This is a genomic window from Synechococcus sp. Tobar12-5m-g (assembly GCF_024345415.1).
In the GTDB taxonomy this organism is placed as follows: domain Bacteria; phylum Cyanobacteriota; class Cyanobacteriia; order PCC-6307; family Cyanobiaceae; genus Regnicoccus.
Genome location: NZ_JAGQBB010000004.1, coordinates 53741 through 144382 on the forward strand (window position 1 = coordinate 53741; position 90642 = coordinate 144382).

Below are 90642 nucleotides of genomic sequence, written 5' to 3' on the forward strand. Positions count from 1 at the left end.
TCACCAGCTCGTGGAACAGTGCTTCGCCAAGCTCGGCGCTGGCGCCACCGGCATTTCCGATCACCCCCGAGGCGGAAAGGTCGGCGGTGAGCCAGGCATTCGGCACGGCCCCCTCCAGGCTCCAGCCCGGCGGAGGCAAATCCCTTGAACCCTGGCCCGGCACTCCATCGTGGGGGCGCTCCCTCCCCACCAGCTCCGGGGCCAGGTGAAGCATCAGGCTGGTTTCGGCCAGGGCGGCGTGGAGCCCTTCATGGCGCTCGGGTTCCGGCACAAGTCTGGCCACTCCCTCTGGTCCGCTCCAGAGGAAGCAGGGCAGCACCGCCATCGCCGGCTGGCGGGCCCGCAGCTGCCGCGCAGCCACCTGCAGCAAGGCGATCTGACCACCATGGGCATTGAAGAGAATGAGCCGATCAAACCCGGCAGCGGCCAGATCGCGGCCCACCGCCATCACCAGGGGGAGCAGGGCTTCGGCGCCAAGATTGAGAGTTCCGGGGAAGCCCTGATGCTCCGGAGAGAACCCGAAGCTGGAGAGGGGCAACCGCCAGATCGGCAGCTCCTCGGAAACCAGTTCGAGAACAGAATCCAAGATCCGCTCGGCAAAGAGGGCATCGGTGCAGAGCGGCAGGTGGGGACCGTGCTGCTCGATCGCCCCGAACGGCCAGATCACCGTGCTGCCAGGCCGGGCTGCCGCCCGCCGCACCTCCGGCCAGGGCAGGTGATCCAGTGATCGCTGCCGAACTCCTGGGGTTGGAGGATCCGCTGTGCCGTCGCGACCCATCTGGGAAAGCCCCACACCGATGATCCTTACAGTGTGGAACTACCCGAGTTCCGTGGGGACCATGGCCGGATCCGAGCAGCAGTCATCGCCAGATCCCCAGGCGGGATCGCGGCGGCCGGTTCCACCTTCCGTCTCGCGACTCCAACCATCCACCCCCCCGCGCAAACCCCTGCAGGTGCTCCACCTCAGCCGCAAGGAGCAGGATCAGGCCCCTCCGGTTGACGACTCCGTCGCCGTCCCTGCCAGAACGCCAGCAGCGGCCCCCGTCAGGGCCGGAGTGTCCGGCCAGCCGTCGGTGCCGGTCGGCTCCGATGACGACCGCTTTGAAACCGCAAGCCTCGAGGGGCTGACCATGGCCGATCTGCTGGGCCCTGCCAGCACCGCTCAGCGGGGGGCCGGCGGTGCAGGGGCCAGGGTGCGCACCGGAGGCGACCGCGAGGCGAAGCCCGCCTCAGCGCCGGCCCGCACCGTGGATGAGTTCGACTTCGATGAGGAGGCCTTCCTGGCCGCCCTGGACGAAAACGAACCGGTGGGGGCCACTGGCGACGTGGTCAAAGGGGTGGTTCTGACCGTCGAGAGTGATGGCGTGTATGTCGACATCGGCGGCAAGGCCCCCGGCTTCATGCCGAAGAGCGAGTGTGGCCTGGGGGTCATCGTCAATGTCAAGGAACGCTTCCCCAAAGGTCTTCCGGTGGAAGTGCTGGTCACCCGGGAGCAGAACGCCGATGGCATGGTCACCGTCAGTGCCCGCGCCCTGGCCCTGCGCCAGAGCTGGGACAAGGTCAAGCAGCTGGAGAAGGACGGCAAGGTGGTGCAGGTCAAGGTGACCGGCTTCAACCGAGGTGGGATCACCTGTGACCTGGAGGGGCTGCGCGCCTTCATTCCCCGCTCCCAGTTGATCCATGGGGAGAACCACGAGGAACTGGTCGGCAAAACCCTCGGTGCCGCCTTCCTCGAAGTGAGCATCGAAACCCTCAAGCTGGTGCTATCCGAGAAGCGGGCCGCCTCGGCCGCCCGCTTCTCGGAGCTTGAAGTGGGCCAGCTCGTCGAGGGGCAGGTGGTGGCCGTCAAGCCCTATGGCCTGTTCGTCGACCTCGGAGGGGTCAGCGGCTTGTTGCACCAGTCGTGCATCACCGGTGGAACCATGCGCGACCTTCGCGAGGTCTTCGACCAGGGGGATCGGCTCCGTGCCCTGATCACCCAGATCGATCCGGCCCGCGGCCGCATCGGGCTCAACACCGCCCTGCTCGAGGGCCAACCAGGCGAATTGTTGATCGACAAGGACAAGGTGATGGCGGAGGCCGAAGACCGCGCCAACCGGGCCCGCAATGCCCTGCGTCAGCAGGAGCAGATCGCCGGATGAGCAAGGCTGTCCCCGCCAACGCCGGCCCGGCCGTCGTCGTTGCCGCTGACTGGGAACTGGATTACTACTCCCGACCGGTGCTCGAGTCCGATGGCAAGAAGCGCTGGGAACTGTTGATCTGCTCCACGCCGGCCTTCGCCGCCAGCGATCCTGGATTCCGATGGGTCAAGCTCTGCCCTGCCACCAGTGTCAACTCGGTCTGGCTGCAGGGAGCCTTGAGTGAGGCCTTGGCCGCCGCCGCCCTGGAGGGCTATCCACCTCCGCGCCGGCTGCGCTGCTGGCGGGCCTCGATGCGCACGATGGTCCAGAGAGCCGCCGAAGCGATTGGACTTGAGGTCATCCCCAGCCGTCGCTGTTACGCCCTCTTCGACTGGCTTCACGAAAGGGAGCAGCGGGTGTACCCCGAAGAACCCGGCTACCTTTGCGGTCCGCTGGCTCCGGCCCCGATCCCGATTTCGCCGCCGGCCGTGCTCTTGCCCGAATCCGTCCGGGGAGATAGCTGGAGCTGGGCCAGCCTGCCGATGGGCGCAATCCGCGAGGCCGCCGACTGGGAGATCGGTTTCAATGGGCTGGGTGCCCTGCCGGCCGGATTGGGCGATGACGTGTCCGTTCCCGGGATTCGTTTGTTCAGCGTCCATCGGGCCCTGGCGATCGCCGGCTGGATGGCGGGGCTGGAGCCCGTGCGGCTTCGCCTCAGCGGCGAGTCGCTCGTGCTCGAGGCCAGCCTGGAGAACTCCTGGCTGCTGGGCAAGGTGGTGGAGGCAGAGGCTGAGGAAGCCCAAGCCGCCTTCAGCGCCTCCCGCCTGGAGGCTGGAGGATTGCAGTTCATCGCAGTGCAGAGCAGCCCGGCGTCGGAGCGTTTCGAGGGCTTCTGGTTGTTGCGAGATCTACCGGAGCCCTGAGCCTCCTCAACGGGATTGATTGTCATGGCCGAAGCCATCGAACCGCCGTTTGATCGCCCTGATCGGGCCTTCAACACCCTGCCCGGCTGGACCTGGGTGGGCACCTATGGCGGCTACGTTCTGCAGGCCGATCTGCTCGCCGATTTCGAGCATGGCTTCTTCACCCGCCAGTGGGGCGGCCGCGGCCCGGAGGAACTGGCCGCGGCGATCAGCGCCGGTGTGAGCGTGCATCGAACCCGTCAGATCCACAGTGCCACCGTGCTCGGGGCCGACCGGGCGACCTGTGAGCCATGGCCCGAGGCGGACGGGCTGGTCAGTCGAGGGGGGGGGCAGAGCCTCTGGGTCTGCGGGGCTGATTGCACCCCGGTGCTGATCGCCGATCCTGCCACCGGGCAGGTGGCGGCTTGTCATGCCGGCTGGCGTGGCGTGGCTGGCCGCATTGTTCCCGCAGCGATCCTTCAGTTGGAGCGCCAGGGCAGCCGCCGCCAGGATCTTCGGGTGGCCCTTGGTCCCGCGATCAGTGGTCCGGCCTATCAGGTGCAGGCGGATGTGGCCATCCAGGTGGGCGCCAGCCTGGGGGCCGAAGCGGAAGCGGCCCGATCCGGTGGGGAAGCCGCGGGCGCGGATCCGATGGAGGCCTTGCGAAGGGCCGGTGGCTTGCTCGATGATCCCCGGCCTGAGCGCGTGCGGCTCGACATCCGGGCTGCAACCGCGTGCCAGTTGCACCATGAAGGGCTGTCGGCTACACAAATCAGCGTTTGCCCGCTTTGTACCGTGGCGGAACCGCTTCTGTTTCATTCCTGGCGCCGTGATCAGGTCAAGGCAGTGCAGTGGAGCGGCATCGTGGCCCAGGCCTGAGCATCCATCATCCCAGCTTGGAAGCCGGACGAAACCGCCGCGTGCCGTTCCCAGGCATGGACCAGCGGAAGATCAATCGCCAAGGCGCGATCATGTCCATAACTTGCCAGATGGGCGATGACCTTATACAATCATGGGAATTCAACGAGTCTGTCAACATGCTCACAGGTGCTGATCTTCTTGCCAAGGTGAAGGAGATGGGAGATGTCAGCAAATCCGATATCGTGCGGGCTTGCGGGTATGTCTCATCAAAGAAGGATGGCAGCGAGCGGCTCAACTTCACCGCCTTCTACGAAGCCCTGCTCAATGCCAAGGGTGTGGATTTCGGCCTTGGCACAAAGGTCGGAAGGGGAGGCCGCAAGCTCAGCTTCACGACCAAAATTCAATTCAACGGCAACCTGATGGTGGGGAAGGCTTACACCAGTCTGCTGGATCTCAAACCCGGTGACGAGTTTCAGATCAAGTTGGGTCGCAAGCAGATCCGTTTGATCCCCCTGGGTGCGGAAGACGAAGACGAGTGAGGGCCACGGCTTCCGCCACCTTGATGCCATCGATTCCTGCTGAAAGGATTCCACCGGCATAGCCGGCCCCTTCTCCGGCTGGATAGAGGCCCTGGGTGTTGATGCTCTGCAGATTCTCCCCCCGCGGTATGCGCACCGGGGATGACGTCCTGGTCTCCACCCCGGTCAACAGGGCATCGGCCATGCTGAAGCCTGGGATCGAACGTTCGAAGGCCGGCAAGGCTTCCCGGATCGCCGCCGCGGCGAAGTCGGGCAGGCAGGCCTCAAGGTTGGCCTCGATGACCCCGGGGGCGTAGGACGCCTGAAGTAAGGGACTGCTCCGTTCGCCATGGCTCCCGGGGTTTCCTGGACTGGCCTGGGTACCCGACAGGAAATCCCCGACCCGTTGGCAGGGCGCCCGGTAGGTGCTGCCGCCCAGGGCGAAGGCCTTGGCTTCCCAGTGGCGCTGGAAGGCCACACCGGCCAGAGGGTCATTGGCTCCGCAGCCGTAGGGCTCCAGGTCACTGAGCTCAAGACCCACCACGATGCCGCTGTTGGCATTGCGTTCATTGCGGGAATGCTGGCTCATGCCGTTGGTGACCAGATGGCCTGGCTCCGAAGCGGCGGCCACCACCAGGCCCCCAGGGCACATGCAGAAGCTGTAGACACTGCGGCCATTGCTGCAGTGATGCACCAGCTTGTACTCCGCCGCCCCCAGCCGTGGGTGGCCAGCGAAGGCGCCCCATCGGGCCCGGTCGATCAGCGGCTGGGGATGCTCAATGCGCAGCCCGATCGAGAATGGCTTGGCCTCAATGGCCACCCCGCGGGCCTGCAACATGGCGAAGGTGTCACGGGCGCTGTGGCCCACGGCCAGCACCACCTGCTCGGCCGCCAGCACGGTGCCATCCGCCAGGCGGACACCAACCACCCGTTGGTGCCCCATTCGGTCGCCGACGAAGGGGTCCCGGCTGCCCTGGTTGCCGCTGGCTGGGGGCTCAAGGGCTGTGGTCTCGATTCCCACCACCCTGGCCTCGAAGCGGATCTCGCCGCCGAGGGCTTCGATTCTGGCGCGGAGCCCCCGCACGACGGTGGCCAGCTTGAAGGTGCCGATGTGGGGGCGATGCAGATGCAGGATGTCGGGGTTGGCTCCGCAGGCCACCAATTCCTCCAGCACCTTGCGGCCGTGGTGCTGAGGGTCACGGACCTGGCTGTAAAGCTTGCCGTCGGAAAAGGTTCCGGCACCCCCCTCGCCGAACTGCACATTGGATTCCGGATCGAAGGGGCGTTGACCGCGCCAGAAGCCGAAGGTGTCAGCACTCCTTTCCTTCACCGGCTTGCCCCGCTCCAGGAGCAGGGGGCGGAACCCCATCTGGGCCAGCAGCAAGGCGGCGAAGTAACCACAGGGGCCTGCGCCGATCACGATCGGGCGTGGTCGGGAGCAACCGGGGCCATCCCCAGGTGCCCTGCCCACGAACCGGTAGGTCCGATCGGGGCTGGGTCGCAGCTGGGGGTCATGGGCCAGGCGGCGCCGCACCCGAGCGCCGCAGTCGAGCTCCAGATCGAGGCTATAGCTGAACTGGATGGCGGAGCGGCAGCGGGCATCGATGCTGCGCTTCACCACCTCCATCCCCAGCAGGGCCTCTGCGGGGAGGCCCAGCCGCGCCAGCACCGCCTGCCGCAGCTCGTCGGCGGAGTGGTCCAGGGGGACCTTGAGTTCGCTCAGCCGGAACACAGGGCCTGCTCGCCGGAGGGGATGTCGCTTCCCCACCATTCCAGCAGCCAGGCCCCAGCCGCTGCCGGCCACTGTCAAGCTTGGTGGATCCGATCCCCTCGCAGAGCCCCGTTCCCATGGGTGTGACCCACTGCCCACTCTGCGTTGGACTGGCGGTGCTGAGCGCCGTTCGCTTCAGCGCCCATGCCCTGCTGATCTGGAACGTGCGCCGATCCCCGACACGACCCGCTTCGCAGCAGGGATCCCTGCCACGTCTGCAACCGCAGGCGATCTAGGGTCTGGCCTGAGTTTCAGCCTGTTGATGGCCCTGCATGCCACCTACTTCGGCGCCAATGGCTGGTTGCTGGAGTTCGGTTCTCTGCGGGTGCTGCTCGACCCCTGGCTTACCGGCACCCTGGAGTTTCCACCAGGTCCATGGTTGTTTCAGGGCCGCTTGGCCCAACCCTGGCCGGTGCCCCAGCGGCTCGACCTGTTGCTGCTCAGCCAGGGATTACCCGACCACAGCCATCCGGCCAGTCTGGAGCTGCTGGAGAAGTCCCTGCCGGTGGTGGGCTCAGCGGCCGCCGCTCAACGGGTGCAGGCGCTGGGATTCTCCTCCGTGACGGCACTGACGCCCGGGCAACACCATGACTTTGCTGGCCTGCGAATCACGGCCACCGCCGGAGCCCCGGTCCCCCAGGTGGAGAACGGCTACCTGCTGGAGCACGCCGAAGGGCGGCTCTACGTGGAACCGCACGGTTTTCTGGCGCCGGACCTGCCGGCCCAACCGCTGGACGCGGTGATCACACCGGTTGTCGATCTGGGGTTGCCCCTGGCCGGGGCTTTTGTCAAGGGGCGGCAGGTGTTGCCGAGGTTGTTGGAGCGTTTTGAACCCCTGACGGTGCTGGCCAGCACCGCAGGCGGGGAGGCGGATTACACGGGACTGCTCACCAAACTGTTGTGGCAGGAGGGCACGGCGGCAGCGGCGGCGGCCTTGTTGACGACCCCGCCACTGGACCGCCCCAGCCTTCCTTCGGACCTGCCCGGGGCCAGCCGCTTCATCGATCCGGTGCCTGGTGTGCGCTATAGCCTGGCCGCAAAACCCACTTGCTTGGTGGCTAAGGCGCCGGAGTGAGCGGCAGGGGCTGCACGGGTGTGAGCTGAAGCTCGCCGGTTGGAGGATTGGCTGCGGAAAGGTCGAGGCGGCTGGCGGCACCCTTGATGGCAAGGCCGGAGCCCTGGGAGCGGGCCTGGAGTGCGGCGCAGAGGTCGAGGGGTTTGGCCTTGGGATCGAGCCAGTCGAGCTGCCAGAGGTCCTTGCTTGCCGCGCCACGGGAAGCAAGGACCGTCAGTTGTCCGGTGTCATAGCCGGCCGCCTCGACCAGACCTGGATTGAACCCATGGCTGCGCTGGAAGGCCTGCTCGAACCGGCTCCAGCCAGGCCCCCGGGTGAGGGGCTCGACACCCAGCTGGGGATTGCGCAGCGATCTCTTGACCGGAAACGGCCAAACCAGCGTGAGGCTTCCCGGCAGGGCGGCCCTGGCCACGGCCTTGGCCAGGGGTGAGTCAGGCGAGGTCATCACCATCAGAGCCTCTGGCTGGTACCAGCTGATGTCATCGAGCAGTTGCTCGATCGCCGCCTCACTCGGCTTGGAGACAGCTATGGGACCGTTGGTGGGTCCCACCACCCAGCCGCCAGCACCGCTGAGGGTTTCCGCAAATCGGCCTGCCAGGGCCGCCAGCTCGACGTTGCCGTCATGGATCACCATCGCCTTGCCACGGGCCTGATCGACCAGAGCCCGGGCCAGGCGGTCCGCCTCCTGGCTGCGGGCCGGCAGCACCGGCCACAGCCGATCGGCCCCAGCTTGGCTCGGTAAACGCTGCAGGGAACTCCCCCGTTGCAAGGGGAAGAGAACGCTGATGTTCTGTTGTTGTGCCAACAGGCCATAGGGCAGCAAGGACACGGCTGGGGGGGCGATCAGCAGCCTGGGTATCGTGCGGCCCAGCAGGAAGGGCCTGGGATCCTCTCCGGTCGGCAGCCAGCCCAGTTCCAACGATGGTGGGATGACCCCGCAGGCCCTGGCTTCGGCCATTGCCAGGCCATAGCCCCGCCGCAGGCCATCGCCGACGCTGGCCACCTGGCCATCGGCCGGAAGCAGCATGAGCACCTGGCCGCCGATGGCGCTGCTGGCACCCAGGCTCTGAACACCGATCAGGCTGGCGGCCAGACCCATCGCCCCCCAGCGGAAAGCCCAGGGGCGGACCGAGCCGGAACGGGTGCTGGAATCAACCTCGCCTCTCCCCATGGTCCATCGCCTTCGGCGGTGGCAGGTTAGGTGGCTCTCCGTCCACTGCTGGCTCCTTGTCAGGGACAGGCCCGGCAGGCTCCGGCAGCAACTGGCTGAGCAGGCCCGTGGCCAGCAGAATGGCGCCCAGGGCTGCGGCCAGGGTCCTGTTACCCCCCCCCTCTGCCTGGCTCCAGACGCTTGCGGACAGGAAGGCTCCCCCCAGCAGAAGACTGGGGACGAGCACGATGCCCTTGGCCGTGCGGTTCAGGCCCATGGCGGGGAAGTCGCAGCCAAGGGAGGGCAACCCACCGGGGCGCTGGACTGATCCAGCCCGGTGGCCAGGCCCTCCCTCACCAGGCCAGAGCCGAGATCCTCCCCGGTCGAGAGAATCGACACCCTGGCGAGCAAGACGCCATCGGTGCTGCCCAGCGGCCGGAGGTTCACGCGGGTGCGCCGCGGCAACGCCTGACGCAGCCACGCTGTGGCGGCCAGGGAGTGGGCGGCATCCACGGCGACGCAACCCAGCTGAACGGGATAGCTGCGATTCTGATCGCCGACCTGCAAGAGGTCTGCGCCCCTCACCTGCAGGACCTCGGCGGCTTGGGCCCTCGGAGCTGCCGCGAAAAGCACCAGCAGAGCGACCATGAAGGCCAGAAGCATCGACCATGGGTTGGATCGATGGCGCGGCTGGGGGATGGCGCTCAGAGCTTGGCGCCGCAGGTGGGGCAGAACAGGTGGGCGCTGACCGTGGTGGATCCACAGGACCCGCACTGCCGGGTGGTATCGATCGCCAGCTCGGGATGGCTGGGCAAGCCGACCATCTGGGCATTGCTGGCCCCGGGGGGGACCATCGGGTAACAGTTCTCGTTGCGGCGGACCCGCACATCGATCAGAGCCGGGCCGGGATGGGCCAGGGCGGCAGCCAGATCGTCCAGCAACCTGGAGCGATCGGTGATCAGCACCCCCCGGACTCCGAAGGCTTCGGCAAGGGCCGGGAAATCGGGCATGCCAGCGCTCATCTCGGAGGCGGAATAGCGCTCGCCATAAAAACTTTCCTGCCATTGGCGCACCATGCCCTGCCAGCCGTTGTTGATGATCACGATCTTTACCGGCAATTGATATTGCGAGAGGGTGCCGAGCTCCTGAATGTTCATCAGGATGCTGGCATCGCCCGCCACGCAGACCACCGCTTCGGAGGGGTGTGCCACCTGGACACCGAGGGCGGCTGGCAGGCCGAAGCCCATCGTGCCGAGGCCAGCGCTGCTGATCCAGTGGCGTGGTGGGTTGTTGAGGAACTGGGCCGCCCACATCTGGTGCTGGCCCACGTCCGTGGTGATGAAGGCATCGGGGACCAGTTGGCGCAGGGCCAGGAGGACCTCCTGGGGAGCGATCGGCCCCTTGGGTTCGGGAACCACCAAGGGGTAATGGCGCTTCCAGCTGTCGATCCGCTCCAGCCAGGCTGTGGTGCGGTTGGTGGCCGGTTCATCGGCTGAAGCCGCCAGCAGGGCCTCAAGGGCCTGGCGCACATCGGCAACGATCGGCACCTCGGGAACACGAACCTTGCCCACCTCGGCCGCATCGATGTCGATGTGAATCACCTGGGCGCGGGGAGCGAAACTGTCGATCCGGCCGGTGACGCGATCATCGAAACGGGCACCTGCAGCAATCAGCAGGTCGCATTCGGTGACGGCGAAGTTGGCATAGGCCGTGCCATGCATGCCGAGCATGCCCACCGCCAAGCGATGGCGCTCATCGAAGGATCCCTTGCCCATCAAGGTGGTGGTGACCGGAAGGGCAAACCGTTCGGCCAGTTGCTTCACCGCTTCATGGGCCCCGGAGCCGACGGCGCCGCCACCCACGTAGAGCAGGGGCCTCCTGGCCTGCCTGATCAGATCCAGGGCCCGCTGGATCTGCTGAGAGCGAGGTGGAGCTGGCAGCTGATACCCCGCAGGGATCACACAGCCGGGCTCGACCGGTTCGTAGAGGAACTCCTCGAGGCCCACATCCTTGGGCACATCGATCAGCACCGGGCCGGGCCGTCCGGTGGAGGCCAGCAGAAAGGCTTCCGCCACGATCCTGCCTATCTCCGCCGGATCACGCACCACCCAGGAGTGCTTCACGATCGGCAGGGTGATGCCGAAGATGTCGGTTTCCTGGAATGCGTCGGTGCCGATCGAGGCGCGGCTCACCTGGCCGGTGATCACCACCATCGGCACCGAATCCATCTGGGCGGTGGCAATGCCGGTGACCAGATTGGTGGCACCGGGTCCGGAGGTTCCGAAACACACGCCGACCCGGCCTGTTGAGCGGGCATAGGCATCAGCCGCATGGGCACCGCCCTGCTCGTGGCGGACCAGGATGTGCCTGAGCCAGCCGCGGTTCTCAGCCTGATGGAGGGCGTCGTAGATGGGCAGGATGGCGCCACCCGGATAGCCGAAGATGTGCTGGACGCCATGGCGATGCAGGGCATCCATCAGGGCGTCGGCACCACTCATCCGTGCGGGGACGGCATGGTCGGCGGTGGTGGCCGCTGGAGAGAGGGATGTGAGGGTCACGGCAGCGGGGACACACTCAACCAGAGAGCCAACATTAAGGTCTGAGCTGGCGCGATGAACGACTGATGGCCATGGCCCGCAAGATTACGCCAGGATCGAGCCACCGACCCCGGTAGCTGATCGCCCAGTGAAGATGGGGTCCCGTGGTGCGGCCGCTCATCCCCACGTGGCCGATCACCTGGCCGGTTCTCACGGGCTGGCCGACCACCAGGCGGAGCGGCCCGCTGGTGTAAGTGCGGCCACTGACCTGGCCGGCCAGGTGACAGTAGAGGTGGTCGTACTCGCCCGAGCGGATCACCACGCCAAGGCCGCAGCGACCGTCGTTGACCACCGCCTGAACAACGCCCCCCCACCAGCCGCGGATCGGAGAACCCAGCGGCGCGGCGATGTCCAGGCCGCCATGGTGCTCCTGAACCCCGCCCGGTCCGATCCGCCCCCCGAAGTGGCTTGTGTAGCCCAGGAACTGAACCACAGGGAAAACCCCATGCCGCCAGCGGGGCTCGGCCAGGGCCCGGTCAGGCCAGGCCGGCCAGATCAGCAGGGCGTAGCCGGCGGCGACCAGACGGTTCGCCCTACAGAAGGCCCAGGGCATGCAAGGGACCTTTGCCACTGATCAGTTCCAGCAGGAACGCGGAGAATCCGAGCATGGCCAGCCTGCCATTCCAGACCTCGGAGCTGTTGTTCCAGCCCCAGACCCATTTCTCCTGGGGATAGAGCTTGACCTTGGTGGGCAACCGGGCCGCCTGGTCGAGGTTGACCTCCGGTCCGGCCAGGGCGCTCTCGACGAGGTCGGCAAGGCCGCGAATGAAGGTGGGATAGGTGTCGAGGGCGGGCACACGACGGAACATCGTGATGCCGGCTTCCGTGGCGATCTCCCGGTATTCGATGTCGATTTCCTCCAGGGTTTCGATGTGCTCGCTCACGAAGCTGATCGGGATCACCACCAGGTCCTTCACCCCCTCGGCACCGAGGCGCACAAGGGCTTCGTCGGTGTAGGGCTTGAGCCATTCCACCGGCCCGACCCGGCTCTGGTAGGCGAGCGTGTGGGGGTTGGTGTGGCCCAGTTGGTGCTCCAGCTCGGTCATCACCAGGGCGGCCGAGGCCTCGATGTGCTGCTGGTAGGGGTCACCGGCCTCCTCCACATAGCTCTTGGGAACCCCATGGGCACTGAAAAACACGTGGGCGGTGGCTGGATCCCGGCAGGCGCGGATTTCGGTGGCGGCCAGCTCGGCCATCGCCTTCACATAGCCGGGATGGTCGTACCAGCTGCGGATGCAGCGAATCGGCAGACGGCTGAAGGCCGGATCGGCCTTGCGCAGCCGCTGCAGCTCCCGGAAACTCGAACCGCTCGTGCTGATCGAGAAGTGGGGATAAAGCGGCAGGACCACAACTTCATCAACGGCGTCGGCCTTGATGTCGGCGACGGCGGATTCCGTGAACGGATGCCAATAGCGCATCGCCACATAGGTGGTGGCGTTAACTTGGCGTTGACGCAGCTCACTCTGCAGCTCGCGGGCCTGTTGTTCGGTGATCCGCCGCAGCGGTGAGCCACCGCCGATCGAGCGGTAGGCCTCCTGGGACTTGCTGCTGCGCAGGGTGCTGATCAGCCAGGCCAACGGCTTCTGGAGCGCCGGTATCGGCAACCGAATGATTTCGGGATCCGAGAAGAGATTGAACAGGAAGGGACCAACATCCTCGATCCGCTCGGGTCCGCCGAGGTTCATCAGCAATACGCCGACCCTGGCCATGCCCGATCTGTTCCGTCTTGTGGGCTGAGCGTAACGCTGTCACCTGTCCCCTGGCCGCTGAAGGCCCCGATCGATAGGGTCGGCCAAAACGTGGCGACAGGTCTGGAGGCAAAGGGTTTGGACCCGGCATGGATCGATCCCGAACTGCGCCGGCAGAATGCCCTGCTGGCGGCCAGCGGGGTGTCGTTGAGGCTGGAGCGGCGAGGCCAGCGGCTTGGCCTGCGTGGACCGCTGCCCTGTCGCCGAGGTGGCGGCACGTTTCCAGTGCAGCGGATCAGTCTCGGGCTGGCCGCCAGCGAGGAGGGCCTGGGGCAGGCGCGCCGCGAGCTGCGCCGATTGCAACAGCAGCTGCAGCAACAGCGCTTCCACTGGCGGGAGTGGGGAGCGGTGAGCGCCAAGTCGGCGCCAGCAGCGGTCGGCACACCGCCATCAGAGGATGTGCTGGAGCGGTTCGAGGCCAGCTTCTTCTCCGATCCCCGCCGCCGCCGCAACCCGGCCGGAAGCCGCTCCACCTGGCTGGGGGCCTATCTCCCCTACTTCAGACGCCTGCTGGCGGCTGGAGCGAGTCGGCCCCAGGGGTTGAACGCCGAGCTGTTCCTCGAGGTGCTCGACAGCTATCCACCTGGCAGCCGCAGCCGCCAACAGGGCGGCACCGCCCTGGCGGCCCTGGCTCGCGAGCTGGGCATCACCCTGCCGGCGGACTGGGCGGAGCGAGCCGGAGGCTACGGGCTTCACCAGGCCCAGTTCCGCCACCTGCCCACCGATGGGGAGGTGCAAGCCCTGGTGGAGAGCATTCCCAGCCCGCGCTGGCGGCTGGCCTACGGATTAATGGCCACCTACGGACTCCGCAATCACGAGGTGTTCTTCACCGATCTCTCGGCCCTGGCTCCGGGTGGTGATCGGGTGCTGCGGGTGCTCCCCACCAGCAAGACCGGCGAGCATCAGGTCTGGCCCTTTCAACCGGAGTGGGTCGATCAGTTCGAACTGGTCAGGCTGGTCGAATCCAGCGCGGCTCTTCCACCAGTCTGCACCGACCTGCGCCGCACCACCCTCCAACAGGTGGGCCGGCGAGTCGCCGAGCAATTCCGCCGCTACGGCCTGCCGATCACCCCTTACGACCTTCGTCACGCCTGGGCGGTGCGCACGATCCACATCGGCCTGCCCGACACCGTGGCTGCTCGCATGATGGGCCACTCGGTGGCGATCCACACCCGCACCTACCACCACTGGATCACCCGCCGGGACCAGCAGCAGGCGGTGGATGCGGCGCTGGCCCGGCGGCAGGCGGCCTAGGTCGGCCAGAGTGCAGGCCCTCAATGGTTTTCAGAATCAGCATGGTTGACCGCGATCCCGCCGCCTCCAGCCGCGCACCGGCAACCCCTTCCCTCGATGAACGGGCCGCTGAGCTGGGACCAGGAGGCGTTCTGGCCCCGGAGGCCGATGCGGAGGGTTACCGCAGGCGGATGGAGCGCCGCCGGGAGGTGCAGCAGCAACGGGTGGGGGAGCGAAACCTCGAAAAAGGCCTGGTGCTGGTGTTCACCGGCGAGGGCAAGGGCAAGACGACGGCAGCCCTGGGGCTGGTGCTGCGCACCCTGGGCCACGGCGAGCGGGTGGCGGTGGTGCAGTTCATCAAGGGGGGCTGGCAGCCTGGCGAGGCCAGGGCGCTGCAGCTGTTCGGCGAGGCTCTGCACTGGCATGCCCTGGGGGAGGGGTTCACCTGGGAAACCCAGGACCGGGAGCGGGATCGGCAGCTGGTCCAGCAGGCCTGGTTGCAGTCGCTCGCCTACCTGGGCGATGCCAGCCGCAAGCTGGTGGTGCTCGATGAGGTGAACGTGGCCCTCAAGCTGGGCTACCTGGAGCTGGATCAGGTCCTCGAAGGGCTGGACCGCCGCCCGGCCCTCACCCATGTGGCCCTGACCGGACGGGGCGCACCCAGCGCCCTGGTGGAGCGTGCCGACCTGGTCACCGAGATGCGGCTGCTGCGCCATCCCTTCCGTGAGCAGGGGGTCAAAGCCCAGGCCGGCATCGAATACTGAGGCCGCGCGGTTGCTACTGTTCGGCCGTTTGCATGAGCTGAGCGCTCGACCGATGGCTTACCGGCGCGTCCTCCTCAAGCTCAGCGGTGAGGCGCTGATGGGGGGTCAGGGCTACGGCATCGATCCGGCCATCGTCAAGTCCATCGCCAACGACGTGGCGGAGGTGGTGGCCGGGGGTACCCAGCTGGCCATCGTCGTGGGTGGCGGCAACATCTTCCGGGGCCTCAAGGGATCGGCCGCCGGCATGGAGCGCGCCACGGCGGATTATGTGGGCATGCTGGCCACGGTGATGAACGCGATCACCCTCCAGGACGCTCTGGAGCGTGTGGGCGTGCCGACCAGGGTCCAGACCGCCATTGACATGCAGGAGCTGGCCGAGCCCTACATCCGCCGCCGGGCCATTCGACACCTCGAGAAGGGCCGGGTGGTGGTGTTCGGGGCGGGCTGTGGCAATCCCTTCTTCACCACCGACACCGCCGCGGCCCTGCGGGCCGCCGAGATCAACGCCGACGTGGTGTTCAAGGCCACCAAAGTGGATGGGGTGTACGACAGGGACCCGGCTCATTACCCCGATGCGATCCGCTACGCCACCTTGACCTTCCAGGATGTGCTCAGCGGGGAGTTGGCCGTGATGGACAGCACCGCGATCGCCCTCTGTAAGGACAATGCCATCCCGATCCTCGTGTTCGATCTGTTCGGCCCCGGCAACATCGGCAAGGCGGTGGCCGGCGAAGCGATCGGCACCAGCATCACCCCCGCCGGCTAGTCCCGGACCTCACCCCTTCCCCTGCCATGGACATCGAAGCCAGCATGCGCAAGTCGGTGGAAGCCACCCAGCGCACCTTCAACACGATCCGCACCGGCCGCGCCAACCCCTCCCTGCTCGACAAGCTCTCGATCGATTACTACGGCGCCGAAACCCCGCTGCGGTCTTTGGCCACCCTCTCCACCCCCGATTCCCAGACGATCCAGATCCAGCCTTTTGACAGAGGCTCGATGGCCCTGATCGAAAAGGCGATCGCCATGAGCGACCTGGGCCTGACCCCCAACAACGACGGCAAGGTGATCCGCATCAACATCCCCCCCCTCACCGAAGACCGCCGCAAGGAGTTCTGCAAGCTGGCCTCCAGGTACGCCGAGGAGGGCAAGGTGTCCCTGCGCAACATTCGCCGCGAAGCGATCGACGTGGTGAAGAAGCAGGAGAAGGAGGGGGAACTCTCCGAGGATCAGAGCCGCGATGCCCAGGAGAAGGTGCAGAAGCTCACCGACCGCTTCATCGCTGAACTCGAGAAGCATCTCTCCGAGAAAGAGATCGACATTCTCAAGGTTTGAGCCCCCCAGCTCCCGGCCGGCTGGATGCCGACGTGATCGTCGTCGGCGCTGGGGTTGCCGGCGCGGCAGCTGCCTATCATCTGGCCGCCCGGGGCCACAGGGTGCGGCTGCTTGAGGCTCTGACCATGCCCCGCGCCAAACCTTGCGGGGGCGGGATGGCGGCCTCCGTGCAGCGTCTGTTCCCCTTTGATCTGTCGCCGGCCGTCGATCAGGTGATCACCCGGGTGCGCTTCACCTGGTGCCTGGAGGATCCAGTGCTCGCCGACCTGCCCGGTGAAGCCCCCTTCTGGATCGTGCGGCGGCAGCGCTTCGATGCCTTCCTGGCCGATCAGGCGATAGCGGCGGGCGCCGATCTGCTCGATGGCTGTCCGGTGCGAACCCTCCAACGCTGCGGTGACCATTGGCGGGTGGAAACCGAGGGCAGTCCCCCTCTCCTGGCCCGAGCGGTCGTGGTGGCCGATGGGGCCCGCTCCCGCCTCAACGTTCCGCTGGGCCTTGGTTCTCCCAAGCCGCGCTACGCCTCGGCCCTGGCCCTTGAGGTGGAAGGAGCGGTGCAGGAACCGGACACCGCCCACTTCGAGTTCGGCCTGGTGCGCCATGGCTTCTGTTGGGCCTTTCCCCGCCATGGTGGCTTCAGCATCGGCGTTGGCACCTTTCTGGGCCGGGAGCTGAGCGATGCCGACGCGGTGCTCGCCGAGCTGCTGCCCAGCCTTGGGCTGCCGGCCGATGCAGGCGTGCGAAGCCACTGGCCCCTGCGGGTGTGGGACGGCCACCACCGCTTGCACGGCGATGGGGTGGTGGTGGTGGGGGATGCCGCCTCGCTGTGTGATCCCTTTCTGGCCGAGGGGCTGCGCCCGGCCCTGCTGAGCGGCAGCAGGGCCGCCGAGGCCCTGGACCGATGGCTGAGCGGTGAAGCGGGCGCCCTGGCGGGATACAGCGAGGCAATGCGGCTGGAATGGGGCCAGTCGATGGCCTGGGGACGACGGATCGCCCAGGTGTTCTACCGCTTGCCCCGGGTGGGCTACCAGCTCGGTATCAAGCGGGCCACGGCCCCGCAGCGGATTGCCCAGATCCTCTCCGGAGAGATGGGCTATGGCGACATCGCCCAGCGGGTGATTCGGCGCCTGCTCTTCAACGGCTGAGGCGGTCTTGAAGGCTTGAGGCCGTCATCAAGGCTGGAGGCGGTGCTCAACCCTTGAGGCAGTCCTTGAGTTGCCGAAGACGCTCATCGATCGAGCCAAGCAATTCGACCGCGAACATGGGCGACTCCTGGACGGCAAAGAGGAACTTCTCCCGATTCATCAGCAGGATGCGGCAATGGGTTAAGGCCTTGGCTTCGCCATAGCGGCGGTGATCAGCCGTTACCAGGGCACCGGCACCAAACACGTCACCGGCCTTGATCACCTCTTGGCTGGCCCCGTTGTTCCAGCTGAGCTGGACGGTGCCGTCCAGGACCCCGTACATGCAGTCACCTGAATCGCCCGAGCTGAACACGATCTCCCCAGGCCCGAAAGAGCTGACATCCCCCTCATTGGCAAGGGCACGCATGGTGTCGAGAGCATTCATGGGCGAAGCGAAAGCAAAGCAACCTCTCCATCCTGCAGGCAGGACGTTAAGGAGTAGTTAGCTGGCCGCCGTAGAAAGGGCCAGGGGGGCTCCCAGCCCGCCCCGCACGTCCTCGGGGATGAGTCGCCCATCGTGATCGGTGTCGAGGGCATCGAACACCGCATCGCTGCCCAGCCACTCCTCCCGGGTGATGCAGCCATCACCGTCGAGGTCGTTGAGCAGGAAGATCTCCTGGGCGGCATGGGCAAAGGCGGCCTCCCCCTCCAGCTCGCCCAGGCGGTGGGCCAGCTGGGCTTCCAGGGTTTCGATCGCCTTGCTGAAGCCCCGGATACCCTCATCAAGCTTTTCATGGGCCATCCGATCGGCGGCCATGCGCTGCTGAAAATCGGCGGCACTCAGGGAGAAGCGGGCTTCACTCGGGCCTGGGTCGAAGGGGTTGAGCCGCCGCTGGAGCTCACCCTGCTGCTGGCGCAACTGGTCAAGGAGCTTGGGGGAGATGGTGAGCAGATCACACCCAGCCAGTTCGATGATCTCTTCGATGTTGCGGAAACTGGCACCCATGACTTCGGTCTTGTAGCCGTGGGTCTTGTAGTAATTGAAGATCTGGGTGACCGAGATCACGCCGGGATCTTCAGGTCCAGGATAGTGATCCCGGCCGCTGTCATTCTTGTACCAATCCAGGATGCGACCCACGAATGGAGAGATCAGGGTGACCTTCGCCTCGGCGCAGGCCACGGCCTGGGTGAAGCTGAACAGCAGGGTGAGGTTGCAGTGGATCCCTTCCTGTTCCAGCTGCTCGGCGGCCTTGATGCCTTCCCAGGTGGAGGCGATCTTGATCAGAACCCGGTCCTTGCCGATGCCGGCATCGTGATACAGCCCAATCAGTTTGCGGGCTTTGGCGATCGTGGCCTCGGTGTCGAAGCTCAGCCGGGCGTCCACTTCGGTCGAGACCCTCCCAGGCACGATCTTGAGGATCTCTTTGCCGAAGGTGACGCAGATCTCATCGAGCGCTTCGAGCACCACCGCCTCCACGGGGGCTTCGGCTCCGATCAGGTCCCGGGAGGCCCGCAAAGAGGTGTCGATCAATCCCTGGTAGAGGGGGATCTGGGCGGCGGCCAGGATCAAGGAGGGGTTGGTGGTTGCGTCCTGGGGGGTGAACTGCTTGATCGCTTCCAGCTCGCCGGTGTCGGCGACCACCACGGTCATCCCGGCGAGTTGGTCGAGCAGGTTGGCCATGGAGCGATGCACCAAGATGAGCCTTCAAGCTAACCAGGGCCCGTCGAGTCCATCGGAAGGGTGGTCATCCCCGAACGAGCGGTGTGCTCGGCGGCACCTTCTCGATCACCAGCAGGGCCTCGATGATCTGCTTCGCCACTGGAATGGCCACAGTCGAGCCATAGGCATTGCCCCCCTGCGGCTCATCCACCACCACCAGCACCACGTAGCGGGGGTCGTCGATCGGCAGAGTGGCCACGAAGCTGCAGATCCGCGCCCCGGGGATGTACACCCCGTTGAGGGCCTTCTGGGCGGTGCCGGTCTTGCCGCCGATCCGGTAGCCCTCCACCTTCACCCCTTTGCCGCTCCCCTTCTGCACCACCGTTTCCATCCAGGCCGTCACCTGGCGGGTGACGGCGGGATCAAGCACCTGGATGCCGTTGCTGGGGCCGCCGGCGCTGGCCAGTCCATCGCCGGAACGGAGTCCCCGGGTGATGTGAGGGCTGACCAGTCGGCCGCCGTTGGCGACCATGGCGTGCAGCTGCAGCAGCTTGAGAGGGGTGAGCGAGAAGCCCTGCCCGAACGCCGCAGTGGCCGGTTCGATCGGCTGGCTGGTGAACTGCTCGCGGCTCTTGAGTTCTCCGGCCACGGCCCCCGGCAGATCGGTGTCCGGAACGGAGTCGATGCCGATCTTGTGCAGCCATTGCCAGAAATGGCCGGGCTTGACCTGCCGCATCGCCTGGACCATGCCGACATTGCTCGAGACCTGAAGGACCGTCGGGAAATCGATCAGGCCGTTGCCGCGCCGGTCGTGGTTGAAGATCGGCCAGCCGCCGATCGTCAAGGAGCCAGGGTCGTTCACCTTGCCATCGGCCTGGATGGCCTTCTCCTGGAGGGCGATGGCCAGGTTGATCGGCTTGAAGGTGGAGCCAGGTTCGTAGAGATCCTGCACCGACCACTCCCGGAACAGGGCAGGGGAATACTTCCAGAACTGGTTCGGGTCGTAGCTGGGGGCCGAGGCCAACGCCAGCATTTCCCCATTGCGCACATCCATGACCAGGACCGCGCCTCGCTTGGCTTTCCACTGCTTGAGCTGGCGCGACAGGGCCTGCTGGGCCACCTGCTGCAGGCGGGCGTCGAGGGTGAGCTGCAGCCGCAGGTCATCGGTGTAGAGCACGCCTGCCTGGAGCCCATCGGGCAGCGGCGTGCCATCGGCGCCACGCCGCATCGAGCGCACGCTTTCCTGACGCCACATCTCATGATCGCGGCTTTGCTCCAGCCCTGCCTGGGCCACCCGGTCCTGGTTGAGAAACCCAACCACATTGGCGAACAGCTGGCCCTGGGGATAAAGCCGCTGGGGGAAGGGTTCGAGATCAAGCCCGCTGATGCCGAGCTTGCGGATTCGGTTGGCGGTCTCGGAATCCAGGTCGGTGGCGAGTTTCACGCCGCTCTGGCGGTTCCCCATGCTGCGGGTCAGATCGGCGGCAGGCAGGGCCATCAGCTCCGAGAGCTTCTCTGCCACATCGAGGGGACTGCGCTTGACGGTGGGGTCATCCCCCGGGAAATTGAAATAGCGCGGGTGGGCCCAAAGGGTGAAATGCTCCTCATCCAGGGCCACGAGTTTGCCCTGCCGATCCACGATCTCGCGACGCTTGCCGATTGGCTTGACCTGCTGGGTCTGGATCGCCCTGGCCCGGGCCTGGAGCCTGTCGCCTTCCTTGACCTGCAACCAGGCCAACCGCAACCCCAGACCCGCCAGGCCGCCGACCAGCAGCAGGTAAACGAGCATCAGCCGACCGGCCGGCACCGGCTGGAAATCGACCACGCGACGCTGCTTGGCTCCTGTGCTCTGACGGGTTTGGCGCCCCCTGGCCTGGATCGGAATCGGCTGGGCTCGAGGCGATGAACGTGTCACCACCTCAGTAGCCGGGGCGGATCAAGGGGACAGGGACCGAGCGCGCGTCCCCCGGGACCGATGCACGGGTGGGGGTGGGCTTGGCCGCGACGGAATCGGGAGCGGGCAGGTAGATCAGTTTCTGGATGCTGGTGGGAACGAGCTGGCCGGGGCGTTTCGCCATCGCCATGTGGTGCTGCTCCAGCACCGCCGAAGACTCATGAAAGCGATGCTCGAGGAGCTGGGAGGCCTCCAGTCGCTGAAAGCTATGGGTCCAGGCACCCTGCCAGTGCAGCGTCAGGGCGGCCAGTCCGATCATCGAGCCCCCCAGGGCCAGCAACAGTCCGTCGGCCATGCGGTGCAACCCCGCCAGCACCGGCGCCTGACGGGCCACCCTCCGCGACGACATCGATCGCTGAATCAGCGAACCCTGAACCAGGGCGAAGGGATGCCGACGGCCGGAACCTTGGGGTGACGGAGTAGCGACCACCGGATCCAAACATGCGTCTTTGCAAGTGAACCACGCGCCTGGAGGCTCAGCAAGGCACAGATCAGCTCCCCAGCAAAACCAGATTGCTGAAGGTGAGGCCGTTCCAGAGGGCATGGAGCCAGATGCTGGCGCTGAGCCTGCCACTGGAAAGCCGCATCCAGCCCAGGGCCAGCCCCAGCACGAACAGCGGCGTCAGCTCACCGAGGCTCAGGTGGGCCAGGGCGAACACGGCGCTGCTGACCACCACGCCCCAACCAGCGCCCACCCGGCGCACCATGACCGGCAGCAGCACACCGCGAAAGATCGTTTCCTCGAACAGCGGAGCCAGCACGATCGCCGTGAAGGCGAAGCAGAACAAGGTGAGGGGGCTCGTGCTGCGCAGCACCAGTTCGAGCAGGGGATTGCTTCCACCGGGATCGCTCCAGGCCAGTTGCTGCAACCAGCTGGCCAGGCTCACCAGGGGCAGGGCGATCAACAGCCCTTTCAGGGCTTTGCGCTGGGCGCTTCCCACCGGCCGCCAGCGGTACTGCAGCCAGCCTCCCTCGGGCCGATCACCCCGCAGCATCAGGGCCAGGATCGCCAGGGGGGCCGCCATCAGGCCGAGGTACAGAAGCAGCACCGTGAGGCCATCGGCCAGGGGCGATTCAATCGCCAGGGTGGCCAGCAACCCGGTGATCAACGGTGTGATCAGCAGCGGCGTGATCAGTTCGCCCAGGAGCACGAAGCCTCCTGCAACCAGCAGGATCACATCGGTCACACCCAGGCAAGGACCCAGCAGCGGAGGCAACTCCGGTCCATAGCCCCGCCAACGCAGCCAGATCTCCCGGCCGATCAACAGCACCCCGGCCAGCACCGCCAGGGTCGGCAGCAGGGTGACACCGAGCAACTGAAGCAGCGCCTGCCCCTCTTCGCGGGGCAGGGCACAGTCGGAGCGGCTGCCGCCGAGGGCGCGGCAGCTCAGCCTTCGCAGCAGGGGATCGGGGGGCAGGGCCAACCCGTCGAGTCGAGCGGGTCCCAGCGGGGAAGGCCCGTCCAGCAACCTCGAGATCAGGGGGCTAGAGGAGGGATCGCTCCGGTCGCGCAGGGCCTCGAGCAGGGGCCTCGCCCGCCCAGGCTCAGGGCCGTTCAGCAATAGCAGGGCCCGCAGCAGCTCGGTGTCCGGGGCAGCCTGGTGGTCAATTTCCTCGAGCAGGGCTGTTTCCGGTCGCTCCCCGACCAGGAGGGGTTGCAGCGCGTTGGGCAGCCGGGGTGCCGCCAGGGCCGCCAACTCCAGTTGGCGGATCACCAGGTCATTCCCGACGGAGGGGCGATCCAGGCTTTGCAGCAGCCCGTTGATCCACAGCAGAAGGCTGAGGGCCAGGCTGACCAGGGCCAGCGCCACCTTCCACCCTCCGGGGCGCTGCCGTTCGCCGCCTGCTGTCAACCGCCGTCTCCCGCTGGCTCGATTCTCCCCTGAAGCCCTCCAATACGATGGCCCCGCTGTCGGCTCGACGACTTGTGCCCCTCAGGCTCCTCTTGGTCAGGCATGGGTTGAGCAGCTTCAACCTCGAGCATCGGGTGCAGGGCCGCGACGATCTCTCCTGCCTCACCGAACAAGGGCAGCGTCAGGCCCATGCCACCGGTGCCGCCCTTCAGGACCTCCCGATCCAGGCGGCCTACAGCTCCCCACTCCGGCGGGCCCACCAGACGGCCGCGATCCTGCTGGCCGCCCAGGGGGGCTCCATGACCGCCCAGCTGGACGACGACCTGCTGGAGGTGGATCTCGAACCCTGGAGCGGCTTGCTCAGCAGCGAGGTCAGGGAACGCTTCCCCGACCAGCATCACCAGTGGCGCCATGCGCCCGAGCAGCTGGAGCTCAGCCGTGCTGGCGGGGGACGCTACCGGCCGATCGTGGAGCTGATGGCCCAGGCCAGCACTTTCCTCGACCGCTTGCTCGCGCGCCACTCCACCGACACCGTTCTCGTGGTGGCCCACAACGCCATCCTGCGCTGCCTGGTGCTGAATCTGTTAGGGCTTCCGGCCAGCCGCTTTCAGCACCTGCGGCTCGATAACGCCTCGCTCTCGGTGTTCAACATCCGTTGGTCTGGCGCCGGGGAACAGGAGGTGCAGATCGAATCCTTGAACGGCACGGCTCACCTGGGTGAGGGTCTGCCGGCGAAGGGCGCCGGGCCCCGGCTTCTGCTGGTGCGCCATGGCGAAACGGAGTGGAACCGCCAAGGCCGCTTCCAGGGCCAGATCGACATCCCCCTCAACGCCCAAGGTCGCGCCCAGGCTGAAGCGGCCGGCCGCTGCCTGGCGGGGGAGCCGATCCAGCGGGCCTACACCAGTGCCATGGCCCGTCCGCGCCAGACCGCAGAGCTGATCCTGGCCGGCCGCGCCGGCATCCCCCTCACCAGCCTGCGGGGCCTGGTGGAAATCGGCCATGGCCTCTGGGAGGGGGAGCTGGAGGAGGCGATCCACCAGGGCTGGCCGGACCTGCTCGCCGCCTGGAAGCGTTTCCCCGAAACCGTCCAGATGCCCGGGGGTGAGAACCTCCAGGAGGTGTGGGAACGCTCGCTCGCCACCATCGAAACCATTTCCAACAGCCTGGAAACCTCGGAAACAGCCCTGGTGGTTGCCCATGACGCGGTCAACAAGACGATCCTCTGCGCCCTGCTCGGTCTTTCGCCGGCCGACATCTGGATGGTGAAGCAGGGCAATGGTGGTGTCAGCGTGATCGACTTTCCGGTCGCTCCCCTCCCAGGCCATGCCGTGGTGACCTGCCTCAACCTCACGGCCCACCTCGGCGGTGTGCTCGATCGCACCGCCGCCGGCGCCCTCTGATGCGGCCTCGCCTCCTCCAGCAGGTCCAGATCCTGGAGGGGCCAGCTTCGCCCCTGCGCCGTGAGGATGTGCTGCTCGAACAGGGGCGGCTGGCGGCGATCGGCCCGGCCGCGCTCGCTCGCGGCCAGGCCCTGGGCATGGCCCCCCAGCCGGCCGCAGGCTTGTTGCTGGCACCGGCCCTGGTGGATCCCCACAGCATGCTGGAGCAGCCCTATGGCGCCGCCGCCGAGACCCTCGACAGCTTGGTGCGCTCCGCTACCGCCGCGGGTTACGGCACTGTGGCACTCCTGCCCAGGGGGCGAAGCTGGCGAGACCGGCCCGAGCGGCTGCAGCTCCCGGCGATGGGGCCGTTCCGTTTACCCCTCTGGGCCAGCTTCAGCCTGGGCGGAGACGGGGTTGAGCTGGCCCCCCATGCAGATCTGATCGCGGCGGGGGCGATCGGCCTGGCTGAGAACGACAACCTGCCCCCCCTGGCCTTGCTGGAGCGGGGGTTGCGGCTCGCTGAGGCGGGCGGGCGGCCGGTTTTGCTCGCCCCCCGCGACCCCTCCCTGAGCCGGGGAGGCTTCGTCCGTGAAGGGGTGGAGGCCCTCAGGGCGGGCTGGCCGCTGGATCCAGATCTCAGCGAGACGCTGCCCCTCCAAAGCCTCCTGGCCCTGGAGGCCGACCTGCCGGCTTCGGAGATCAGGCTCTGCAATCTCTCCACGGCAGCGGCGATGGAGCTGTTGCGGAACCACCCCAGAAGGGTGCCCGCCAGCGTCTGCTGGTGGCACCTGGTGGGCGACAGTAGCCGGCTCGATCCGGTGGACGAGGGCTGGCGGCTTCTCCCCGCCCTGGGTGGCCCGGCCGATCGCCGCGCCCTGGTAGCAGCGTTGGCGGAGGGTCTGCTCAGTGCCGTGGCCGTGCACCACGTACCCCTCGATGCGGAGGAGCGCTTGCTGCCGATCGACCAGCGCCGCCCGGGTCTGGCGGGCCATCGCTTCGTGTTGCCGGTGCTCTGGCAAGAGCTGGTGGTGGGAGCCGGCTGGAGCGTCGCCGCCCTCTGGGAGGCCCTCTGCTGGGGACCGGCCCGGTTCCTGGGCCTGGCCGAGGAGACGCTCCAGCCAGGCAGCGACCGTTGGATCCTGTTCGATCCGGCGATGGCCTGGGAGCCCAGAGCCGACGCGGAGGCCTCCCTGGCCGCCAACCAGCCCTATGGCGGCGCCACGCTCACCGGTCAGGTGCTGGCAACGGGACTGCTGCCGGAGCTCTGGCGGGGGAGGGGACCCTGAGCGGGTCCCGGTCGATGAGTGAACCGAAGCGGTCGAGGGGCCAGAACCGATAGAAGGCCCGACCGATGATCTGGTCCTGGGGAAGGAAGGGACCTCCCGGCCAAAAGCGGCCATCCCAGCTGTTGGCGCGGTTATCGCCGAGGGCCAGCACATGGCCAGGGGGAACCACCGTGTTGAGGGTGCGGCAGGGCCCCACCCCCTGCTTGTCGACGGGGCAAAGGTTGCTGACGTAAGGCTCACGCAACTTCTGATTGTTGATCCAGGCCTGACCACGGGGGTTGACCACCACCCGATCGCCAGGGATCGCAATCACCCGTTTGATGTAGGCATCGCAGGCCGGGGATTGAATGCCGGGAATCGATCCCAGCAGGGGCAGGTTCACCACCAAGCAGCGCAGCGGACCGGCCTGATGGTCCCCCCGCAGGGCGGGATCGAAATGAAAGGGGGAATTGAACACCACGATCTCGCCGCGCCTCGGGCTTCGGGTGCGATAGCTGACCTTCTCCACCAGGAGGCGGTCCTGAATCTGCAATCCCGGCAGCATCGATCCTGAGGGAATGAAGCGTGCTTCGAGCAGGAAATGGCGGATGCCCAGGGCCACCGCCAGGGTGAGCAGAACACTGCGCCAGAAGGCCCAGGCGCTCTCCGGTGGGGTATTGGTTTCGGCTCCGGGGGCGGGCGGCTCCAGGGGTGGTGACGGGGCGTCCTCGGCTCTCAAAGCACCTGTGGCGGCATGAAGTAGGGCAAGCAGCCTGGGCAGCCGTCCCGGCCTCGACCCTAGGTGCTGGGGGCTGCGGACCTCCTGCCTACGCTTGGGCGGATTGCAGCTGCCCCCATGGCCCGGCCCCGCTGGCAGAGGATCCGAACGATCGGCAACAGCCGGGTGGGACGCCGCTGGGACCAGTTTGTCGCGCTCTGGGCCAGCCTCAATCTCCTCTGGGTCTGCTTCGATCTCAGCTACGTACCGCTGCGCACCTTCTGGCTGCAGCGCAACCTCTACCCGCTCCCCTCGGTCCCCCTGGCGCTGCAGCTCAGCTGGTTGCCGGACATCACACCCTCCTACGACCCCGTCAAGGGGATCGAGCCCCACCGGGAAACCCAGGCCTTCCTCGACCGGTTCGAGCAACTCGACCAGTCGATGGGTTCTGGATCGGCGGCGACAGGGCTTCGGCGCGGCCAGGTGCAGTTGACCCAGGAGATGATCCAGGACAACCCGTTTCTGGCCTCCGGAGGTTCCGGCACCCTCGAGAAGATCAAGAACAGGCTGCGGCAGCGGGCCAATCTTCCCTCCGCCCGGGAAGCCGCGGAACGCCTGCTGAGCGACGACTGGCTGCAGCGCCATTCCTGGACGGAGGAACGCCTGTTCTGGCGACAGCAGATCCTGCCCCTGGTTGCTACCAATTACTGGCGTTCGATCGATGAGAACGGCCGCCCGACCGATCACTTCTGGCGGGGTGATCTGCTGCTGTTCCAGAGCGTCTTTCTGGTGGACATCCTGTTGCGGGTGGTGCGGATCCGGCGGCGCGTCCCCGGCCTGAGCTGGGGTGGGGCGCTGCTGCGTCGCTGGACGGACCTGCCCCTGCTGCTTCCTTTCTGGCGCCTGCTGCGGCTGATCCCCGTGGTGGAACGGTTGCAGACCAGTGGCCTGGTCAGCTTCGAGCCGCTGCGGGCCGTCGTCAGCCGGGTGGTGGTGGCCCTGCTGGCGGTGGAGCTGTTCGAGGTGCTGGCCCTGCAGTTGATGGACGGAGCCCAGGGGTTGATCCGCTCGCCCCAGTGGCCCCAGCGGATCCGCCGGTTGCGCAGCCACCAGAGCGTTGCCGCCAGGAACGAGCGTGAATTGGTGGAGCTGCTGCGGATCTGGGCACCCCTGCTGTTGCAGCAGGTGGCGCCCCGGCTCGAGCCCGAGCTGGAGGCCGTGCTCAGCCACTCCCTGCAACAGAGCCTCCAGGGCCTGGTGGTGCCGCCAGGACTGCGCCAGCTCCAACCGCTCCTGCAGATCGAGCGGGGGTTGTCACGGCAACTGGCCAGTGGGATGGTGATCAGCCTGTTGGAGCTATCCCGAAACACCGGGGAACGGCTTCAACAGCAGGACAATCAGCAGATTGATCTCCTGCAGCGGTTCGTGGATCGTTTCTGGGAAGAGCTGGCGGCTTCTCTTGAGAACGGCCTGGCCCTGGAGCGCAGCCAGCAGCTGCTCTGCAACCTGCTGGAGGAACTCAAGCTGAACTACCTGGGCCAGATCAACCGGGTGGGAATCAATGCCCTGATCAGGGAGCTCGATGAGCTGATGGTTCCGCAGGAGAACCCAGAAGCACCTCGGCCCACTGCTGAGGGTCAAACCCCACCAGCACCAGCGAAACATCCGCTCTGATCAGGAACGGACGGCGGATCAGCTTGCCGTCGGCGGCCAGGGCTGAAATCGCCTGCTCCGCCGTCATCGCCCTGGCGGTGGCGGCGCCCAGGGACCGGTAACTCAGCCCACTGGTGTTGAAGAGCCGCTGGGGCGGTTGAACGGTCTGCCAGGCCAGGGCCAGCTCCTGGCTGGAAGGCGGTGTCAGGGTGATGTCCCGAACGGTGACCGCGATGCCCTCGTGCTGGAGCCACTGGATCGCCTTCCGGCAGGTGGAGCAGCGGGGGTAGCTGTACAACCGCAGGGGGCTGGCACTCACTTCCGGCCGACCAGGGACTTGAGGGCCCCGACCAGGCTGTTGGACCCCTTGCCCACCGCCGCTTCGGGTCTGGTCCGCACCGTGACGTCACCGTTGACGGAGGTGCGGCAGCTCAGCCGGAAGTTGGCGGGGCGATCGGCCAGGTAAACCTGCTCCACGTCACTGCGGGGGGACAGGTTGCGGGCACCCTCCAGCACTTCCATCACGCAGGTGCCGCACTGGCCGAGGCCACCACAGTTGTTGAAGTTGTTCAGCCCCTTGTAGGGGTTGATGCCGGCATCGAGGGCCGCCTTGCGGAGGTTGGCTCCTTCGATGCATCCGACCTGCTGGCCTTCCTGTTCGAAGCGGATGGTGGGCACGGAATGCGACGGTACACGGCGCCATCAAACTTACCTGCTGAGGGGGTCGCTGACGAAAGCCGCGCAAGGGTTCTTGGTGACCGGACCGCTAAAATCAAGGCTTGCAACGGCTGATCCTTGGCTGCAGATTTCGGGCCGGAGACCACCCACGACCGCACCGCCGCCGGGTACGACCTGGTGGTGCAGCGCCTGATCCCCGGCTACGCAAGCCTGGCGCGTCTGGCTGTGGCCTTGCTGGCGGCCTCGCCGCTCGCCAGCTCCACCGGTTCGGAAGTGCTGGTGGCCGGCTGCGGCACCGGCGCAGAACTGGTGGAAGCGGTGGGGCAACGACCCGACTGGCGGCTCACAGCCCTCGACCCATCCGCCGCGATGCTGACGGCCTCTCGCCTGCGGCTCGGCGAGGAGGCCACGATCGACTGGCGTCGTTCGAGCGTGGAAGCCTTCGACGCCAACGGGCGGTTTGCCGGAGCGCTCTGCGTGCTTGTGCTCGACTCCCTCCCCGACGACGGTAGCAAGTTGGCTTTTCTCACTGCCCTCGCCCGCAGCCTCCAGCCTGGCGGCCAGCTGGTGCTGGTGGATCTGATGCGTCCGGCTCTGCCCCTCCTGAAGGACCAGATGGCCGACGCCCTGCTGGCTTTCCAGAGCGCCAGCGGTCTTGAAGACGATAGGGAAATCGTGCAATCGCTCACCCAGGGTCTGCATCCGATCGGTGTGGCCCGCTTCACCGCCCTGGTGAATGCGGCGGGCTTCGGTGACCCGGCCCGGGTGTTTCAGGCCCTCGACTACGAGGGCTTCCTGTTACAGCGCGCCAGCTGATCACGTTCGGCGGCGGCGATGCAGCGGGCCAGCAACGGTGGCACCCGATCGGCATCCTGCCAGCAGTTGATTTCGCTCACCCGGCCCTCCAGGCTCTTGTAGGTGCGAAAGAACTCTGCCACCTCCTCCAGCTGGATGGCGGCGATCTGGGCAATGCTGGTGATGCTGCCCTGGGCGGAGTCGCAGACCGACACGCAGAGCAGCTTGCCGTCGTAGGCACCTCCATCGACCATGTCGAGGATGCCGATCGGGCGGGCGGTGATCAGGCAACCCGCAAAGGTCGGTTCCGCCATGATCACCATGGCGTCGAGGGGGCAGCCGTCTTCGGCGAGGGTGTTGGGAATGAAGCCGTAATCAAAGGGGTAGCGCACGGAGGAATGCAGCACCCGCTCAAGGGACATCAACCCCGCCTTGGCGTCGTAGTGATATTTGTTGCGGCTACCGGCCGGGATCTCCACCACCAGGTGCACCAGCCCAGGGGCTGGGGAGGCCGCCAGGTTGCTGATGTCCATGGATCAGGGCTGAAGGGTTGTCGACCACCGTTGTAACCGGGAGGCTGATGCGATCGGCCATCACCCCACCGATTGGCACGAACAGGGAAAGAATGGCGATCACAGCCCCGAAGAAGGAGGAGCCGGTTTCGAGCATGGCGCTCGGACTGAAGGGGTCCTCGGCGGAGTCAGAGGCTTGCTCGTGGCTGGGATTGCGCGGGCCGTCGGCGGTGTTTTGGGGCTGGGCGGAGTCCATGGAGGGGGATTGAGGGACAGCCCCCCGTCAACTGGAGCCGAACGGCCTGGGCCGCGCCTGGAATTGGACGGGAAGCAACAGCCGCCCAGGGGGTGCCCCGGCTGATTTCAGGTCGGCCAGATCACCCGCCGAAAACGGACTGTCGCGTCAATCCTGCCACCAAAGGGGGGGCGACATCACTCAGGCCGCAGGCCGGGATTGGTCCAGGCCCTCCCGTTTGCGGCCGAGATCGATCGGAGCGCTCTCCATGCCGTGAAGCAGGCCGCGAATGGCCTGGAGTTCCTCCAGAATCGAGCCCAGCAATTGTTGCGTCACCGTGGAAGGGGAATTGAGCACCTCGACGGTGACCTCCTTGATGCGCAGCACATCTCGGGCAAAACGAGCCACTTCCTGGGGGTGGAACTGCAGGGGCTCCTTCTGGTCGGTGCGGTACTCGGGGTTGAGGCGGCGTGGATTGAAGGGTGGGTTCAGGTTGCGCGGATCGGTGTTGGTGTAGCGGTAGACGGAGGCGCGGGAGCGATTCAGGGCGTTCTGCACCTCGTCGATGCCGATCAGAGCCTCAGCTGCTCCTGGCCCTGTGGCGGCGGGAAAGGGCACCAGGGGTGAGCCCCCCGGGTGGGCAGGAAAGGTGGCCGGTTCAGCCCGGAGACCGGCTGACATGCTCCCCCCACCGGGATCCTGCGATGCCGCAACCATGAGACAATCCTGAGACTAATAGGACAATTCTGCTGAACCTAGCAGAAGTCTCTCGCCTTTGGGCCAGGGCGTCCAGAGTGCCCGGCCCAATGGGCAGCCGTGCTCCGGCAAGCCACACAGCAGCTCGGTGATAGGTTCCACGACCCTTTGCCGGCCACTTCCATGCGCGTGTCGCAGCTGCTCCTGGTGACGCTGCGCGACGACCCGGCCGAAGCGGAGATTCCCTCGCACAGGTTGCTGCTTCGGGGTGGCTACATCCGACGGATCGCCGCCGGTGTGTACGCCTACCTGCCGCTGCTCTGGAGGGTGCTGGTCAAGATCAACGGGATCGTGCGCGAGGAAATGGACCGCACTGGCGCCCTCGAAACCCTGCTGCCCCAGCTTCAGCCGGCCGAACTCTGGCAGCGAAGTGGCCGCTGGCAGGGCTACACCGCCGGTGAGGGGATCATGTTCCACATGGTCGATCGCCAGGATCGCTCCCTGGGGCTCGGGCCCACCCACGAGGAGGTGGTGACGGCCCTGGCCGCCGACCTGCTGCGCTCCTACCGCCAGCTGCCGGTGTGCCTCTATCAGATCCAGACCAAGTTCCGCGATGAGATACGCCCCCGGTTCGGGCTGATGCGGGGCCGGGAATTCATCATGAAAGATGCCTACTCCTTCCATGCCGACGCGGCTTGCCTGACCCAGACCTACCAGGCGATGGATCTGGCCTATCGGCGCATCTTCCTGCGCTGCGGGCTTCGAACCGTGGCGGTGGAGGCCGACAGCGGCGCGATCGGCGGATCCGCCAGCCAGGAGTTCATGGTCACTGCCGAAGTCGGGGAGGATCTGATCCTCTCCAGCCCCGACGGTCGCTATGCAGCCAACCAGGAGAGGGCCCTCTCGGTGGCGGCTCCGGCGGTGCCGCTGGATGACGGCCTCGCCTCGGGCGAGCTGATCACCCCAGGCCAGAGCTCCATCGCCGCGCTCTGCGACGGCCATGGCCTGGCGCCCAGCCAGATCCTCAAGGTGCTGCTGCTGCTGGCCCGGTTCGCCGACCTTCCAGCGCAACCGGTGCTGGTGTGCCTGCGGGGTGACCAGCAGCTCAATGAGGTCAAGCTCAGGAACGCCCTCTCCCAGCGGGCGGGCTCAGGCAGCCATCCCTTGCTCGATCTCCAGCCCCTCACCCCGGAGCAGCTCGAAGCCCAGGGCCTCGCCCCACTGCCTTTCGGGTTCCTCGGCCCCCAGCTCGATGATGCCGTTCTGGCCGGTGCCCACCAGTGGCGCCCCCAGTTTCTGCGGCTGGCGGATCCCAGCGTCGCTGGCCTGGGGCGGTTCGTCTGTGGGGCCAACAAGCCGGATCTCCATCGGGTCGTGGATGGCTGGGAGTTACTCACCCCGCTGCCGGAGCTGGTGGACCTGCGGTCCGCCCAACCCGGCGATCCCTGCCTCCACGACCCGGACCAACGGCTGGTGGCCAGCCGGGGCATCGAGGTGGGCCACATCTTTCAACTGGGCAGGAAGTATTCTGAAGCCCTTGAGGCGCGCTTCACGAGCGAAGACGGCAGCGAGGAAGCCCTGTGGATGGGCTGCTATGGCATCGGCGTGTCCCGGCTGGCCCAGGCGGCGGTGGAGCAGCACCACGACGACCAGGGCATCTGCTGGCCCTTGGCGATCGCCCCGTTCGAAGTGATTATCGTGATTGCCAGCAACCAGGACGCCGACCAGGGGAGCCTGGGCGAGAGGCTCTACGGCGAGCTGGCGGCGGCAGGAATCGAGGTGCTGCTCGATGACCGCAGCGAGCGGGCGGGTGTGAAGTTCAAGGACGCCGACCTGATCGGCATCCCCTGGCGGGTGGTGGTCGGCCGCGGGGCCGCCGCCGGAACGGTGGAGCTGGTAGAGCGGGCCAGCCACAGCCGGGAAGACCTGCCCGCCGCGGAGCTTCTGGCCCGGTTGCAGCCGCGCATCCTGGCCCAGCGCCAGGGACTGCAGGCGCACTGAGTGCTTGAGCCTCACAAGGAAGGGGATCAAATCCAAAGCGAGCTGCTTCTACACTGAATCACCAGTGAATTCAGGGCGCCGATGGCTGCAGCGTGGGATCGACAGGCCGCTCGGGCACCCTTTCGGGCCCTGGTCAATGCCCTTGGCCTGGGGCTGAAACGCTCGATCGCTGCGCTGCTCGCTGTCTGCCTGGTTGTTTCGCTGGGGGCCTGTGCGGGGCCCGGCGGCCCCCTGAGCGGCTCCTACGTCGATGACACGATGACGGTGGCCGAGGCCCTGCTGGGCACGATCGCCATCCCGGCGGACGATCCAGGCCGGGCCGAGGCCGAAACGGCAGCCCGCGGACTCGTGACCAACTACGTGGCGTTCTACCGCCCGAAGGCCAAGGTGAATGGACTGAGTTCCTTCACCACGATGCAGACAGCGATCAATTCCCTGGCGGGCTACTACGCGAACTATGCGAACCGCCCCCTGCCTGAGGACCTTCGCTCCCGCCTGGCCAAGGAGCTCAAGAAAGCCGAGGCGAGCGTGGTCCGCGGCGCCTGAATCGATCTCTTGCTCGCTCCACTTCTTTGACGGAAGGGCCATCGATCTGACAGGCTCCAACCTTGTGCTTTGAAGCGGCTTCGGGCCGCTGTGTCCTTGGCCAACGTCGTCGTCATCGGAGCACAGTGGGGTGACGAAGGAAAAGGCAAGATCACCGATCTGCTGAGTCGCTCCGCCGATGTGGTCGTCCGCTATCAGGGTGGGGTCAATGCCGGCCACACCATCGTGGTGGACGACAAGGTGCTCAAACTGCATCTGATTCCATCCGGAATTCTCTATCCAGAAACCATCTGCCTGATCGGATCGGGAACAGTTGTAGATCCGAAGGTGATGTTGGGGGAACTCGACATGCTGCTGACCTATGGCATCGACATCGCGGGCCTGAAGCTGGCCTCCACCGCCCACGTGACCATGCCCTATCACCGCCTCCTCGATCAGGCGATGGAACAGCGGCGCGGTGACCGGCGCATCGGCACCACCGGACGGGGCATCGGCCCCACCTATGCCGACAAGGCCGAGCGCAACGGCATCCGGGTGATCGACCTGCTGGATGAGGAACGGCTGCGCGATCGCCTGGTGGCGCCGCTGGTCGAGAAGAATCTGCTGCTCGAAAAGATCTACGGAATCGAGCCGCTGGATCCGGAGGCGGTGATCGGCGAGTACACCGCCTACGGCAAGCGCCTTGCCCCCCATGTGGTCGACTGCACCCGCACGATCCACCAGGCGGCCCGCGCGCGCAAGAACATTCTCTTTGAAGGGGCCCAGGGAACCCTGCTCGACCTTGACCACGGCACCTATCCCTACGTCACCTCCTCCAACCCCGTTTCGGGCGGGGCCTGCATCGGTGCCGGGGTCGGTCCCACCCTGATCGACCGGGTGATCGGCGTGGCCAAGGCGTACACCACCCGGGTGGGTGAGGGGCCCTTCCCCACCGAACTGCAGGGCAGCCTCAACGACCACCTCTGCGACCGAGGTCACGAGTTCGGCACCACCACGGGCCGCCGTCGGCGCTGCGGCTGGTTCGACGGAGTGATCGGCCGCTACGCCGTCGAGGTCAACGGGCTCGATTGCCTGGCCATCACCAAGCTCGACGTGCTCGATGAACTCGATGTGATCCAGGTCTGCGTCGCCTACGAACTCGACGGCGAGCGGATCGAGCACTTCCCCAGCAGCGCCGAGGCCTTCGCCCGTTGCCGGCCCATTTTCGTCAGCCTGCCGGGCTGGCAGTGCTCCACGGCCGATTGCCGGCAGCTCGAGGAGCTTCCCGCCACCGCGATGGCCTACCTCCGCTACCTGGCGGAGTTGATGGAAGTTCCGATCGCCATTGTGTCCCTCGGGGCCCATCGGGATCAGACCATCGTGGTCGAGGATCCCATCCACGGACCGAAACGAGCCCTTCTCAATGCCTGACTCCACCAAGGCCATGCCCGACGCCACCAAGACCCTTGATATCGTCGCCATCGGCAACGCCATCGTTGATGTGCTCGTCCAGTCGGACGACAGCTTTCTCGCCGACCACCAGCTCACCAAGGGCACCATGGCCCTTGTCGACGAGGCCCAGGCCGAGAGGCTCTATGCCGCCAGTGGGCCTGGCCTGGAAACCTCCGGTGGCTCAGCGGCCAACACCCTGGCCGGCATTGCCCAGCTCGGCGGCAGAGCCGCCTTCATCGGCCGGGTCCGGGATGATCAGCTCGGCGCGATCTTCGCCCACGACATCCGCTCGGTCGGGGCCGGTTTCGACACCCCGCCAGCCACCAGGGGCCCCTCCACGGCCCGCTGTCTGATTCTGGTCAGCCCCGATGCCCAGCGCACCATGTGCACCTACCTGGGCGCTTCGGTGGGCCTGGAGCCCGAGGATCTGGATCTCGATCTGGTGCGCCAGGCGCGGTTGCTCTATCTGGAGGGTTACCTCTGGGACAGCGAAGCCGCCAAGCGGGCCTTCATCGCCGCCGCCGAGGTGATGCGCCAGAGCGGCGGGCAGGTGGCCCTCAGCCTCTCGGACGCCTTTTGCGTCGATCGGCACCGGGCCAGTTTCCTGGAGTTGGTCGATGGCCATGTCGACCTGCTGTTTGCCAACGAATCAGAGATCACGGCGCTCTATGAAACCTCCAGCTTCGAGGCAGCGGCCGAGCAGGTTCGGGGCCGCTGCCAGGTGGCCGCCCTCACTCGGAGCGAGCGGGGCTCGGTGCTGCTGAGTGGCTCGGACACCGTTGCGATCGATGCCTACCAGCTCGGACCCCTGGTGGACACCACCGGTGCCGGGGATCTCTACGCCGCCGGCTTCCTGTTCGGCTACTCCCGCGGTGACGACCTCGAGCGCTGCGGTCGGCTCGGCTCCCTTTGTGCTGCTCAGGTCGTCACCCAGTTGGGGCCCCGCTCCCAGGTGTCCCTGCCGGAGCTGGTCGCCACCCATCTGGGCTGAGTGCAGGGACGCCCAGCTGATCGATCAAGGCCGGGAGGTCCAGACCGCACACCCCCTCCGGTTCCGTCGGCCGGGCCAGCAGCAACAGGCGCAGGCCCAGGCTGGCGCAAAGGGTTTGCCAACCCTCTTCTGTGTGGCCGCCGGATTGGCGGCAAACCACGGCGGTGATGGCCCACTGACGCAGCAGGGCCCGCTCCAGGGCCAGCTCCCCCAGCCCCGTCGGCTCACCGGGCCGGTGGCAGGCCAGGTGGCCAGCGGGCAGCCCCGCCGCCCCGCCCCGCCGCAGACTTTCTGGGCTTGGCAACAGCCGGGCGAACGGCAGCGCTCCGGCGGCCAGAGCCACGGCCCGCGGCAGCTGGCGGGCCCCGATCGCGAACAGCAGGCGCTGCCCCCGCAGGTCGAGGCGGCCCAGGGCGTCGAGGTCGGCAAGCAGGGTGCGATCCAGGCTGGCCGGGGTCTGCAGCAGGGGCCGTCGCAGGCGCAGCAGTGGCTGGCCCAACCGCCGGCAGACCGTGGCCAGGTCGGCCGTGACGCGGCTGGCGAAGGGGTGGCTGGCATCCACCACCCAGACGAAGGCTGAGCCCTTGTCACGGGCCTGCTGCAGCCGCGCCGCCATTGCCGCTTCACTCGCCAGGGCTCCCACCTCCAGCTGCAAGCGGAGGTGGGCTGGGTAGGCGCGGCGGGCGGAGCTGCTCACCACCGACACCGAGAGCCCCCAGCCCCGTTCCAGCAGAGCGGCGGCCAGGACAGGCCCCTCCCCGGTGCCGGCGATCAGCCAAAGCCGCCGCTGGTGCCAATCAAGGGCGTCTTGCATCAGGATGTGGCCCGCTGTCGCGATCCTGGTTGTGAATCACTGTGTGCTGGAAGTGGAGGTGCTCGAGGCCCCCCAGGTGCGATACACCCAGGACAACCAGACCCCGGTAGCAGAGATGGCAGTTCAGATCGAGGGTCTGCGGCCGGATGATCCCCCCTGCCAGCTGAAGGTGGTGGGCTGGGGCAATCTGGCGCAGGACCTGCAGAACCGGGTGCAGGTGGGGCAACGGCTGATGCTTGAAGGCCGGCTGCGGATCACCACGGTGACCCGGGCCGATGGCGTCAAGGAAAAGCGGGCCGAGTTCACCCTGGCGCGGCTCCATCCCGTCGCCGCCGCTGGCGCGCCGACCCCACCAGCTCCAGCTGGCCAGGCTGCTCCACGCTCCATTCCCCGACCAGTCCCGGCCCGGCCCATCCCGGCGGCGTCCGGCGCCCCAGTCCTCACCCAGGAGGCCCCCACCTGGAACACCTCGCCACTGGTGCCGGATCTGGCCGACGACGACGACATTCCCTTTTAAATCGGCTTTCAATCGGCCCTTTGGATCGATCCATTCAATTCAATTGGCCCATCTGATGCGGGCTGGATGTCGGAGCCGTGCTCAGCGGTTCGCCAGGCGTTCCTTGGCCAGATCGAGCATCTGCCCGAGTTCCCGCTCCAGAGCCGCCAGATCGAGGCGCAGATCGGCCCATCGGCCCTCGTCGATCTGGCGCAGCAGCCAGAGCCTCTCGGCGCTGAGTTGGTCGATCAGTTCTGCGGCGCTGCTTTCGGCCGATGGTGCCTCTGGCCCTGGCGCCGAGGCAGGTTCCGTGGAATTCACCGTAGTCATGGCAAGGGCATGCGGGAGAATGACAGCCATGCAAGCACTCACCTCCCCCGGCAGCCTGCTCACGATCCTGGGAGCCGTGCTCACCGTGGTGGGCAGCATCGCCTACGCGACGGACAGCCCCAACATCAGCCTGGCCGGCGTGTTCTATGGCATCCCCCTGCTGCTCGGCGGGCTGGCGTTGAAGTCCTCGGAGCTGGCGCCGGCAGCGCGTCTGAGCCAGCCCGACGCGTTCCGATCCCTGCGGGAGCAGCCCGCCAGCGAGCCCCTCAGCGCCTTGCTCAAGGACGTCACCCGCTGGCGCTACGGCCAGAAGGCCCATCTGGAGAGCTCCCTGCAGGCGCTGAAGCTCTGGGACGACGAGCAGCCTCCCGAGTTGCTCAGCGTGGGGGAACTGGAGAGCCATGGGGGCTATGGCCTCGTCCTCCGGTTTCGCTGCCCCGGGGTTCCCTTCGAGCGCTGGCAGGCGAAGCAGGAACGGTTGGGCCGTTTCTTCGGGCCCGGCCTGGTGGCGGAGTTGGACCAGCATGCTGCAGCCGAACTCGATCTGACCCTCTTGCCGATGTCGCCAGCCATCGCCAGCCTGGAGTCTGATCAAGCCTGATCCCAGTTCGTTTCCCTCGGTTGCCACTCTTGAACCAGGACCCCTTGATCAGTCCCCAGGACAGCCTGCGGGTCTCCGTTCTCAGCGAAGCCCTGCCCTACATCCAGCGGTTCGCCGGCCGCCGGGTCGTGGTGAAGTACGGCGGCTCCGCCATGGCGCATCAGGAGCTGCGCGACGCCGTCTTCCGGGACCTGGCTCTGCTGGCCTGCGTGGGGGTGCAGCCGGTGGTGGTCCATGGCGGTGGGCCTGAGATCAACCACTGGCTGAGCCGCCTGGCGATCGAGCCGCACTTCATCGATGGCCTGCGGGTCACCGATGCCGACACCATGGACGTGGTGGAGATGGTGCTGGTCGGCAGGGTCAACAAGCAGATCGTCAACGGCCTCAACCGGCTGGGCGGCAAGGCGGTGGGCCTCTCCGGCTGCGATGGGGGCCTGGTGGAAGCCCGCACCTGGGGCGACGGCTCCCACGGCCTGGTAGGAGACGTGGCGGCGGTGCATCCCGAGGTGCTCACCCCCCTGCTCGAGAACGGCTACATCCCTGTGATCTCCAGCGTGGCCCCGAATCCCCAGGGCCAGTCCCACAACATCAACGCCGACACCGTGGCCGGCGAGCTGGCCGCCTCCCTGCAGGCTGAGAAGTTGATCCTGCTCACCGACACGCCTGGAATCCTGCGGGAGCGCACCGATCCCAGCTCCTTGCTGCGCCAGCTCAGCCTCTCCGAGGCGCGAGAGCTGATCGCCAGCGGGCTCGTGAATGGTGGCATGACACCCAAGACCGAATGCTGCATCCGCGCCCTTGCCCAGGGGGTGGGCGCGGCCCACATCGTCGATGGGCGTGTCCCCCATGCCCTGCTGTTGGAGGTGTTCACCGATGCCGGCATCGGCACCATGGTGCTGGGAAGCTCCCTGCCGGGCCATGGCTGAGGATCCGCTGCTGCCGGCCCGGTTGGCGCTCGAGCGGGGCGAGTACGGCAGCTGCCTGCGGCTGCTGGAACCCCTGGCCGCCGCCCATCCAGCCAGCACCGGCCTGGGGGGAACCCTGCGGCTGCTAATGGTCACGGCCCTGCTGGGTCAGGGAAACGATGCAGGTGCCGTGGCCTGTTGCCGCAGCCTGCGTGCCTGCCTGGACCTGGATGTTCGGTCACAGGCCAAGGATCTCCAGCTGATTCTCGAGGCACCTCCCCTGCAGCGCCCCGCCAACTGGTCGCTCAGCCTGCCGGTTCTCGGTGGCGCCGATGCCCTCGAGGGCCGCGCCAAGGCCACGGCCAGCCAGCGCCGCCAGGCCCCAACTCCTGTTTCGCCGCCACCGCCGCCGGTGGGCCCCACCCGCGCACCGGTGGGGTTCGCCGTGGTGGTGGTGGCCGTCCTGCTGCTGCTGACTTCGCTGCTCTCCGGCTGCCTGCGGGTCGACACCGACCTGCGCTTCGGCCCCCCGGGGCGGCTCCAGCTGCGCCAGACCCTCAGCAGCAAGACCGGACGCCTGTTGCCCTGGCAGCGGCAGTTCGTCTCGGACCTCAAAGCAGCCCCTTTGGAGCGGGCTACAGCGCTGGGCATCGAGACCCACCGGGGGGTCGTCAGCCTCACCAGCGCCAGCGTGGCCTCCCAGGAGATCAACCGCCTGCTGGCTCTCACGGCGACGACCGCAGCTGACCTGGGCGGACTGGCGCTGCCACCCCCGACCCTGGCCCTGCGGGAACGCAACTGGTTGCTCGGAGCCCAGCAGCAGTTCAGCCTCGAGGTGGATCTGCGGCAGGTGGGAGCGCTGCCTGGCCTCGACCTCAGCGTGGCGCTCGGCCCCCTGGGACGGGGGGCGGTGCGCTCAGCCCAACCCAGGGCCAGCCAGCCCGAGGGCGATGGGGTGCGCTGGGGCCTGGCGATCGGCGCGCTGAACCGCTTGGAGCTGGTCAGCTGGCGATGGAGCCGCCTCGGCCTGGGCGGGATCGCCATCCTGCTGCTGCTGGCCCTGGCATTGGCCCTGCAGCGGTTGCGCTGGCAGGCCGGATTCGGCTGGCCCGAACTGCCGGCGCCTGAGAAACCCTGAAGGTGGCTACAGCGCCAGCGGATCGGGATCGATGCTGAGACTCACCTGGCCGCCGAGGGCCGCGCGCAGTTCCGCCTCCGGCGGCAGGGGCAGGGGGGAGCCGGCTGGTCCATGCAGCAGCAACTGCCAGCGATGGCGGCCGGCCACCCGGGCCACTGGGGCGGGCGCCGGTCCCACCAGCAGCCAGCCCGCCTCCTGGAGCGGACAGCGGATGCGCTCAGCGAGGGCGGCGGCGGCGGTGGCGGTGGCGGTGGCAGAAGCCCCGGCCAGCCGCAGCAGGCAGGCCCGGCTGAACGGCACCAGACCGGCCTGCTGCCGCACCAGCCGCTCCGATTCGAGGTAGCGGTCGTAGCGGCCATCGATCAGGTGACGAATCACCGGATGGTCGGGGGAGTAGGTCTGCACAATCACTTCGCCGGGCCGCTCACCGCGGCCGGCCCGGCCCGCCAGCTGAAGCAACAGCTGCAGGCATTGTTCACCGGAGCGCAGATCCGGCCGATGCAAGAGTCCATCGGCGGCCAGAACCGCCGCCAGGGTCACCCGGGGCAGATCGATTCCCTTGGTGAGCATCTGGGTGCCGACAAGCACGTCGGCCTCACCGGCGGCGAACTGGGCCAGCAGGCGGCGATGGCCATCCCGGCCCCGGGTGGTGTCGCGGTCGAAGCGAAGCAGACGCAAGCCCTCCAATTCCTTCTCCAGCTGCTCGATCACCCGTTGGGTTCCGGCGCCGAAGGGCTTGAAGGCGGTGGAACCGCAGGAGCCGCAGCGGAGGCTGGGTTCCTGGCGATGGCCGCACCAGTGGCAGCGCAACGACTGGTGTCCATCCCGGTGGCGATGGACGGTCAGGGCCACATCGCAATGGGGGCATTGCACCACATCCCCGCAGCTGCGACAGCTCAGGAAGCTGCTGTAGCCGCGCCGGGGCACGAGCACCACTGCCTGGCCGTCCTGGTCCCGCAACCGATCCAGTCGTCCCCGCAGGGCCCGGCTGATCAGGCGGCGATTCCCCTCCGCCAGTTCCAGCCGCATGTCGACAACCAGGACCGGGGCATCCCGCTGGCCACTGATCCGCTCGGGCAGCCTCACCAGGGTGGTCGGCGGGACCGGCTGTCCCAGCTCCTGGCGGCAGGCCAACCAGGATTCGAGCGACGGGGTGGCGCTGCCGAGCAGCAGGCGAGCCCCACTGAGCCAGGCGCGTCGCTGGGCCACGGCCCTGGCGTGATAGCAGGGCATCGGGCTCTCTTGTTTCCACGAGCTGTCGTGCTCCTCGTCCAGCACGATCAAGCCCAGCACCGCCAGGGGCAGAAAGATGGCGGAGCGGGTGCCGACCACGACCACGGGCGCCTGCCGATCGGCAGCCAGACAGCGCCTCCAGGCGACGATCCGCTCGGGTTCACCCAGGCCACTGTGGTAGGCTATCACCCGCTCGCCGAAGCGGGCCCGGCACCGGTCCAGCAGCTGGGGAATCAGGCCGATCTCCGGGGTGAGCATCAAGGTGCTTGCTCCTTCCACCAGGCAGGCCGCCGCCGCCTGCAGGTAGACCTCCGTCTTGCCGGAACCGGTGATGCCCCAGAGCAGCAGGCTGGCTCCCGGCGGGGCTGAGTCGATGGCCTCGAGGGCCTGGCCCTGGGCGGCATTCAAGCGGCGGGGTGGCTCCAGCCCTTTGGGACTGGAGCGTTGGGGGCCTGATCGGGATTGAAGCCGCAGGAGTGAGCGCTCCAGCAAGCCCTGAACCACCGAGCGGCTGAAGCCCCACTCGGTAAGGATCTCCTGCAGCCAAGCCCCCTCCGGTTGCAGCCTCAGGCGCTCCAACAACTGACGCTGCCGTGGGGGAGGAGGGTCAAGGGCCACGTCCTCGGCCAGCGGCTCCACCCATTGCCGCTGGCGGGGCCGCAGCGGGGCCGCAGCACGGAGCTGGCCCAGCCAGCCAGGCGGCAGGGCTGTTTTGAGGGTCCTGAACAGGCTGGAGTGGCAATCCACCGCCACCTGCTGGAGCAGGCCCTGCCAGAGGGGATCGACGGCGGCACGCTGATGCACCGCTTCGATCGGCAGCAGCTTGCCCGGATCCAGCTCAGCAGGCAGACCGTCCAGCTGCTCAACCACCAGACCGATCTGCCGCCGCCCCCGCAGGGGAACCCTGACCAGATCGCCGGGTGCCAGGGGCAGGTTCTCCGGGTTCCCGTAACTGAAGATCCGGCCTTCCCGGCCAGCTTCCACCCACACTTGCCAGCAGATCAGCCCGTCGCCTTGCAAACCCGGTGGCAGTTTCTTAGAATGAATGGGTTGAGCAGTCATTCAGGCTGCAGTCGGAGCTTCGCAGTGTTCCGTCCAGAGGGAAGACTTGAAACAAAAGCCGGATGGAGCCCATCTCCCGCCGGCCTCCCAGTCTGCGACCACCCCTGACAACCCTGCAAAGGCATCCGTGCCGTTCCTTGACTGATCGATTCTCATTCAATGGCCTCCGCTCCCGACTGAACCCTTGCAGGCAGTCGGCTCGGTGTGCCTAAGGCCACCCATTTTGCTTTGGTTTCCATGCGCCTTGGCGCCGTGGAGCCAGCCATACCGCTGTCGGCCTCCCCAATCTCGTCCGCCCGACCCCGCTCCCCTTCCCGTTGATCCCTATGAGCCCTGTAGCTGCCCTGAAGTCCACGAAAGCTGAACCCGAAATCCTCGCGGTCGCGACTCAGGCGGGAGATCAGGTCACTGTCGAGCTGAAGACCAAGGCCCCACGGGCCAAAGCCAAAGCCAAGGCCAAGCCGGCATCGAGCCCCGGCGAGCCTGAACCAGCCACGGATTCAGGTGCCCCGGCAAACAAGGTCAGCCGCACCCGCAAACCGGCGGCCAGCAAAACCACGACGGCCAAGGCTCCTGCAACCAAAGGGGCTTCAAGCAAGGGGCTTTCATCAAAAGAAGCGGCCGCCAAGGCCAAGCGCCCGCCTGATGGGCTTGCCGCCCCTGATGTCGGGCAGGATCTCGACGACGCGGCCGAGCAGCTCCTGGCCGCCACCGACGCCATCGAGGCGATCGCCGACAAGAAACCAGCCGGGGCCAAGGCCCTGGCCAGCATCAAGGTCGGGCCCAAGGGTGTCTACACCGAGGATTCGATCCGGGTGTACCTCCAGGAGATCGGCCGGATACGCCTGCTACGGCCCGATGAAGAGATTGAGCTGGCCCGCAAGATCGCCGATCTGCTGCTGCTCGAGGAACTCGCGAATCAGTTCGAGCAGGACAACGGTCATTATCCCGATAACAAGGAGTGGGCCGTTCTCGTCGACATGACCCTTCTCAAGTTCCGCCGGCGCCTGATGCTGGGCCGCCGGGCCAAGGAGAAGATGGTGCAGTCGAACCTGCGGCTGGTGGTGTCGATCGCCAAGAAATACATGAATCGGGGCCTCTCCTTCCAGGACTTGATCCAGGAAGGCAGCCTCGGCCTGATCCGTGCCGCCGAGAAGTTTGATCACGAGAAGGGCTACAAGTTCTCCACCTACGCCACCTGGTGGATCCGTCAGGCGATCACCCGCGCCATCGCTGATCAGAGCCGCACGATCCGACTGCCGGTGCACCTGTACGAAACCATCTCCCGCATCAAGAAAACCACCAAGGTGCTGAGCCAGGAGTTCGGCCGCAAACCCACTGAGGAGGAAATCGCCGAAAGCATGGAGATGACGATCGAAAAACTGCGCTTCATCGCCAAATCAGCCCAGCTCCCGATCTCCCTGGAAACCCCGATCGGTAAGGAAGAGGATTCCCGGCTTGGTGATTTCATCGAAGCCGACATCGAGAACCCCGAGCAGGATGTGGCTAAGAACCTGTTGCGCGAGGATCTCGAGGGTGTCCTGGCCACCCTCAGCCCCCGGGAGCGGGACGTGCTGCGGCTTCGTTATGGCCTCGATGATGGCCGCATGAAAACCCTGGAGGAAATTGGCCAGATCTTCGATGTGACCCGGGAACGCATCCGCCAGATCGAGGCCAAGGCCCTGCGCAAACTGCGCCATCCCAACCGCAACGGCGTGCTGAAGGAGTACATCAAGTAACCTTCCGCAGCTTCGAATCCCCCGGATTGGCACCATCCCCTTGGACCTCCATCGGAGCAGGTCCAGTGTCGGCGCCGCGGGAGTCGATCATGCTTCCCACCTTCAACGAGGGGCCACCATCACGCCGATCGTGCAGCAGTTGTTGCTGCTGAGCGATCGCTGGAGAATGGAGCTGATTGTCGTCGTCGTCGACTCCGCCGATGGCACCGCCGAGCTGGTCAGGCAACTCGCCCACAGGGAGCCTGAGGTTCTCTCCCCCCGCTGGGCCGCCATCAATCCGGCCTATCCGGAGTTTGCTCAGTCGTTGAGCAGATCCCGGCCTTCCCTAGCTGCTGGCGGTCGTGCTGGCCACCCCGGCGATCGGTCTGGTGCTGCTGCTGCTGCTGCGGGCAGGGCAACCCCACCTGCTCTGGCTGCAGAATCTGGCCGGATTCGCAGGGGTGCTGCTGTTCGTGGTACCGCCGCCGGCGCCGCTGATGCAGAACCAACGGCAAACCCCCGTTCGCGACCTGGCCATCCTGGCCGGATCGGTGTCGAAGATCCACGAAGACTGCTGGGGATCGGCTATGAGCGCTACAGCGTTGTGTATTACAGCGAACAGCCCGTGACCTTCTTCGACACAATGTAAGGAGCCCGCGAGCAGCTGGTCAAGCTTGCTGCACGCCCTGGCCAAGCTTCGGAGCCGCGACCCTCAGCCCCCACCGTGCTGCTGTTCGGTGAGGCCTCCAAGCACGGGGAGTTCAACCTGGATCCGTCCCGAATCCAGACCTTGGGAAGCCGTGGCAACCTCCGGCTGTGGCGGGTGCAGCGGGGCGATCTGAGCGAACAAGCCAGCGGGATTCAGCCTTGAGCGGCCTGCGGACCTGGTTCCGCTGCCTCGGAGCCTGGCGCCTGGCCCTCTGCTTCGTGGCCACCCTCGTGGTGATCTCGATTGAGCTGGCGATCGGCAACCACGTCACGCCGGAGCTGGATGAAGCCGGGCTGGCCTGGCTGGGGGACGTGATTCCCCCACCCTTGGGCCGGGCGTTGGTGGTGGTGTATGTATCACGTGAGTGGCACCCGGTTCACGCCCTTGCTGGTGCTGGCGTCCCTGATGGATCTGATCCTGAAGCGGGCCTGGGATGAACTGACCTGGTTGAGCGTGGGAACGGCGGGGTTTCTGCTGATCGTCGATCGATGGCTCAAGCCCCTGTTCGATCGCGCCAGACCCCACGAAACCCTGGTGGAGGTGAGCGGCCGCAGCTTTCCGAGCGACCATGCCACCGGTGCCGTGGTGTTCTACTTCCTGATGTGTGCCTTCCTCTCCAAGCGCTATCCCCAGTGGCGCCGACCGCTCTACATCGGCTCGGCGATTTGGGTTGCGCTGATCTGGATCAGCACCCTCAATACGCGGGTGCACTGGCCCACCCACATCGTGGCCGGTGCCAGGGTGGGCTTCATCTGGCTGAGCGTCTGCCTGACCAACTGGAAGCTGGCTGCAGCCCGGCAGAGTGAACGGAACCGCGTCCTCGCTCCTTGACCAGCCAAACCAATCTTGCCTCCCTGGCCGACCTCTGCGGTTTGCGCACCGCTCCCGCCCTCACTGGGTTACAACGCGATCGGATCCGGCAGGAGCTGGAGACACGGCTGGCCGCTTGCAGCTGGTTCACGGTAGGCGTGATGGCCCCCTCCGAGGCGGCGGCCCTCGAGGCCCTGCGCACCTGTGAGCGGGCCCTGGGCTGGGAAGCTCTGGTGGGCGAGGACCTACCGGCGTTGTCAGGCCAGGTGTTCCTGAAGGGAAACCAGAGCACCGGCCTGTTCAGGATCCGGGCCGAAAGGGGCCTCGGTGCCGGGCTGCTGATCACCGGCCATCACCACACGGATTCCGAGGCCGAAGGGACCTGGGGACCCCTGCCCCTGGATTTCTTTGCCTGATCACGATCTTGCCAGGTAGCTGGGGGCCACGGACGACCTGTCCTTAGGCTGGGCGGCTGTTAGACGGCCCACGGCCGGTTTGAGGACGGACTGAATGGCTGGCTCCACCCTGCGCATTGCCTCCCGCCGCAGTCAGCTAGCGATGGTGCAGACCCACTGGGTGCGCGATGAACTGGCCCGGGCCCACCCGCAGCTGGAGATCAGCATCGAGGCGATGGCCACCCAAGGGGACAAGATTCTCGATGTGGCCCTGGCCAAGATCGGCGACAAGGGCCTGTTCACCAAAGAGCTCGAAGCCCAGATGCTGCTGGATCGGGCCGATATCGCCGTCCACAGCCTCAAGGACCTGCCCACCAATCTTCCCGAAGGATTGGTGCTGGGTTGCATCACCGAACGGGAAGACCCGGCCGATGCCCTGGTGGTGCACGCCCGGCACACCGACAAGACCCTCGCCACCCTGCCGGAAGGCAGTGTCGTGGGCAGCAGTTCCCTGCGGAGGCTGGCCCAACTCCGCCACCACTACCCCCATCTGGTGTTCAAGGATGTGCGCGGCAATGTGATCACCCGGCTGGAAAAGCTCGATGCCGGCCACTACGACTGCCTGATCCTGGCGGCGGCGGGGCTCGGGCGCCTCGGCCTGGCCGGGCGGATCCATGAGCGGATCGCCCCGGAAATCTCCCTCCATGCGGTGGGCCAGGGTGCCCTCGGCATTGAGTGCCGCTGCGGCGACGACCTAGTCATCGAGCAGATCAGGGCACTGGAGCACGTCCCCTCCTCCCGCCGCTGCCTGGCCGAGCGGGCCTTTCTCCGCCGACTGGAGGGGGGATGCCAGGTGCCGATCGGCGTGAACACCTGCTTCGAAGGCGATGAGCTGGTGCTCACCGGCATGGTGGCCAGCCTCGATGGCCAGCGGCTGATCCGTGATCAGGCCCGCGGCAACCAGGCGGACCCTGAGGCGATCGGCGTCTCCCTGGCCGATCGCCTCAGGAGCCAGGGGGCTGGGGAGATCCTGGAGGAGATCTTTGCAGCCGTTGGCCGCGAGCACTGATCTGAGCGGGGCCCCCCTCGCGCCGGAGCAGGAGGCGGAGGCCCGCGGACTGCCCTTCCAGTGGAATCTGCTGGCCTGGGCCGCCTTGGTGGGGGTGCTCACCGGGCTGGCCGTGGTGGGCTTTCATTTTCTGCTGGGTTCCATCAACCAGTTTCTGTTCGGAACCCTGGTGGAATCGATCATGGCTCTGGTGGGCTCGGTGACGACCCCGGAAACCCCGCTGGAACTGTTCAACCCGGCCGAACCCGAATCCAGCACCCCGCTCAAGGCCTTGCTCCAGCTTGGCCTCGGCGGAATCGGCTTCCTGCCGCCACCCCCGGCACCCCCGGAACCGTTGCCACCCCAAACCATCACCGTCAGCTGGTTGTCCTCCTGGCCCGTGCTGGTGGTGCCGATGCTGGGGGGGCTGTTGGTGGGCCTGCTGCGGCAGCTGGGCAAGGACCTCGGACCTGGGCTGCCCAGCCTGATGGCGATGGCTGACGGGATGGTGCGGGCCGCCCCGAAGCTGCCGATCCTGCGGCTGGTGGCCGCCTCCCTCAGCCTTGGCAGTGGCGCCTCCCTCGGACCGGAGGGTCCAAGCGTGGAAGGCGGTGGAAACATCGGCCTCTGGGTGGGCCTGCGCAGCTCCCTCTCTCCTGAATCCCAGAAGGCGCTGGTGGCGGCGGGGGTTGCGGCCGGTCTGGCGGCCGGGTTCCGTGCTCCGATCGCTGGGGTGTTCTTCGCTTTCGAAGGGGCCTACAGCACGATTCCGGGTCGACCCAGTCTGCGGGCGGTGCTGGTGGCCGCGGTCAGCTCCACCCTGGTGACCCAGCTCAGCCTGGGGGATGAGCCGATCTTCCGGCTGCCCCTCTACGAGGTGCGCTCCCCCCTGGAATTGCCGCTTTATCTCGGCCTCGGCGTGGTGGCCAGCCTGATGTCCTGGGCGCTGGTGAGTTTGCTGGCGGCGGGCCGCAGCGGACCGGTGCAACGCCAGTTCAGCCGGCTCGATCCGTGGCTGCTCAACGGTCTGGGGGGGCTGGGGGTGGGGGTGATGGCCCTGGGATTCCCGGAGGTGCTCGGCGTGGGCTACGACACGATCGAGGCCCTGCTTGGCAATGAAGGCGGCATCGCGCTGGGCACCCTGCTCGCCCTGCTGGTGGTGAAGTTGTTGGCCACGGGGTTGAGCAATGCCACCGGGTTCGTGGGGGGTGGCTTCGCCCCGTCGTTGTTTCTCGGTGCGGTGCTGGGTAATTGCTACGGCCAGCTGCTAGGTGATGGTGGCCTCCAACTGGCCGTGGCCGAGCCACCGGCCTACGCGATGGTGGGCATGGCGGCGGTGCTGGCGGGCAGCGCCCGGGCTCCGCTGACGGCCCTGTTGCTGCTGTTCGAGCTCACCCACGACATCCGCATCGTGCTCCCCTTGATGGCCGCAACGGGCTTGAGCGCCGTGCTGGTTGAGCGTTGGCAGGGGTTCCAGGATCGTGGGCTGCTCGGGGCCGATCCGATCGAGGACCGTCGCCGCCATCAGCTGGCTGGGCTCTCGGTGAGCGAGGCGTTTGGGCCTGAGGCTCCCCTCGTGATGGCGGCGAACACCTCAGCGGCGGTGGCCGTGGCTCGCTTGATCGAGGCCCATGGCCATTGTCTGATCGCCGCGGAGGAGAATCGGGCCGTGGCCCTGGTCACCCTGCAGGATCTTCAGCGCGGCCTCAGTGCGGGGGTCGAGCGCCAGCAGGCTGTGACCCTGGGCGATTGCCGACGCAGTGAACTGGTGTGGCTGCCTCTGACGGCGCGGTTGGACCGGCTCGAGGACCAACTCACACCCAACGGGCTGCGGCAGATCCCCGTCTTCGATGTGGCCGAAGGGGTGGGGGGCCACCTCCCCCATGGACTGCCCACCGATGGCTTGCCGATCGCGGCGCTGCGCGGCCTTGCCAGCCGCGATGGCCTGGCGCTGGCCCTGGCCCGCACCCTCAGCGTTTGACCACCACGGGAGTGCCGACCTCCACCTGATCGAACAGGGCCCGGACATGGGGGGTGAGCATCCGCACGCAACCGTGGGAGACGGCCTCACGGCCTTTGACGGTCCATTCCCAGGCGGTGGGGGTGCCGTGGATGCCGTATTGGTCTTTCGTGGTGGTGTGGAAACCGATCCAGCGATCCCCCAGGGGACCCTGGGCACCTCTGGTTGGGTTGACCTTGCCGCTCTTGGTGCTCTGGTACTGGGGATTGAGCACCTTGTTGCGCACCTTGAAGGTGCCGGTGGGGGTGGGGGTGGCGGGATCTCCGACCGCCACCGGCCAGCTGCCGATCACCTTGCCGTTGTCGAGCAGGCTGATGGTGCGCTTGCCGAGTTCCAGCACGATCTCCTTGGTGCTGGTGATCGCGGCGGTGCTGGGGTTGGCTGGTGTCGGAGCTGGCTTGGCTTCCGGTGTCGCCCCCGGGCTGGCCGCCGAGGACGAGGCCACGGGGGTCGGCACAGCCGGTGACGGCGAGGTTGGGGCGCTCTGCTGGCTCAGGCCCGGCAGGGCGGCCCCCAGACCCAGGGCCACCAGAGCGACGGTGGCAGTAACGAGGCGGAAACGGATCGCGCGCATGGGGAGGGGAGGGTTGGTGGTCTTGGAACGGGTCGGGAACTTCAGTTGACGAGCTTGGCTTCGATTTCGCCTTTGTAGCGTGCTTCGCAGGCCTTGACGATCCGCACCGCCTCCTCGATTCCAAAGAAGCCGTTGACATGGCAGGTGCCGGGCTTCTTGAGATCCTTGTAGTGCTCCCAGTAGTACTCGGTTTCCTTGACCCACTGGGCACCGAGCTGCTCATAGCTGGTGATGTGGTCCACCCGCTTGTCATCGGCCAGCACCGCGATCACCTTGTCGTCGACTTCACCGCCATCGTCGAAGGTCATGATGCCGATGATGCGCGCTTCCACCAGGCTGCCCGGCACCAGCGGTTCAGTGACGTTGACAATCTCGATGTCGAGGGGATCGCCGTCCTCATCCCAGGTGCGGGGGATGCAGCCGTAGGCGAATGGATAGGCCAGGGAGGAGTAGCCGACGCGATCCAGCTTGAGCTGCCCGGATTCGGTGATCAGCTCATACTTGTTGATCGTCATCGAATTGACCTCGATGATCGCGTTCAGCCGCAACTCGGCCTCATCGGCGAAGGCCGGCAGCACATGCAGCAGGTTGAGCATCGTGCGGCTGGGAGCCTGATCGATGTTCGCCATGGCGACGGGGAAGGGGGGAAGGTTGCGGCGGCGATCCTAGGGATCCCCGGCCGCGAGCCTGTCCAGCTTGCTTTCCAGGTAGCTCAGGAAAGCGGTGGGATCGAGGGGAGCACCGCAGACCCGCTCCACCAAAGCCTCACCTGTGACGCTGCGGCCGAGGGGGTGCACATGAACCCGCAGCCAATCCCGCAGGACAGCGTCCTCCCCGGCGGCCAGGCGGGCCTCGATCGGCCCGGTTTCCCGTTCCATCGCTTCGGCCAGCTGGGCCGCAATCAGATGGCCCAGGGCGTAGGAGGGGAAGTAGCCGAACAGGCCTTCGCTCCAGTGGACGTCCTGGAGGCAGCCTTCGGCCGCATCGGCGGGCCTGACGCCCAGCAGCTCCACCATCAACCGGTTCCATTCCGCCGGCAGCTCCTCCACCGGCAGATCGCCTTCGAGCAGGGCAAGCTCCAGGTCGAAGCGCAGCACGATGTGGAGGCAGTAGCTGAGCTCGTCGGACTCGACGCGGATCGCACCGGGCCGGCGGGGATTGAGGGCTCGCCAGAACTGATCGGGATCGTCCCAGGCCCCGGCTGCGCTTTCGGCCAGTGCCTGGCGGAAGCGGGGCTGCCAGCGCCGCGCGAAGGCCTCGCTCCTGCCGACTCTGCACTCCCAGAACAGGCTCTGGCTTTCGTGCACGCCCATCGAGGTGGCCTCACCCAGGGGCCAGGCGAACCACTGATGGTCGTGGCGGGGCAGGCCCTGTTCATAGAGGGAATGGCCCCACTCGTGGGCGGTGGCCAGGAAGGCGGAAAACGGCTGGCCGGGCACCACCCGGCTGGTGATCCGGAAGTCGGAGGGGCCCAGGGTGGTGGAGAAGGGATGGGGGGAGCAGGCCAGCACCGCGCAGCTGGCGTCGAAGCCCCACTCCTGCAGGAGTTGCCGGCAGAGCTGCTGCTGCACCGGATCCGGCAGCGCCAGCCCGGTTGGATCCCAGCCAGCATGACCGCCGCCGCTAGCCGGGGCCGGGCTTCGCCCGTAGCGCTCGATCAAGGTCGGCAGCCGTTGGCGCAAGGGCGCGAACAGCGCCGCCAGCCTGGCCTTGCTGATTTCCGGCTCAAACGGCTGGGCCAGGGTTTCCCAGCAGCTGCGCGGCGAGCCGCCTTGGCCATGCTCGACGGAAGCGAGTTGGCGGGCCTGCTCCTTGCGCAGGGTGATCAGCTCGCCGAGGGCGGGGGCGAAGCGGCTGAAGTCGGCCTGGCTGCGGGCCTCCTGCCAGAGGGCGTAACCCCGGGCCTGGGCCAGGGCCAGGGCCGCCACCAGGGCGGGATCGAGCTGCCTCTGCCGCTCCAGCTCCTGGCGCAGCAGGGCCAGGTTCCGTTGCCAGGGGTCGCTGGATCCAGCGGGCGGCAGTTCAGCTTCGGCGGCGGCCAGCAGCTCCGCGTAGGCGTCGCTGCTCTGGCGCTCGTGGAGTTGCCGTGCCAGAAGGGCCAGTTGTTCACCCCGCCAGGCCGCACCCGCCGATGGCATCAGCGTGTTCTGATCCCAGTAGAGGATGCCGTGGATGCTGCCCAGCAGCCGCGTCTGGCGCACATGGGCACCCAGCCTCTCCAGCGCCAGCGTTGCCATTCGATCCGTGCTCCCTTGGGGTGCGTGGTGCTGGGTACATTGAAGCCAATTGCCACGACCGGGGCCGATGAGTCTGCGCGACGCCTCGGCGGTGGCCGGCCTGTCCCGGGCCATTCAGTTGTCGGTGGCGCCTGTCTTTCTACTCACGGGCATCGGCGGCCTGCTGGGCACCTTCACGGCACGTCTCAGCCGCATCATCGACCGCACCCGCCTGCTGCAGGAGGCGATGGAGAGGGGAAACATCGCCCAGGCCAAGCGGTTGAAGGCGGTGTTGATCGTGCAGCGCCGCCGCCTCTTTCTGATCAACCGGGCGATCCTCTGCGCCACCGTCACCGCCCTGCTGGTGTCCGGGGTGGTGGCGGTGCTGTTCATCAGCGCCGTCGCGGCTGTTGATCTAGCCACGATCGTGGTGCCGGTCTTCGTGCTGGCAATGGTTTCGCTGATCGCGGGCCTGCTTCTGTTCCTGCTGGAGGTGCAACTGGCGATTTCCCAGAACCCGCCTCGGTACTACTGAGCCGTCGGTATGCTCCGAAACACGTCAGGGAATCCTGACCCTGGCTTGCCATCCGGGGGGTTCCCTGGATCATTGGAAGCTACGGACAGGGGTGATGGACATCACACCACTGCTCGGGCGCGAATCCCTGGGAAGGGAACAGGCGATTGAGCTGTTGCGGGATCAAACCCTGATGATCGTCAGTGGGCGACGGCTGCTGATCACCCTGATCACCGGTACAATCGGCCAGCCCGATCAATGGCTGGGAGCAGCCACCTGCGAGGAGCAGGGTCTGGCACTGCTGGCGAGGCAGCGCCCTGACCTTCTGTTCGTGACCGACCCCCTGGAGGCCGGCAGTGGATATGGCCTGGTGAAGCGGGCAAAACAGCTCTACCCTGATCTGGCTTGCCTGCTGTTGCTGGAACGGGATACCCCCGACATACTGCTGGCAGCCCTCGAATCGAACTGCGACGCCATCTGCCTAGAGAGGATGGGCCTTGGCAATCTGGTGGCGGCGATCCGGGCCGTGATCATCGGGGGTGAGGTCTACATGGACGCTTCGGTGGCCGCGATGTTGCACCGGACCCGCCGAGAGTGGATCAAGGGAGAGCCCCAACGCCTTACCCCCAGAGAATTGCAGGTGCTCGAAGAGATGCTGAAGGGCTTTAAAACCCGCGAAATCGCAGCGCGACTTTTCATCTCCCTGGAAACGGTGCGCAGCCACAGCAAGGCGATGCTGGCCAAGCTAAAGGCCCGCAGTCGGATCCATGCGGCGGTGATCGCCCTAAGGCTGGGACTGGTGCGATTGGACCTGCCAGACGCAGCCGACGATCGATACCACCGGACGGAGGTGTCCTCTTACTTGCGGCGGCAGTAACCGCCGCCGATGTTCATCCAGCCCGCAGGGCAGGCTTCACCGTTGGTGGGAGTGACCGTGTAGCTCACCACCCCGAGGGTGCTGCACTTGCCGTTGAACGTGTCCACATAGCCGAGGGGGCACAGGGCCTGGAGCTTGGGGATCACCTCCTGGGCCGAAGCCGGAGTGCCTGGAACCAGCAGGACCGCAGATCCCACCAGGCCAAGGGCCACCGAGAGGATGAAACGGGACGGGCAAGGGCCCATGGGATGACAGGCCAGTTGAATCAATCCTCAGAGTATGGGGCCCTGGCCATTGATGACGCTGGACCACTGTGACACTCCCATGGATCCCCCCGCCACGCCGGACCTGAACGTCCTGGCGACACGGATGGAGCAGCTGGAGAAGGAAATCAAGGCATTGAACACCCTGCTCACGGCGCTGCGACCCATCCTGGAGCGGCTGCTCGAAACGGTTGAACCCCACCAGGGGCAAGCCCCGCCATTCGCGCAGGATCCAGGCTCCATGGCACCGAAGGACTCCCCGCTACAGGCTGCGGCGCCAGGAACCTCGACACTGTTGGCGCGCCGCAATGCCGAGCGCCTCAACGCCGAGGTGATGCGCCGCAGCGCCCGGGGCCTCGACCCCGACAACGACACCGAGCTGGATCTGCTGATCGACCGGCTGCATGAACTTTCGGAGGAGCAGCCCTGAGAGGCCTCGATGGAGCAGGAACTGAGCACCTTTTGCCGTTGGCCGCGGCAACCCTGCCAGGCTGAGGGGTGTCTGTGATGGAATCCGCCATGGCCGCCAGTCCCCTCTCTCCCGAGGAGATCACCGAGCTCAGCTCCAGCCTGCCCGACTGGAGCGTGGTGAACGGCAAGCTGCACCGGGGCCTGATCTTCGATTCCTTCGTGGAGGCGTTCGGCTTCCTCACCCAGGTGGCCTTGATCGCGGAATCGATGGGTCACCATCCAGAGCTGGGCAACATTTATAACCGCGTGATGATCGATCTCATCACCCATGACACCGGCGGCCTCTCCAGCCTGGACCGGGACCTGGCCCTGCGGATCAATGGGCTGCTGAAGGCATGAGGCCGGGGCCGGTGTGCTCCGCCCACAGGGTCCAGATCTCCATCAACAGACCGGAGACCTCGACGGGCTCGCTGGGTTGATCAGAGGGCCGATCGTTAGCCGGATCTGCGCCAACCACCAGGGTTCGCGTCGCTTCCTCGGGCAGGAGCGCTTCGCTGCCCAATGCCTGCGAGGCCTGGACGGCCGCGTCGGCGTCACTGGGGTCATCGTTGCGGCGGCTGCGCTGCTCCAACCGCGCCTCGATCAGGGTCTGGGGGGTCTGCAGATCGAGGATCAACCAGGGGCACCCCAGGGAGCTGGCCAGCTCGGCCGCCCTGGCGCGGCTGGCGCGGCCCAGGTGGGTGGCATCGAGCAGCACGGTGCGGCCCAGCGCAAGGCTGGCGCGCGCCTCAGCCAGCAAGCCGTCCTCGGTGCGCTGGTTCGCCGCCGGCCCGTAGAGCTGATCCCGCTCAGGGCCGCTCGGCCGGGCCAGGGGAGGCAGGCCATGGAGCCGCTTGCGAATCCTGTCGCTCTGGTGATGGTCGGCCAGCAGCCAGGGGGCCAGCTGCCTGGCGAGGTGACTCTTGCCGCTGCCGGAAGACCCCCGCAACAGGACCAGGCCCGGTGGCGCCTGGCCGCAGCGGGCATAGGCCAGGGCAAGGCTGAGCTGGGCCCGGGCCAGCTGGGTGGCCCGCTGCCGCTGGGCCCGCGGCACCTCCGGCTCCAGGCTGGTGGCGGCCGCCACCTTGGCCCGCACATGGGCCCGGTAGGCGCAGAACAGCGCGAACACTCCGGGCGCGATCGGCCGCCCATAGCCCGCCAACAGCGGAGCGATCAGCGCGCCATGGCCGCTGGCTTGCAACTCCATCGCCAGGAAGGCCAGATCGGAGCCCGCATCGATCCGGCGCAAGCTCGGGTTGAACTCGACACAGTCCACCACGGCGATCGGATCCAGCAGCAACACGTGCTCGAGCCGCAGGTCTCCGTGACCATCCACAGCCCAGCCGGCCGAGAGCCGCTGCCGCAACTCCCGCCGCTGGGCCAGCAGAGCCCGGGCCAGGAGATGGTCAAGCAGGCGATGCACCACCGCCGGCACCAGGGCCGGCACGCAGGCGCGGGTGGAGCGCAGGTTGCTGTGCAACACCCGGGCGAAATCACTGAGCAACGCGGCGGGCGCGACCTCCGCCAGGAGATGGCCCTGGTGAAAGCCGGCAATGTGACGCCCGACCGCCTCCAACTCCGCAGCCCCGGCGCGGCCGGCATCGAGGCGGTTCAAGAGAGTGTCGGCGATGTCGAAGCGGCGCATCAACACCACCGGCTCGGGGCCCTCCGGCGTGGCCAGGCTGGTGACCCCGAGGTAGAGATCCGGCGCCAGGCGGCGGTTGAGCCGCACTTCCTCCTCGCACCAGTGGCGGCGGAGCTCACGGCTGCTGTAATCGAGCAGATCCCACAGCCGCAGGGGCTTCTTGAGCTTGTAGGCCCGTCGGGGCGTCAGAAACACCACGCTGATGTGGGTCTGGATCACCTCCACCCGCCGCAACTCCGGGGCAACCCCCTCCCAATCGGCAGCTGGATAGGTCGACGGCAGGGAGAGGGCCGCGATCAGGGGAGCAAGGCTCTGATCGGCCCCACTCACACCATGACCAGCTCATGGCTGCGGGCCTGCTGCAGACGCAGACGCTCGCTGCCGCCCTCCTCCTCCACCTCCACAGCGATCGTGCTTCCCTCCGGGAAGGAGCCGGCCAGGATCGCCTTGGCGATCGGGGTTTCGAGCTGCCGCTGGATCGCCCGCTTCAGGGGCCTGGCGCCATAGACGGGGTCGTAGCCGGCGCTGGCCAGCCAATCGAGTGCCGCCGTGCTCAGCTCAAGGCCCAGCTTGCGGCCCTCCAGGCGCCGGCGCAGCCGCTCCACCTGCAGCACCACGATCTGGCGCAGCTCCTCGGAGCGGAGGCTGTGGAAGATGATCGATTCGTCGAGGCGGTTGAGGAACTCGGGCCGGAAGTGGGCCCGCAGGGCCTCGTTCACCCGCTTCTCCATTTCGCCGTGGCGGGCAGGATCACCGGCCAGATCCAGGATCGAGGCGCTGCCGATGTTGCTGGTGAGGATCAGCACGGTGTTGGTGAAATCCACCGTGCGCCCCTGGCCATCGGTGACCCGGCCGTCATCGAGCACCTGGAGCAGCACGTTGAACACGTCCGAGTGGGCCTTCTCCACCTCGTCGAACAGGATCACGGCGTAGGGGCGCCGCCGCACCGCCTCGGTGAGCTGGCCGCCTTCCTCGTAGCCCACGTAGCCCGGAGGCGCCCCGATCAACCGCGACACGGCGTGCTTCTCCATGTACTCACTCATGTCGATGCGCACCATGGCGTCGTCGCTGTCAAACAGCTGGGCGGCCAGGGCCTTGGAGAGCTCTGTCTTGCCGACGCCGGTGGGACCGAGAAAGAGAAAGCTGGCGATCGGCCGGTTGGGATCTGAGAGGCCGGCCCTGGAGCGCTGGATGGCGTCGGCCACGGCGGTGACGGCCTGCTCCTGGCCGATCACGCGGGCGTGCAGGTCGGCTTCGAGATGCAGCAGCTTCTCCATCTCGCTCTGCACCAGCCTCGCCACCGGGATGCCGGTCCATTTGGCGATCACCTCGGCGATGTCCTCCTCGGTGACCTCCTCGCGCAGCAGGGTCTTGTCGCCGCCGCCGGCGTTGAGCTCGCTCTCCTTGGCGGCCAGCTTCTTGTTGAGCTCGGCCAGGGTGCCGTACTCGAGCTGGGCCGCCTTGTTGAGGTCGTAGCTGCGCTTGGCCTGCTCCACCTGCAGCTGCACCTGCTCGATCTCCTCCTTGATCGCGCTGAGTTCATCGATCGAGCCCTTCTCCTTCTGCCACTGGGCGTTGAGGCCGCTCTGCTGCTCGCCCAGCTCGGCCAGCTCCCGCTCGATCCGCTCCAGCCGCTCCTTGCTGGCTGCATCGGACTCGCGGCCGAGGGAGAGCTTCTCCATCTCCAGCTGCAGAATCTTGCGGTCGATCTCATCGATCTCCTCCGGCTTGGAGGTGATCACCATCTTCAGGCGGGCGGCCGATTCATCCATCAGATCGATCGCCTTGTCGGGCAGGAAGCGGTCGGCGATGTAGCGGCTGGAGAGCACGGCGGCGGCCACCAAGGCGCTGTCGGCGATGCGCACGCCGTGGTGCACCTCATAGCGCTCCTTCAGGCCCCGCAGGATCGAGATCGTGTCTTCGACGGTGGGCTGATCCACGAACACCTGCTGGAAGCGGCGCTCCAGGGCTGGGTCCTTCTCGATGTGCTGGCGGTGCTCATCGAGGGTGGTGGCGCCGATGCAGCGCAGTTCGCCCCGGGCCAGCATCGGTTTGAGCAGGTTGCTGGCATCCATCGAGCCGCCGGCGGCGCCGGCCCCCACCACGGTGTGGATCTCATCGATGAACAGCACGATCTGGCCATCGCTGGAGGTGACCTCCTTGAGCACCGCCTTGAGCCGCTCCTCAAACTCCCCGCGATACTTGGCGCCAGCGATCAGGGCCCCCATGTCAAGCGAAATGAGCTGACGGTTCTGCAGGGCGGAGGGCACATCGCCGTTGACGATGCGCTGGGCCAGGCCCTCCACGATCGCGGTTTTGCCGACGCCGGGCTCCCCAATCAGCACCGGGTTGTTCTTGGTGCGGCGGGAGAGGATCTGAATCGTGCGGCGGATTTCCTCGTCACGGCCGATCACGGGATCGAGCTTGCCGTCGCGGGCCGCCGCCGTCAGATCGCGACCGTACTTCTCGAGCGATTCGTAGGTGCCTTCCGGGTTCTGGTCGGTCACTTTCTGGCTGCCACGCACCGCTTCGATCGCAGAGAGCAGTTTGGTCTTGTCGGTGCCGGCCTGGGAGAGCAACTGGCGGCCGCAGCGGGGGTCAACCGACAAAGCCAGCAGCAGGTGCTCGATCGAGAGGAAGCTGTCGCCGAACTCCTGCTTCAGCACCTCGGCCTGATCCAGCAGGGAGTTGAGGCCCTTGCCGAGGAACACCGTTTCAGCCGGCGTACTCAGGCTCGGCTGGCTGGCGAGGAAGGCCTCCACCTTCTGGATCAACAGATCGGCCTTGACTCCGGCCTTCTCGAGGATGCGGCTGGCCAGGCCCTGCTCGGCCAGGAGGGCGGCGAACAGGTGCTCTGTCTCGAGTTGCTGATGGCGCCTCTTCTGGGCAAGTTGCTGGGCCGCCACCACGGCCGCCCAGGCCTTTTCGGTGAACTGCTCGGCGGTGGGATGCATGGCTCGTTCCCTGCAAGGGATGGTGTTCCAGAACCGTATGCGGGATCCCTCAGCTTCCACAGGGTGGGCTGCCCGAATCAAATGGCGAACCAACCGAACCCGAGGCGGCGCACACTTTTAGCGTTCCATCCGAGCGCGGCGCCCCAGGCCTCCATGCCTCGTTTCATCTCCATGACCGCCCCGATAGCCATGGCCGCCGCCAACTTGAGGCTGCGCCATTGGCCGGGCTGGCTGACGGAAGCCGACGCCAGCCTGGAGAACCTGCTGAACGAGGTGCCCTGGCAGCAGGAGTCGATTCGGCTGTTCGGCCGTCGCCACCCCTTGCCCCGGCTCACCTGCTGGATGGCGGATCCCGGTTGCGACTACAGCTACAGCGGCGCCCGCCAGATCCCCCAGCCCTGGAGCCACGCAGTTCTGGCCCTGCGGGAACGGCTGGGCGCCCTGGGGGGCTCTCGCTTCAACTCGGTTCTGCTCAACCTCTACCGCGATGGCCGCGATGGGATGGGCTGGCATGCCGATGACGAGCCCGAACTTGATCCCACCGCACCGATCGCCTCGCTGAGCCTGGGGGCCTCCCGCAGCTTTCGGTTCAAACCAAAGGGCAAGGGATCTCATCAGGATGAGCGCCAGGGTCTGGAGCTGGGCCACGGCGATCTGCTGCTGATGGACCCCCCCACCCAGCAGTTTTGGCTGCACGAAGTGCCCCGGCGCCGTCGGGTGGAGCGGCCCCGCCTCAATCTCACCTTTCGGGTAGTGCGACGGCAGGGCGCTTAGCGGCTCGATCCACTCAGAGCTCAATCCCCCGGGTGGGCTTGGGGCAAAGCTTGCGAGGGCAGCCGTCCGGGCCGTAGATGGCGTCGGCGGGGGAAAGGCAACCGGCGGCGTTCTTGCGGGACACCTGGGAGGGGGGCAGGCGCTTCGGCTGCAGAAACGACTCCTGGCGGGGCACCAGCAGGGGGCAGCTGTTCTGGGCCAGACCCTCGGCCGGCAGGGCAATCAGCCCAAGACCCAGAAGCAGAAGCCTCGCCTTCATGATGGGCGCATCCAATCACCGCACTGAAGCATGGCAAGCGAAAGCCAAGAGGATCTGGTGGTCAGGCTGGCGGAGGAATCCCGCCGTTTCGACACCACCGGCAAGGATCCTGAGCGCAACTGCTGGCTGGCGGTCCACCAGCACGCCCATGGAGTGTTGCCCAGCGAATACGACATCCGGGAGGTTCCCGAAGCTCTCTACCTCGCCGTGCTGGCTTGCCGGCTCGAGGGGAATTGAGCCGGGCGGCCCAGGACCGTGGACCAAAAAAAAGCCCGTCCATCCTGGACGAGCTGAAGGAAGAAGGAAAAAGAAGAAAACGGGTGAGTTCCTGGAATCCTGGAACAGACCTGAAGCCACGGCGGATCAGCTCCAGCCCTTGCCGGCCATCTCCTCGACGTAGGCGGCCACATCGGCAATGTCAGCAGGGGTGAGCTTGCCGCCGAAAGCCGGCATCGCATTCTTTCCGTTCGTGACCTGCATGGTGATGGCCGCTTCGTGGTCGGCGCTGTAATCAGCCAGATAGGACTGGAGGGCGTCTTGCTTCAAGGTGCGCTCGGCGTTCACCACATTGCCGCCTCCCATGTGGCAGGCGGCGCAGTTGGCCGAAAAGAGCTGCCCACCATGGGCCGGATCGGCCGCGAAACTGGGGGAGGCGCCCAGCAGAAGGGCAAGGCAGAGAGCAAAGAAGCTGAGCAGGCGGCGCATCGAAAACGGGCAACGGAACAAAGCTAGAGGGGGGCCCTGCCAGCCAGGAGGGCGGGTGGCCAGGATCGAAACAATCTCGTAACCCGGCATCACGGCACGATCCTATGAATCCTGACGGCCTCAGCGCAGCGGACCCCGCCGCGGCAGCCTGGCGGTTTCAAAGGCCAGCTCCAGGGTGGGGGCCAGGCTCACCAGGCCAAACCGCTCCGGCGGGCTGATCGGATCATGCACGAAATGGCGCTGGCGGATGCTGAAGCGATCCCAGGCATTCACCTCGATCGGCAGCACCTGGATCAGGGCCTCGATCAGCCAACCGCTCAAGGGGAGCCCAAACCAGGGGCGTCCGATCCCGCGCCAGCGGCAGAGCCGCGTCACGGTGTCATCCACCGTGACGGCCGGCTGGCCGAGAACCAGGCGCCGCAGGGGCCCCTGACCGGGCTCAGGGTTGGCCTGGTGTGGCTGAAGCGTCAGGTTCACGCAAACCCGGGCAATATCCTCGGCGTGGATGAAGTGAAAGCTGGCCTCGGCCCTCAGCCAGCGGGCCAGCCACAGCCAGCGCGCCACCTCCTTGAGCCCGGCCGTGAGGTAACTGGTGGGGAGCGTGCCCCCGGGCTGCACCGAGCCGCCGAACACCAGGGTGGGGAACACCGCCACGATTCGACCCGCGAGGGGGTGGGACTCGAGTTGCTGCAGGCAGAGCGCCTTAGTCTGGATGTATTCGGTGCCGTAGGCCGACGCTTCGGGAAGCAGCTCTAGGTGGCAGTTGAGGATGCTGGCGGTGGAGAAGTAGATCACCTGCTCCAGACGCCCAGGATCGGTGCGGCCCAGCAGCTCCTTGACCGCCACCACATTGACCTGATGAGCCCGCTCCGGATCACCCCAGGCCGTGGCGGTGTGGATGATCCGCTGCGCCGTGGCGATCGCGGCGGCATGGGGCTCCTGATCGCGCAGATCGCCAACCAACAGGGTGATGCGGGGGTCGTGGCGGGGAACGGAAGTGAGCTTGGCAGGGTCCCGCAGCCAGAGCAGCAGCTCCACGTCCGACTCCCGGTAGAGCTGCTGGGCGATCGCCTGGCCCACGCAGCCGCTGGCTCCGGTGATCAGGACCCTGGCCGGAGCGCTCACCGCAGCACTCAAACAGCCGCTCCGAGCAGCTCGTTCACCGTCTTGCCGGCTTCGAAGAACACGCGGGCATTCTCCTCCGGCGTGCCCGGCAGGATTCCATGGCCGAGGTTGAGGATGTGGCGCCGTCCACGGGCCTTGCGCACGGTGTCCACCACCCGGGCTGTGATCGCCTCCGGGGTGCCGAACAGCAGACCGGGGTCCACGTTCCCCTGCACACCGAGGTGGGCTGGCAGGCGGGTGAGGCCGTCGGCCATGTCCACCGTCCAGTCGAGCGAGATGAAATCAACCCCCGTGGTGGCCATGCGCTCCAGCACCCCGGCGCTGCCGGAGATGTAGAGGATCAGGGGGGTGTCGGGATGGGTGGCCTTCACCTGATCCACCACGCGTTTCTGATAGGGGGCCGCGAAGACGTCGTAGTCGATCGGGCTGAGCTGACCCGCCCAGGAATCAAAGAGCTGAACCACCTGGGCGCCGGACTCGATCTGGTAGCGCACGTAGGTGGCGATCGCATCGGCCAGGTGGCCCAGCAACTGGTGCAGCAGCGCAGGCTCCCGGAAGGCCATCGCCTTGATCACGGCGTAGTTCTTGCTGCTTCGGCCCTCCACCGCATAGGCGGCCAGGGTCCAGGGGGCGCCGACGAAGCCGAGCACCGCCGCCTGGTTGCCGACGCTCTGGCGGAGACGCAGGAAGACCTCTCCGACGAAGGGCAGGGCCTCGGCGGGGTTCAGGATGCCCAGGGCATCCACCTGGGCCTGGCTGCGGATGGGGGGATCGATGATCGGCCCCTTGCTTTCGACGATGTCGAAGTCGATGCCGATTCCCGGCAGGGGGGTGAGGATGTCGGAGAAAAGGATGACACCGTCGGGCTGGAAGGCCCGGAACGGTTGCATCGAGATCTCATAGGAGAGATCGGCGTTCTCGGAGCGCTCGCGGAAGCCGGGATGGCGATCGCGCAGATCCCGGTAGACCTTCATGTAACGGCCGGCCTGGCGCATCATCCACACCGGCGGCCGCTCCACCTGCTCGCCTCGGGCGGCGCGCAGCAACAGGGGGAGGGAATCGGCCATGGGAGAAAAGCGGTGCCGGGGGCAGAGGCGAAGCCAGGGGCGAACCTACCCGACCAGAAGACCGCCGGCAGCGGCTTCGTCACACAGACCCTGGCTGCGCGCCCCATCCCTCTGGAACACCAGCACACTGAGCGGTGGCAGGCAGAGGTTGAGGGAGTGGCTATAGCCGTGCATGGCGGTTTCCTCGCTGAACTTGCCACCGAGATTGCCGAGGTTGCTGCCGCCATAACGGCTGCCGTCGGTGTTGAACACCTCCGCGTAGAACCCTTCCAAAGGAACGCCGATGCGGTAACAGGCATGGCTCTGGGGGGTGAAGTTGGCTACCACCACCAGCCAGCGTCCTGTGCTTTGCTCCCGGCGCATGAAGCTGATCACCGAGTGGCGGTTATCGCTGCAATCGATCCACTGAAAGCCATACTGCACGAAGTCGTCCCTCCAGAGGGCCGGCTCGCGGCGGTAGAAGCCGTTGAGGTCATCGACCAGGTTCAGCAGACCCTGATGGGGGTCGTACTGGAGCAGGTTCCACTCCAGATCCCCCCAGACGTTCCATTCGGCCCGCTGGCCGAACTCCATGCCCATGAAGATGGTCTTCTTGCCGGGATGGGTCCACATGAAGGCGAGCAGGGCCCGCACATTGGCGAACTTCTGCCAATCATCACCCGGCATCTTGTTGAGAAGATTGCTCTTTCCATGAACCACTTCATCATGGCTGAGGGCGAGCATGAAGTTCTCGGTGTAGTGATACCAGATCGAGAAACTGATGTTGTTCTGGTGGAACTGGCGCAGCCACGGGTCAAGCTCGAAGTAATCGAGCATGTCGTGCATCCAGCCCATGTTCCACTTCAGGTTGAAGCCAAGGCCGCCCAGGTGGGTGGGCTGGGTCACCATCGGCCAGGTGGTGGACTCCTCGGCGATCGAGAGGGCTCCAGGAAAGTGATGAAACAGCACAGTGTTGGCCTGCTGCAGGAAGCGCACCGCTTCGAGGTTCTCGCGGCCGCCATGCTCATTGGCCAGCCATTCCCCATCGGGGCGAAGGTAATCGCGGTAGAGCATCGAGGCCACCGCATCCACACGGATGCCATCGATGTGAAATTCTTCGAACCAATAAATGAGGTTGGCCACGAGGAAGTTTCGCACTTCGTTGCGGCTGTAGTTGAAGATCAGCGTGCCCCACTCCTTGTGCTCGCCGATGCGGGAATCGGCGTTTTCGTAGAGGTGCTGGCCATCGAAGAAGGCCAGCCCGTGGCTGTCCTTGGGGAAATGGCCAGGCACCCAGTCGAGCAGCAGGCCGATCCCCTCGGCGTGGCACTGGTCCACGAAGGCCCGGAACTCATCGGGGCTGCCGTAGCGGCTGGTGGGGGCATAGAACCCCGTGACCTGATACCCCCAGGAGCCATCGAAGGGATGCTCGGCGATCGGCATCAACTCGATGTGGGTGAAGCCCCGCAGCTTCACGTACGGGATCAGCCGATCGGCCAGTTCCGGGTAGGTGAGCAGCCGAGCGCCGGGCTTGAGATCGGCCGCCGCCACAGGCGGCCTTGACGTTCCATCGGCTTCGCGGTATAGCTCCTCGCTGGAGCCGTGCATCCAGCTGCCGAGGTGCAGCTCGTAAACGGCGATCGGCTGGTCGAGGGGATCGCGGCGATCACGCTGCTCAAGCCAGGCCTGGTCGCTCCAGCGGTAGTCCCCGAGGCGGGCCACCACCGATCCGGTCTGGGGGCGCAGTTCGTGCTGAAAGCCATAGGGGTCGGCCTTCTGGTGGCAATGGCCCTCGGGGCTGCGGACCTCGTACTTGTAGACCGTGCCCACCGCCAGGCCGGGCAGGAACAGTTCCCAGATACCCCCGAGCCGCCGCTGCATCGGATGGTGGCGGCCATCCCAGTTGTTGAAGTCGCCCAGCATCGCCACGCTGCGGGCGTTGGGCGCCCAGAGGGCGAATTGCACGCCGTCAATGCCATCCCGCTGGCAGGGGTGGGCGCCGAGCCGGTGCCAGATGTGGTGGTGGTTGCCCTCGGCGAAGAGATGGCGGTCGAGCTCCCCCATCCACTCCTGGCGGAAGGCCCAGGGGTCGTGCTGGCTGTGCTCAAGGCCGGCACGATTCACCTGCAACCGGTAGGAGCATCCCGGATCCGAAGCCAGGGTCGCTTCGAACAGCCAGGGATGGTGGGGTGTCGCCATCGCCTGGCTCTGCCCATCAGCCAGCAGCAGGTCCACCCGATCCGCCTCCGGCATCCAGGCGCGCACCACCCAACCACCGGCTTGGGGCTGGGGTCCGAGCACCGCGAAGGGGTCATCGTGAACGCAGCTGGCCAGGCTCTGGCCGGCTTGGATGATCCCGTCGAGGCTGGCGGCGGGAATCATGGAAGGTGCGCACATGAAAGATGAACACTAGATCGCCACGGTTGGGTGATCAGGCGGCGATCAAGCTTTGTAAGGGTTCAGGGCTTGACGGGGCCGTCCTGGCGCTTGAGCTCCTCCGGAAAGTCGATCCCGATGATGTGGTTGCTGGCGTCGAGAATCACGAAGAGATTGTCGGTGAGTCGGTTGAACTGGGTGGTGACCAACACCAGCTGCTGGTCGCCGCCCTGGCTGGCCACCACCGTCCCCCGCACCCGCTGGAACGTGCCGGTGAGTTTTTCGAGATCCTTCCAGCGGTTGAGCATGTCCTGGGGCCTGAGCTGGCCCTGCAGCTCCAGGGAGAGGAGACCGCGCGCCTCCACCACCTTCCCCTGGCTGAGCGCATTGACGAAATTGGCTGCAACCTGCTTGATCGGCGTGTCATTCAGGTCGCGCTCCCAGCCCAGCAGCCGACCGCGGTCGTCGACCACCAGCACCAGGGGCCTGGTGCCCTTGGCGGTGATCAGGTCCGCCTCCACCGTGCTGTCGTCGGCGCCCCCCAGCACCTCCTTGATCCGGCTGCCCAGGATCGGCTCCTGCAGCTGCAGCCGCTGACGAATTCTCTCGGGTGTGGTGGCCCGCTGCAGATCCGGGGCCAGCAGGTTGTAGATGGCCTGGCTGTCGTTGCGGCGCAGCCCCTCGATGATCGCTTCAGCGGCGCTGCGGGCCTGGGCCGGGTTCAGGCCCGAGGTGGCAAGAGCCGCTGGAAGCGAAGCGCTGCAGGCCAGAACCAGGGCCAGCAGTGGGGCGCGCAGATTCACAGGGTGGGATCAGACGATGAAGCCAGTCTGGCCGATGGCCAGGGCATCAGCTCCAGTGAGGCGCCAGGAAGCACCAACTGGAGGGTGATCGGCCGATGGCCTGGCCCGGCCGGCCCCAGGGGTGTCTCCCCGGTGCCGGGGTTGACGGCGATCTGGGGCCAGGCGGCGGCGGCGATTGAGAGCCTCAGCCGCTCGCCGGGCGCAACGGTGGCCAGCAGCGGTTGAAACAGAATCCGCCGCCGCTGAAACCGCAGGCACTCCGGCCCCAGGAAACGCCCCACTCCCGTGCTGATCTGAAGCACCTGAGCTCCCTGGCGCCGCACGATCGAGAGGGCGCCGCAGAGGTCGAAGCCGGGCTGATCGGCGGCAACCTCCAGCTCCAGCTCAGCTTGCCCCTCCAGGCGCAGCGTCTGGGCCATGGGTGCGGAGGTGAAGCAGGCCACATCACCGCGCCGGTCCAGGTCGCCCCGCTCCACCGGGCCGGCATCCAGACCGAGGTGGCCGCCCCGACCAGGCACCGGCCGCCAGGGGTCATGCACCAGCCAGACCTCGCCTCGGCCGGACTCCTCAGGCCCCAGCAGCTCCCCCTCGCCGGCATCGATGGCGGCGAGGCCGTTGCTGGCCAGCCGCCATCGGGGCGCCGGGGGGGCGAAAGGGGAAGTCTCCGACCAGAGACCGCTGCCGAGGTCAGCGCTGCGTTGGCGGGGTTGGGGCAACGGCGGTGGTCGATCGCGCAGGTGTTGATCGAAGAAGGCGAGCTGGAGGCGGTCGATGCCGCCCTGCCAGTCGAGGTGGGTCCAGGCCCCGATCCGCAGCAGGGGCTTGCCGCCGGCGGCAAGGCTGCGCCAGTAGAGATCGAGGCCGCCGCTGAGCTGGGCATCCCACCAGCCGCCCACCACCAGCATCGGCTTGCGCAGCAGCGCCGCAGCGGGTCGATGCCGGGTCCAGCCCCCGTCGCTGGCGGGATCCAGGCTGAACCAGCCCAGGCCCATGGCGCCGGGGTCATGACGCTCCAGCAAGGCCAGCCCATGGTCGAGACAATGGCCGCTGCGCAGGCTGCGCTGGATGGTTCTCCAGGCCACTTCATTCCCCCGACGCCGTACGGTTTCGGCGGCCAGCTGGAGAGCCCAGGCGAGGCCGAGGGCCCAGCGGTGGGCGCCCCCCTCGCTGGCCCAGTGCAGCCGTTCATCCAGGCCGGTCATCGCCGGTGCCAGGCAATCGGGCGCGAGGGCGGGGTCGTCGCTCAGCAGCTGGGTGAGCCCCTGGTAGGAAAAGCCGTAGGTGCCGAGGCGTCCGTTGCACCAGGGCAGGCTGCGGGCCCAGGCCAGGGCCGTGGCGCCATCGCGGGCCTCCTGGGCGAAGCCAGCGAAATCACCGCCAGAATCCCCCCGTCCCCGCACGTCCTGAACAGCCACCCCATAACCCTGGCTGGCGTACCAATGGGGGTGGGCGCTGGTGACGGTGGAGGCGATCGCCCGGCCATAGGGCTGGCGCATCAACAGCAGCGGCCAGGGGCCAGCGCCAGAGGGTTTCCAGATTCGCGTGGCCAGCCTCACGCCATCGGGGCAGGGCATCCAGGCGTCCTGGGATTCCACCGAAAGCGGCGGGCTCACTCAGCGAACATCGGGGCAGTGGAGGCCCACCACGTAGGTGGTGACGATCTCGGCATCGGTCGGGCTGATGTTCTGGCGCTTGGCCACCATGTCAATTGCCTGGGGTGAGGTGGAACGCACGCCCTGGCTGTTGAGCTGGCGCAGCTCGTTGCAGAGGCTCTTGGCGAGCTGGGGGTTCTGCTTCACCGATTCCAACAGTGGTGAGGCGGCCATCGCCGTGGCGACGTTGAAGAGAAAGCTGAGGGCGATGACCTGGGTCATGGCCTGACCCAGCCGATGAGACGGCCCGCGGCTGCGGAGCGAATGGCGACGATCACAGCTCACGGACAACCCATCCCAGAAGGGAATACATCTCCATTTGAGGGCTCCCTGGGCACGGCCAGGGCGGCATCGGGTCAGTTTGGGGAGCGACCGGTGGTACTGCGGGCCAAGCTGATCCAGCGCCGCACCGTGGTGGCCGTCAGCAGCGGCATGGCGGTGCCGGTGAGCGAGCGTTGCAGACGGCCGAGCTGAACCAGCAGTTGCTGGGGGGACGCCACAGCCAGCCCATCGACGGAGGCGATGCCGGCGTAGAGCAGCAGGGCCGCCTCCGCCGGCGCCAGGCCCACCGCCGCGATCAGGCGGGCCTGGCCACGCAGCTTGATCAAGCGCTGCTCGGAAGCCCCGTGGCGGGCCAGCCGCCGCAGGTCGCCATCAGCCAGCCCGGCAAGTTCGCTCCAGCGGCAGACCCCATCGGCCTCGAGTTGGCCCTGCTCCGCCTGGAAGTGCGATGGCAGCGGGCCGATCGGCCCATCGACGCCGGGGAGGCTCAAGGCAGCAGGAGCGCCACCTCGCCCTGGCTGTTGCGGGTGGCTTCGGCCAGAAGCACAGGCCGGCTGACGCCCTTCCCCACCGATTCCACCCGCCGCAGGCGCACGTGCACGAGCCCATCGGGGCTGTTACGGCCATTGCCCCGCAGGTTGAGGGCGAGCTGCTCGACGGTGGGGGCGAAGGCCTCCGGAGCCAGGTCGGGGCCGGCGGTGGCCACCACCAGGTTGGTGCCGTTGTCGAAGACGATCGGCGCCCTGACCGCCCCCTCCACCTGCACCCGCGGGTTGTAGCTGATCGCGAAGGCCAGGCAGGAGAGCGCCAGAAGGGCGGTGAAGCTGGTGATCCCCACCAACCGGAAGCGGATCCCCCAGCCCGCCACGAAGCCCGCCACCATCAGCACGGCGAGAACGCCGCTGGCGGCACCCAGCCATTTCCCCACGGCGAGCAGCACGGGATCAACGGGCATGGGGGGGGCTGGGCGAGGGCGAAATCACCTTATAGATTGCGGCCACCTCAGCCGGTAACCACAACGTTCCGATGGGGTTGCCCAAGGCCGACTGGCGCCGCTCCCTCGTTTTCGGCGGTGCTCTGCTCACTGCCGCCAGCCTGGGGGGGATCTGGTTCGGCGCCGACCAGCTGGCCGGTCGCCTCTACCAGCACTGGCGCCCCCAGCTGGAGCGGCAGATCGGTCGGGGCCTGGGCCGCCCTCTCCAGCTGGGGCCCTACCAAGGCCTGCGACCCTGGGGGCTGACGATCGGCCCGAGCCGGCTGTACGCCGGCCCCGCCGACGGCTCCAGCGCTTCGGTGGGGAGCCTGGAGGTGTCGGTCGCACCACTGGCCAGCCTGCGCCAACGGCTGCCGGTGATCCAGCTGGCCGTGGAGGGGGGCGACCTCCAGCTGGTGCGCAACCCCCAAGGCCGCTTCTGGGTGTTCGGGGGCGGAGCGGCGAAGCAGCCCCCCCGACTGTCCCTCGGGATCCGCCTCGCCGACAGGACCCGGGTGCGGGTCCAGCCCTTCGGCCTCGACCTGGCGGTGGGCGGCGGCCTCGCCGTGGCGCTGCACCGCCAGCAGGTGGACTGGAACGGGCTGGCACAGCTGCCTGCTGCCCCTGGTGGCGAACCGCCGGGTCGCTTCCAGCTGGAGGGTGGGGCCAACTGGGGAAGCGGCGACCTTCGCCTGCGGCTGGGGGTGCTCGAGCAGCCCCTCGCCCCCCTGGCGCGGCTCTGGCCCAGCCAGCGCCCCGGTACCCGCCTGGCTGGGCGGCTGGCCGGCCGCCTTGTGCTGGCACGATCAGGCGGCCGGCCCCGCTGCGATGGCAGCCTGCGCCTGGGCGGCCTGATCGTGCAGGACCGGGCCTTACCGGCTCCCCTGCAGGTGGAGCGGCTGGCCCTGCGCTGCGCTGGCGATCGCCTCGCCCTGGCCAGCAGCCCCTGGACCATGGCGAACTGGCGTGGCAGCGCCTGGGGCGCCCTGGCGCTGAACCGATGGGTCAACCTGAAGCTCAGCGCCGAGGACCCGAAACGGGGGGATCAGCTCAGTCTCGACCTGCGCGGGCCGTGGCTGCAGCCACGGTTGGAGCTCGCCGGCCTGGTTCCCCTGGGTCGCGGCACCCCGGCCAGTCCGGCGCCCTTGCGGCTCAAAGGGGAGATCCAGGTGGATCGGCGACAGGCCCTGGGCCTCCAGCTGGCCAGGCTGCGGCTCAGCACAGGGAGATCGGAGCTGCAGGCCGAGGGAAGGCTGTGGCCCCGGCTGGAGCTGCGCAGCCGCTCCCTGAACCTCCACCCCTCCCTGTGGGAATCGGCCCCCTGGCTGCGGCCCCTGCTGGACGCCAACCAACCGGTGGCAGGCCAGTTGCGCGCCAGCGGCCCCTGGAACGAGCCGCGGCTGCGGGGCGTGTTCGTCCAGGCCGGCCGGACCCTGCTGGAGCTGGAAGCCAGCCGCAGCCGCGCCAACGGCATCAGGGGCGAGCTGCGGGCCCCCGCCGGGCTGCGGCTCAACCAGGCTGCCGTGCTGGGGCCCGCTAGCGCCAGCCTGGCCTGGGGCAGCAACCTGCTGCGGCTCACCGCGCTGCGCAGCCCGGAGCTGCGGGCCCGCGGCCAGCTCCCCCTGCGCTGGCAGAAGCGGCTGGGACTGGTGGCGGGGGATCTTGCCCTGGACCTCGAGGCGGCTCCCTTCCAGCTCCAACGGCTCAGCCCCCTGCTCGGGGTGGCCCTGGGCGGCGATCTGGCCGCCAGCGGCAGCCTGCGCGGTCCCCTGGGGCGGTTGCGCCCCGACCTGCAGCTGACCCTGCGCGATCCGGCCAGTGGACCTCTGCGGCTGCGGGAAACCTGGCGGGGGCGCCTGACGGCCCAGGTCGGGGCTGGGGGGGAGCTGCGCATGCTGGCCCAGGCTCCCGCCATGCCGGGGGAGTTGCAGGCCAGCCTGGCCCCTAACTGGCTGCCACGGCAGGTGCTGCTCCGGCGGGGGCAGGGCTCCCTGCGGCTGAGCGGGAGCCCCCAGCGCTACGGCTGGCAGGCCAGCAACCTGCCGCTTGAGGGCCTGCTGCTCAGCGTGGGAGCCCGGGCAACGCCGGGCCCCCTGGGGGGGCGACTGGGCGGCCAAGGCTTCCTGGAACTCCAGCCCCTGGCGATGGGGGGGGAGATCAGGCTGGAGCGTCCGGTGCTGCTGCAACTGCAGGGCCAGCGACTGACGGCCTCCGGCCGTTACCGCCAGCAGCTCTTCCAGCTGAAGGGCAAGCTGCAACCGCTGGGGACTGGAACTGTGGCGATCACCGCCCAGGGTCGCCGGGCCGGGCCGCTGCGGGCCCGCCTGGAGGGCCGGGGGCTGCCCCTGAGCTTCTTCGAACAACTGGCGGAGGCCTGGCCCCAGATCCAGGGGGCGCCAGCACGGCCAATGGGCCCGGCCAGGGTTCTCGGCAACGGCTGGATCGCCAGCCTGGGGAGCACGATCGATCACCAACTGGCCGCCCTGGATCGGGCCCGGCAACGGCTCGACACCTTCCGGTTGGCACCGCTGGATCCCCCCCGCTTCCATCCCGAGGATCTGCGCGGCCTGGTCGATGCCGATCTCAGCCTGCAGGGCCCCTCGATCCAGGCCCTGCGGCTGGACCTGGCCGCCAAGGCCCACCTCTGGCAGAAGGGGGACAACCAGGACGAAGCCCTGCTGCTCGATCCCCTGGTGGTCACGGTGCAGGGACCCCTCAGCGGGGGGCCAGGTCGCTTCGGCGTGGAGGGGCTACCGCTCAGTCTGCTGGCCCTGCTCACCCCGGTACCGCGGGGCCTGCGGGGAGCCCTCGACCTGGAAGGCGACTACCGGCTGGCCGGAGCCCGGAGCAGGGTCAGCACCAACGTGGCGCTGCGCCAGGGAAGCCTGAACGACACCCCCCTGCGCCTGGAGCAGGCGGATGTGACCCTGAACGACGGCACCGTGGCCTTCCAGGCTTCCCTGCGCGGTGGCGACGCCGAGAACAGCGTCGATCTGATCGGCACGGTGCCCCTGGATCCGGCCACCGAGGGCCTGAGGCTGCGGGTCTCCAGCCGCGGCGACGGCCTCCATTTTCTCAACGATCTGACCACGGCGGAAACGATCTGGCGCAAGGGAAGCGCCGACCTGGAGCTGCTGGTGCGCGGCAGCCGGCGCGAGCCGGTGGCCAACGGCTTCCTCCGCTTCCGCGGGGGCGAATTGCGACTGGCTGGCCAGACGGTGCGCCAACTGGAGGCCACGGTCCTGTTCGACTTCCAGGAGCTGCTGGTGCAGGAGTTAACCGCCCAGCTCGGGGAGCGGGGGACGATCAAGGCGTCCGGTGGCCTGGGCCTCTTCGAGGCCACCCCCCAGCGCAACCCCCTGGCGGTGGAGGTCAGCGAAGCCCAGATCAGCGTGCCCCGGCTCAAGGCGCGCCTCGATGGAGATCTGGGCATCAGCGGCAGCCTGCTGAAACCAACCCTCAGCGGCGAGCTGCAGGTCAGCCGGGGCACGATCAACGGACAACAAGGGGAGCTGGCCCGCGCCGATGCCAAGGGCACCGTGCGGCCCGCGACGATTCCCCGGCTGGTCGAGCAGGGCTGGGACTTCCAGCAACCCCTGCTGCTGCTGGGCCCGGAGGTGGAAACCAGCACGGGCCTGGCCCTGCGCGAGGCAATCCCGAATTTCGCCTACCTGAGGCTGAGCGACCTGCGGCTCCGCTTTGGGCCCGACCTGCTGGTGGTGTCGCCGCCGGTGGCGGCCTTCAAGACCGGCGGCCTGCTCACCCTCAACGGCCCGATCGACAGCTCCCTGCGGGCCAGTGGGGTGGTACGGCTCCTGAGCGGCCGGCTCAGCTTCTTCACCACCACCTTCAGCCTGGATCCCCAGGCGCCGAACGTGGCGGTCTTCACCCCCAGCCAGGGCCTGGTGCCCTTCGTGGACATCGCCCTGCGCACCCGGGTCTCGAACACCCTGAGCATCGGCCGCGACCGCAATCCGATCAGCGAATTGGATCTCAGGGGTGGCTTCACCCCGCTCGATCAGCTCAGTCTGGTGCGGGTGACCCTGAAGGTGAGCGGTCCGGCCGACCGGCTGGGCGAATCAATCGAGCTGCGCAGCAACCCGCCCCTCTCCCGCGATCGCCTGGTGGCCCTGATCGGCGGCAACACCGTGGCGGGCCTCGGCGAAGGCAACGCCGGGGCGGCGCTTGCCACGGTGGTGGGGCAATCGCTGCTCTCGCCCCTGCTCAGCAGCCTCACCGAGGCCCTCGGTGAGCGGGTGAGCTTCGCCATCTACCCCAGTTTCGTCACTCCCTCCACCCAGACCAGCCAGACCGGCCAGATCAGCCGCCGCCGTGTCCCCAGCCAGCTGGTGGTCGGCAGTGAGCTGGGCCTGGACCTCAGCGATCGCTTCAATTTTTCGGTGCTGGCGGCGCCGAACCGCAGCGACATTCCCCCCCAGCTAACCCTGCGCTATCAGGTGAACGACACCGTCGGGGTGCAGGGTTCGTTCGACACTGAGGGGCGCTGGCAGACCCAGATGCAACTGTTCTTCCGGTTCTGATGCAACGCTTCCGGTTCTGATGGAGCCAGATCCCTGCCCTGACGCCATGGTGCAGATCGACGGCGAGGCGAACCCCCTTGAGCTGAGCGGCTTCGAGCTGATCGGTGTCGACCTGGGTGGCACGGCGATCAAGCTGGGCCGCTTCAGCGCCTCCGGGCAGCTCCTGTCCGAGCTCCGCTGGCCCACACCCCAGCCGGCCCTCCCCGGCGCCGTCAGCATGGCCCTGGTGGAGGCGATCGCGGCGATCGATCCAGGTAACCAGGCGGCGGCGGTGGGCATCGGCCTGCCCGGTCCGATGGATGCTGCCGGCCGGGTGGCGCGCATCTGCATCAACCTGCCGGGCTGGCGGGATGTGCCCCTGGCGGCCTGGCTGGAGCCCCAGCTCAGGCGGCCGGTGACCCTGGCCAATGACGGCAACTGCGCCCTGCTGGGGGAGGCCTGGCAGGGGGCGGCGCGGGGCTACGGAGATGTGCTGCTGCTCACCCTGGGCACGGGGGTGGGGGGCGGTGTGCTGTTAGGCGGACGACTGTTCACAGGTCACGCCGGGGCGGCGGCCGAGCCCGGCCTGATCTGCCTCGATCCCGAGGGGCCACCCTGCAACAGCGGCAACCGGGGCTCCCTGGAGCAGTACTGCAGCATCGCCGGCCTCGGCCGCCTGAGCCCCCTCGATCCGCCCGAGCTCAGCCGCCAGGCCGATCGGGGCGATCCGGAGGCACTGGCGGTCTGGGACCGCTATGGCCGCTGGCTGGGCCTCGGCATCAGCTCACTGGTCTACGTGCTGACTCCCGAGCTGGTGCTGCTCGGCGGCGGCCTGAGCGCCGCCAGCTCCCATTTCCTGCCGGCGGTGTGGCGGGAGGTGGAGCAGCGGGTGGAGCCGGCCAGCCGCGAGGGCCTGCGGATCCAGCCATGCGCCCTCGGCAACGGCGCCGGCCGGCTCGGGGCCGCCCGGCTCGCCCTTGAGCGCCTGGTGCGGCCCCGCTTGGGATGATGGAGTGATGGCCTCCACCGTTCCTGAACCCACCCCCGCCCTGCTGGGGCGCGCCGCCGGCGTGCGCCGGGCGGCGGCGGCCCTGGGGCAGACCAGCGATGCCCAGCGGCGCGCCGCCCTGGACTCGATGGCCGATGCCCTGGCGGCGGCCGCCGCCGGGATCCTGGCCGCCAACCAGGCCGACCTGACGGCGGCGGTTGATGAGGACGGCCTGGCTCCGGCCCTGGTGGCGCGGCTCAGGCTCGATGCCGCCAAGCTCGAGGCTGCCATCGTCGGCGTGCGCCAGGTGGCGGTCCTGCCGGATCCGCTGGGGCGCCGCCAGCTCCACACCGAACTCGACCGCGGCCTGGAGCTGGAGCGGATCACCGTGCCGCTCGGGGTGGTGGGGGTGATCTTCGAGGCCCGCCCCGATGCGGTGATGCAGATCGCCTCCCTGGCGATCCGCTCCGGCAACGGCGCCATCCTCAAGGGGGGGCGGGAGGCCAGCCGCAGCTGCGCCGCCATCTTCGCTGCCCTGCAGCAGGGCCTGGCGGCCAGCCCCGTGGCGCCCGACTGCCTCGATCTGCTCACCACTCGGCAGGAAAGCCTGGCCCTGCTCAAGCTCGATGGCCTGGTGGATCTGATCATTCCCCGCGGCTCCAACGAGCTGGTCCGCTTCATCCAGGACAACACCCGCATTCCCGTGCTCGGCCACGCCGACGGCATCTGCCACCTGCTGGTGGACCGGGAGGTGGAGGTGGAGCAGGTGATCAGGATCGCCCTCGACAGCAAGACCCAGTACCCGGCCGCCTGCAACGCGATCGAAACCCTGCTGGTGGACCGTCAGGTCGCCGCCAGCTTCCTGCCGGCGGCGATCGCGGCCTTCGGCGCGGCCGGGGTGGAGCTGCGCGGCGACGCGGCGGCCTGCGCCCTGGGCGTTCCCCACCCCGCCAGCGAGGCGGACTGGGACACGGAGTACTCCGACCTGATCCTGGCGGTGAAGGTGGTGGAGAACCTCGACGAGGCCCTCGCCCACATCGCCCGCCACGGCTCCCGCCACACCGACGCAATCTGTACCACCAACAGCGCCACCGCCGAGCGCTTCCTGCGGGCGGTGGACAGCGCCGGCGTCTTCCACAACTGCTCCACCCGCTTCGCCGACGGCTTCCGCTACGGCTTCGGCGCCGAGGTGGGCATCAGCACCCAGACCCTGCCCCCGCGGGGGCCGGTGGGGCTGGAAGGCCTGATCACCTACCGCTACCGGCTGCGCGGCGACGGGCACATCGCCGCCGACTACGCCGCGGGTACGCGCACGTTCCGCCACCAGTCTCTCCCCCTGTGACGCAGCCCCTCGACGCCATCCACGTGGACGGACTGCGGCTCTGGGCCCATGTCGGGGTGCTGGAGCGGGAGCGGCAGATGGGCCAGTGGTTCGAGCTGGCGTTCACCCTCTGGCACGACCTGGCACCAGCGGGCCGCAGCGACGACCTGGCCCTCAGCCTCGATTACGGTGTGGCGATCCAGGCCGTGCAACAGCTGGCCTGTGGCCTGCGTTGCCACACGATCGAACAGTTCGCCGAGCGGGTGATGGACCGGCTGGAGGAGCTGTTCGGGCCGGTGCCCCAGAGGGTGGTGCTCACCAAATGCCGGGCGCCGGTGCCGGGCTTCATCGGCCGGGTGGCGGTGGAACGCTGGCGCCATGGGGACAGGGGGGCGGATCGGTGAGCACCCGGCCCCCGCTGGTGCTGGTGCATGGCCTCTGGGACACACCGCGGCTGTTCCGGCGCCTGCAGGAGGCCCTGGCCGGCGAACGGGATCCCCTGCTGGTGCCCTATCTGCACCACCGGCTCGGCGCAACCCGGATGCTGCCCTTGGCCGAGCGCCTGGAGGCGGCCATCGAGGCGACCTTCGGGCCCAGCCAGACGATCGACGTGCTGGGTTTCTCGATGGGAGGAGTGGTGGGGCGCAGCTGGATCCAGCTGCTCGGTGGCCACCGGCGCACCCGCCGCTTCTTCAGCGTGGCCAGCCCCCAGCAAGGCACGCCCCTGGCCCAGGTCTGCCCCCCCTGGCTGCTGGGGGGCATCGCCGAGCTGAAACCGGGCAGCCCACTGCTGCGCCAGCTCAATGACTCAGCGGAGATCCTGAAGACGGTGGACTGCCACAGCATCTACACCCCCACCGACCAGATCGTGGTGCCTGGCTGGCGCGGCGTGCTGCCGGTGGGCACCCGCCAGGCCCTGCCCGCCATGACCCACCAGGCGATCCTGAGGGATCCGCGGGCCCTTGCAGCCCTGCGGGAGGCCCTGCTGGCCAGCTAAGCCAGGGCTGGCGCCAACCCCGAGTGGCGGATCAGGGCTTCAGGGCTGGGCGGACGGCCGCGAAAGGCCTCGAACACCTGCTCGGGGCTGCGGCTGCCCCCCAGACTGAGCACGGTGTCGCGGAAGCGGCGGCCGGTGGCCTGGATCTGGGGCTCGTTCTGCAGGCCCACCTCCTCGAAGGCGCTGAAGGCGTCGGCGCTGAGCACCTCGGCCCACTTATAGGAGTAGTAGCCGGCCGCGTAGCCCCCGGCGAAGATGTGGCCGAAGGAGCAGAGGGTTGCGTCCGCCTCGACCAGGGGCAGCACCGAGGTGGTGGCGGCGATCTCCAGGCGGAGCTGCTGGGGGGTCTGGCCGGAATCCGGCTGCCACTGGCTGTGCAGGCGCAGGTCGACAAGGGCAAGGTGCACCTGCCGCAGGGTGGCGAAGCCGGCCATGAAGGTGCGGGCCGCCAGCAGCTTGGCGAACTCGGCCTCCGGCAGCGGCTCGCCGCTCTGCCAGTGGCGGGCCATGCCCAGCAGGGTGGCGCGGTCGTAGCACCAGTTCTCCATAAACTGGCTGGGCAGCTCCACCGCATCCCACTCAACCCGGTTGATGCCGGCGGCCTGGGGACGCTCCACGGTGGTGAGCATGTGCTGCAGCCCATGGCCGAATTCATGGAAGAGGGTTTCCACCTCCTGGAAGGTCATCAGGCTGGGGGTGCCGGCCACCGGTGGGCTCTGGTTGCAGATCAGGTAGGCCACCGGCAGCACCGGCCGCCCCTGGGCATCGAGGGAGCGGCCCAGGCAGTCGTCCATCCAGGCGCCACCGCGCTTGCTGCCAGGCCGGCTGTAGGGATCGAGGAAAAAGGCGGCGATCGCCGCGCCGCTGGCGGCATCAACGACCCGGAAGAAGCGCACATCGGGATGCCACACCGGCGCCGCGCCGTCGGCCGCCTCGATGCGGATGCCGAACAGACGGCCACAGAGGGCGAACAGGCCATCGAGCACCCGGGGCAGGGGGAACCAGGGCCGCAGGGCTTCGCTGTCGAGATCGAAGCGCTCGCGGCGCAGCCGCTCCGACCAGAACGGAACGTCCCAGTGCTTGAGGCCAGTGGATTCCGGAGTGGCCTCGGGGGCGCCATGGCGGGCGGCGCAGGCGGCCAGGGCGGCCAGTTCCTGCTGGGCCATCGGGAAGGCCGCCGCCCGCAGGTCTTCGAGCAGGCCCTCGACCGCCTCCACCGAATCGGCCATTTTCTTGGAGAGGCTCAGCTCGGCCCAGTGGGCAAACCCGAGCCGCCGCGCCTGCTCACCGCGCAGGCGCAGGATGCGCTCGATCAGCGGCCGGTTGTCGAGGTCGGAGCTCGACGCCCGGCCCACGAAGGCGCGGTAGGCCTGCTCGCGCAGGTCCCGGCGGGTGCTGTATTGGAGAAAGGGCCCGTAGCGGGGGGCGTCGAGGCCGAGTAGCCACGGACCGGCCTCGGCGCTGGCCCCCTCGCCGGCGGCCTGGGCCAGCAGGGCGAGCAGGCTGGCCGGCAGGCCGTCCACCTCCTCCGGGCTGGTGAGCTGCAGGGTCCACTGGTTGGTGGCATCCAGCACATGGTTGCCGAAGCGGCTGGAAAGGGCGGAGAGCTCCTCGCTGGCCTGGTTGAAGGCTGTCTGCTGGTCGCTGGCCAGACCCACCCCGCGCAGGCGCCGGTCGCGGAGCTCGGCCGCGAGGATGCGTTGCTGGGTGGCATCGAGCCAGAGCGGATCTGCCGGGGCGGCCTGGTCATGCTGGGCATGCAGCCGCTCCAGGGCCTGATAAAGCACCGGGCTCTGGCTTGCCCGGTTGGTGAAGGCCACCACGGCGGCCTGCTGGGCCTGGTGGGCTTCCCGCAGCGCCGTGGTGTTGCACACGCCCACCAGATGGGTCACCACCCCCCAGCTCCAGCGCAGCCGCTCGGCCAGCTTCTCCAGCGGCTCCATCACCTGGTCCCATCCAAGGGGTTCAGGGGCCGAGAGGGCCAGCTCCAGCTGGGCTTCCAGCCCGGCCAGCTCGGTCTCGAGCCCTAGCAGCAGGAGCGGTATCTGGCTGCTCACCTGCTCGGGGTCGATCGCCCCGTAGCGGGGCAGGCCCTCGCCGACCAGCAGGGGAGAGGCAAGGCTGGTGGCGCTCATCGGCTGTGGAGACGCAGAAGCTCCATTCCAGCCGATTCAGCCGAGGGATGCGAGGCCCGCCATGGCCTCGGTGGCGTGGCTGGCGAGGTTCTCGGCAACGGCCGTGGTGCTGGCCCCATAGAGATCAATCGCCAGGCGGGGCCAGAAGCCGATTGCCAGGGTGGGCACCAGCAGCATCAGGCCGATCACCAGCTCGCGGGGTTTCATGTCGCCCACCACGGCCAGGGCCGGAATTCTGGGGCCGAAGAACACCCGCCGGCACATCGACAGCAGATACACGGGGGTGAGCACGAGGCCGATGGCTGCCAGCACCACCGTGATCGTGCGGAAGCCGGTGGTGAAACCCTCGTTGCTGGTGACGCCAAGGAACACGGTGATCTCGCTGATGAAGCCGCTCATCCCCGGCAGGGCCAGGGAGGCCAGGGAACTGGCCAGGAAGAAGGCGAAGGTGATCGGCAGCACCTTGGCCAGGCCGCCCATGTTGGGAATCGAGAGGGTTTTGGTGCGCTCGTAGAACACCCCGGTGACGAAGAACATCGAGGCGGCGATCAAGCCATGGCTGATCATCTGCAGCATGGCGCCGCTCATGCCGAGGCTGTCGATGGCGCCGATGCCCAGCAGCACGAAGCCCATGTGGCTCACCGAGCTGCAGGCGATCCGCCGCTTCACATTGTCCTGGGCGAAGGCATTGAGGGCGCCATAGATGATGTTGACGATGCCGAGCACGATCAGGGCCGGAGCCAGGATCAGGTGGGCCTCGGGCAGCATCTGGACGTTGAAGCGCAGCAGGGCGTAGCCGCCCATCTTCAGCAGCACACCGGCCAGCAGCATCGACACCGGGGCATTGGCCTCGCCGTGGGCGTCGGGCAGCCAGGTATGCAGGGGAAAGATCGGCAATTTCACGCCGAAGCCCACCAGGAAGCCGAGATAGCAGAGCAGGCCGAAACTGCCGCCGTAGGAGCGCTGGCTGAGTTCCTGCAGGTTGAGGGTGAAGCCCTCACCACCGAGGGCCAGGGCCAGGCCGCTGATCAGGATCAGCAGCGAGGCGGTGGCGGTGTAGAGGATGAACTTGGTGGCGGCATACTGGCGCTGGGCACCGCCCCAGATCGCGATCAGCAGATACACCGGCACCAGCTCCAGCTCCCAGGCCAGGAAAAAGAGCAGGAAATCCTGGGAGAGAAACACCAGCGACTGGGCCGAGGCCTGCAGGAGCAGCAGGCCGAAATAGAGGTTGGTCTTGCGGTTGATGTTCCAGCTGGCCGCCGCCGCCAGCAAGGTGACCAGCCCGCTGAGGACCACCAGGGGTGTGGAGAGCCCGTCGGCGGCGAGCGACCACTCCAGGCCGAGGAAAGGGACCCAGGCCACCCGCTCGACCAACTGCAGGCTGCTGCTGCCGCCATCGAAATGCTGGCTGAACACCCACAGCATCAGCAGCAGGTCGGCCAGAAGCACCGCCAGGGCGACGGTGCGGGGGCCGCGGGGATCGCTGCCATCGCCAGGGAGCAGCGGCAGCACCAGGGCGCCGGAGGCAGGCAGCAGGGCGATCAGGCTGAGCCAGGGGAAGCTGGCCGGAAGGCTGGAGGCGGCCGTGAGGGGCAGAAGTGCATCCATGGCGGCCAGGCAGGGTTCCGGGGAGGCCGGCGGTCCGGCGCTGCAGAATTTATCAGTTAAGTAGTTGTACCTACCTTTTCAAGGCCGGTCTTCGACTGCCTCCCAGTGGCTGCCGTGATGCTGCAGCTCCAGCACCTCCGAGCGGGAGGCGACGCCCTCCTTCTCCCAGGCCTGCACCATGGCCCGCCCCACGCTGGCCGCGTTCTCGGCGGAGGTGAGGGCCAAAAGGCTCGGACCGGCGCCGCTGATCACGCATCCCCAGGCGCCGCTGGCCAGGGCTGCCGCGTTCACTGCCAGTCCCCCCTGGATCAGGGCCCAGCGGTAGGGCTCGTGCAGCCTGTCGTGCATGCCATCGGCGATCAGATCGCCATTGCCGGTGCGCAATCCCTGCAGCAGCAGGGTGAGCGCGCCGAGGTTCACCACCGCATCGGCGATCGGCACCTGGCGGGGCATCACCCTCCGCGCCTCGCTGGTGGGCAGGCGCAGGGCCGGAATGGCGACCACCACCTTCACCACCTCGTTCCATTCGCAGCGCACCACCCGCCAGCGGTGGGAGGCCGCCCTGGCGGTGAGGCAGAGGCCCCCCAGCATCGACGGCACCACGTTGTCGGGGTGGCCTTCGATGTCGATCGCCAGCTCCAGCAGCTTCTCCTTGCTGAGCGGGTTCCCCACCAGGGCATTGGCGCCGATCAGGCCGGCCACGATCGCCGTGGCGCTGCTGCCCAGGCCCCGGGCCGGCGGCACCGCCAGTTTCACCCGCGCTTCGAGGCCCACCGGCTCCTCACCGGCCTCCTTCCAGACCCGCCGGGCGGAGCGGTAGACGAGGTTGTCGGGGCCGCCGCGCAGGTGAGACCCCTCGCTGCCTTCGATCAGCAGATCAAAGCGCTCGCCATCCCCTTCGATGCAGCGCAGCACAAAGCGGTTGTTGAGCTCCAGGGCAGCGCCCAGGCAGTCAAAACCCGGCCCAAGGTTGGCGGTGGTGGCGGGCACATCCACCATCACCCCCTGGCCGATCCGCGGCCGCACCATGTCGTCTGCACTGCTGGAGCCAGTGTCCCACTTGCTCGATCAGCTACCGCCGGCCCAGGACTCAGCCATGCCGTCCTCCAGCAGCATGCGGGCGCGGCAGGCGGCGCTGAACAGGCCGGCCTCCGGATCGATGATCGCCATCAGGGGGATGGCCTGCAGCAGGGGGGAGAGCCGGCCCTTGGCACACAAAGGCTCGAGGAAGGCGGGGGAGCGCAGGTGATGCAGCATCTTGGGCGCTGTGCCACCGCCGAGCCAGAGGCCGCCGCGGCAGAGGCACTGCAGGGCCAGGTCACCGGCGGCACTGCCGTAGGCCCCCAGCCAGAGGGCGAGGGCTTCGGCGGCCAGGGGATCGCCCCGATCGGCCGCCGAAGCCACCGCGGCGGGCAGGTCGGGGAGGTCGCCGGCCAAGGGGTGGGAGCCGGCCGGATCCCGCTCGGCCAGCAGCCAGCGGGCCACGTGGCCGAGACCGGTGCCGCTCACCACCCGCTCCACCGAAACCCGCTCCAGGCCCAGGTCGTTGGCCAGCCAGCGCTTGAGCCGCCATTCCGCCTCGCTGCGGGGGGCGAACTCGGCGTGGGAAGCCTCGCTGGCCAGGGCGATCAGGCCGCCGGGGCCCGGCACACCGATCGCCGCCCCCAGGCCGGTGCCTGCCCCCAGGATCGCCAGGGGTGGCCCGCTGGGGTGGGCCGAGCTGCCGCCGGGGCTGGCCTTGGAGCAGGGCCCGGGCCGCAGGGGCTGCTGCTGATCGGCGGCCAGGTGGGGCAGGCCGTAGATCAGCACAGCGAAATCGTTGACCAGCTCCAGCGACTCAAGGCCGCAGGCCCCGGCCAGCGCGTCCTGGTCGAGCTGCCAGGGCAGATTGGTGACCTTAACCTGGCCGCCGATCACCGGGCCGGCCACGGCAAAACAACCGTGGCGAGGCGGCTCCTCGCCGGCAGCGGCGGCGGCGGCAAGGAAGTGGGCCACCATGGCGGCGAAATCGGCCCAGGCGCCGGAGGGGTAGCGCTGTTGGCGCAGCAACTCCAAATGGCCCGCCTGGAGGCGGTAGGTGGCCAACAGGGTCTTGGTACCGCCGATGTCGCCGGCCAGCAGGGTGGTCATGCCGCAGCGAGGGCAAGGCCGAGGGCCAGGCCGGCGGCCCGCTCCCGGTTGGCGCGGGTGGCTGCGGCGAGCAGATCAGCCACGGCCACGGCGCCGAGGTCACCGTCGCGGCGGCTGCGCAGGTTGACGGTGCCGGCCTCGGCCTCGGTCGCACCGATCACCGCCAGCAAGGGAATCTTCTGCTGTTCGCCGTTGCGGATCAGTTTGCCGAGCCGCTCACCGCTGCGATCGAGGCCGGCACGGATGCCGGCGGCCTTCAGCTGGGCCAGCAAGGTTTCGGCCACCGGCAGCACCGCATCGGTGACCGGCAGCAGCCGGATCTGCTCGGGGGCAAGCCAGAAGGGGAAATCACCGGCGTAGTTCTCCACCAGGATCCCGAAGAACCGCTCCAGGGAGCCGAAGATGGCCCGGTGGATCATGATCGGACGCTGGCGCGAGCCATCGGCGGCGATGTAGTGCAGATCGAAGCGCTCCGGCAGGTTGAAATCCAGCTGGATCGTGGAGCACTGCCAGAGGCGGCCGATCGCATCTTCGATTTTGATGTCGATCTTGGGGCCATAGAAGGCACCGCCACCTTCATCCAGCTTGTAGGCCCAGCCCTTGCGCTCCAGGGCCTCGACCAGACCGGCGGTGGCCAGCTCCCACACCGCATCGTCACCGATCGACTTGGCCGGCCGGGTGGAGAGGTGCACCTCGTAGTTGTGGAAATCGAAGGTGGAGAGGATCGTTTCGGTGAGGTTGAGCACCTCGAGGATTTCAGCGGTGATCTGCTCGGGCAGGCAGAAGATGTGGGCGTCGTCCTGGGTGAAGCCCCGCACCCGCATCAGGCCGTGCATCACGCCCGGGCGCTCGTAGCGGTAGACGGTGCCCAGCTCGGCCCAGCGAATCGGCAGCTCCCGGTAGGAGCGCAGGCGGCTGGCAAAGGTGAGCACATGGAAGGGGCAGTTCATCGGCTTGAGCTGGTACTGGCGCTCATCCACCTGCATCGGGCCAAACATGCTCTCGGCGTAGAAATCGAGGTGACCAGAGGTTTTCCAGAGGCTGAGATCGGCCACGTGGGGGGTATAGAGCAGCTCGTAGCCGGCGGCGAAGTGGGCTTCGCGCCAAAACTCCTCGATCAGCAGCCGCATGCGGGCACCCCTGGGGTGCCAGAACACCAGGCCGGCGCCGGCCTCGTCTTCGATCGAGAACAGATCCAGGTCCTTACCGATGCGGCGGTGGTCACGGCGCAGGGCTTCGGCTTGGCGGCGCTGGTGCTCGGCCAGCTGTTCGGGCGTTTCCCATGCGGTGCCGTAGATACGCTGCAGTTGGGCCTTGGTTTCATCGCCGCGCCAATAGGCACCGGCCACGCTTTCAAGCTCGAAGGCCTTGGGGTTCAGCTCACCGGTGTGGGCCACGTGGGGCCCGGCGCAGAGGTCCCACCAGTCATCGCCAAGGGTGTAGAGGCTGATCGGCTCGGTGAGGCCGGCGAGGATTTCGAGCTTGTAAGGCTCGTTCTGGGCGCTGATGCGGCGCTCAGCCTCCTCGCGGCTCACCTCAATCCGCTCGAGGGGCAGCCGGCGGCCGATGATTCGGCCCATTTCCTTTTTGATCGCCTTGAGATCGGCCTCGGTGAAAGGCTCAGGGTTGTCGAAGTCGTAGTAGAAGCCGCACTCGGTCCAGGGCCCGATGGTCACCTGGGCGCGCGGGAAGAGCTTCTGTACGGCCATGGCAAGCACATGGCTCATCGAATGGCGGATGCGCAGCAGCTGGGGGCTCTCGCTGGTCTTCGGCAGGTGGATCGGGGTGGTGTCCGTTTTCACCCTGCGGCTGGCGGGTTCGGCTGCAGGGGGAGCGGCTGGCACGAAAAGCGCATGAAACAGATGCCAATCCTAAGCAACGGCTCCAGCTGCAAGCCCCGCTCGCCTGGCTCGCTCGCTTCACCCGGAGGATCGAAAGTCGCTGCTGAATATCTGAGCGAAGCCTGAAACCACACTAAGAATTCTGGTGCAGTGGCTTTGTTGCAGAACGGTGGTTAAAGTTGGTGATGCTGCAGTAATCCGAGCAATGGTTATCGATTCCTTCAGCTGGAAAGTCATAAACATCTTGACAGGATGGTCGCAAAATGCTTAATGCTTGGTATGGGTGAAAACTTTTTCCCGTTACGTGATAAGCCTGCACTTGATTACCCCGGAAGCTCCGTAAAAACCTGACTCGGAGTTATAGTGGTATTAAGTTACCACCCCACTCATGGGCCGCAGCCTCATCCAGTTCCAGGAAGGGCTTTCGTTCCCACAGTTCAATGCCCTCTATGACTCTGAGGAGAAATGCGAGGCGGCGCTGGAGAAGGCGCCCTGGCCTGATGGCTTCCGCTGTCCGCGCTGTGAAAGCCAGGAACATGGAAATGTCAATGGCCGACGTCACAAGCGCTATCCGTGTCGCCACCATTGCCGCCATCAGACAACCCTCACTGCCGGCACAATCATGGAGGCCACTAAACTGACGCTAACCTTCTATTATCTCGCCTGGCCAGGTCTATGTGGGCCGGCCCACGGCGCTCGGCAATCCCTTCAGCATCGACCGGGATCGCAGCCGCGATCAGGTGATTCAGCTATATCGGGGCTGGTTGTGGCGGTAGCTGCAGGAGCCCGGTTCCCCGCAGCGTCAGGCGTTGCAGGCCTTGCTCCAGCAAGCCGCCAAGTGCCCGATCGAGCCGCTCTGCTGGTGCTCCCCGCTGGCCTGTCACGCTGAGGTGATTCGCTCCGCTCTCCACTTGCTCGCCGCGCAGGAGCGGGGCTGCGGCTGATCGCGGCCGATGCCGAAGCCGAGCACAGCGGCAAAGCAGGCTTGAATCACCAGGGCTTACCCCCCTCAGGTACGTCTCCAGCTCCACCTTGCGGATCACCCGCGACTCGGGCTGGTTGCTGATCTGCAGCTGGGAGGCACCGACCCGCGCCGTCAAGCGCCAGGGTCCAGGAGGTCCCTGTGGCGGCGGTGGTGGCGCCACAGGGGCCACAACCGGATCGGCCGGTGAAGTGACCAGCGGGCGCTCACCCAGCACCGAGGCGAGCAGATCACGAGTACCAGGAGGCATCAGCGCAGCTGCAAGACGTCAACACCCCTTGCCAGGGCCGGCCGTGGCCTGGCAAGGGGGCTTGAACACAAGGAGTTCAGCCATGCCCACCACCATGATCAGCGCCAGATCGATGAAGACCCCGGCTCAGATCGCCCGGGTTCACGCCAAGCCCCGCAGCGGGGTCTGGCCCCAGCAGGTGGTCGGAGCACCGGGTGTTGCCTTCTCCGTCGCCATGGCCCCCACGCGGGGCAGCTTCGATCGGCAGATGACCAAAGCAACCCCGTCGCGGCCGTCACGGATTCGGCGCACCGGCGGTTGGAGCAGCGGTGATCTGCTGCGGGACTGACCCCCTGGGGAACAATCGCTGGGGCTTCCTCATGGTCGCCCCTCGGGCAAGGGCTGACGCTGGCAGCGTCAGGTTGGCTCAAGCAATGCCGATCTGACCATGGGCTGGCATGGCTCTGTGCCTCTTGCGTCAACTGGCGGCCGGCATGCGGGCAGAACGATCGGCAAGGTGGACAGAGAGGTGGTGAGCCTTACGACTTCAGAGCGGGTTGTCTGTGGCGGAAGCGCAGGGAGTCGGGACGGGAAGGATCTCCGCTGGTTTCGATCCCGGGGTCGTTGGCAGCCCGGTGGCGTAGCACCTGGTAGACGGTTTCAATTCGATCGCTGGCGTCGGCATCCGCTGCCAGCTCCTGCAGAGAGCGAGGGGAGTCGGAGGACTGCAGCACCTCTAAAACACGGCTTTGGAGCGCAAGGATCGCAGCGGCAGCCTTCTTGCCCGCCTCGACGCCGGGCTGGTGGTAAGCGTTGATATTCACCAGTGAGGCGTAGTAACCCACTGCCCGCTCGTAGAGCGCGATCAATGCCCCAACCCGCTGACCATCGACGCGGGGGATCGTGATCGTGATCGAGCCGCGATCGTTCTCGTGCAGGGCTTGACGTGTGCCCAGCAGGAAGCCGGAGAGGAAATCCCCGGAAGTCACGCCTTGCTCCACATCGATCGAGTCGCCACAGCGGTCTTCCAGCACCTCAATGAAGGTGGCGAAGAAGTTGGGGATCCCCTCCCGCAACTGCTGCACATAGGCGTGCTGGTCGGTGGAACCCTTGTTGCCGTAGACGGCCAGGCCCTGATGCACGATGCGGCCGTCAAGGTCGCGCTCCTTGCCGAGCGATTCCATCACCAGCTGCTGCAGGTAACGGCTGAACAGCAGCAGGCTGTCCTTGTAGGGCAACACAACCATGTCCTTGCTGCCGCGACCCTCTCCGGCGCAGTGCCAGCAGAGGGCGAGCAGCACCGCCGGGTTGCCGCGGATGTCGCGCACGCGGGTGGCGGCATCCATCATCCGCGCCCCCTCCAGCAGGTCCTGGATTTGGATGCCCTGCAGCGCTGCCGGCAGCAGGCCAACGGCCGAGAGCTCCGAGGTGCGGCCGCCCACCCAGTCGTGCATGGCGAACTCGCCCAGCCAGTGCTCGTGCCGTGCAAGATCGTCCATGCGACTGCCCGGCATCGTGATCGCCACGGCGTGGCGGGTGAAATCGAGACCCTCCCGCTCGAAGGCATGCCTCACTTCGAGCATGCCGTTTCGCGGTTCCGGTGTGCCACCGGACTTGCTGGTGTCGATGACCAGGGTGCTGCTCAAGCGACCCTCCAGGCCGGCCAGCACCCGGTCGATCCCGGCCGGGTCGGTGTTGTCGATGAAGTGGATCTTCAGGGGTGGCTGATCCGGTGCCAGGGCCGCCGCCACAAACTGGGGCCCAAGCGCCGAGCCGCCGATCCCGATCGCCAACAGGTCGGTGAAGCGGTCTGCTTCAGGGGGGGTGATCCGCCCGAGGTGGATATCAGTGGCAAACTCCACGATCGCATCAAAACCGCTGCTGATCGCCTCTCTGATTTCGAGGCTAGGGGCGCGCTGCGGATCGCGCAACCAGTAGTGCCCCACCATCCGATTTTCATCCGGATTGGCGATGGCACCAGCCTCGAGGGCCTCCATGGCATCGAAGGCGCGCTCAAAGTCGCCTCTGAGCCGGGTGAGATCCGCCTCCTCCACTCCCATTCGGCTGACATCGAGATAGAGATCAAGTTCAGGGAGGTGAACCAGCCAATCTTGGTAGCGCTGCCAGGTCTTGTTCATGGGGAGAAGCCGCCGTCAAGTGCGGGTGAGGGGATGGGCTGGGCTGGGCTGAAGCGATGGAGTGGAGAAACAATCCTCAAGTAAGCCGGAACAGGTGTCCGGGATTCGAAGACCCAGGGGGCGGCTCAGGACGTCCGCTCAGGATTGAGATCCAGGGGGGCGTTCCAGCAACGAATGGCCGGCACCCCCCGATACCAGGCGAGAACGGAGAGGGTGGATGGATCGAGCGTGAAGTGGGACCCTCCGGCGGTCGGCAAGCCGATCCAGCGGGCGCCGAACACCCGCAGGACATGGCCGTGGGCGAAAAGAGCCACCGGACCATCCACCGCCCGCACCCGCTCAATCACCCGATCCACCCGGGCACCGATGGCCTGCGGCGACTCCCCACCAGGACAACCATCGCGGAACACCAACCAGTCGGGGGCATCCACCCGGATCTCCGCCGGGGTGAGGCCCTCATAAGAGCCATAGTCCCACTCACAGAGATCGGGTTCGATGAGGGCGCGGCCGCCTAGACCGGCCAGCTCGCAGGTGTCCCGCGCCCGGCGCAGGGGGCTGCAGAGCACCTGCTTGAAGTCCCGGCTTGCCAGGGCAGAGGTCAGCCCACGTGCCACCTCCTCGCCATGCGCTGTGAGGGGGATATCCGTGAGGCCGGTGTGCTGCCCGGAGAGGCTCCATGCGGTTTCTCCGTGACGCACGAGCACCACCTCAGAGTGGCAGCCAGCGGAGGGGGACGACGACGCAGGCGAGGCCATCAGTTGGCCTCACAGCCCATGGCCCCAGGCAGGCGCCGTACCCACCAAATCCGCTCGGCGGGCCCGCAGGTGGGCCCGTGGAGAGAGGCCTCGCTCTGGTTATGACGGTAGTCGTGCACGCTGGCACCGTCGGCCTGGGTATCCACGGTGAGAGAGCGGTGCGCGGTCATGCCGGCCAACAGGTCCTCTGTGGATACAGCATTGGGCTTGAGATCGCCATGAATGGCAAGAACGGGCAGGCCAGAACGAGGAGGAGTGTCGGCCATGCGTGTGCGCAAGACAACCCTTAAACGTTAATCAGCGATGGTTAAGGATTTGTCAACAACTCGGCAGTATCCGTTGATAGATCTCTCGGCCTTTGCTTATTGCGCAACTGGCAACGAAATCCCGTTAATCAGTGGAAACCAGCTACGCACTGAACAAGATAACTGCAATCCTGGAAATCAAGGGCTAAATGCCCTTCGGATGCGTTCAGCTGATCTGCCGATCGCCCATAATTTTATATTGAGATCTTGGCAGGCCTAAGTTTTCTCCAACCCCCATGCTATAAGCAATGGATCAGAATCCTTCCCAGTCTACTTCGAGTTTCACCCGACCAGAGGCAGGCAAGAGAAAACGACGATGCAGCACATTCTCGTAGTGGGCATGCCTGGCGAGGTCTCCTGAGCCCTCCTTGAGAACCACAAACTTGAAGCACATCGGCTGACCCGCCGATTCATCGAAGGGAACTTCATTAAACCAGGTGTCCCCATTGATGAACTCCAAGGCAACACTTTTGCGAAGATCCCAGCAGCCAAGCTCCGGTACATCGCCAGTCACAGCAATCCACTCCCCAGGGCACGTGAAATAGTTGTTGAGCTGAAACTTGACGATGGCGGTCCCCTCAACGGCAGGTCCGATCACGCTCAGCACCAAGGATCCTTTGGCAGGTACGTGAAGGTCATGAATCACACCGTTCTCAACCTTCACGAGCGTTCCACTGAGGACGCAGTGATGCAGACCATCTGGAAAATTTATGTTGCTGATCGAGAGGGTTGTGGCATCCCCCTGGTTCAACAGGACAAACACCCTGGAGCCCCTATAGCACCGAGTGTAGGCATAGACCGCTTTGCTGAGGAACTTCTGGTGATGGGAACCGTAGGCAAGAGCGCGATTGGTCAGACGCAGATTTGCCAATTCACGGATGATGGCAAACAAGCAACCTGTCTGATCCCAATGATCCATCATTGGCCGGTTGTAGGGATCTTCCCCACCGTCAGTATTGTTGAACAAATACTGTTCCGTGCCATAAAAGAGCGAGGGAATGCCGCGGAGGGTCATCAGCAGAATCGTAGCGAGTTCAAGGTTCTCCCTGGATTTCGAGACGGAAAGAAACCTGGGCATATCGTGATTATCGATGAACGTCACCAGTTCAGTCGAACGTTTGTAGACATGATCCAGATCCAGCACGGACTGGACATGGTGAAATCCATTTGAACCCTGTTGTCCTGAAAATGCATCTCGGATTCCATAGGCAAGCCCGAAATCCAGGATCGACATACCAGTGCTGTTGGCATAGGCAAGGGTGCGACCATCAAAGGGGCTGCCAAAGCCGTATTCTCCAAAGATGAATGTCTCAGGGTGGTGACGCCGGATGTCGGTGACGAATTCCTGCCAAAACCAGATCGGCATGTGCTTGACGGTATCGACTCGCAGTGCATCAAACCCCGCATCCAGCCATGCAATGATCGCTGACTTGATGTAGTTGCGGAAATCGATGTTATTTTCATTGAACGTGGCCAGCCCTAGCATTTCATGATTGAGCAACTGAAACTCGTCGTTCCAATCAGAAATTTCTGAGAAGTGGTGATAAAAGTTGTTGGTATCGTTGTTAAAGTCAGCAATCAGCACGCCATCGTCGTACAGAACACCCTTGCTCCCATTGATGTCCGGCGAGCTGTGGTTGCAGACAATATCCAGTATCAGCTTGATTCCCCTGGAATGGAATGTCTCTACTAGCTCCCGCAACGTCCGAGATTCAGCCAGCGATTTTGAATCTTCCGCACTAACAAAATGAGGATTGATCCGCTTGAAGTCTCTGGTCCAATAACCATGCATGGGAGCGCGGTCATGCTGGATATCATCCACTTGCTCAAACAGAGGAGAGAGCCAGATGGCCGTGATTCCAAGCGACTGGAGGTAGTCGGCCCGATCGATGACACCACGGAGGTCACCTCCCCAGTAATGGCCCCAGCGGCTACGGCTGGGATCAAAGAGGCCCGCTCGGCCTACCTGATCGTTATCAATACAACTGTTCAGAAAACGATCGATGATGAGAAAATAGATGGTTTCCTTACGGAAATCCATCTCGGGTGTGATGAGGAACCCTGCTGAGGACTGGCGAATCGCCTCAGTGTCGAGGGGTTTTCCCAATGATTCCATGGAGGCTGGTTCGGTAAGCCCTTCCTAGTCAGACCATCAGCGGCGGAAGCGTGATGCGCAACACATACCAACCACTTCCATTGGTGATGGAGATGGCTGTCCAAGAATCACACACGGTTGTCCGGCGACAATCAGGTTGACCGGTTGGCGACAAGCTCGTTGGCCGGTTGGGAGCGGGGCTGCTGACCCTGGGGCCGATGCGCATGGCCCTGGTGATGCCGGCACCACTGACGAGCCAACAGATC

The 90642-nt window shown here is 67.0% G+C and carries 92 protein-coding genes and 1 pseudogene (1 of these 93 running past the window's edge); 44 read left to right on the forward strand and 49 right to left on the reverse strand.

Annotated elements, in window-relative coordinates:
- Positions 1–778 carry the 5' portion of a creatininase family protein gene (locus KBY66_RS04055; RefSeq protein ID WP_255087909.1) on the reverse strand. Its footprint begins 59 nt before the window's first position, so only the first 778 of its 837 coding nucleotides appear in the window; its start codon is at positions 776–778; its stop codon lies off the left edge, out of view.
- 61 nt (positions 779–839) lie between these two features.
- Here KBY66_RS04055 and KBY66_RS04060 point away from each other — a divergent pair, with 61 nt between their 5' ends.
- From KBY66_RS04060 to KBY66_RS04075, 4 genes are all read left to right on the forward strand, one after another.
- Positions 840–2141, forward strand: a complete 1302-nt coding sequence (locus KBY66_RS04060) for a S1 RNA-binding domain-containing protein (protein ID WP_255087910.1) — start codon at positions 840–842, stop codon at positions 2139–2141.
- Complete coding sequence (locus tag KBY66_RS04065) at positions 2138–3043, forward strand: Tab2 family RNA-binding protein (protein WP_255087911.1); 906 nt, start codon at positions 2138–2140, stop codon at positions 3041–3043. The genes KBY66_RS04060 and KBY66_RS04065 overlap by 4 nt, the downstream gene beginning before the upstream one ends.
- A 24-nt stretch (positions 3044–3067) precedes the next feature.
- Complete coding sequence (gene pgeF, locus KBY66_RS04070) at positions 3068–3901, forward strand: peptidoglycan editing factor PgeF (RefSeq protein WP_255087912.1); 834 nt, start codon at positions 3068–3070, stop codon at positions 3899–3901.
- A gap of 158 nt (positions 3902–4059) precedes the next feature.
- On the forward strand, positions 4060–4422 hold the full coding sequence (locus tag KBY66_RS04075) for an AbrB family transcriptional regulator (RefSeq protein ID WP_255088006.1): 363 nt from the start codon (positions 4060–4062) through the stop codon (positions 4420–4422).
- Here the strand turns inward: KBY66_RS04075 and KBY66_RS04080 are convergent.
- Entirely contained in the window at positions 4361–6133 is a 1773-nt protein-coding gene (locus KBY66_RS04080) for an NAD(P)/FAD-dependent oxidoreductase (RefSeq protein ID WP_255088008.1), read from the reverse strand. The genes KBY66_RS04075 and KBY66_RS04080 overlap by 62 nt on opposite strands.
- A gap of 122 nt (positions 6134–6255) precedes the next feature.
- On the opposite strand from KBY66_RS04080, the gene KBY66_RS04085 reads away from it, so the two are divergent.
- Positions 6256–6408 carry a hypothetical protein gene (locus KBY66_RS04085; RefSeq protein ID WP_255088018.1) on the forward strand — a complete coding sequence of 51 codons (153 nt, stop codon included), beginning with the start codon at positions 6256–6258 and terminating at the stop codon, positions 6406–6408.
- Positions 6409–6434: 26 nt separating this feature from the next.
- Complete coding sequence (locus tag KBY66_RS04090) at positions 6435–7247, forward strand: MBL fold metallo-hydrolase (protein WP_255087913.1); 813 nt, start codon at positions 6435–6437, stop codon at positions 7245–7247.
- Here KBY66_RS04090 and KBY66_RS04095 read toward each other — a convergent pair.
- The 6 genes from KBY66_RS04095 to hemH are packed head-to-tail and all read right to left on the reverse strand — an operon-like array spanning position 7231 to position 12703.
- Positions 7231–8418, reverse strand: coding sequence for an ABC transporter substrate-binding protein (locus tag KBY66_RS04095; RefSeq protein ID WP_255087915.1), 1188 nt, complete (start codon positions 8416–8418; stop codon positions 7231–7233). The genes KBY66_RS04090 and KBY66_RS04095 overlap by 17 nt on opposite strands.
- Entirely contained in the window at positions 8399–8674 is a 276-nt protein-coding gene (locus tag KBY66_RS04100; protein WP_255087918.1) for a GIVxVP protein, read from the reverse strand. Before KBY66_RS04100 ends, KBY66_RS04095 begins: the two co-directional genes overlap by 20 nt.
- Complete coding sequence (locus tag KBY66_RS04105; RefSeq protein WP_315855476.1) at positions 8665–9045, reverse strand: hypothetical protein; 381 nt, start codon at positions 9043–9045, stop codon at positions 8665–8667. The genes KBY66_RS04100 and KBY66_RS04105 overlap by 10 nt, the downstream gene beginning before the upstream one ends.
- Positions 9046–9101: 56 nt before the next feature.
- Positions 9102–10955: a biosynthetic-type acetolactate synthase large subunit gene (gene ilvB / locus KBY66_RS04110; RefSeq protein WP_255087920.1), complete on the reverse strand. Its 1854-nt coding sequence runs from the start codon at positions 10953–10955 to the stop codon at positions 9102–9104.
- Between the two features lie 34 nt (positions 10956–10989).
- A complete protein-coding gene (locus KBY66_RS04115) occupies positions 10990–11547 on the reverse strand; it encodes a M23 family metallopeptidase (RefSeq protein ID WP_255087921.1) in 558 nt (185 codons plus the stop codon).
- Entirely contained in the window at positions 11528–12703 is a 1176-nt protein-coding gene (gene hemH / locus KBY66_RS04120; protein ID WP_255087922.1) for a ferrochelatase, read from the reverse strand. The genes KBY66_RS04115 and hemH overlap by 20 nt, the downstream gene beginning before the upstream one ends.
- A gap of 117 nt (positions 12704–12820) precedes the next feature.
- On the opposite strand from hemH, the gene KBY66_RS04125 reads away from it, so the two are divergent.
- From KBY66_RS04125 to KBY66_RS04145, 5 genes are read left to right on the forward strand one after another with little or no spacing between them, the layout of a single operon-like run.
- The gene (locus tag KBY66_RS04125; RefSeq protein ID WP_255087923.1) at positions 12821–13996 is read left to right on the forward strand and encodes a site-specific integrase; all 1176 of its coding nucleotides are present in this window, start codon (positions 12821–12823) and stop codon (positions 13994–13996) included.
- Between the two features lie 41 nt (positions 13997–14037).
- Positions 14038–14739: a cob(I)yrinic acid a,c-diamide adenosyltransferase gene (cobO, locus tag KBY66_RS04130; RefSeq protein ID WP_255087924.1), complete on the forward strand. Its 702-nt coding sequence runs from the start codon at positions 14038–14040 to the stop codon at positions 14737–14739.
- Between the two features lie 52 nt (positions 14740–14791).
- The gene (pyrH, locus tag KBY66_RS04135) at positions 14792–15505 is read left to right on the forward strand and encodes a UMP kinase (RefSeq protein ID WP_255087925.1); all 714 of its coding nucleotides are present in this window, start codon (positions 14792–14794) and stop codon (positions 15503–15505) included.
- A 26-nt stretch (positions 15506–15531) separates the two neighbouring features.
- On the forward strand, positions 15532–16071 hold the full coding sequence (frr, locus tag KBY66_RS04140) for a ribosome recycling factor (protein ID WP_255087926.1): 540 nt from the start codon (positions 15532–15534) through the stop codon (positions 16069–16071).
- Positions 16068–17213 carry an NAD(P)/FAD-dependent oxidoreductase gene (locus KBY66_RS04145; protein WP_255087930.1) on the forward strand — a complete coding sequence of 382 codons (1146 nt, stop codon included), beginning with the start codon at positions 16068–16070 and terminating at the stop codon, positions 17211–17213. Before frr ends, KBY66_RS04145 begins: the two co-directional genes overlap by 4 nt.
- A 46-nt stretch (positions 17214–17259) precedes the next feature.
- Here KBY66_RS04145 and KBY66_RS04150 read toward each other — a convergent pair whose 3' ends face one another.
- From KBY66_RS04150 to KBY66_RS04170, 5 genes are all read right to left on the reverse strand, one after another.
- Positions 17260–17637: a Crp/Fnr family transcriptional regulator gene (locus KBY66_RS04150; RefSeq protein WP_255087931.1), complete on the reverse strand. Its 378-nt coding sequence runs from the start codon at positions 17635–17637 to the stop codon at positions 17260–17262.
- 57 nt (positions 17638–17694) lie between these two features.
- Positions 17695–18873, reverse strand: coding sequence for a transaldolase (locus KBY66_RS04155; protein ID WP_255087932.1), 1179 nt, complete (start codon positions 18871–18873; stop codon positions 17695–17697).
- Between the two features lie 64 nt (positions 18874–18937).
- Positions 18938–20641, reverse strand: a complete 1704-nt coding sequence (locus KBY66_RS04160; RefSeq protein WP_255088009.1) for a peptidoglycan D,D-transpeptidase FtsI family protein — start codon at positions 20639–20641, stop codon at positions 18938–18940.
- 130 nt (positions 20642–20771) lie between these two features.
- On the reverse strand, positions 20772–21155 hold the full coding sequence (locus KBY66_RS04165) for a hypothetical protein (RefSeq protein ID WP_255087933.1): 384 nt from the start codon (positions 21153–21155) through the stop codon (positions 20772–20774).
- A gap of 142 nt (positions 21156–21297) precedes the next feature.
- Entirely contained in the window at positions 21298–22659 is a 1362-nt protein-coding gene (locus tag KBY66_RS04170; RefSeq protein ID WP_255087934.1) for a CPBP family intramembrane glutamic endopeptidase, read from the reverse strand.
- Between the two features lie 74 nt (positions 22660–22733).
- Between KBY66_RS04170 and KBY66_RS04175 the strand changes: the two genes are divergently transcribed.
- Positions 22734–24059 (forward strand): histidine phosphatase family protein, encoded by a 1326-nt coding sequence (locus KBY66_RS04175; protein ID WP_255087936.1) that lies wholly within the window; start codon positions 22734–22736, stop codon positions 24057–24059.
- Entirely contained in the window at positions 24059–25327 is a 1269-nt protein-coding gene (locus KBY66_RS04180) for a dihydroorotase (protein WP_255087937.1), read from the forward strand. Before KBY66_RS04175 ends, KBY66_RS04180 begins: the two co-directional genes overlap by 1 nt.
- Here the strand turns inward: KBY66_RS04180 and lepB are convergent.
- Positions 25266–26045 carry a signal peptidase I gene (gene lepB / locus KBY66_RS04185; protein WP_255087938.1) on the reverse strand — a complete coding sequence of 260 codons (780 nt, stop codon included), beginning with the start codon at positions 26043–26045 and terminating at the stop codon, positions 25266–25268. The two genes, KBY66_RS04180 and lepB, sit on opposite strands and share 62 nt — an antisense overlap.
- 117 nt (positions 26046–26162) lie before the next feature.
- On the opposite strand from lepB, the gene KBY66_RS04190 reads away from it, so the two are divergent.
- Positions 26163–27698, forward strand: a complete 1536-nt coding sequence (locus tag KBY66_RS04190; RefSeq protein ID WP_255087939.1) for a hypothetical protein — start codon at positions 26163–26165, stop codon at positions 27696–27698.
- Here KBY66_RS04190 and KBY66_RS04195 read toward each other — a convergent pair.
- Both KBY66_RS04195 and KBY66_RS04200 read right to left on the reverse strand, forming a co-directional pair.
- Positions 27595–27996 (reverse strand): Spx/MgsR family RNA polymerase-binding regulatory protein, encoded by a 402-nt coding sequence (locus KBY66_RS04195; protein WP_255087940.1) that lies wholly within the window; start codon positions 27994–27996, stop codon positions 27595–27597. The two genes, KBY66_RS04190 and KBY66_RS04195, sit on opposite strands and share 104 nt — an antisense overlap.
- Entirely contained in the window at positions 27993–28355 is a 363-nt protein-coding gene (locus KBY66_RS04200; protein WP_255087941.1) for a 2Fe-2S iron-sulfur cluster-binding protein, read from the reverse strand. The genes KBY66_RS04195 and KBY66_RS04200 overlap by 4 nt, the downstream gene beginning before the upstream one ends.
- A gap of 117 nt (positions 28356–28472) precedes the next feature.
- On the opposite strand from KBY66_RS04200, the gene KBY66_RS04205 reads away from it, so the two are divergent.
- Complete coding sequence (locus KBY66_RS04205) at positions 28473–29171, forward strand: class I SAM-dependent methyltransferase (protein ID WP_255087942.1); 699 nt, start codon at positions 28473–28475, stop codon at positions 29169–29171.
- Here the strand turns inward: KBY66_RS04205 and KBY66_RS04210 are convergent.
- The 3 genes from KBY66_RS04210 to KBY66_RS04220 all read right to left on the reverse strand — a co-directional run bounded on the left by KBY66_RS04210 (position 29138) and on the right by KBY66_RS04220 (position 30578).
- Positions 29138–29683 carry an inorganic diphosphatase gene (locus KBY66_RS04210; RefSeq protein ID WP_255087943.1) on the reverse strand — a complete coding sequence of 182 codons (546 nt, stop codon included), beginning with the start codon at positions 29681–29683 and terminating at the stop codon, positions 29138–29140. The two genes, KBY66_RS04205 and KBY66_RS04210, sit on opposite strands and share 34 nt — an antisense overlap.
- Positions 29610–29918 carry a hypothetical protein gene (locus tag KBY66_RS04215; RefSeq protein ID WP_255087944.1) on the reverse strand — a complete coding sequence of 103 codons (309 nt, stop codon included), beginning with the start codon at positions 29916–29918 and terminating at the stop codon, positions 29610–29612. Before KBY66_RS04215 ends, KBY66_RS04210 begins: the two co-directional genes overlap by 74 nt.
- A gap of 180 nt (positions 29919–30098) precedes the next feature.
- Positions 30099–30578 carry a hypothetical protein gene (locus tag KBY66_RS04220; RefSeq protein WP_255087945.1) on the reverse strand — a complete coding sequence of 160 codons (480 nt, stop codon included), beginning with the start codon at positions 30576–30578 and terminating at the stop codon, positions 30099–30101.
- Positions 30579–30776: 198 nt separating this feature from the next.
- Between KBY66_RS04220 and KBY66_RS04225 the strand changes: the two genes are divergently transcribed.
- From KBY66_RS04225 to KBY66_RS04240, 4 genes are all read left to right on the forward strand, one after another.
- Positions 30777–32594: a proline--tRNA ligase gene (locus KBY66_RS04225; protein WP_255087946.1), complete on the forward strand. Its 1818-nt coding sequence runs from the start codon at positions 30777–30779 to the stop codon at positions 32592–32594.
- Between the two features lie 81 nt (positions 32595–32675).
- Positions 32676–33140: a photosystem II protein Psb27 gene (psb27, locus tag KBY66_RS04230; RefSeq protein ID WP_255087947.1), complete on the forward strand. Its 465-nt coding sequence runs from the start codon at positions 32676–32678 to the stop codon at positions 33138–33140.
- 90 nt (positions 33141–33230) lie between these two features.
- Positions 33231–34550, forward strand: a complete 1320-nt coding sequence (locus KBY66_RS04235) for an adenylosuccinate synthase (protein ID WP_255087948.1) — start codon at positions 33231–33233, stop codon at positions 34548–34550.
- On the forward strand, positions 34543–35562 hold the full coding sequence (locus KBY66_RS04240) for an adenosine kinase (RefSeq protein ID WP_255087949.1): 1020 nt from the start codon (positions 34543–34545) through the stop codon (positions 35560–35562). Before KBY66_RS04235 ends, KBY66_RS04240 begins: the two co-directional genes overlap by 8 nt.
- On the opposite strand, the gene KBY66_RS04245 is transcribed toward KBY66_RS04240, so the two are convergent.
- Positions 35498–36376, reverse strand: a complete 879-nt coding sequence (locus KBY66_RS04245; RefSeq protein ID WP_255087951.1) for a precorrin-6A/cobalt-precorrin-6A reductase — start codon at positions 36374–36376, stop codon at positions 35498–35500. The two genes, KBY66_RS04240 and KBY66_RS04245, sit on opposite strands and share 65 nt — an antisense overlap.
- Positions 36377–36407: 31 nt before the next feature.
- Here KBY66_RS04245 and KBY66_RS04250 point away from each other — a divergent pair, with 31 nt between their 5' ends.
- Positions 36408–36893, forward strand: a complete 486-nt coding sequence (locus KBY66_RS04250; protein ID WP_255088010.1) for a single-stranded DNA-binding protein — start codon at positions 36408–36410, stop codon at positions 36891–36893.
- Positions 36894–36974: 81 nt separating this feature from the next.
- Here KBY66_RS04250 and KBY66_RS04255 read toward each other — a convergent pair whose 3' ends face one another.
- Positions 36975–37202, reverse strand: coding sequence for a hypothetical protein (locus tag KBY66_RS04255; RefSeq protein WP_255088011.1), 228 nt, complete (start codon positions 37200–37202; stop codon positions 36975–36977).
- Positions 37203–37230: 28 nt separating this feature from the next.
- Between KBY66_RS04255 and KBY66_RS04260 the strand changes: the two genes are divergently transcribed.
- The 3 genes from KBY66_RS04260 to KBY66_RS04270 are packed head-to-tail and all read left to right on the forward strand — an operon-like array spanning position 37231 to position 39846.
- Positions 37231–37803: a DUF2854 domain-containing protein gene (locus KBY66_RS04260; protein ID WP_255087954.1), complete on the forward strand. Its 573-nt coding sequence runs from the start codon at positions 37231–37233 to the stop codon at positions 37801–37803.
- Between the two features lie 29 nt (positions 37804–37832).
- Positions 37833–38729, forward strand: coding sequence for an acetylglutamate kinase (gene argB, locus KBY66_RS04265; protein WP_255088012.1), 897 nt, complete (start codon positions 37833–37835; stop codon positions 38727–38729).
- Positions 38722–39846, forward strand: a complete 1125-nt coding sequence (locus tag KBY66_RS04270) for a DUF3153 domain-containing protein (protein ID WP_255087955.1) — start codon at positions 38722–38724, stop codon at positions 39844–39846. The genes argB and KBY66_RS04270 overlap by 8 nt, the downstream gene beginning before the upstream one ends.
- 6 nt (positions 39847–39852) lie before the next feature.
- Here the strand turns inward: KBY66_RS04270 and priA are convergent, their stop codons facing one another.
- Positions 39853–42141, reverse strand: a complete 2289-nt coding sequence (gene priA, locus KBY66_RS04275) for a primosomal protein N' (RefSeq protein WP_255087956.1) — start codon at positions 42139–42141, stop codon at positions 39853–39855.
- Positions 42142–42467: 326 nt separating this feature from the next.
- On the opposite strand from priA, the gene rpoD reads away from it, so the two are divergent.
- A complete protein-coding gene (gene rpoD, locus KBY66_RS04280) occupies positions 42468–43880 on the forward strand; it encodes an RNA polymerase sigma factor RpoD (RefSeq protein WP_255087957.1) in 1413 nt (470 codons plus the stop codon).
- On the opposite strand, the gene KBY66_RS04285 is transcribed toward rpoD, so the two are convergent.
- On the reverse strand, positions 43873–44106 hold the full coding sequence (locus KBY66_RS04285) for a hypothetical protein (protein WP_255087958.1): 234 nt from the start codon (positions 44104–44106) through the stop codon (positions 43873–43875). The two genes, rpoD and KBY66_RS04285, sit on opposite strands and share 8 nt — an antisense overlap.
- 115 nt (positions 44107–44221) lie before the next feature.
- On the opposite strand from KBY66_RS04285, the gene KBY66_RS04290 reads away from it, so the two are divergent.
- From KBY66_RS04290 to KBY66_RS04315, 6 genes are all read left to right on the forward strand, one after another.
- A complete protein-coding gene (locus KBY66_RS04290; protein WP_255087959.1) occupies positions 44222–44488 on the forward strand; it encodes a hypothetical protein in 267 nt (88 codons plus the stop codon).
- A 238-nt stretch (positions 44489–44726) separates the two neighbouring features.
- The gene (locus tag KBY66_RS04295) at positions 44727–45005 is read left to right on the forward strand and encodes a hypothetical protein (protein WP_255087960.1); all 279 of its coding nucleotides are present in this window, start codon (positions 44727–44729) and stop codon (positions 45003–45005) included.
- Positions 44974–45399, forward strand: coding sequence for a phosphatase PAP2 family protein (locus KBY66_RS04300; protein WP_255087961.1), 426 nt, complete (start codon positions 44974–44976; stop codon positions 45397–45399). The genes KBY66_RS04295 and KBY66_RS04300 overlap by 32 nt, the downstream gene beginning before the upstream one ends.
- Positions 45396–45794 (forward strand): DUF1824 family protein, encoded by a 399-nt coding sequence (locus KBY66_RS04305; RefSeq protein ID WP_255087963.1) that lies wholly within the window; start codon positions 45396–45398, stop codon positions 45792–45794. The genes KBY66_RS04300 and KBY66_RS04305 overlap by 4 nt, the downstream gene beginning before the upstream one ends.
- Before the next feature lie 94 nt (positions 45795–45888).
- Positions 45889–46842, forward strand: coding sequence for a hydroxymethylbilane synthase (gene hemC, locus KBY66_RS04310; protein ID WP_255087964.1), 954 nt, complete (start codon positions 45889–45891; stop codon positions 46840–46842).
- The gene (locus KBY66_RS04315) at positions 46826–48802 is read left to right on the forward strand and encodes a chloride channel protein (protein ID WP_255087965.1); all 1977 of its coding nucleotides are present in this window, start codon (positions 46826–46828) and stop codon (positions 48800–48802) included. The genes hemC and KBY66_RS04315 overlap by 17 nt, the downstream gene beginning before the upstream one ends.
- On the opposite strand, the gene KBY66_RS04320 is transcribed toward KBY66_RS04315, so the two are convergent.
- Genes KBY66_RS04320 through KBY66_RS04330 form a run of 3 tightly spaced genes read right to left on the reverse strand, consistent with a single transcriptional unit; the run spans position 48792 to position 51652 of the window.
- Entirely contained in the window at positions 48792–49415 is a 624-nt protein-coding gene (locus tag KBY66_RS04320) for a L,D-transpeptidase (protein ID WP_255087966.1), read from the reverse strand. The two genes, KBY66_RS04315 and KBY66_RS04320, sit on opposite strands and share 11 nt — an antisense overlap.
- A 41-nt stretch (positions 49416–49456) precedes the next feature.
- A complete protein-coding gene (locus KBY66_RS04325; RefSeq protein WP_255087967.1) occupies positions 49457–50044 on the reverse strand; it encodes an inorganic diphosphatase in 588 nt (195 codons plus the stop codon).
- Between the two features lie 36 nt (positions 50045–50080).
- Positions 50081–51652 (reverse strand): carboxypeptidase M32, encoded by a 1572-nt coding sequence (locus tag KBY66_RS04330; RefSeq protein ID WP_255087968.1) that lies wholly within the window; start codon positions 51650–51652, stop codon positions 50081–50083.
- A gap of 67 nt (positions 51653–51719) precedes the next feature.
- On the opposite strand from KBY66_RS04330, the gene KBY66_RS04335 reads away from it, so the two are divergent.
- Both KBY66_RS04335 and KBY66_RS04340 read left to right on the forward strand, forming a co-directional pair.
- Entirely contained in the window at positions 51720–52166 is a 447-nt protein-coding gene (locus KBY66_RS04335; protein WP_255087969.1) for a DUF2721 domain-containing protein, read from the forward strand.
- Between the two features lie 94 nt (positions 52167–52260).
- Positions 52261–53022: a response regulator transcription factor gene (locus KBY66_RS04340; RefSeq protein ID WP_255087970.1), complete on the forward strand. Its 762-nt coding sequence runs from the start codon at positions 52261–52263 to the stop codon at positions 53020–53022.
- Here KBY66_RS04340 and KBY66_RS04345 read toward each other — a convergent pair.
- Positions 53004–53267, reverse strand: a complete 264-nt coding sequence (locus KBY66_RS04345; protein ID WP_255087971.1) for a hypothetical protein — start codon at positions 53265–53267, stop codon at positions 53004–53006. The two genes, KBY66_RS04340 and KBY66_RS04345, sit on opposite strands and share 19 nt — an antisense overlap.
- 52 nt (positions 53268–53319) lie before the next feature.
- On the opposite strand from KBY66_RS04345, the gene KBY66_RS04350 reads away from it, so the two are divergent.
- A complete protein-coding gene (locus KBY66_RS04350) occupies positions 53320–53715 on the forward strand; it encodes a hypothetical protein (RefSeq protein ID WP_255087972.1) in 396 nt (131 codons plus the stop codon).
- Between the two features lie 89 nt (positions 53716–53804).
- Positions 53805–54095, forward strand: coding sequence for a 4a-hydroxytetrahydrobiopterin dehydratase (locus KBY66_RS04355; protein WP_255087974.1), 291 nt, complete (start codon positions 53805–53807; stop codon positions 54093–54095).
- On the opposite strand, the gene KBY66_RS15685 is transcribed toward KBY66_RS04355, so the two are convergent.
- Positions 54073–55710, reverse strand: coding sequence for an AAA family ATPase (locus KBY66_RS15685; RefSeq protein WP_255087975.1), 1638 nt, complete (start codon positions 55708–55710; stop codon positions 54073–54075). The two genes, KBY66_RS04355 and KBY66_RS15685, sit on opposite strands and share 23 nt — an antisense overlap.
- A complete protein-coding gene (gene clpB, locus KBY66_RS04365; protein WP_255087976.1) occupies positions 55707–58334 on the reverse strand; it encodes an ATP-dependent chaperone ClpB in 2628 nt (875 codons plus the stop codon). Before clpB ends, KBY66_RS15685 begins: the two co-directional genes overlap by 4 nt.
- A gap of 171 nt (positions 58335–58505) precedes the next feature.
- On the opposite strand from clpB, the gene KBY66_RS04370 reads away from it, so the two are divergent.
- A complete protein-coding gene (locus tag KBY66_RS04370) occupies positions 58506–59108 on the forward strand; it encodes an alpha-ketoglutarate-dependent dioxygenase AlkB family protein (RefSeq protein ID WP_255087977.1) in 603 nt (200 codons plus the stop codon).
- 13 nt (positions 59109–59121) lie between these two features.
- Here KBY66_RS04370 and KBY66_RS04375 read toward each other — a convergent pair whose 3' ends face one another.
- The gene (locus KBY66_RS04375) at positions 59122–59367 is read right to left on the reverse strand and encodes a hypothetical protein (RefSeq protein WP_255087978.1); all 246 of its coding nucleotides are present in this window, start codon (positions 59365–59367) and stop codon (positions 59122–59124) included.
- A gap of 30 nt (positions 59368–59397) precedes the next feature.
- On the opposite strand from KBY66_RS04375, the gene KBY66_RS04380 reads away from it, so the two are divergent.
- On the forward strand, positions 59398–59604 hold the full coding sequence (locus KBY66_RS04380; RefSeq protein WP_255087979.1) for a hypothetical protein: 207 nt from the start codon (positions 59398–59400) through the stop codon (positions 59602–59604).
- A 126-nt stretch (positions 59605–59730) separates the two neighbouring features.
- On the opposite strand, the gene KBY66_RS04385 is transcribed toward KBY66_RS04380, so the two are convergent.
- From KBY66_RS04385 to KBY66_RS04425, 9 genes are all read right to left on the reverse strand, one after another.
- Positions 59731–60072 (reverse strand): c-type cytochrome, encoded by a 342-nt coding sequence (locus KBY66_RS04385; RefSeq protein WP_255088014.1) that lies wholly within the window; start codon positions 60070–60072, stop codon positions 59731–59733.
- A 120-nt stretch (positions 60073–60192) separates the two neighbouring features.
- On the reverse strand, positions 60193–61197 hold the full coding sequence (locus KBY66_RS04390; RefSeq protein WP_255087980.1) for an NAD-dependent epimerase/dehydratase family protein: 1005 nt from the start codon (positions 61195–61197) through the stop codon (positions 60193–60195).
- Positions 61198–61205: 8 nt separating this feature from the next.
- Positions 61206–62264 (reverse strand): uroporphyrinogen decarboxylase, encoded by a 1059-nt coding sequence (gene hemE, locus KBY66_RS04395; RefSeq protein ID WP_255087981.1) that lies wholly within the window; start codon positions 62262–62264, stop codon positions 61206–61208.
- Positions 62265–62309: 45 nt separating this feature from the next.
- Positions 62310–64640: a 1,4-alpha-glucan branching protein GlgB gene (glgB, locus tag KBY66_RS04400; RefSeq protein ID WP_255087982.1), complete on the reverse strand. Its 2331-nt coding sequence runs from the start codon at positions 64638–64640 to the stop codon at positions 62310–62312.
- 62 nt (positions 64641–64702) lie between these two features.
- Complete coding sequence (locus tag KBY66_RS04405; RefSeq protein WP_255087983.1) at positions 64703–65422, reverse strand: DUF3887 domain-containing protein; 720 nt, start codon at positions 65420–65422, stop codon at positions 64703–64705.
- Positions 65419–67035, reverse strand: coding sequence for a CocE/NonD family hydrolase (locus KBY66_RS04410; RefSeq protein WP_315855477.1), 1617 nt, complete (start codon positions 67033–67035; stop codon positions 65419–65421). The genes KBY66_RS04405 and KBY66_RS04410 overlap by 4 nt, the downstream gene beginning before the upstream one ends.
- Positions 67036–67296 (reverse strand): hypothetical protein, encoded by a 261-nt coding sequence (locus KBY66_RS04415; protein ID WP_255087984.1) that lies wholly within the window; start codon positions 67294–67296, stop codon positions 67036–67038.
- A 134-nt stretch (positions 67297–67430) separates the two neighbouring features.
- On the reverse strand, positions 67431–67847 hold the full coding sequence (locus KBY66_RS04420; RefSeq protein ID WP_255087985.1) for a DUF4332 domain-containing protein: 417 nt from the start codon (positions 67845–67847) through the stop codon (positions 67431–67433).
- Positions 67844–68311: a Ycf51 family protein gene (locus tag KBY66_RS04425; protein WP_255087986.1), complete on the reverse strand. Its 468-nt coding sequence runs from the start codon at positions 68309–68311 to the stop codon at positions 67844–67846. Before KBY66_RS04425 ends, KBY66_RS04420 begins: the two co-directional genes overlap by 4 nt.
- Positions 68312–68382: 71 nt before the next feature.
- On the opposite strand from KBY66_RS04425, the gene KBY66_RS04430 reads away from it, so the two are divergent.
- Genes KBY66_RS04430 through KBY66_RS04450 form a run of 5 tightly spaced genes read left to right on the forward strand, consistent with a single transcriptional unit; the run spans position 68383 to position 76155 of the window.
- On the forward strand, positions 68383–72870 hold the full coding sequence (locus KBY66_RS04430) for a translocation/assembly module TamB domain-containing protein (protein ID WP_255087987.1): 4488 nt from the start codon (positions 68383–68385) through the stop codon (positions 72868–72870).
- A 46-nt stretch (positions 72871–72916) separates the two neighbouring features.
- A complete protein-coding gene (locus KBY66_RS04435) occupies positions 72917–73858 on the forward strand; it encodes an ROK family protein (RefSeq protein ID WP_255087988.1) in 942 nt (313 codons plus the stop codon).
- A 7-nt stretch (positions 73859–73865) separates the two neighbouring features.
- Positions 73866–75179 carry a glutamate-5-semialdehyde dehydrogenase gene (locus tag KBY66_RS04440; protein WP_255087989.1) on the forward strand — a complete coding sequence of 438 codons (1314 nt, stop codon included), beginning with the start codon at positions 73866–73868 and terminating at the stop codon, positions 75177–75179.
- Positions 75176–75562 (forward strand): dihydroneopterin aldolase, encoded by a 387-nt coding sequence (folB, locus tag KBY66_RS04445; RefSeq protein WP_255087990.1) that lies wholly within the window; start codon positions 75176–75178, stop codon positions 75560–75562. The genes KBY66_RS04440 and folB overlap by 4 nt, the downstream gene beginning before the upstream one ends.
- On the forward strand, positions 75559–76155 hold the full coding sequence (locus tag KBY66_RS04450) for a lipase family alpha/beta hydrolase (RefSeq protein ID WP_255087991.1): 597 nt from the start codon (positions 75559–75561) through the stop codon (positions 76153–76155). The genes folB and KBY66_RS04450 overlap by 4 nt, the downstream gene beginning before the upstream one ends.
- Here KBY66_RS04450 and KBY66_RS04455 read toward each other — a convergent pair.
- The 5 genes from KBY66_RS04455 to thrS form a co-directional block, all read right to left on the reverse strand.
- Positions 76152–78290: a M3 family metallopeptidase gene (locus tag KBY66_RS04455; protein WP_255087992.1), complete on the reverse strand. Its 2139-nt coding sequence runs from the start codon at positions 78288–78290 to the stop codon at positions 76152–76154. The two genes, KBY66_RS04450 and KBY66_RS04455, sit on opposite strands and share 4 nt — an antisense overlap.
- 36 nt (positions 78291–78326) lie before the next feature.
- Entirely contained in the window at positions 78327–79901 is a 1575-nt protein-coding gene (locus tag KBY66_RS04460; RefSeq protein WP_255087993.1) for an NAD(P)H-quinone oxidoreductase subunit 4, read from the reverse strand.
- A gap of 78 nt (positions 79902–79979) precedes the next feature.
- Positions 79980–80930 carry a homoserine kinase gene (thrB, locus tag KBY66_RS04465; protein ID WP_255087994.1) on the reverse strand — a complete coding sequence of 317 codons (951 nt, stop codon included), beginning with the start codon at positions 80928–80930 and terminating at the stop codon, positions 79980–79982.
- Positions 80931–80969: 39 nt separating this feature from the next.
- Positions 80970–82031 carry a glucokinase gene (locus KBY66_RS04470; protein ID WP_255087995.1) on the reverse strand — a complete coding sequence of 354 codons (1062 nt, stop codon included), beginning with the start codon at positions 82029–82031 and terminating at the stop codon, positions 80970–80972.
- On the reverse strand, positions 82028–83875 hold the full coding sequence (gene thrS / locus KBY66_RS04475; protein ID WP_255087996.1) for a threonine--tRNA ligase: 1848 nt from the start codon (positions 83873–83875) through the stop codon (positions 82028–82030). The genes KBY66_RS04470 and thrS overlap by 4 nt, the downstream gene beginning before the upstream one ends.
- Before the next feature lie 385 nt (positions 83876–84260).
- Here thrS and KBY66_RS04480 point away from each other — a divergent pair.
- Together KBY66_RS04480 and KBY66_RS15850 are read left to right on the forward strand one after the other, a co-directional pair.
- Positions 84261–84539, forward strand: a pseudogene (locus KBY66_RS04480) (transposase); the annotation flags it as partial.
- 10 nt (positions 84540–84549) lie between these two features.
- Complete coding sequence (locus KBY66_RS15850; protein ID WP_399224825.1) at positions 84550–84648, forward strand: DUF4326 domain-containing protein; 99 nt, start codon at positions 84550–84552, stop codon at positions 84646–84648.
- On the opposite strand, the gene KBY66_RS04485 is transcribed toward KBY66_RS15850, so the two are convergent.
- The gene (locus tag KBY66_RS04485) at positions 84622–85104 is read right to left on the reverse strand and encodes a hypothetical protein (protein WP_255088019.1); all 483 of its coding nucleotides are present in this window, start codon (positions 85102–85104) and stop codon (positions 84622–84624) included. The genes KBY66_RS15850 and KBY66_RS04485 overlap by 27 nt on opposite strands.
- Positions 85105–85186: 82 nt before the next feature.
- On the opposite strand from KBY66_RS04485, the gene KBY66_RS04490 reads away from it, so the two are divergent.
- Complete coding sequence (locus tag KBY66_RS04490; protein WP_255087997.1) at positions 85187–85432, forward strand: hypothetical protein; 246 nt, start codon at positions 85187–85189, stop codon at positions 85430–85432.
- Positions 85433–85622: 190 nt separating this feature from the next.
- On the opposite strand, the gene KBY66_RS04495 is transcribed toward KBY66_RS04490, so the two are convergent.
- The 4 genes from KBY66_RS04495 to KBY66_RS04510 all read right to left on the reverse strand — a co-directional run bounded on the left by KBY66_RS04495 (position 85623) and on the right by KBY66_RS04510 (position 90388).
- Complete coding sequence (locus KBY66_RS04495) at positions 85623–87221, reverse strand: glucose-6-phosphate isomerase (protein ID WP_255087998.1); 1599 nt, start codon at positions 87219–87221, stop codon at positions 85623–85625.
- A gap of 125 nt (positions 87222–87346) precedes the next feature.
- On the reverse strand, positions 87347–87925 hold the full coding sequence (locus tag KBY66_RS04500; RefSeq protein WP_255087999.1) for a histidine phosphatase family protein: 579 nt from the start codon (positions 87923–87925) through the stop codon (positions 87347–87349).
- 50 nt (positions 87926–87975) lie between these two features.
- Complete coding sequence (locus KBY66_RS04505) at positions 87976–88146, reverse strand: hypothetical protein (RefSeq protein WP_255088001.1); 171 nt, start codon at positions 88144–88146, stop codon at positions 87976–87978.
- A 388-nt stretch (positions 88147–88534) separates the two neighbouring features.
- Entirely contained in the window at positions 88535–90388 is a 1854-nt protein-coding gene (locus KBY66_RS04510; protein WP_255088002.1) for an alpha-amylase family glycosyl hydrolase, read from the reverse strand.
- Between the last annotated feature and the right edge of the window lie 254 nt (positions 90389–90642).

Bases quoted from the DNA above. Each gene is read 5' to 3' on its own strand.
- KBY66_RS04060 (WP_255087910.1), top strand. From the start codon at position 840: ATGGCCGGATCCGAGCAGCAGTCATCGCCAGATCCCCAGGCGGGATCG.
- KBY66_RS04065 (WP_255087911.1), top strand. From the start codon at position 2,138: ATGAGCAAGGCTGTCCCCGCCAACGCCGGCCCGGCCGTCGTCGTTGCC.
- pgeF (WP_255087912.1), top strand. From the start codon at position 3,068: ATGGCCGAAGCCATCGAACCGCCGTTTGATCGCCCTGATCGGGCCTTC.
- KBY66_RS04075 (WP_255088006.1), top strand. From the start codon at position 4,060: ATGCTCACAGGTGCTGATCTTCTTGCCAAGGTGAAGGAGATGGGAGAT.
- KBY66_RS04090 (WP_255087913.1), top strand. From the start codon at position 6,435: ATGGCCCTGCATGCCACCTACTTCGGCGCCAATGGCTGGTTGCTGGAG.
- KBY66_RS04095 (WP_255087915.1), bottom strand. From the start codon at position 8,418: ATGGGGAGAGGCGAGGTTGATTCCAGCACCCGTTCCGGCTCGGTCCGC.
- KBY66_RS04100 (WP_255087918.1), bottom strand. From the start codon at position 8,674: ATGGGCCTGAACCGCACGGCCAAGGGCATCGTGCTCGTCCCCAGTCTT.
- KBY66_RS04105 (WP_315855476.1), bottom strand. From the start codon at position 9,045: ATGGTCGCTCTGCTGGTGCTTTTCGCGGCAGCTCCGAGGGCCCAAGCC.
- KBY66_RS04115 (WP_255087921.1), bottom strand. From the start codon at position 11,547: ATGCCCTGGGCCTTCTGTAGGGCGAACCGTCTGGTCGCCGCCGGCTAC.
- hemH (WP_255087922.1), bottom strand. From the start codon at position 12,703: ATGGCCAGGGTCGGCGTATTGCTGATGAACCTCGGCGGACCCGAGCGG.
- cobO (WP_255087924.1), top strand. From the start codon at position 14,038: ATGGTTGACCGCGATCCCGCCGCCTCCAGCCGCGCACCGGCAACCCCT.
- pyrH (WP_255087925.1), top strand. From the start codon at position 14,792: ATGGCTTACCGGCGCGTCCTCCTCAAGCTCAGCGGTGAGGCGCTGATG.
- frr (WP_255087926.1), top strand. From the start codon at position 15,532: ATGGACATCGAAGCCAGCATGCGCAAGTCGGTGGAAGCCACCCAGCGC.
- KBY66_RS04150 (WP_255087931.1), bottom strand. From the start codon at position 17,637: ATGAATGCTCTCGACACCATGCGTGCCCTTGCCAATGAGGGGGATGTC.
- KBY66_RS04155 (WP_255087932.1), bottom strand. From the start codon at position 18,873: ATGGCCAACCTGCTCGACCAACTCGCCGGGATGACCGTGGTGGTCGCC.
- KBY66_RS04160 (WP_255088009.1), bottom strand. From the start codon at position 20,641: ATGCTCGTTTACCTGCTGCTGGTCGGCGGCCTGGCGGGTCTGGGGTTG.
- KBY66_RS04165 (WP_255087933.1), bottom strand. From the start codon at position 21,155: ATGTCGTCGCGGAGGGTGGCCCGTCAGGCGCCGGTGCTGGCGGGGTTG.
- KBY66_RS04180 (WP_255087937.1), top strand. From the start codon at position 24,059: ATGCGGCCTCGCCTCCTCCAGCAGGTCCAGATCCTGGAGGGGCCAGCT.
- KBY66_RS04190 (WP_255087939.1), top strand. From the start codon at position 26,163: ATGGCCCGGCCCCGCTGGCAGAGGATCCGAACGATCGGCAACAGCCGG.
- KBY66_RS04210 (WP_255087943.1), bottom strand. From the start codon at position 29,683: ATGGACATCAGCAACCTGGCGGCCTCCCCAGCCCCTGGGCTGGTGCAC.
- KBY66_RS04215 (WP_255087944.1), bottom strand. From the start codon at position 29,918: ATGGACTCCGCCCAGCCCCAAAACACCGCCGACGGCCCGCGCAATCCC.
- KBY66_RS04220 (WP_255087945.1), bottom strand. From the start codon at position 30,578: ATGTCAGCCGGTCTCCGGGCTGAACCGGCCACCTTTCCTGCCCACCCG.
- KBY66_RS04225 (WP_255087946.1), top strand. From the start codon at position 30,777: ATGCGCGTGTCGCAGCTGCTCCTGGTGACGCTGCGCGACGACCCGGCC.
- psb27 (WP_255087947.1), top strand. From the start codon at position 32,676: ATGGCTGCAGCGTGGGATCGACAGGCCGCTCGGGCACCCTTTCGGGCC.
- KBY66_RS04240 (WP_255087949.1), top strand. From the start codon at position 34,543: ATGCCTGACTCCACCAAGGCCATGCCCGACGCCACCAAGACCCTTGAT.
- KBY66_RS04245 (WP_255087951.1), bottom strand. From the start codon at position 36,376: ATGCAAGACGCCCTTGATTGGCACCAGCGGCGGCTTTGGCTGATCGCC.
- KBY66_RS04255 (WP_255088011.1), bottom strand. From the start codon at position 37,202: ATGACTACGGTGAATTCCACGGAACCTGCCTCGGCGCCAGGGCCAGAG.
- KBY66_RS04260 (WP_255087954.1), top strand. From the start codon at position 37,231: ATGCAAGCACTCACCTCCCCCGGCAGCCTGCTCACGATCCTGGGAGCC.
- KBY66_RS04270 (WP_255087955.1), top strand. From the start codon at position 38,722: ATGGCTGAGGATCCGCTGCTGCCGGCCCGGTTGGCGCTCGAGCGGGGC.
- priA (WP_255087956.1), bottom strand. From the start codon at position 42,141: ATGACTGCTCAACCCATTCATTCTAAGAAACTGCCACCGGGTTTGCAA.
- rpoD (WP_255087957.1), top strand. From the start codon at position 42,468: ATGAGCCCTGTAGCTGCCCTGAAGTCCACGAAAGCTGAACCCGAAATC.
- KBY66_RS04300 (WP_255087961.1), top strand. From the start codon at position 44,974: ATGGATCTGATCCTGAAGCGGGCCTGGGATGAACTGACCTGGTTGAGC.
- hemC (WP_255087964.1), top strand. From the start codon at position 45,889: ATGGCTGGCTCCACCCTGCGCATTGCCTCCCGCCGCAGTCAGCTAGCG.
- KBY66_RS04320 (WP_255087966.1), bottom strand. From the start codon at position 49,415: ATGCGCGCGATCCGTTTCCGCCTCGTTACTGCCACCGTCGCTCTGGTG.
- KBY66_RS04325 (WP_255087967.1), bottom strand. From the start codon at position 50,044: ATGGCGAACATCGATCAGGCTCCCAGCCGCACGATGCTCAACCTGCTG.
- KBY66_RS04330 (WP_255087968.1), bottom strand. From the start codon at position 51,652: ATGGCAACGCTGGCGCTGGAGAGGCTGGGTGCCCATGTGCGCCAGACG.
- KBY66_RS04335 (WP_255087969.1), top strand. From the start codon at position 51,720: ATGAGTCTGCGCGACGCCTCGGCGGTGGCCGGCCTGTCCCGGGCCATT.
- KBY66_RS04340 (WP_255087970.1), top strand. From the start codon at position 52,261: ATGGACATCACACCACTGCTCGGGCGCGAATCCCTGGGAAGGGAACAG.
- KBY66_RS04345 (WP_255087971.1), bottom strand. From the start codon at position 53,267: ATGGGCCCTTGCCCGTCCCGTTTCATCCTCTCGGTGGCCCTTGGCCTG.
- KBY66_RS04350 (WP_255087972.1), top strand. From the start codon at position 53,320: ATGACGCTGGACCACTGTGACACTCCCATGGATCCCCCCGCCACGCCG.
- KBY66_RS04355 (WP_255087974.1), top strand. From the start codon at position 53,805: ATGGCCGCCAGTCCCCTCTCTCCCGAGGAGATCACCGAGCTCAGCTCC.
- clpB (WP_255087976.1), bottom strand. From the start codon at position 58,334: ATGCATCCCACCGCCGAGCAGTTCACCGAAAAGGCCTGGGCGGCCGTG.
- KBY66_RS04370 (WP_255087977.1), top strand. From the start codon at position 58,506: ATGACCGCCCCGATAGCCATGGCCGCCGCCAACTTGAGGCTGCGCCAT.
- KBY66_RS04375 (WP_255087978.1), bottom strand. From the start codon at position 59,367: ATGAAGGCGAGGCTTCTGCTTCTGGGTCTTGGGCTGATTGCCCTGCCG.
- KBY66_RS04380 (WP_255087979.1), top strand. From the start codon at position 59,398: ATGGCAAGCGAAAGCCAAGAGGATCTGGTGGTCAGGCTGGCGGAGGAA.
- KBY66_RS04385 (WP_255088014.1), bottom strand. From the start codon at position 60,072: ATGCGCCGCCTGCTCAGCTTCTTTGCTCTCTGCCTTGCCCTTCTGCTG.
- hemE (WP_255087981.1), bottom strand. From the start codon at position 62,264: ATGGCCGATTCCCTCCCCCTGTTGCTGCGCGCCGCCCGAGGCGAGCAG.
- glgB (WP_255087982.1), bottom strand. From the start codon at position 64,640: ATGTGCGCACCTTCCATGATTCCCGCCGCCAGCCTCGACGGGATCATC.
- KBY66_RS04415 (WP_255087984.1), bottom strand. From the start codon at position 67,296: ATGACCCAGGTCATCGCCCTCAGCTTTCTCTTCAACGTCGCCACGGCG.
- KBY66_RS04425 (WP_255087986.1), bottom strand. From the start codon at position 68,311: ATGCCCGTTGATCCCGTGCTGCTCGCCGTGGGGAAATGGCTGGGTGCC.
- KBY66_RS04430 (WP_255087987.1), top strand. From the start codon at position 68,383: ATGGGGTTGCCCAAGGCCGACTGGCGCCGCTCCCTCGTTTTCGGCGGT.
- KBY66_RS04435 (WP_255087988.1), top strand. From the start codon at position 72,917: ATGGTGCAGATCGACGGCGAGGCGAACCCCCTTGAGCTGAGCGGCTTC.
- KBY66_RS04440 (WP_255087989.1), top strand. From the start codon at position 73,866: ATGGCCTCCACCGTTCCTGAACCCACCCCCGCCCTGCTGGGGCGCGCC.
- KBY66_RS04455 (WP_255087992.1), bottom strand. From the start codon at position 78,290: ATGAGCGCCACCAGCCTTGCCTCTCCCCTGCTGGTCGGCGAGGGCCTG.
- KBY66_RS04460 (WP_255087993.1), bottom strand. From the start codon at position 79,901: ATGGATGCACTTCTGCCCCTCACGGCCGCCTCCAGCCTTCCGGCCAGC.
- thrB (WP_255087994.1), bottom strand. From the start codon at position 80,930: ATGGTGCGGCCGCGGATCGGCCAGGGGGTGATGGTGGATGTGCCCGCC.
- KBY66_RS04470 (WP_255087995.1), bottom strand. From the start codon at position 82,031: ATGACCACCCTGCTGGCCGGCGACATCGGCGGTACCAAGACCCTGTTG.
- KBY66_RS04485 (WP_255088019.1), bottom strand. From the start codon at position 85,104: ATGCCTCCTGGTACTCGTGATCTGCTCGCCTCGGTGCTGGGTGAGCGC.
- KBY66_RS04490 (WP_255087997.1), top strand. From the start codon at position 85,187: ATGCCCACCACCATGATCAGCGCCAGATCGATGAAGACCCCGGCTCAG.
- KBY66_RS04495 (WP_255087998.1), bottom strand. From the start codon at position 87,221: ATGAACAAGACCTGGCAGCGCTACCAAGATTGGCTGGTTCACCTCCCT.
- KBY66_RS04505 (WP_255088001.1), bottom strand. From the start codon at position 88,146: ATGACCGCGCACCGCTCTCTCACCGTGGATACCCAGGCCGACGGTGCC.